Here is a 113,989-nt window from a genome sequence, read left to right as displayed (position 1 = left end):
GAAGCTGTACGGCAACGAGCCGAATCAATGGAGCCCGGATCTGAAGAAACGCGACCGGATGCGCGTTGCGTTCAACGCATTCACGCGCGTGCGCTTCTGCACGTCCGACGGTGCGATGGAATTCAAGGCGAACGGCGGCCCCGATAGCGCGCCGCCTGGCTACCTGCCGTGGTTCGACGTACCGGGGCGCCGCACGGAGGACGTGACGGTCGTGTTCGGCCACTGGGCCGCGCTCGGCCTGATGTTGCGCGAGAACGTCGTCGCGCTCGATTCGGGATGTGTGTGGGGTAACCGGTTGTCGGCCGTGCGGCTGACGGCCGATCCGGCGCAGCGCACGGTCACGCAGGTACAGTGCGAAGCGTGCCGCGCGCCGGGCGGAGAGTGATCAAAGGCTGATTCGCGTCGCCGGGCAGCGTTTCAACCCTCGCGCCCCGGCACGGGTGCATCGACCGCCTCGCTGCCTGCCTCTGCGGCGCCAACCTCGGTCGCCGGATACGCATGCTTCTGCAATTCCGCAAGCGACTCGGCCGTCGGCTTGCCGACCTTGGCCTGTAGCGTCGCGAGCGCAGCCGCGATCGCGTCGCGCGCCGCCGCGGACGTCGCCCGCCGGTCGCCGCCCGGCGCGATCGGTTCGCACACATACAGGTGCGCGACGAGCGGGCCGCCGCGCAACACCATGTCGAGCGACGTGCCCAGCGCCAGTTCGCCCGTATACGCCGGCGCGACCGACTGCCGCCCCTGCGCATCCTCGTACATCAGGCAGATCGGCTGCACCGCGCAGCCGGCCGACACCGCGGCCTGGAACAGGTTCGCATGGAACGGCAGCAGTTCCTGCCCGTCGGTCGTCGTCCCTTCCGGAAACACGCACATCAGCCCGCCGTTACGCAGACGCTCGGCCATCTCGTGCATGACCCGCATCGCCTCGGTGCGCTTCTCGCGCTGCAGGAACACGGTGTCGAGCTTTTCGGCGAGCCAGCCGACGACCGGCCACTGCCGCACCTCAGCCTTCGACACGAACGGCGTCGGCCGCCACGCGTTGACCGTGTAGATGTCGAGCCAGGACACGTGATTGCCGACCACGAGCGCGCTCGCGTCGAGCCGCGCGCCGTCGTTATGGACGACGAGACGCATCCCGCAGATCCGCAGCAGCTTGAGCGACCAGCGGCGTATCAGCTCGGCGCGGCGCGCGGGAGTGACGTGCGAAAAACACAGCGCGACGATCACCATGCCGCGCAACAGGTGAAAGACGAGACGCAGCTTGCGAAAGGCAATCATGGCGAAAGTCCGGCGTGGTTCAGGGGCGCTCGAACGCGATCTGCCCGGCGACTAGCGTCGTGCGCACGCAGGCGGGCAGTTCGTAGCCGAGGAACGGCGAGTTGTGGCCCTGGCTCTTCAGCGCACGCGGCTCGACGCGCCAGTGCGCACGCGGGTCGAACACGCACAGGTCGGCCGCGCCGCCTTCGGTGAGGCGGCCGGCCGGCAGCTTCAGCACGTCGGCCGGCGCGGACGTGATGCGGCGCAGCGCCTGCGCGAGCGGCGTACGCGTCTCGTCCGCCCACTTCAGCGTCAGCGACAGCAGCAGTTCGAGCCCCGTCGCACCCGGCGTCGCTTCGCCAAATGGCAGCAGCTTCTCGTCGTCGTCGACCGGCGTGTGGTCGGAGCAGATCGCGTCGATCGTGCCGTCGGCGAGCGCCACGCGAATCGCTTCGCGATCGCGCTCGCTGCGCAGCGGCGGATCGAGCCGGAACTGCGAATCGAAGTAGCCGATGTCGACGTCGATCAGGTGCACGTGATTGACGCCGACGTCGCAGGTCACGGGCAGCCCCTCGGCCTTCGCCTCGCGCACGAGCGCGAGGCCCGCCGCCGACGACAGCCGCGCGAGGTGCACGCGCGCGCCCGTCACGCGCATCAGTTCGAAAATCGTGTGGAGCGCGATCGTCTCGGCCGCGACCGGCACGCCGGACAGCCCGAGCCGCGACGCCAGCGCACCGCTCGCGGCGACACCGCCGCGGCCGATGAATGCGTCTTGCGGGCGCAGCCACGTGGTGTAGCCGTAGGTGCTCGCGTACTGCAGCGCACGCAACAGCACCTGCGTATCGCGCACCGGCACGTTGGCGTGCGTGAAGCCGACGCAGCCGGACTCGGTGAGCGCGACCATCTCGGTGATCACTTCACCCTTGAGGCCGACCGTCAGCGCGCCGAGCGGATGCACGTTCGCCTGGTGCAGGTTGCGCGCGCGGAACTTGAGCATCTCGACGAGGCCCGGCTCGTCGAGCACGGGGTCGGTATCCGGCGGGCACACGAGGGTCGTGACACCGCCCGCGACGGCCGCGGCCATCTCGGACGCGAGCGTCGCCTTGTGCTCGTAGCCGGGCTCGCGCAGCCGCGCGCACAGGTCGACGAGGCCGGGCGCGACGATCAGGCCCGACGCGTCGATCGTCCTGTCCGCGTTGAAACCGGCCGGCGCCGTGCCGAGCGCGGCGATCTTGCCCGCCGCGACGAATACGTCGGCCTGCTGCTCGGTGCCGGCGACCGGGTCGATCAGCGTGCCGCCTTTGATATGAATCTTCATGCGCTGTCTGTGAATGCGTTGATTGCGTGAATAAGGATGCGCGAAAGCGGGCTCAGTCGCTGTTGCCGGCGACGATGCCCATCACCGCCATCCGCACGGCGATGCCGAACGTGACCTGGTTGAGGATCACCGACTGCGGGCCATCGGCGACCTGCGAATCGATCTCGACGCCGCGGTTCATCGGGCCCGGGTGCATCACGATCGCGTCGGGCGCGGCGAGCGCAAGGCGCTCGGGCGTCAGGCCCCAGGTCTTGAAATACTCCTGCGCCGACGGCAGCAGCGCGCCGCTCATCCGTTCGTTCTGCAGGCGCAGCATGATGATCACGTCGACGCCCTTCAGCCCTTCGTCGAGGTTGTGGAACACCTTCACCCCCATCTGCTCGAGCCCGCCCGGCAGCAGCGTGCGCGGGCCGATCGCGCGCACTTCCGGCACGCCGAGCGTGGTGAGCGCGTGAATGTCGGAGCGCGCAACCCGCGAATGCAGGATGTCGCCGACGATCGCCACGCGCAGCTTCGTGAAGTCGCGCTTGTAGTGACGGATCGTGTACATGTCGAGCAGGCCCTGCGTCGGGTGCGCATGGCGGCCGTCGCCGGCGTTGATCACGTGCACGTGCGGCGCGCAGTGCTCGGCGATCAGGTACGGTGCGCCGCTCGACGCGTGACGCACGACGAACAGGTCGGCATGCATCGCCGACAGGTTGTTGATCGTGTCGAGCAGCGATTCGCCCTTGCTCGTCGACGACGCGTTGATGTTCAGGTTCAGCACGTCGGCCGACAGGCGCGTCGCGGCGATCTCGAAGGTCGTGCGCGTGCGCGTCGAGTTCTCGAAGAACAGGTTGAACACGGACTTGCCGCGCAGCAGCGGCACCTTCTTCACTTCACGGTCCGTCACGCTGACGAACTGCTCGGCCGTATCGAGGATGTGGTTGACGATCGAGCGCGGCAGGCCTTCGATCGACAGCAGGTGCTTCAGCTCGCCGTTTTTCGTGAGCTGCGGGTTGCCCTTCAGGAAGCCGTAGCGGAACCGGTCGGGGCTCGCGGCCGCAGCGGGATTGCCGGTGCGGCCAGTGGTGTCGGTGGTCATGATGTGCGTGATTCCAACTATGCAAACGGGCCGCGGTGCAAACCGGCGGCCCGGGATACGGTTCGCGTGTCGTTCAGGCGCCGTGCGCCTCGACGCGCAGCGTGAACTGCGCATCGTCGCGCGCGAGCACGAGCGTCGCGCCGGCCGGCACGTCGAGTGCGCCGCCGGCGAAGCGCGCGGCGACCGGCAGTTCGCGGCCGCCGCGATCGGCGAGCACCGCGAGCTCGACCGCGGCCGGACGGCCGTAGTCGAACAGCTCGTTGAGCGCCGCGCGCACGGTGCGCCCGGTGTACAGCACGTCGTCGACGAGCACGATGCGTGCGCCGTCGACCTCGAACGGCAGCGACGTCGGGCTGGCCTGGCTGTGCAGCCCCTTCTTCGCGTAATCGTCGCGATGCAGCGCGACGTTCACGACGCCGAACGCCGGTGCGCCAAGATCGCGCGCGAGGCGCTCGGCAAGCCATGCGCCGCCGCTGTAAATGCCGGCGAGCCGCGGGCCGCCCGGTTCGGCGAAAGCCGAGCCGTACGCGGCGCGGATCTGGTCGAGCAGGACGCGGTAAAGCGCCTCGGCGTCAATGGTGCTCATGGTCGGACAATTGATCGAGATACTGTTGAAGGATGACGCGCGCCGCCTCGGCATCGAGCATCTCGGCCCGGGCGCGGCCGCGCACGTTGCGCTCGCGCAGCCCGGCCTCGGCTTCGACCGACGAATAGCGCTCGTCGACCCACGTGACGGGCAGCCCGAAGCGGCCGTTCAGCTGATTGCCGAAGCGCTTCGCCTGCTGCGTCATGTCGTGCGGCGTGCCGTCAGGGTGCATCGGCAGGCCGACGACGAGCGCGTCCGGCCGCCATTCGGCCAGCAGGTCGCCGACCGCCTTGAAGCGGTGTTCGCGGTTCAGGTTCTGGATCACGACGAGCGCACGGGCCGAGCGCGTCAGCGCATTGCCGATCGCGACCCCGATACGCTTTTCGCCGTAGTCGAACGCGAGGAGCGTCGCATCGTGCGCGCTCTCGCCACTCATGCGTGCCCTGCTTCGCCGGACAGCATCGACGAGCTGACGCCGAGCAGGCCGAGTGCGGCTTCGAAGCGCTCTTCGGCCGGCGTATCAAACACGATGCGCGGATCGGCGGCCACGGTCAGCCAGCCGTTGCGCGAAATTTCTTCCTCGAGCTGCCCTGCGCCCCAGCCCGCATGGCCGAGCGTCAGCAGGAAGCGCTTCGGGCCGGTGCCCGTCGCGACCGCCTCGAGCACGTCCTTCGACGTGGTCATCTCCAGCCCGCCCTCGACGGACATCGACGAGTTGTAGCTCGCGCCCTCCACCGGCTCGTGCAGCACGAAACCGCGCTCGGTCTGGACCGGGCCGCCGAAGTACACCGGGATGTGCAACAGCGGCTCGATGTCGAGCTTCAGGTCGATGCGGTTGAACAGCGATTCGAGATCGATGTCTGTAGGACGATTGATGACGAGGCCGAGCGCACCGCGCTCGCTGTGATCGCAAAGATAGACCACCGTTCCCGAGAACGTCGGATCGGCCATGTTCGGCATGGCGATCAGGAACTGGTTGGTGAGATTGATGCGATCGGAAGGCTTTGACATGGTTTGAATTTTAGCAAAGACGCCGCGGCCTGACCGGGCCGCGATCAACAAGCAACGCCGCACCGCGCTGGCAACGGCGCGCACGGATCACACGGCACTCTAACACGCGCGCGGGCGCTGTCGGGAGCGTGTTGCGGGCCCGCGCAGCAAGGGCCGCCGCCGCATGTTCGCCCCCTCGTTCGTCAGGCCCGGCCGAGCGCCGCGCCGAGCGCGCCGGACGCCGCGGTGAGGTCCGGCGGCGCAACGCCGGCGGCAATCTTCAGCAGCGCCGCGCGCAGCATGTCGGACGCGTGGCCGTGTGCATCGAGGCCGCCGTCGGCGAGCGGCACGCCGTGCGCCGCACGCCGCCACGCCAGGCCGAGCGTATCAGCCAGAAGCGCCGCGTGACCGAGCCCGAGCGCACATGCAGCCGCGCCGACCCGGTAGGCCGCGCCGGACGCATGCCATGCGGCACCCACGTCGCCCCCGGCCGGATCGGCCGCGAGATCGACCATCGACGCATCGGCGGTCTGCAGGAAATCCTCATAGGCATGCGCGTTGACCGTCACGACGCCGAGCGCGCGAGTCGGCGCGGCGGCGACCGCATCGTGCTCGGCCCGGGCGGCATCGGCCTCCCACAGCGCTTCGGACGCAGGCGTGCCGGCGACGTGCCAGTCGACCGTCAGCCCGTAGTCGTGCAGCACGTCGACGAGCGCGACATCCTCGGCCGCGGCGCCGAACAGCGCGAAATCGCGCCACAGCAGCGCCACCGTCTCGCGTACGAGTTCGGGCGGCGCACTGCGCCGGCCCTGCGCGTGCTCGCCGAGCAGCAGGTTCATCCGCGCGAGAAAGCGCTTCAACTCGGGCGCGCTGCTGGCACGCAGCGCGCGCGCGCACGCGGCCGCAAGCCGCCAGAAATCGTATGGATCGTCATCGGCGAGCGCGGACAGCACCGCATCGAGTTCGTCGAGTGCCGCGTCGGGCGTGCGATGTTCCGCACGCAGCACGCCGAGCAGCGCCTGTTCGTAGCGGGCGCGAATCCGGGTCGCGAACGCATCGGGCAACGCACGCAGCGTAGCCGGCGGCACCGCGCGGCCGACGAGCGCGAGCGCATCGAGCGGCGCATTGGCGTGCAGGTCGGCGGCGCTTTGCGCGCGCAATGCACGGAAATGCTCGAAGAGAACGGGTGAGCAGGCGAGCTCGCGCAGGTTGTGGCGCGCGACGGCCGCGCGGAAATCGCGCAGCGCGGCACGCCAGCCGGCCGAAGTCGGCTCGACGGCGACGAGCGGCACGGCGGCCGACAACAGCCCCGCGAAACGCGCGGCCGGCAGCCAGCCGGCTTCCGCCAGCACGGCCGCCGCAGCGGATAGCGGCGCGGCCGCGTCGTCGCGATGCTCGAAAGCGTCGGCGGCCGCCGCAAGCCATGCGTCGGCCGCACGCACGGCCCCGCCGCGCGGGTTGGGCAGTGCGTCAGGGTGGGGAACGTTCGCCGGTTCGGGCCTCATGCACACGCGCGCCTGTCATCGTCAAGTCGCTCGCGCGAACCTCGACGCGCGAGCGCCGGGCCGATGCGAGGCCTGAGCGGTGTGTCCGTGGGCCAAGGGTCCGGTCAGATCTGGACCATCTCGAAGTCTTCCTTGCGGGCGCCGCATTCAGGACACGTCCAGTTGATCGGGACGTCTTCCCAGCGCGTGCCCGGGGCAATGCCCTCTTCCGGCAGCCCGGCTTCTTCGTCGTAAATCCAGCCACAAATCAGGCACATCCAGCTCTTGTATTCCATCTTAAGCCGCGTCGGGAAAGTCGGTAAATTCGGGAGCCATGATGGTACCGTGTCGGGGCCGGACTGCCTAGCAATCGCGCTGGAGTAACGCAACTACGTTGCGCCGCGCTAAAAAATCCGTCGTGCAGGCCGGATTCCGCCGCATAATGACTGAAAAGTGCGGCCTGCCGGGCAACACAGGGCCAAAAATGCCCATTTCGCCTCGCCGTCCGCATGCCCGTCGCTTTCCCGTTTTTCTCTTGCCCCATTTTTACATGTCCAGCAACGCCCCTCCGATCGTCCTCACCTTCGGCCTGTCCGATCCCACCGGCGGCTCCGGCATTCAAGCCGATCTGATGACCTTGGCGAGCATGGGCTGTCACGGCGTGTCCGTCCTGACGGGCTATACCGTGCGCGACTCGGCCGCCTGCGACGAAGTGACCGGCCTCGATCCCGACGTGGTCGCCGCCCAGGCGCGCATGCTGCTCGAAGACATGCCGGTTGCAGCGTTCAAGATCGGCGCGGCGACGCGCGCGGAAGTCGTGAGCGCAATCGCCGAGGTCGTCGCCGACTACGACGGCGTGCCGCTCGTGCTCGCGCCGGACTTCACGCTCGACGACGAGCACGTGCTCGCAGCCGACGACCTGCGCGAATCGATCGCCGACCTGCTGGCGCCGCAAACCACGCTGCTGGTCGCCGACTACGCGACGCTGATCGCGCTCGCGCAGCCGGACGGCGACGCCGAGGCGCCGAACCTCGACGCTGCCGTCTCGCACCTGCTATCGCAGGGCTGCGAGTACATCCTGTCGTCCGAGACGGGCTCGCACCGGCTCGTCAACACACTGTACGGCGAGGAGGGCCAGCTCCGCGAGGACATGTGGGATCGCTCGCCGCACCGGCTGATGGGCATCACCGATACCTTGGGCGCAGCCATCGCGGCACTGCTCGCGAACGGCCAGGAGCCGCCCGAAGCCGTTCGCGAGGCGCAGGAATACCTGTACCAGTCCGTGCGCGACGCGTTCCGGCCGGGCATGGGTGCGTACCTGCCCGATCGGTTCTTCTGGGCGCGCAGCAACGAAGACTCGGACACGCCGCCGGCCGTGAAGGCCGACACGGTGCCGAGGACGTCGCACCGGCATTGAGGTGAGCACGGCGGGGCATGCCCCGCCGCTGCCCATGTCATGGCCTTGGGGCGCGGCACCTTCGGCCGCCTCGCGCATGCATCGAAAACCGCGCACATAAAAAAAGACCCGCATCGCTGCGGGTCTTTTCTTTTGGCTGGAGCGCGCATCGCTGCGCGCTCCGGACACCATCGACCGAAGTCGATTACATGTCCATGCCCATGCCGCCCATGCCGCCCGGCATGCCGCCCGGCATCGGTGCGTCTTCCTTCGGCAGTTCAGCAACCGCTGCGTCCGTCGTCAGCAGCAGGCCTGCAACCGAAGCTGCGTTCTGCAGTGCGGTACGCGTGACCTTGGTCGGGTCGACAACACCGGCTTCGACCATGTCGACGTACTCGCCCGTCGCCGCGTTGTAGCCGTAGTTGCCCTGGCCTGCAGCAACTGCCGCCACCACGACGCTGGCTTCTTCGCCGCCGTTCGTGACGATCTGGCGCAGCGGCTCTTCCATCGCGCGCAGCACGATCTTGATGCCGGCGTTCTGGTCGGCGTTAGCGCCGGTCAGGCCTGCGATCGCGGTGCGAGCGCGGATCAGCGCAACGCCGCCACCTGCCACGATGCCTTCTTCCACAGCTGCGCGCGTTGCGTGCAGTGCGTCTTCGACACGTGCCTTCTTTTCCTTCATTTCGACTTCGGTCGCTGCGCCGACCTTGATCACTGCAACACCGCCGGCCAGCTTGGCCACGCGCTCTTGCAGCTTTTCACGGTCGTAGTCCGACGTCGCTTCTTCGATTTGCGCGCGCACTTGCTTCACACGTGCTTCGATGTTCGCGGCTTCGCCTGCGCCGTCGATGATCGTCGTGTTTTCCTTGCCCACTTCGATGCGCTTCGCCTGGCCCAGTTCTGCCAGCGTTGCCTTCTCGAGCGTCAGGCCGGTTTCTTCCGCGATCACCTGGCCGCCGGTCAGGATCGCGATGTCTTCCAGCATCGCCTTGCGACGATCGCCGAAGCCCGGCGCCTTGACCGCAACGGTCTTCAGGATGCCGCGGATGTTGTTGACGACCAGCGTTGCGAGCGCTTCGCCTTCGATGTCTTCAGCGATGATCAGCAGCGGACGGCCTGCCTTCGCGACTTGCTCGAGCACCGGCAGCAGATCACGGATGTTCGACACCTTCTTGTCGTGCAGCAGCACGAACGGGTTGTCGAGGACGGCGACTTGCTTTTCCGGATTGTTGATGAAGTACGGCGACAGGTAGCCGCGATCGAACTGCATGCCCTCGACGACGTCGAGTTCGTCGGCCAGCGACTTGCCGTCTTCGACGGTGATGACGCCTTCCTTGCCGACCTTGTCCATTGCTTCAGCGATGCGATCGCCAATCGACGTGTCGCTGTTCGCCGAGATCGAGCCGACCTGTGCGATTTCCTTGTTCGTCGTGCACGGCTTGCTGATCTTCTTCAGTTCTTCGACAGCCGCTGCGACTGCCTTGTCGATGCCGCGCTTCAGGTCCATCGGGTTCATGCCCGATGCGACGTACTTCATGCCTTCGCGGACGATCGATTGCGCGAGGACGGTTGCCGTCGTCGTGCCGTCGCCTGCGTTGTCGCTGGTCTTGGAAGCCACTTCCTTGACCATTTGCGCGCCCATGTTCTGGAGCTTGTCCTTCAGCTCGATTTCCTTCGCGACCGACACACCGTCCTTGGTGACCGTCGGGCCGCCGAAGCTGCGCTCGAGCACGACGTTGCGGCCCTTCGGACCCAGCGTGACCTTGACTGCGTTGGCGAGAATGTTCACGCCTTCGACCATCTTCGAACGGGCGGAATCGCCGAATACGACGTCTTTAGCTGCCATCTTCTAACTCCTTGAATTCTTGGGAATATGTACCGTCGGTGGACGCTTACTTGGCGTTGACCACGGCCATGATGTCTTCTTCGCGCATGACCAGCAGTTCGTTGCCGTCGACCTTCACGGTCTGGCCTGCGTACTTGCCGAACAGAACGCGATCGCCGACCTTCACGTCGAGCGCGATCGCCGCGCCCTTGTCGTCACGCTTGCCCGGGCCGACGGCCAGGACTTCGCCCTGATCCGGCTTTTCAGCAGCGGCGTCGGGGATCACGATGCCCGAGGCGGTCTTGGTTTCTTGATCCAGGCGCTTGACGATCACGCGATCGTGCAAAGGACGAAGGTTCATATTCACTCCTCTCTTGACTGAGATTGAAGAACGCTTAGGGAATCTGCCCGGCTTGGCGCCCGGCAGAGAATTGTTAGCACTCTCGTGCAGCGAGTGCTAATTATATGGACGGGTTTTGACAAATTCAAGAAGGGGGATTGACGGTTTTTTTTCGGGCCGGCGAGGCGCGCCCGGCCTTGAGCCTCGATCACTCGGGCGCGTGCCCGGGGCGATCAGGACGAGGCAGGAAAATCGGCGATATGTTCCGCAAAAACAATGACTTAGAGAGGCCAATACCCGAGAGCCGATGTGAGCGGGGAAGACGCCTCGAGCCGCTTGCTCGAGCCGCCGTCACGGATCTCCCGCGGCGGCCACAGTACCCCCGGGAAATCCCGTACATCAAGCCGCGTCCAGACAAATTAAATGGGGCGCGGACGCTCCGTTGCGCTCGCGATGCGAACGCGCGGCAGCATCCGCGCCCCGTTGAACGGACGAATCCACCGGAATTTTCTACAGCAGCGCGGGCACCGGACTCTCGGAAACGGCACGCTGCGACACGTGGCCAGGGACCGCGAAACGCTCCACCGTCGAACCTTTGTCGACCTTATCCAGCCGGTAACCATGTGTATACACGGCACACAATTGAAGCCCGTTTTCCGGACGAAGCGCCAGCTTTTGTCGGAGTCGATAGATGTGGGTGTCGAGACTCCGGGATGTACCATCCAGCGCCCGCCCCCACGCCAGCGTCGACAACGCATCCCGGGAAAGCACGTTCCCGATGTTATTGAACAAGAAATTTGCCAGCGCAAATTCCTTTGCCGTCAAATCGATGAGTTTTCCGTGCAGCGCGATAGTACGCGCAAGCGGATTCAGAACATATGCGCCGATCTCGACCCTGCCATCGAGTTTTTTGTTACGGCCCTTTCGACGCAACAGCGCATTGACGCGAGCGGCCAACTCGATCTCGCGAAACGGCTTACCGATGTACTCGTCGGCGCCTGCGTCCAGCGCGGCAGCGACATCTGCTTCAAGCGTTCTCGCAGCCAGGAACAAGACGGCCGGTTCATCTCCGACGTTAGCCCGAATCCAGTGCAACAAATTCAGGCCGTCGGCATCCGGAATTCGCCAATCGAGCACGATGAGTTCGACCATCTCCCTTTTAAGATACCGGACGGCTGTCGCGCTATCGCACACCCGGAAAATTTCCCGATTCGTCCCTCGCAGCGCCCTTTCAAAGGCTGACGCCTGACCCGGATCCCCTTCCACCAACAAGATACTCATAACACCCCCAGCCTTCGTCGACCCGAATGATTTACATCGCACACCAAATCGATCGCACGGATACACCAGTACAAACTTGACGTCTTATTTTTAACCACTGCCGATCGATTGAAACCAGCCTCACCTCAACACCAACCTCAGAACCCGATCAGTCCGCAGCCTTCCAACCTGATCCGCCACTCTATTTTTAAAAGTACGCCTCCCCGCTATGCACCTGGCGCCGACGAACGGCGCGGCGATACCAGTTGGTAGAACGTCGCAAGCGTCTCATCGCGAAACTGCCAAGCGCTCCGGCACCCTTATTGACGACGCTCATCCCGCCTTCGTGCCGGCACATCGTCGCTTGACGGAACGCGGCTCACTCATCAGCATGTCAGTCAGATGTTACTGACATATCAGTAGAATATCGAAGCGCTTGCCCGAGATCAAAGGGGGTAAACCCGTTCCTTGACCTTGCCCCTTTTAACCTTGAGTTGAAAGCAGGGGACGACCGCTCTAATATGTTAGTAATATTCTTTTGGCGATCGCTTAGGCACATGAACGGACTGACGGGTAACACCCTTGCCGAACAGGCTCACCAGAAACTGGAAGAACTCATCGTGACGCTGGAACTCGCGCCCGGCAGTGTCTGGTCGGAGGCGTCGCTCGCGGAGAAGTTGAATACCGGGAGAACGCCCGTTCGCGAGGCCGTACAACGATTGGCTGCTTCGCATCTCGTTCAGGTCGTTCCGCGTCACGGCATCATGATTACCGTGCCGAACATTCACGATCAGTTGCTCGTGCTCGAAACACGCCGTGAACTGGAACGCCTCATCGCGCAGCGCGCTGCGCGGCGCGCCTCGCCCGAGGAACGCGCGCAGATCCGCGACGTCGCTGACGAACTCGACGTGGCAGGCGAATCGCGCGACGTCGTCGCCTATTTGAGGCGCGTGTACGTGGCCAATCAACTTACCGCGCAGTTTTCGCGAAATCGCTTCGCCGCCGAGGCCATTGCGCCGTTACATGCGTTGTCGCGCCGCTTTTACTTCATCCATCACAAGCAATTGAATGACTTGCCGATCGCAAGCCTGCAGCACACGCGGGTCGCACGCGCGATAGCGGACGGCGACGAGCAGCAAGCCGGGATTTCATCAGACTTGATGATGGACTATATAGACGCATTTACGCGAGACTGCTTCACCCGCGATTTCGAGCCGAATCATCCGCGAATCGCGGTCTGACAACGCGCCGCTGCCGTCATTCAACGCACCGACCTGAGCGGCGCCCTCTCATCTTTACATCGCGTTTTTATTTCACACGCTCGATGAAGCGAGCCGGCCACCAGCCAGGCCTATGCCGCGCAAACTCAACCCCGCACATACGGCATCGACCTCTTCCGAGCGTTGCTTCGACCACTTGAATATTGGCAGCGCCTCGACGTCACGACTGACGATTGGCGCACGCAATGCGACGACTGCGATGTGAATACGACGATCCTGTTCCGATATTGATGGGATCACGCCCGTCGCAACCCGCAATTGCGTCGCCGTGCCGTCAACGCGCGATTCCGCACCGCTCGATCAGCCCTTCCACCTGCGCCTCTCGGACGGGTTTCGAAATATAGTAGCCCTGACAATCAATTTGGGGCATCGCTCGCAACCACGAAAATTGAGCCTCGGTTTCAACGCCCTCGACGACAACATGCTTTCCCAAGCGGGTTCCGAGCTCGACGAGCGTTTCGACCATGGTTCTCGATTCGACGTTCTCGTGGACGTCGCGCATGAAAGACCGGTCCAGCTTGAGCGTATCCGCTTCGAGACGATGCAACTTGCTCAGCGACCAACACCCCGAACCGAAATCGTCGATTGCAACGCTCACTCCCATCCTCCGAAGCGAAGCGATAGCTGCTGCGAGTGTGTCGATCGGACCCGGATCGATGGATTCCGTCAGTTCAATTTGGAAATTCGCGGCACACACGGCATGCGAATCCAGAACAAAAGACAAGCGTTTTGCCAACCCCTCCCGGGTAATCTCACGAGCAGGAAAATTTGCAGACAGAGACAAGGTGTCGTAACCGAGTGCAGCCCAACCAGCAAGCACCCGCGCAGACTCATCGATCACGTAATCCGTAAATCGGCGTGTCAGATGCGAATTCTCGACAAGGTCGATGAACGCCGCCGGCATCAACACACCACGTTCCGGATGATGCCAGCGTATCAACGACTCGAATCCGGACAGCAATCCCGATTGAAGGCGGAGCTTGGGCTGATAGACGAAAAAGAACTCTCTCCGAGCCAATCCACGCTCCGCGTCTTCGACAAGATCATCAGTACTGCAACGCACGGCCATAGCATCCACCGCGATCTCCCATGCATACGCTCGGCATCGCAGTGCCTGCTGATACAGCCTCGCTCCCACACCTTGCTTTCCGTCGGCCGTGCGTCAACATGCGGCTACTTCCACTGGTACAGCATGCCGGCACCGATCACCCGCTGACCGCCGCTGAAGCCGCCGTTGAGCGACGCCTTCAGGTTGTCCGTGATGCGCGCCTGCATGTTGACCGCCATCGCCTTCTGGCCGAGGAAGGTCGACGTACCCAACCCCACCCCGAAGTTGGCGTCGCGATCGAGCTGCGGGATCGACGCCATCGCCCCGACGGCCGCGATACCCTGCTTCGCCATCTGGTCGGTCTGCTGCAGTTGCGAACCCAGCGAGTTGATCTGCGCCTGCTGGCCCGACAGTGCCGTCGAGAGCGTCGACTGCACCGCATTGAGCTGGTTCACGTTGACCGCATCGGTGCCCTGCGTACCCGGTGCCACATTGATGATCTGGCGCTGCTGCGTGTCGCTGCCGACCGACACGACGTTCTGTCGGCCACCATCCGTCGAATTCGCGCCGATCGCCACCGAGTTCGAGCCGGCGGTGACGGTCGGCTTGTCGGTGCCGGTGCCGTTCATGTCGGCGGCGACGCCGGCGGCGTTCGTCGTATTCGTCGTCATCAACGTGGAAAGCTGACTCAACTGGTTGTTGATGTTCGTTACGCCGGTCGACAGCGAGGCCACGTTGTTGTTCGTCGTGCTCAGGCCGGTAGACAGCGAACCGATGCCGGCCGCCGTCGATGTCGACAGCGCGCTGATCGCAGTCGACGTCGATGTGGACAACGAGGACACGTTGCTGTTGGTCGCGCTCAGGCCCGTCGACAGCGAGTTGATCCCCGTCGACAGCGATGCGACGTTCGTCGCGGTCGACGTCGACAGGTTGTTGACCGCCTGGTTCGTCGCGTTCAGCTGGCTGCCGTTGATCGCGTCCGTGCTGGTGGCCGAGACCTGGCCGGCAGCGACGTTCGTGATCTGGCGTTCCGCGCCCGGCGAACCGACGCTCAGGACGCCCACCGGATTCGTGCCGAAGACGGAGTACGTGACGCCGCCGACCGTGACGCTCGACACCCCGACCGCATTGCCGGTGACCGAGTTCGCGCCGAGCGCGATCGAGTTGGCGACGTTCGCGGTGGCGTTCGAGCCCAGCGCGAGTGCGTTGACCGCGCTGGCCGTGGCGCCCGAGCCGTAGGCCTGTGCGCCTATGGCGCTGGCCGTGGCCTGGTTGCCCAGTGCGATCGTGTTGTCCGCGGTGGCCTGACTCGAGCTGCCCAGTGCGAGCGCGCCGTTGCCGGTTGCCGTGTTCGCGTTGCCGAGCGCCACTGCACCGGTGCCGGTCGCCGTGTCGTTTGCACCCATCGCGACTGCGCCGGTGCCCGTCGCGACGCTCGGGTCGCCGATCGCGATCGCGCCGTCGCCGCTCGCAGTGTTGCCGGAGCCGATCGACACGGATTTGCCGCCGGTGGCCGATGCGCTTTGACCGATCGCGACCGCGCCGTCCGATTGCGCGTTCGAGCCGTTACCGACCGCGACGCTGCTGGCGCCCGCGGCAGTTGCGGCGACGCCGGCGGCCAGCGAGTAGATACCCGTCGCGGCGCTGTTCGCGTAGTTCGCCCCTGCCGTACCGCCATCGTTGACGCTGTAATAGTGCGTCTTCGCGGCTTCGATCGCGGTCGAGGTCGACGTGGACAGCGACGTCATCGAACTGTTGGTCGAGCTGAGGCCCGTGGAAAGCGAGCCGATGCCGGTCGACGTCGAGGTGGACAGGGACAGGATCGTGCTGTTCGTGCTGCTCAGGCCGGTGGACAGCGAGCCGATGCTCGTCGAGGTCGACGTGGACAGCGAGGAGATCGAGCTGTTGGCCGAGGACAGGCCTGTCGATGTCGAAGTCGACAGGGACGTGATCGAGCTGTTCGCGGACGACAGGCCCGTCGAAGTCGACGTCGACAACGAGGAGATCGAGCTGTTCGCCGATGACAGGCCAGTCGACGTCGAAGTCGACAGCGACGACACCGTGCTGTCGGTCGAGCTCAGGCCGGTCGACAGCGAGCTGATGCCCGTTGAGGTTGAAGTGGACAGCGACGAAATCGAGCTGTTGGCCGACGACAAGCCGGTCGACGTCGAAGTCGACAGCGACGACACCGTGCTATCCGTCGAGCTCAGGCCGGTCGACAACGAGCCGATGCCCGTCGAGGTTGACGTCGACAGCGAAGAAATCGAGCTGTTTGCCGACGACAACCCGGTCGACGTCGAAGTCGACAGGGACGACACCGTGCTGTCGGTCGAGCTCAGGCCGGTCGACAACGAGCTGATGCCCGTCGAGGTCGACGTGGACAGCGAAGAAATCGAACTGTTGGCCGACGACAAGCCTGTCGATGTCGAGGTCGACAGCGACGACACCGTGCTGTTGGTCGAGCTCAGGCCGGTGGACAGTGAGTTGATGCCCGTCGAGGTTGACGTCGACAGCGAGGAGATCGAACTGTTGGCCGACGACAAGCCGGTCGACGTCGAAGTCGACAGCGATGCCACCGAGCTATTGGTCGAACTCAGCCCCGTTGACAACGAGCTGATGCCCGTCGAAGTCGACGTCGACAACGAGGAGATCGAGCTGTTTGCCGAGGACAAGCCGGTCGAGGTCGACGTAGACAGCGACGTAATCGAGCTGTTCGCCGACGACAGGCCCGTCGAGGTTGACGTGGACAGCGACGAAATCGAGCTATTCGCCGATGACAGACCGGTCGACGTGGATGTCGACAGCGACGACACCGTGCTGTTGGTCGAGCTCAGGCCGGTCGACAGCGAACTGATGCCCGTCGAGGTCGACGTGGACAGCGAAGAAATCGAACTGTTGGCCGACGACAACCCGGTCGACGTCGACGTCGACAGCGACGACACCGTGCTGTCGGTCGAGCTCAGGCCGGTCGACAACGAGCTGATGCCCGTTGAGGTCGACGTGGACAACGAGGAGATCGAGCTGTTCGCGGACGACAGGCCGGTCGACGTCGAAGTCGACAGCGATGACACCGTGCTATCCGTCGAGCTCAGGCCAGTGGATAGCGAGCTGATGCCCGTTGAGGTCGACGTGGACAACGACGAGATCGAGCTGTTGGCCGACGACAAGCCGGTCGACGTCGAAGTCGACAGCGACGACACCGTGCTGTCGGTCGAGCTCAGGCCGGTCGACAACGAGCTGATGCCCGTTGAGGTCGACGTGGACAGCGAAGAAATCGAGCTGTTGGCCGACGACAAGCCGGTCGACGTCGACGTCGACAGCGACGACACCGTGCTGTCGGTCGAGCTCAAGCCAGTGGACAGCGAGCTGATGCCCGTCGAAGTCGACGTCGACAACGAGGAGATCGAGCTATTGGCCGACGACAAGCCGGTCGATGTCGACGTCGACAGCGATGACACCGTGCTATCCGTCGAGCTCAGGCCGGTCGACAGCGAGCTGATGCCCGTTGAGGTCGACGTGGACAATGAAGAAATCGAGCTGTTAGCCGACGACAGGCCGGTCGACGTCGACGTCGACAGCGATGACACCGTGCTATCCGTCGAGCTCAGGCCGGTCGACAGCGAGCTGATGCCCGTTGAGGTCGACGTGGACAATGAAGAAATCGAGCTGTTAGCCGACGACAGGCCGGTCGACGTCGACGTCGACAGCGATGACACCGTGCTATCCGTCGAGCTCAGGCCGGTGGACAGCGAGCTGATGCCCGTCGAGGTCGACGTGGACAATGAAGAAATCGAGCTGTTAGTCGACGACAGGCCCGTCGAGGCCGAGGTCGACAGCGACGACACCGTGCTGTCGGTCGAGCTCAGGCCGGTCGACAACGAGCTGATGCCCGTCGAAGTCGACGTGGACAACGAGGAGATCGAGCTATTGGCCGACGACAAGCCGGTCGACGTCGACGTCGACAGCGACGTGATCGAGCTGTTCGCGGACGACAGGCCCGTCGACGTCGAAGTCGACAGCGACGACACCGTGCTGTCGGTCGAACTCAGGCTGGTGGACAGCGAGTTGATGCCCGTTGAGGTCGACGTGGACAACGAGGAGATCGAGCTATTGGCCGACGACAGGCCGGTCGATGTGGAAGTCGACAGGGACGACACCGTGCTGTCGGTCGAGCTCAGGCCGGTGGACAGCGAGCTGATGCCCGTCGAGGTCGACGTGGACAACGAGGAGATCGAGCTATTGGCCGACGACAGGCCGGTCGATGTGGAAGTCGACAGCGACGTGATCGAGCTGTTCGCGGACGACAGGCCGGTCGACGTCGAAGTCGACAGCGACGACACCGTACTGTCGGTCGAGCTCAGGCCGGTGGACAACGAGCTGATTCCCGTCGAAGTCGATGTGGACAGCGAGGAGATCGAACTGTTGGCCGATGACAGGCCCGTCGAGGTCGAGGTCGACAGCGACGACACCGTGCTGTCGGTCGAACTCAGGCCGGTGGACAGCGAGCTGATGCCCGTTGAGGTCGACGTGGACAACGAGGAGATCGAGCTGTTGGCCGATGACAAGCCGGTCGATGTGGAAGTCGACAGCGACGACACCGTGCTATCGGTCGAACTCAGGCCAGTCGACAGTGAGCTGATGCCCGTTGAGGTCGACGTGGACAACGAGGAGATCGAGCTGTTGGCCGATGACAAGCCGGTCGATGTGGAAGTCGACAGCGACGACACCGTGCTATCGGTCGAGCTCAGGCCGGTCGACAACGAACTGATGCCCGTCGAAGTCGATGTGGACAACGAGGAGATCGAACTGTTGGCCGACGACAAGCCGGTCGACAGCGAGCTGATGCCCGTCGAGGTCGACGTGGACAACGAGGAGATCGAACTGTTCGCTGACGACAAGCCGGTCGAGGTCGACGTGGACAGCGACGTAATCGAGCTATTCGCCGACGACAAGCCGGTCGACGTCGACGTCGACAGCGACGACACCGTGCTATTCGTCGAGCTCAGGCCAGTGGACAACGAGGAGATCGAACTGTTAGCCGACGACAGGCCGGTCGACGTCGACGTGGACAGCGAAGAAATCGAGCTGTTGGCCGACGACAACCCTGTCGAGGTCGACGTCGACAACGACGAGATCGAACTATTCGCCGACGACAGCCCCGTCGACGTCGACGTGGACAGCGAAGAAATCGAGCTGTTGGCCGACGACAGACCGGTCGACGTCGAAGTCGACAGCGACGACACCGTGCTATTCGTCGAGCTCAGGCCAGTGGACAACGAGGAAATCGAGCTGTTCGCCGACGACAAGCCCGTCGAGGTCGACGTCGACAACGACGAGATCGAACTATTCGCCGACGACAGCCCCGTCGACGTCGACGCGGACAGCGACGTGATCGAACTATTCGCCGACGACAGCCCCGTCGACGTCGACGTGGACAACGACGTGATCGAGCTATTGGCCGACGACAACCCCGTCGAGGTCGACGTCGACAGCGACGACACCGTACTAACCGTCGAGCTCAAGCCAGTCGACAGCGAGCTGATCGAGCTGTTCGCCGACGACAGGCCTGTCGACGTGGAGGTGGACAGCGAACCGATCGAGCTATTCGCCGACGACAGGCCCGTCGAGGTCGACGTCGACAGCGAGGTAATCGAGCTATTCGCCGACGACAAGCCCGTCGAGGTCGACGTCGACAGCGAGAACAGTTGGCTGCCGTTGACCGCGTCCGTACTGGTAGCGGAAATGGACCCCGCCCCAAGGTTGGTGATCTTGTAACCGGATACGCTGACGTTACTGCCGTTCAGGATGATGCTTCCCGGTGCATACAGTTCGATCGACTGCCCCGGTATGGAGCCGGTGAGGCTCGGACTTGCTGTCGTGGCGTTGTTGACAGTGATCCATGTAGACGACGTGCTAGCAGCCGAATTGGCTCCAGGCCCCGCTGAAGTGCCTCCCATGAAAAGCACGTCGCTGCCAGTGACGCAACCCATGTTATAGCTGGTTTGCTCGCCCGTCGGAGTGTAGCCAGTGGTCGATGCATTGCCACAAACGACGAATGCAGCGGCATACACGGCCGACGGCGTGAAGAATCCCCCACCCACCAACACCACAGCAGCCAACACCCCCGCTACGGCGCTCGTCCCGCCAGCCCTTCGCCCTTTCGCAATTTCCGACGCGGCCACATAGGTACCCGTCTTCTCACACCAGACACTCTTGTAAATCTTGTTCATTTTGATCTCCCTGTTGTTCTGTCCGGCCGATTTGAATTCGCACCCAAAACAACTGCGGCTCTTGTGAAAGAAACACACTTCCCCACGGCCCCGCGGGGAAGTTCATCGCGGGCGACTTTTATGCCTCTGCACCCGGCACCCGCCCTTCGCCCGTCAGGCCGTTGCCGAAAATGTCGTGCAGTGCCATGCCGGCATAGCGCTATACGGCATGCCGAATGCTTATTTCATCGACTACTGACAAAGACACAAAAAGTGTTTGCTGCTGGAACGACCACGCTTGGCAATCGGCGACTCTCACCCCTGCCTTTCGGGCACGCCATCTCCATCGCGCGAAAATCACGAGAATTATTTCGATATATCTGGAAACGAATTAATCGTCTCGACGGACAATCCCATCAAGCACGCGACAGCAGAGAAACTTGCCGCACGCTTCATTCCGAGAACATATATTTACTTCCCGACACCGACATCAATACCGATCTTCATTGAAAGATGGATCACGATAGAAACACCTCAGAGATCGGCAGCCCTCCATACCGTCACACTTATCGGCGTAACACCTGGAAACATGCACACGCGACCTTCGTATCATCGTAAAAACCCGGTACTCAATCCTCACGCTCGAAATTGGATATCTCAAACTGCTTTCGATCCTTATCGCGAATCCACTCGGGCGCGCGCCCTACCCCGGACCACGTCGCCCCGCTGACCGGATCGAAATAGCGCGGCCGCCGTTTGGTCGCACGGCGCAGGATATCGACCGTAAAAATATCCTCAGGAGAAAATCCGAACTCACGGACGCAATATCTAATCTCGAGCAAAATCGCCTCGGCGGCCGCTCGCCGCTCTTCAGCCATTCGAGACTCCAGCTTCGCCATTTTCTCCAAATAACGCCGATGAGACTCCAGGTTGCGCATTTATATAATTACATCTCGTAAAACATAAAAATTAGCAACGTTCGAGTCGACAACACGAAAACATTCCGCCACCTGAACTCGCAGTCGCCCAACAATCTATATGGAACATGCTATATCGATGCCGAGTATAGATTGACAACATTTGTCACACATCAATCGCACCCCAATATCCGTTCCGTTCATAAAAGTTGACAAAAAAAGCGCTCAAGAATGTCACTCTATTTCGCAAATCAATCCTGCCATCCGGCCATACAACGCCCAAGCAGAATATTTCAATTCACTTTCACTTAAATCCGAAATACAAGCCGACCCATGCACGAGGGCATGCACGGATTTGAGCAACACGACAAAAATGGTGCCAATGAAAATTCTTGCCGTTGACGACGAGCCAGCACAGGCGGCGTTTATCCGCGATTCCCTGATCGGCGAAGGGTTCGATGTCCGAAGCGCCACCCGCGGCGCGGAAGCCATACGCCTCCTCGAAACCGATACCTTCAACCTGATCGTGCTCGACTGGAACTTGCCGGATATTTCCGGGCTGGAGGTCCTTGCCTGGATTCGCGCACGCGTCGGCAGAGACCTCCCCGTGTTGTTCCTGACGAATCGAGTGCGCGAAGAGCAACTTGTCGTTGCGCTTGATGCAGGCGCTGACGACTATATGGTCAAACCCGTCCGTCGCCATGAGTTGGTCGCAAGAGTCCGTGCGCTCCTGCGGCGGGCCTATCCGGTGAACTCGACGCCGACATCGATCAGCATCGGTCGCTATCGTCTGGATCTCCTGACCGAAACCGTATTCCTGAGTGACGAGCCGATCAAACTGACGTCGAGAGAATTCAACGTCGCCGTTGCGCTGTTTCAAAATTGCGGTCGCGCGATGCCACGCGACGCATTGATCAAGTCGATATGGGGGCGCCATAGCGACCACATTTCCCGGACGCTCGATACACACATCTATCGGGTGCGTTCCAAGCTGCGAATCGGCCCCGAGAACGGTGTTCGACTTCGCGCTGTCTACAATCACGGCTATCGGCTGGAGTTGCTCGATCCCAGCCCCCCGGACGATGCGGAATAGCGGCTTACCGCAACGCTCTCGACACTTGGCGCCGCGTACCCTCCGACGCCATTACAGCAACGACATAGGCGGTTCGAACTCAACACGCCTCAACGACCGATACGGCAGACGCCATACGCGATCGAGGAATCCAACTGCGAGCCGCAAGCAACCGGGACTGACTGCAGCGCGCCGTGATCATGATGCTGTCGCAGCTAGTTCGGCTGACCGGCAAGCACGGCGCGTCTGCAGTCAGGCGATCGTGCCACCGCGCAAGCCCTACGCCGGTTGCAAGATACAGCGGTCAGTAATCGACGTGCCCTTGACCATCGCTTCCCTCCCTTCGGGTACCGTCAACCTCCAGGCGAGCGCCGTGACGCTCAGAATTCGATACAGGGAATCTTTCATTTTTCAACCTCAAATCGGAAGCCACGAGTCGCATCGATCGCGACCGGGACTGGAGACGGCTCGAGCCACCGTTACCGAGCCGGCTCGCGCGACGGCGTGATGATCGACTTCGTCGAGCCCTGAATCAGTCGAGACGCAAGCGGCACGGGCTCACCATGTTTGGGGCGATCGGCAAGCCAGGCCACGCAGACAGCCAGTGCGATCGCGCTCCCCCACAATGTCAACAGAACACGCATCTTCACTTCACCTTCGCTGGCTTTGCCGCTTGCGCGATTTTTTCCTGCGGCTTCGGCGCCGTTTCCAGAACGATCACCAGTACCGCGACAAGTCCGCAGATCAGCAGGCCGCACATGCCGAATATCGCTCTATTCACGTCAGCTCCACCACTGCACCGTTGGACCGAATGTGCCGATCGATCCGCACCGGGAAATCCACGTACGAACGCTCGAACCACGCGTCGAAGCGTCGACTCGATTCCAATGCCCAATGACTGCCCCGACCTTTCGACGATGCCTGAACGCACCTCCCGTGGGGCCACCCGTTGTCCCCAAAGAGGTTCGTCGTAGACTTCGATGGATGAGGCCAGATTTAATGCTCCACCCATTTTTTATTAGGAATACAGATAACATTACTCACGAATTTGACTCTGCCAAAGACATCGAAACATCGGCTGATTGGATCGGAATGTCGATGACCCATGCGCTGCGTCGAGCAGTCACAACTGGCCAGCAGTCGCCCGACACGGTCGTCAGAAACGCCTGGAAGCCGTCATTCGGCATGATCCGGGTAGCCGTTCCGACTGTTCTACTTGCCAACTACTCACGCCGATACGCCTCACGCAACAGCAACAGCAACATTTGACTTCATCTCCGTCGACGAAGTCGTGGCGGTGAACGCCAGCTCAGACAAGACGCGTTCGATTACTTCGGTCCAGTTTCCACGCGTGGCCTGAGTGAAGATTCGCATGCCGGGATACCACGGACTATCTTCGCGATCGCGCAACCAGCGCCAGCAGCCCGCGTACCGGTTCAGTAACCACACGCGCTTGCCCATGGCTGCGGCCAGGTGGGCGACCGCGGTGTCAACGGAAATGACAAGATCCAGCGTGTCGATGAGGGCCGCGGTATCGGCAAAATCCCTCACCTCGTGCATCCAGTCGACCACGTGTGGATACTTCTCGTGGGATAGCGCTTTCGAACTGTCATCCGCCTTCTGCAGGCTGATCCAGTGCGCGTGAGGCCACGCAAGCAATGGCGCCATCGTCTCCAGGTTGATACTACGCCGGCGATCATCGGGCGTGCCCGAATGCCCTCCCGCCCAGACCACCCCGATCCGTGGCAAGGTGCCTGGCTGCAACGTCGCCACTTTCAATGACCATTTTTGTGAACGCCGCCGATCGGCGTACAAATAAGGCAGGACGGCGGGGATGTTGTCTACTCGCGTTCCGAAGGTCATCGGCAGCGACAGGAGCGGGCAATACCAGTCCCACCGAAGTGCGTTGAATGGCTTGTCGTCGAGCAGCGTCAGATTTGGCCACCGGGAGCAGAGCGAATCGGTCAGCAACCGGCGCAGCGGCTTCGGGCATAAGAAACCAACTGCCGTGAATTGCCGGAGCGCCATTTCGAGATATCGGCAAAATTGCAACGTATCGCCAAAGCCCTGCTCGGCCAGCACGAGCAGGCGGTTTTCGCCAGGCGGCAGCCCTTGCCCCAGCCACCGACGGATCGGCAGGGCCGGAGGCTTGACCCCGGCCGGCGAATCGTCCGCCTGCATGGTTGCCCACCGGTGTTCGAAATATGGCCAGGCTTCCCTATATTCACCGGCGCGAAGCAGTGCATATCCGAGATTGCCGTGGGCTGCGAGATTTTTGGGATCCAACTCGATTGCTCGACGATACGCATTGATCGCAAGGTCGGTCTCGCCTAACAGTCTGAGACACACTCCCATATTGGTATGGGCATCCGAACGTGCCGGATTTCGTTCGATCGTGCGTCGGCAAATATCGATGGCGTCCTCCGGCTTGTCGTCCAGCACCAACGCCATACACAGGTTGTACAACAACTTCGAAGTGTCCAGGTCCGGCTGGTGATCTTCGGCAAACGCGAGACCGCTTCGCGCGCTTGCTGCCGCCTGCTGAAATGCCTTCAATCGGACTTGCGCCACGCTCAGGCTGTTGTAGAAGACGGCGTTGGGAGACACTTCGATAGCCCGCTTGAACCAGTCCTCGGCCTCCTCGGCGTTGCCCGATGAAAAAGCGATCAGCCCTCTCAGATGCAGGACGTCACCGCTTGAGGGGTATGCCTTCAGAACGTCATTGACGAGCTGAAGAGCAAGTTCAAATTGGCCAGCGTTATAAGCGTCAACGGACTTTTCATAGCATAACTGGACATCGTCGATACTCGATCCCATAAGAACTCCGATCAGCAACCCGCGGTAGCGAGCATTCCGCAGCACGGCCCGGAATCAGAACATCGCCACTGGATATCCACCATCGAAGAAATTGTGATTTCCCGCGCTGCACGGGGCGCGCGTCGGAAACCTGCAATTTCCGGGGGGGATCCTTCTAACGTCGACGTGTCAGGTTGAAGACAAGCGTGCCTCTGTTCTTGGCTAGACAAACAATATTCCGAGATCGGTTGTGCCCGAACGCGGACAAACGGCATCCCGCTCCGCTGAATCCCCGATGGGGAAAAAAGAAGCCAAGCGCGAGCTTGGCGTCAAATCCGAGGGGAAGTGCTCCGGTAACAGAGCAGTGACGATGGTACGCGCCCGCTCACGGCGAGATTTGAACGATTGTCACATTCAGGAATATTGATCATTTGCGACATCGGGCGTTCGTCGCCATCGGCTTTCGAGCACTGGATCGCTCGATACCCAATGACCCGCCGTTCAACAGCGAAAACGCGGCTCACCCGGAAGCGTCGTTTCCGCGACAGGGCCCTTTTGACGTAGAACGCGCCTGGACAGCAATCGCCGGAACACGGCACGAATACGACAAATGAATCCTTACAACGCAAACCCTGAGGAACGCCCACGGGCCCGTGCGGTTCGCGAATGACGCCCGGCCCCGTTTGCCCACCGGGAAAGCGCGGAGTTCTTGCGACCGGTGACGTCGCACAATGAATCGGAAGCGGCGTCGATTCCGTCTGCTGGAAAGCGCCACTTGGCGCACGCCGGACGTCTCTTGCACCGCCCCTCGTGGATCTCTCGATCCACGCCGCAGCATTCATTTCCATTACGCCGATATTTACGGTTTACCTCGGCGCTAAACACGTGTCTGGCCCCATCCGTAAGAAGCCGGATTACATTCAGTAATTTAATGCGAATCATTCTCGTTTACATTGACTTTCCCATTTGACACTCCTACGATGCGCCGCGTTGCGTTGCGTTCATCTTCATGCTCCGGCCAATCGGCGCCGAGCGTCCGGACAGCGACCGACAAGCAGGATTCCACACCAAATAGAACTACGGATTTGATATGAAGTTTGCGTCGTCCCAGGGAGACAGCGTCCGCGCCCGGATGCGCCCCGCCGCCTGTGCGGCCATCCTCGCGTGTGTATTGTTCGCGAGCGGCACGGCTTTCGCCGAGGTGCCGGTCGACGCGCAGCCCGAAGCACCCGAGGCCGACCTGGCGATCCAGGCGAAGCCGACCAACATGTGGACCGGCATCTGGACCCGCCAGAACCTGCTCGGCGACATGGGCGGCATCCGCCCGTGGCTCGGCAAGTACGGCGCGACGCTGCAGATCACCGAAACCAGCGAATACCTCGCGAACCTGCGCGGCGGCCTGAACCGCGGCGGTGCCTACGACGGACTGACGACGGCCACGTTGACGGTCGACACGCAGAAAGCGATCGGCCTGGCCGGCGGCACCTTCAACGTCAGCGCGCTGCAGATCCACGGCACCAACCTGAGTGCACGGAACCTCGGCACGCTCAACACCGCGAGCGGCATCGAGGCGCAGGGCACGACGCGCCTGTGGGAGCTGTGGTACCAGCAGTCGTTCCTCGACAAGCGCGTCGACGTGAAGATCGGCCAGCAGAGCCTGGACCAGGAATTCATGGTCAGCACGTATGCGAACACGTTCGTCAACACGATGTTCGGTTGGCCCGCACTGCCTTCGTACGACCTGCCCAACGGCGGTCCCGCGTACCCGCTCGCGGGCCTCGGCGTGCGCGTGCGCGCGCAGATCACGCCGAAGCTCACGGCGCTCGCGGGCGTGTTCGACGGCGATCCGCTCGGCAACAACCCGAGCAACCTGAGCGGCACCAACTTCAACCTGCACAACGGCGCGCTCTACATCGGCGAGCTGCAGTACGCGCTGAACCAGCCGTCCGACGGCGAAATGGACACCGGCCGCTCGACCGGGCTGCCGGGCACCTACAAGATCGGCGTCTGGTATCACAACGGCCGCTTCGCGGACCAGAACACGGGCACCGACGGATTGTCGCTCTCGGATCCCGCATCGAACGGCGACGCGCAGCAGCGTCACGGCAACTACAGCTTCTACGCGGTGGCCGACCAGATGATCTGGCGCCCCGACCCGAGCGGCGCGAAAAGCCTCGGCGTGTTCGCACGCGTGATGGGTGGGCCGGGCGACCGCAACCTGGTCAGCTTCTCGGCCAACGCGGGGATCGTGCTGAAGGCGCCGTTCGAAGGCCGTGACAACGACAGCGTCGGCCTCGGCGTCACGTACATCCAGGTCGGCAACCACGTGACCGACCTCGACCAGACCGCGCGGACGTTCGCGACCGGCCCGTACGGCGTGCGCACCCGCGAGACGACGCTCGAGGCAACCTACCAGTACCAGGTCAACCCGTGGTGGATCGTCCAGGCCGACGCGCAGTACACGTTCAATGCAGGCGCCGGCCAGAACCCGAGCGACGCGACCCAGCCGCTGCGCAACACGTTCGTGCTCGGCGCGCGTACGACGATCACGTTCTGAGCGACGCGCCCACGCTGCCCGTTTTTCGCGCGCCGCCCGGACGGCGCGCTCCCCAGGAGACTCACATGAATCCATCCGCCCCGCTTCGCCGCCTCGCGACGGGCGCACTGGCCGCCGCCGCACTGACGGCCGCCGCCGGCGCACTCGCCGAGCCGCAAGGTTTCCTCGAAACGCTGCATCGCCACACCACGCTCGTCAACACGGTGCCGGACAACGGCGACCAGAACCCGTACGCGATCGCGGTCGCGCCGGTGTCGGCCGGCACGATCCAGGCGGGCGACGTGCTCGTCGACAACTTCAACAACTCGGCGAACCTGCAAGGCACCGGCAGCACGATCGTCAACTACCGCCCGTCGACGAAGCAGCTGAGCCTGTTCGCGTCGATCCCGCGCGACCTGAAGGCGTGCCCGGGCGGCATCGGCCTGTCGACGGCGATGACGATGCTGAAATCCGGCTGGGTGATCGTCGGCAGCACGCCGAGCAACGACGGCACGACCAACACCAAGGGCGCCGGCTGCCTGATCGTGCTCGATCCGCAAGGCAAGGTCGCATCGACGTGGTCGACGCCGAACATCAACGACCCGTGGGGCAACATGGCCGTGGTCGACCGCGGCGACAGCGCGACGCTGTTCGTCAGCATGGCCGGCTTCGGCGTCGGCGGCGCGGACGGCAATCCGCCCGTCTACAAGCAGGCGACCGTGCTGCGTCTCGACCTCGACGTGCCGGCGGGCAAGCCGCCCGTGATCAAGCAGGAAACGGTCGTCGCGAGCGGCCTCGGCGCGCAGGCCGACAAGGGCGTGTTCCTGGTCGGCCCGACCGGCCTCGCGCTGTCCGGCGACCAGAAGAAGCTGTACGTGTCGGACGCGATCGGCAACCGCATCGTCGAGATCGACGACCCGCTCACGCGCGACACCAGCGCGGGCGTCGGCCGCCAGGTCACCGCCGACGGCTTCCTGCGCCGCCCGCTCGCGCTCGCGACCGCACCGAACGGCCACCTGCTCGCGACCAACGCGCAGAACGGCCAGGTCGTGGAGATCGACCCGGTCGCCGGCAAGCAGATCTACGCGCGCTGGATCAATACCGACAAGGCGCAGACGCCCCCCGGCAACGGCAACCTGTTCGGCATCGCCATGACGCCTGAAGGCGACGGCTTCTACTACGTCGCGGACGACGTCAACACGCTGTTGCTCGCGAAGTAATGGAGCCCACCATGGCAGACGATTCCAACCAGCCGCCCCGCCCCGCGCGGCGCGGCTTCCTGAAGGCGGGCGGCGCCGCGGTGGCCGCCGGCCTCGCGGCGGCGTCGATCCCGGCCGCGAAGGCCGCGGATGGGCCCGCCACCGCCATCGCACCCGCTTCCGCGCATGACGGCGTCGAGCCGTTCTACGGCCAGCACCAGAGCGGCATCGTGACGCCGCAGCAGCGCCACGCGTATTTCGCGGCGCTCGACCTGACGACGGCCCAGCGCGCGGACGTCATCGCGCTGCTGAAGACCTGGACCGACGCCGCCGCGCGGATGACGCGCGGCGACACAGCGCTGCCGCTCGCCGCGACGGGCGGCGACGAGCTCGCGCCGGCCGACGGTGGCGACGCGCTCGGCCTCGGCCCCGCGCGCCTGACGCTGACGTTCGGCTTCGGCCCCGGCCTGTTCGCGCTCGCCGGCAAGGACCGCTACGGCCTCGCGAAGCACCGCCCCGCCGCGCTCGTCGACCTGCCGCGTTTCAACGGCGACCAGTTGTTGCCCGAGAAGACCGGCGGCGACCTGTTCATCCAGGCGTGCGCGGACGACGCGCAGGTCGCGTTCCACGCGGTGCGCCAGCTCGTGCGCCTCGGCGCGAAGGCGACGCAGATGCGCTGGGGCCAGGCCGGCTTCACGTCGGGCAAGCCCGGCGAGACGCCGCGCAACCTGATGGGTTTCAAGGACGGCACGATGAATCCGCCGATGTCCGATCCGGCCGCGATGAACGAATTCGTGTGGGCCGGCAGCGAAGGCCCGGCCTGGATGAACGGCGGCACCTACACGGTCGTGCGCCGGATCCGCATCACGCTCGAGCATTGGGACAACACGGAGCTCGGCTTCCAGGAGCAGGTGGTCGGCCGTCACAAGTACAGCGGCGCGCCGCTCGGCCAGAAGAACGAGTTCGAGGCACTCGATCTCGATGCGACCGACAAGGACGGCAACCCGGTGATCCCCGACAACTCGCACGCGCGTCTCGCGTCGCCGCAGTTGAACAACGGCGCGCAGATCCTGCGCCGCGCATACTCGTACAACGACAGCACGAACTTCTACATCGAGCGCTGGCCGCCGTGGCGCCAGCAGACCGAGTACGACGCGGGGCTGATGTTCGTCGCGCACCAGCGCGACCCGCGCAAGGGCTTCATTCCGATCAACGAGAAGCTCTCGAAAATGGACATCATGAACCAGTTCACCACGCACGTCGGCAGCGCGATCTTCGCGTGCCCGCCGGGCGCGCAACCGGGTTCGTACATCGGCGCCGCGCTGTTCGAGGCATGAGGACGCACAACGCAAGCCAACGCATATCTTCCCGGCGCGGCCGGGTGCAACCTGCCAGAAACCACATGAACACTTCACCCGTTAGCCGCCCGCTGCGGCACCTGATTTCCGCGGCGGCCGCCGCGCTGATGCTGACCGGCGCATTGCACGCCGCGCGCGCACACGCCGCGACGCTCACGCTGTACAACGCGCAGCACGAGCAGGTCGTCAACCAGCTCGTCAAGGACTTCGAAGCACAAAGCGGCATCACCGTGAAGGTGCGCTCGGGCGAGGGCCCCGCGCTTGCCGCGCAGCTCGTCGCGGAAGGCGACCGCACGCCGGCCGACGTGTACTTCACCGAGAACTCGCCGGAACTCGTGCTGCTCGACCGCAAGGGCCTGTTCGCGAAGACCGACGGCGCCACGCTGCAATCGGTGCCCGCGCGCTTCAACCCGGCGGACGGCAACTGGGTCGGCGTGCTCGCGCGCGAGAACGTGCTCGTCTACAACACCGCGAAAATCCAGCCGCAGCAACTGCCCGCATCGCTGCTCGATCTGGCGAAGCCCGAATGGAAGGGCAAGGTCGGCGTCGCGCCGAGCGATGCCGACTTCCTGCCGCTCGTGAGCGCGGTGCTCGCGCTGCACGGCGAAGCCGCGACGCTGCAATGGCTGAAGGGCCTGAAGGCCAACGCGCAGATCTTCGACGACGACGAAGGCGTGACGGCGGCCGTCAACCGCGGCGGCGTGCTGACCGGCATCATCAACAACTACTACTGGGACCGCCTGCACGCCGAGCTCGGCGACAAGTCGACCCGCAGCGCGATCTACCATTTCGGCAAAGGCGACGTCGGCGGCGCCGTCAACGTATCGGGCGCCGCGGTGCTGAAGGCATCGAAGCACCAGCCGGAAGCGCAGAAGTTCGTCGCGTATCTCGTCAGCGAGCGTGCGCAGAAACTGATGGCCGGCGGCCACATCAGCTTCGAGTATCCGCTGCATCCGGGCGTCGCGCCCGATCCGATCCTGAAGCCGTTCAACGAACTGAGCCCGCCGGCGCTGACGTTCGAACAGCTCGGCGACGACAGCCAGGCCGGCAAGCTGCTGCGCCAGGCGGGCCTGCTCTGACCATGAGCGACGCCGTGTCCCGCACGGCGAGCACCGCGCGCGACGGCGAGCGCACCGCGACACGGCGGCGCCCGTCGCGCGCGCTCGTTGCCGCAGCCGCGTGCGGGCCGCTCGCGATCCTGCTGCCGCTCGGCTTCACGCTGTACCGCGCGGCCACCTTCGGCGTCGACGATGCGATCGAGCTGCTGTGGCGCCCGCTCGTCGGCGAACTGCTGGTCAACACGCTGTCGATCACGCTCGCCGCGACCCTCGCGTGCGCGCTGCTCGGCACGGCGCTCGCGTGGTTCATCGAGCGCACCGACCTGCCCGCCCGGCCGCTGTGGACCGCGCTCGCGGCCGCGCCGCTCGCTGTGCCGCCCTTCATCACGAGCTATGCGTGGGTGTCGCTGAGCCTCGACCTGCAGGATTTCCTCGGCGCGCTGATCGTGCTGACTTCCGCGTACTTCCCGCTCGTCTACCTGCCGGTGGCCGCCGCGCTGCGCGAGCTCGACCCCGCGCTGGAGGAAAGCGCGCGCACGCTCGGCTGCTCGCCGTGGCATACCTTCTTTCGCGTCGTGCTGCCGCAGTTGCGCCCCGCGCTGTGCGGCGGGATGCTGCTCGTCGCGCTCGGCGTGCTGTCCGAGTTCGGCGCATTCCAGCTGCTGCGCTTTCGCACGTTCACGACCGAGATCTATGCGGAATACCGCACCGCGTTCGACGGCGGCGGCGCATCGCTGCTCGGCTGCGTGCTGATCGCGCTGTGCCTGCTGTGCCTCGCGATCGAGGCACGCGCTCGCGGTCATGCGCGCTACGGTCATACGCACCGCGCCGCGCGCCGCGTCGCGATGCGTTATCCGCTCGGCCAGCTGCGCGGCCCCGTCACCGTAGCGTTCGCCGCACTCGCGGCGGCGACGCTCGGCGTGCCGCTCGCGATGATCGGCTACTGGCTCACGCAACAGGGCGCGGCCGCCGTCACGCCAGCCGACGTGTCGCCCGAGCTGCTGTGGCAGGCCACGCTTGCGTCGTCCGGCTATGGCCTGACGGCGGCAGCCGTCACGACGCTGCTCGCGCTGCCGCTCGCGTTCCTGCTGGTCCGTTATCCGGGCCGCGTCGCGACACTCCTCGAGCGCACCGCGATGACCGTGCAGGGCGTGCCTGGCATCGTCGTCGCGCTGGCGATCGTGTCGATCACGGTGCGGCTGCTGCAGCCGCTCTACCAGAGCGCACCGGCGCTCGTCGCCGCCTACGCGATCCTGTTCCTGCCGCTCGCGGTCGTCAGCGTGCGCGCCGCGCTGTCGCACGTGCAGGTCCGGCTCGAGGAAACCGCGCGCTCGCTGGGCCTCGGCTGGCGCGCGACGCTCACGCGCGTGGTGCTGCCGCTCGCGGCGCCCGGCCTCGGCGCGGCCGCGACGATGGTGTTCATCTCGGTCGTGACGGAACTCAACGCGACACTGCTGCTGTCGCCGATCGGCACCCGCACGCTCGCGACGCAGGTGTGGAGCGATACGGCCACGCTTGCGTTCGCCGCCGCGGCGCCCTATGCGGCGCTGCTCGTCGCGCTGTCGCTCGGCGCATCGGGACTGCTGTTCCTGCTGCTCGGCCGCGCGTCGGTGCGCGACTGAGCGCCGCCCTTTTTCCCCGGAACCGCCCATGAGCGAACTACGCATCCACGGCCTGTCGAAATCGTTCGGATCGCATACCGTCCTGCACGACATCGACCTCACGGTGCGACGCGGCTCGCGCCTCGCGCTGCTCGGCCCGTCCGGCAGCGGCAAGACCACCCTGCTGCGCGTGCTGTGCGGCTTCGAGCGCGCCGAGCGCGGCACCGTCGAAATCGATGGCCGCCGCGTGGCCGCGCCCGACGTGCACCTGCCGCCCGAACAGCGGCGGATCGGCTACGTGCCGCAGGAAGGCGCGCTGTTTCCGCATCTGTCGGTGGCCGACAACATCGCGTTCGGCTTGCCGCGCGCGGCGCGGCGGCGCCATCATCGCGTCGACGAACTGCTCGAGATGGTCGGGCTGCCCGCGTCGTATGCGAGCCGTGCGCCGCAGCAGCTGTCCGGCGGACAGCAGCAGCGCGTCGCGCTGGCTCGCGCGCTCGCGCCCGAGCCGTCGCTCGTGATCCTCGACGAACCGTTCTCCGCGCTCGACACGTCGTTGCGCCACGAAACCCGCAGCGCGGTCGCGGATGCGCTCGCGGCAGCGGGCGCGACATCGGTGCTCGTCACGCACGACCAGCCCGAGGCGATGACGCTCGGCGACGAAGTGGCGGTGATGTGGCACGGCCGGCTCGTGCAGACGGCCGCACCGCAGACGCTGTACCGGCAGCCCGTCACGCGCGACGTCGCGTCGTTCGTCGGGCAGGCCGTGCTGCTCGCCGGTCACGTGCGCGGCACGCACATCGCCTGCGCGCTCGGTGAACTGCCGCTCGTCGCGCCGCTGCCGGACGGGCCGGCCGATGCGATGCTGCGCCCCGAGCAGATCGGCATCGTGCCGGTCACGCACGCCGACGCGGCGCGCGGCCATACGGCACGCGTCGAGGCCGCGCAGTTCGCGGGCCAGGACGCCGACGTGCTCGCGCGCCTCGATGCCGATCTCGATGTCCTCGTGCGCGTACGCGTGCCGGGACACCGGTGCCCGGCCGTCGGCGAATGCGTCGCCTTGGTGGTGGATGGCGCGGTGATGGCGTACGCGCGCTGAGCGGCGCGGCCCGCCGCTACGCGCTGTTACTCGCGTTCACACGCGTTCAGGCATCGGCACAGCCCGCATCCGACAACGGCCGGAACGTCCGGCCCTCCGTCTCGACCGCCGCGCCCAGCAGCCGCGCGAGCCCCTTCGCGCCTGCACGCATCACGACATCGTGGTTCCATCGGAACAGCGGGCGACCGAACGGCTCCAGCCGGTTCATCCAGCGCGCGTGCGTGCGGATGTGCCAGTCGTAGCGCACGATCGTACGTGCGCCGTCGGCAACGAACGACCAGCATCCGTCACCCTCGATCGCGCCGCTCGCGCGGCCTTCGAGCGCATGCGGCGGCTCGACGCGTCGCACGCGCATGTCGAAGGTCAGCCGGTACGGCAGCGCCCCCTTCCACGTGTACCGGTGCAGCGCGCCGACGCCGCGCGCATCGCCCGGCTCGATCTCGACGGTACTCACGGCGCCCTTCCACCAGTCGGGCCAGCGGTCGACCTGGTAGATCGCGTCCCACACCACCGCGAGCGGCGCGTCCACGCGCCAGATCGTCGAGAACCGGTATTCCGCCATGCAGCCTCCGGCATGCCCGTCAGGGGCATGAGTCAGCGCACCGTTCAGGGCGCGAAGAAGCGATCGGGAAACGCGACGTCGATCTCGATATCGTCGAGCGTCACGGTTTCGAGCGGCACGTCGTCATCGTCCGCGAAGCTGACGACCTTCAGCGGAAAGCCGTCCTCGGTGTCCAGCCACAGCCGGTAGCGATGCACGCCGTCGACCGCATACGCAGGCCCGCCCGTGACCGACACGCGCAGCGCGGTCCGGCCGCCGACGGCCTCCTCGCCTTCGGTCACCGTCGTGCCGCCTTCCTGCAGCGCATGGACGTTGCGCAGCAGTTCGCCGACGTCCGACCGGTCGACCCGGTGGCCGCTGCGGTCGCGCACGAGCGGATTGGACGGCGACAGCGTCAGCGCGGGCGGCGCATGCGCGCCGAACGGGCGCAGCCGCACCTTGCCGTCGCCGGGATCGTACGCGAGCACCGCGCCGTGATGCGGCGACACGAAATCCATCCGGACGAAGCCCGGTTTCAGGTACGCGTAACGGATTTCCGTCCGTTCGCCGCTGCGCGCGGACGAGCGGATCGTCGCGCGGTACGAGCGGACGTGATCGAAATGCGCCTGCGCGACGGTCACGGGATCGGCGGTCATGCTCGCTCCTATCAGGCTCGCGGCCAGCAACGCGGCGATCACGGCGCCGCCTCGACATCGAGCACGCCTTCCATCCCGCGCTCGCGATGGCTCCTGAAAAACAGCAGCCGATGCGTGCAATAGTAGGCGAACCGGCCCGGCCGCGCCGGCGTGAAGCGAAACGTCTTCGGCGTCGTGCCGAGCTCGATGTACACCGCGATGCCGGCCTGCGGCGCATCGATTTCGAAGCTGTGCGGCACCAGGCCGGGCTCGGCCGACACGGTCAGCTCGACCGGCACGTGCGCATGCACGATCACGTGGTTCGGCCGGAAGAAATAGCTGCCGCCGACGATCGCCACCCGTTGCACGCCGTCGGCGTCGACGGGCACGCGCACCGGCGCGTCGCCGTCCGCCCGCGCAAGCGCGATGCGTGAGACGAGCGCCGCGAGCACCAGCATCGTCACGATCCCTTTCGTCATCGTCGTCTTCATCGCCTGCTCCGTCCCGGCGCCGCGCGCATCACCCCTGCCACGCGTCGGTCGGGCCGCCGAGCGCGCCGCACGCGTCGATCGCGAGTTCGCGCAGGCGCCGTTCGTCGCCCCGGCCGGACAACGCGTAGCCCATCCCGCGATCGGACCAGAAATACGTGTAGCGGCCGCCGGCCGACATCGCCTGCGGCGCGAGGCGCCGTGCGTCGTAGGCCGTCATGTACAGCGTCACGCGCGCGCCGTCCGCGCGCTGGTACATGAGTTGCGCGGCCGGCCCCGCTTCGCCGGGAAGCAGCCGGCCGCCGAGCAGTTCGTAGCCGTATTCGTCGAACGACGGCGCGCGCACGGGTCGCCCGAGACGCGCGGACAGCCACGCGACGAGACGTTCGGGGTCGCCCGCACCGACCTCGACCGGATGTTCGCGGTCGGCCACGTACGTCGCATACGCGACATCCGCGCGCGCGGCGAACCCCGGTTCGCGGTCGAACGCCACCCAGCCCGCATGCAGCGCGACGCCGATCAGCAGCCCGGCCGCGAGCCCCGCGAACGCATAGGCGATCCCGCGCCGGCGCGGCGCACGGCGCTGCACGAACAGCGCGGGCGCGGCGCCCGGCAGCGGGAACAGCGCCTGCAGGGCATCGCGCTGCGTCCGGTAATGCGCGAATCGTTCGGCTTCCTCCGGATCGGCCAGCACGCGCTCGAGCACCTCGCGGCGCTCGTGCCCGGACAGCTCGCCGTCCAGCAACGCGGACAGCAGTTGCGCCGACGCGTCGTCGTCCCGCTCGTTCGAAGGCTTGTGCGGATCGTCCATCATGTCTTCCCGATCACCCGTAACGCGGCCGTGCCGTGCGCCGACGGCGCTTCCGACAGCAGCGCGCGCATCTGCCCACGCGCCCGTGCGAGCCGCGACATCACCGTTCCCACCGGGACGCCGAGCACCTCCGCGGCATCGCGATAGCTCAACTCCTCGAGCGCGACCAGCAGCAGCACCTCGCGCTGTTCGACCGGCAGCCGGTACAGCGCGCGCTGCACGTCGCGCAGCATCAGGCCGCCGATTTCGCCGGCCGGCGCGGCCATCGTCTGCCACGGCGCCGTCGCATCGTCGACCGCGATCTCGCGTCGCGCGCGCAACTGGTCGATGAAGCGGTGCCGCAGCAGCGTCAGCAGCCATGCGCGCAGGTTGCCGCTCTCGCGCGGCGGGCGGTTCAGCGCACGCTCGAGCGTGTCCTGCACGAGATCGTCAGCCCAGGCCCGGTCGCCCGTCAGCGCGCGTGCATAGCGCGTGAGATGCGGCAACCACACCAGCAGATCCGATTCGTAGCTCATCAGGATGCCTCGCGCACCGCCGTGCGGTCAGGGACGCGCGACGTGCCACATGCCGCCGATCCCGTCGCCGCCCGTGTCGCCGGGCTTGCGATCCAGCTTCCAGCGATACAGCGGGCGCCCGCGGTACGCCCATTGCTTGCTGCCGTCGTCGCGCGCGACGAAACTCAGCACGCCCGTCGCCTCGTCGTACGCATCGGCGAGCGCGGGCGGCCAGCTGGCCGCGCACGCGCGGTCGCACGCGCTCTTGCCGGGCGCGTCGCGATCGAACACGTACAGTGTCATGTGCGCTTCGTCGACGAGTTTCCCGCCGCCGGCCCGGGGCGGTTCCGCAGCGGCCGGCCGCACGATTGCCACCGTCAGCGCGGCGGCGGCGAGTATCCGTTTCATGCCCTTTCTCCTTGGCACGGCATCGCAACACGGCGGCACCGGCCGGGACGATCGGCGTCGTCTCGACCATTATCCTGCCGGCCGGCGCTGCCGGGATTCGGTATGTAAACGGACGGGGGCGACCGGTTATTCCACGCCGGCCGATGAGCGTCGGCAGCGGCCATTCATGCGACGAAAGAAACGGCACACCAAAAAGACAACGCGGCATGACATTCCTGTCATGCCGCGTTGCGCGATCCGTTGCACACGGCGGCCAATCCGGCGCCGCCGTGCGCGTCCGGCCGGTTACTTCGGCAGTGCGCCCGTCAGCGACTGGAGCAGCGACGACACCGGTGCGAGCGGGTTGCCCGGCGCGCTGTTGCCCGAGTGCGGCGTGACCGACAGGCTCGGCGCGGAGCCGAGTGCCGTGCCCACCGTCGTGCCGACCGCGTTGACGACCGTCGCCGTCGCGTTGGCGCCCGTCGTCAGCAGCGAGCCGACTGCACCCGCCGTGCCGCCGGCCGCGTTCGCGCCCGAGCCGAGCAGGCTGCCGCCCGCCGCCGCCGTCGAACCGGCCGCGCCCGACAGCGCGCCGGCCGCCTGCCCGAGGGCCACCGGACCATTCGCGAGTGCACCCGTCACCGAACCGAGTGCGCCGGTCAGTGCGCCGGCCGGGTTGCTGCCGCCCGTCAGGCCGCTCACGAGGTTCGTGATCGGTGCGATCGGGTTGTTGCCCGCTGCGCCCGACAACGTGCCGACGACCTGGTTCACGACGCCTTGCACCGGTGCCAGCGGGTTCGAGCCGCCAAGGTTGCCGAGCGTACCGACAACCTGGGTCACGACGCCCTGCACCGGCGCCAGCGGGTTCGAGCCGCCGAGGTTGCCGAGTGCGCCCACGACGGAGCCGACCGCATTGCCCAGTGCGTTCGTGGCCGTGCCGACCGCGTTGCTGTTGCCGAGCGTGCCGACGACCTGGTTCACGACGCCTTGCACCGGCGCCAGCGGGTTCGAGCCGCCAAGGTTGCCGAGTGCGCCCGTCACCGAGCCGAGTGCGCCGGTCAGCGCGCCGGCTGCGTTGCCGCCCGTCGGCAGCGCGTTCTGCAGGCCGTTGACGAGGTTCGTGATCGGCGTGATCGGGCTGCCGCCACCGGCGCCGGACAGCGTGCCGACCACCTGGTTCACGACGCCTTGCACCGGCGCCAACGGATTCGAGCCGCCGAGTGCCCCGGTCACCGAGTTCAGCGCGTTCGTCAGCCCACCGGCCGGATCGTTGCCGAGCGTGCCCGCGAGTTGCGTGACGACACCTTGCACCGGTGCGAGCGGGCTCCCCGCGCCGCCGACGTTGCCGAGCGTGCCCGTGATCGTGTTGACTGCATTGCTGAGCGCGCCGGCCGGGTTGCCGCTGCCGAGCGTACCCGTGACCTGGTCGACGACGTTCTGGATCGGCGCCAGCGGGTTCGAGCCACCGCCGATGCCGCCCAGTGCGCCCGTTACCGTGCCGAGTGCGCCGGTCAGTGCACCAGCCGGATTGCCGCCGCCGAGCGCACCCGTGACCTGGTTCACGACGCCTTGGAGCGGCGCCAGCGGGTTCGAGCCGCCACCGATGCCGCCCAGTGCGCCCGTCACCGTGCCGAGTGCGCCGGTCAGTGCGCCGGCCGGATTGCCACCACCGAGTGCGCCCGTGACCTGATTCACGACGCCTTGGACCGGCGCCAGCGGGTTCGAGCCGCCGCCGATGCCGCCAAGCGCACCCGTTACCGTGCCGAGTGCACCCGTCAACGCGCCAGCCGGATTACCACTACCAAGCGCGCCCGTCACTTGATTGACGACGCCTTGGACCGGCGCCAGCGGGTTCGAACCGCCGCCGATACCGCCCAGTGCGCCCGTCACCGTGCCCAGTGCGCCGGTCAGTGCGCCGGCCGGATTGCCACCACCGAGCGCGCCCGTGACCTGATTCACGACGCCTTGGACCGGCGCCAGCGGATTCGAACCGCCGCCGATGCCGCCCAGCGCACCCGTTGCGGTACCGAGTGCATTGCTTAGCGTACCGGTTGCCGTGTTCAGCGCGCCAGTCAGCGCACCCGCCGGATTGCCGCCGCTGAGGGCACCCGTCACTTGGTTCACGACGCCCTGCACCGGCGCCAGCGGATCGGCGCCGCCACCGATAGCGCCCAATGCGCCCAGCGCCCCCGTTACGTTTCCGATCGCACCAGTCACCGTGCCTGCCGGATTGCCCGCACCGAGTTCACCCGCCACCGTACCGAGTGCGCCCGTCAATGCACTAGCCGGGTTGCCGTTGTTGAGGGCCGTCGTGACTTGATTGACGACGCCTTGAACCGCCCCCAGCGGGTACGAACCACCGCCGATACCGCCCAGTGCGCCCGTCACCGTGCCGAGTGCGCCGGTCAACGCACTCGCCGGGTTGCCACTACCAAGCGCACCCGTCACTTGATTAACGACACCTTGTACCGGCGCCAGCGGGTTCGACCCACCACCGATACCGCCCAGAGCGCCCGTCACCGTGCCGAGTGCGCCGGTCAGAGCACCCGCCGGATTGCCGCCACCGAGCGCACCCGTCACTTGATTAACGACACCTTGTACCGGCGCCAGCGGATTCGAACCGCCGCCGATGCCGCCCAGAGCGCCCGTCACCGTGCCGAGTGCGCCGGTCAGAGCACCCGCCGGATTGCCGCCACCGAGCGCACCCGTCACTTGATTAACGACACCTTGTACCGGCGCCAGCGGGTTCGACCCACCACCGATGCCGCCCAGAGCGCCCGTCACCGTGCCGAGTGCGCCGGTCAGAGCACCCGCCGGGTTGCCGCCACCAAGCGCACCCGTCACTTGATTGACGACACCTTGTACCGGCGCCAGTGGGTTCGACCCGCCACCGATGCCTCCCAGAGCGCCCGTCACCGTGCCGAGTGCACCAGTCAGTGCGCCTGCCGGGTTACCGCCACCAAGCGCACCCGTCACTTGATTGACGACACCTTGTACCGGCGCCAGCGGGTTCGACCCGCCACCGATGCCGCCCAGAGCGCCCGTCACCGTGCCGAGTGCGCCGTTCAGAGCACCCGCCGGATTGCCGCCACCGAGCGCACCCGTCACTTGATTGACGACGCCTTGAACCGGCGCCAGCGGGTTCGACCCGCCGCCGACATTACCCAGTGCCCCCGTTACCGTGCCAACCGCATTGCTCAGCGTCCCCGTCGCCGTATTCAGCGCCCCGGTCAACGCACCCGCCGCGTTGCCGCCGCTCAACGCGCCCGTCACCTGATTCAGCACGCCCTGGACCGGCGCGAGCGGCTGAACCGTGCCGCCGCCACCGCCGAGTGCGCCCGTCACCGCCCCCACTGCGCCCGACAGTACCTGGCCGGGATCGCCCAGCGACGTCTGGATCGCGCCCGCCCCGCCTGCCGCCACGGTGACCGAGCCCAGCGGCGACGTACCCGTCGCGACCAACCCGACCGACACGCTGTTCGTCGGCGGGTTGACGATCACTTGCGGAATCGGCAGCGAATCAAGTGCCCCCGCCATCGCGGAACCCGAAGCCAGCACCCCGAACACCGTCGCGACCGACAGCGCCACACCCGTCAATTTCAGATTGTGTCCCATCTTTATTTTCCCCATCTCGGTTGGCACAACGTTGATAAAGCATGGGGACGGATTGCACGAAGTGTGCCAATTCCAAAAGCAGGATTGATTCGTCTGCTTATTTACAGGCAATAACGCTTTTTTAATCGATTTCAGACGAAATACACGGCCCAACCGCTGCAATCATCTGACGAAAAAACGCCGACGGAACGCGGATGTAACGTAACGTTTGCGAGCCCCGCAGTAACGTGTTCCGGTACATTCCGCGTAACACCGGAACACCCGCCACGACGGCATACCGCACCGTCATCAGCGGCCGCCCATTACGCATTTCAGCAATATGAAAATGCATTGATAAATCGCCGATTTGCTTATTTTCTTTATTTCGCGATTATCTTTCCCGCCGATTACGCAGATCATTTCCGATCGCGCGATTTCCGGTAATTCGGATGGCAGATTGAAACATTGTGAACACCGGCGCGCGTGACGCAGCGCGCGCCGCCGGATCAGCCGAAGCGCGCGGGCCGGTACGGACGGGGATCGATATAGGTCGGCGCGCCCGTCATCAATTCGGCGAGCAGGCGTCCGGTTGCGGGGCCGAGCGTGAGCCCGTGATGACAATGGCCGAATGCGAACCACAGGTGGCGATGGCGAGGCGCGGGCCCGATCACCGGGCGCATGTCGGGCGTGCACGGCCGCATCCCGAGCCACGGCTCGGGATCGAGCCGCTCGCCGATGCCGAACGCAGCGCGCGCCAGCGGCTCGGCGCGCGCGAGCTGCACGCCGGTCGGCGGTGCGCCGCGCAGCGCGATCTCGACGCCGGTCGTGAGCCGCAGGCGGCCGCCTTCCATCGGCGCGACGACGAAACCTGCCTCGGTATCGCACACGGGCACGTTCAACGGCGCGCGCGTCGGCCGGTAATGCATGTGGTAGCCGCGCTTCGCGCGCAGCGGAATCCGGTAGCCGAGCGGCGCGAAGACGTGATCGGACCACGGCCCGAGCGCAACCACGGCCGAGCGCGCCGAAATCGGCCCGTGTTCGGTGCCGACCTGCCAGCCGCCATCCACCTGCACGAGCGTCCTGGCATCGCCCAGCGCGAACCTGCCGCCATCGCGCTCGAACAGCCGCGCGTAGGCCTTGGTCAGCCCGCCCGGGCTCGACACGGTCTTCGGGTCCTGCCAGTGGAATGCGCCGCAAAACGCGTCACTGATGCCGGGCTCGCGCGCCCGCAACGCATGGGCGTCGAGCACAGTCATTCGCAGCCCGTGCGCGTCGGCCACGCGCCGCTGCACACGGGTTTCCGCATCGAACAGCGCGGGCGAACGGAACGCCTCGATCCACCCGCCGTCGTGCACGAGCGGCTGGGCATCGGTGCGCGCGAGCAGCGCATCGTGTTCCACGACGCTCGCCGCGACGAGCGGCAGCAGGTCGCGCGCGGCGGCCGCGAGCCGCTGCGGCGACGATTCGCGCCAGAAGCGCGCGAGCCAGCCCGCGTAGGCGGGCAGCGCGCGGTAGTCCCAGTAGAGATCGACCGAGCGGTTGCGCGCATAGCGCAGCAGCGTGCCGAGCCGGCGTGGAAACGCGTACGGCACGACCGACGAGCGCTCGATCAGCCCCGCATTGCCGTGGCTCGTTTCCTCGCCGGGCGCGCGCCGGTCGACGAGCGCGACGCGCAGCCCGCGATCCTGCAGATGCAGCGCCGACGACACGCCGACGATGCCGGCCCCCAGAACGATGACGTCGAAATCCATGGTTCCCCGTACTGCGTCGAGATTCGATGCGACACGCGCCGGCGCGGCGGCCGGCGCGCGGCGGTGATTACTTCGCGACTATGTCGCGCTTGAAGTACTTCTGCGACAGCGCGCTGAGCGTGCCGTCCTTCTTCAGCGCGTCGAGCGCGCCGACGATCCTCGCCTGCAGCGCCTTGTCGTTCTTGCGCATCCCGAAGCCCGTGCCCTCGCCGAGCGTCGCCGGATCCTTCAGCGGCTCGCCGACGATCTGGTAGTCGCGGCCGGCCGGCTTGTCGAGGAAACCGTCCTGCGCGGTCTGCGCTTCCTGCACGGCCGCGTCGAGGCGACCCGCGACGAGATCGGCGTAGATCTGGTCCTGATCCTGGTACGACACGACGGCCACGCCCGCATCGGCCCAGTGCGCCTTCAGGAAATCCTCCTGCGACGAGCCCTGCAGCACGCCGACGTGCTTGCCGCGCAGGCTCGCGACGTCGGGCCGCAGCGGCGAGCCGTGCTTCGCGATCATCACGATCGGCACCACGTAGATCGCCGGCGTGAAGTCGATGCTCTGCCGGCGCTTCGACGTGATGTTCATCGCCGAGTTGATCGCGTCGAACTTGCGCGCCTGCAGCGCCGGGATCAGGCCGTCGAACGCATTCTCGACCCACACGCATTTCATGTTCAGCTTCGCGCACACCGCGTTGCCGATGTCGACGTCGAAACCCTGCAACTGGCCGGCCGGCGTCTTGCTCTCGAACGGCGGATAGGCGGCTTCGATCCCGAAGCGCAACGTGGTCTGTTCCGCATGGGCCGTGACGGCCGCGCAGGCAAGCGCCGCAACGGCGCAAAGGGAGAGCTTCCAGTTCATGACGGTCCTTCCGTTCCGGATTGAGGCGATGAAGATCGGCACACGACGGCCCCGGCCGCGCGCCGGATCGGCATTCGAAGCAGGCGGCCGCCACACGGCGACGCGTCGTGTCCTGCACGCAAAATATAGACTCAAAGTCTACTATAGACTATATGGGATACGCGAATCACGCCCCGATTCGCGACGTCCAGAATTCGCCGCACACCCTAAACACCTTTGATTTAACGGTATTTTTTTCAAACCGTGCGACGACACGAAATCTCGAAAAGAAAAATCACCCCGATTTCATTTGTCTATATTAGACTTTTCGTCCATCACGAACACCGCCGGACGCCGTCGATCGAGACTGTCCTGTCCGGCCCCGACCGGAGATGTCGCCATGACGCAAACCGCCCCGACCCTGCCGCTGACCGTCGACGAAGCCGCGGTACGCGCGGCCCTGCCGTCGCTCGACGTGCTCGGCACGCTGCGCAGCATGTTCGCGTCGCTCGCCGCGGCGCGCGCGGTGCAGCCGCCGCAAACGCTCACGCTGTTTCCCGACCAGGCCGGCGACTTCATCACGTATCTCGGCGCGCTCGCCGACGCGCAGGTGTTCGGCGCGAAGCTGTCGCCGTATGTCGTGACGGGCGGCAAGCCCGACGGGAGACCGATCGTCACCGCGTGGACCGCGCTGATGTCGATGCGCACGGGGCAGCCGCTGATGTGGTGCGACGCGGGCCTGCTGACCGTCGAGCGCACGGCCGGCACGACCGCACTCGCGGTCGACTGCCTCGCGCCGCGCGACGCGCGCCGTCTCGCGATCGTCGGTGCGGGCGCGGTCGGCCTCGCGCACCTGCGGCACACGGCGGGATTGCGCGACTGGGAGACGATCCGCGTGTACTCGCCCGCGCTCGCCGGCGACGCGGCGCAACAGGCGGCGCTCGCGCAGCGCGATCCGCGCGCACGGGCCGCGGCGAGCGTCGAAGCCTGCGTGCGCGACGCGGACGTCGTGATGCTGTGCACGTCGTCGGGCACGCCCGTGCTCGGCGACGGGATGCTCACGCGCCCCGCGCTCGTCACGTCGATCAGCACGAACGTCGCGCGCGCACACGAGATCCCGCCCGCGTGGCTGCCCGACATGGACGTGTACTGCGACTACCGGCACACGACGCCCGCGAGCGCCGGCGAGATGCAGATCGCCGCGGCCGAGCACGGCTGGAACCCCGCGCGGATCGCCGGCGACCTGCCCGCGCTCGTCGCCGGCACCTGTCCGGCTCCGTCGTACGCGCGTCACGCCTTCTTCCGCTCGATCGGCCTCGGGCTCGAGGACATTGCGATCGCGCACGCGCTGTACACGCACCTGACGCGCGCATGAGCGTCACGCGCGCGCGGGGCCGATACAATGGCGCAACCGCCGCGGCGGCCGCGCGCGGGCGCACGGGCATGCCGGCCAACGGTGCGCCGGCGCGCCGGCCCGATGCGCTGCCCGGCCCCCGCCCACCCGAGATGGCGAACCCGATGCGCAAGAAGAAATCCCCCGTCAAAGACCTGCTGCTCACCCGCTATGCGCCGATCGCCGACGGTATCGCCGCGCTGTTCTTCCCGTACGCGGAAGTCGTGATCCACGACCTGCACGACCAGACCGTGCTGTATCTCGCGAACAACCTGTCGAAGCGCGAGGTCGGCGACGATTCCGCGCTCGAGGAAATCGATCATTCCGCGCGCGAGCGCGTGATCGGCCCGTACGAGAAACTGAACTGGGACGGGCGGCGGATGCGTTGCGTGAGCAACGTGCTGTTCGACGACGAAGGCCGCCCGGCCGGGATGATGTGCATCAACTTCAACATCGCGGTGTTCGACGAGGTGCGCGCGACGCTCGACCTGTTCATCAAGGGCGCGGGCGTCGTCGCGCAGCCGGACGAGTTGTTCCGCGACGACTGGCAGGAGCGCATCAACACGTTCCTGCACGGCTGGCTGCGCGAGCGGCAGGTCGGGCTGAACGGGCTCACGCGCGAGCACCGGCGCGAGCTCGTCGAAGCGCTTTACGCGGAGGGCGCGTTCCGGGGCAAGAGCGCGGCGAACTACGTCGCGAACGTGCTCGGGATGGGCCGCGCGACCGTCTACAAGCACCTCAAGCACCTGAAGGAAACGCAAGGCGACGCGTAAGCGAAACGCGCCGCGGGCCAATTCGCCGGAGCCCGCGGCGACTTCCGGCATCGGCAATCGCTATCGGGACGCCGCCGCCGTGTCGATGCTTCGCGATACGCCGGGCGCCGGTTTTGCAGGGCCGCCCGGCCAAGACGAAGCGCCGAAGCACAAAATGATATAGTCCCGGTTACACTTTTTTTGCTGCCCGGAATCGCCCATGACGACCGCTCCCGCCCCAACTGCCCGCCCGACCCTCACCGTCGAAATCTGGTCCGACCTGATCTGCCCGTGGTGCTGGATCGGCAAGCGCCGCTTCGACGAGGCGCTCGCCGCGTTCGCGCACGCCGACCGCGTCGACGTCGCGCTGCGCGCGTACCGGCTGATGCCCGGCCAGCCGGTCGAGCCGGTCGAGGCGATGCTCGCCGGCAAGTACCGGATGGCGCCCGCGCAGGTCGACCAGATGCTGCGCCAGGTGACCGATGCGGCCGCGAGCGTCGGGCTGCACTACGACCTGCCCGGCACGCTCGTCGGCGATACGCTCGACGGCCACCGGCTCGTGAAGCTCGCGGAAGCGACGGGCCGCGCGCACGCACTGACCGAGCGGCTGTACCGCGCGTATTTCTGCGAGCATGGCTCGCTGTTCGATCACGCCGAGCTGACCGAATTCGCGGTCGAAGCGGGGCTCGAGCGCTCGGCCGTCGAAGCCGTGCTGCGCAGTGACCTGTACCGCGACGAAGTCGAAGCCGACGCCGCGCGCGCCGCGCAGATCGGCGGCCGTGGCGTGCCGCTGTTCGTGTTCGGCGGCCGCTACGCGGTGTCGGGCGCACAGCCGGCCGATGCGTTCGCGCAGGCGCTCGACCAGGCCTGGCGCGACGGCATCGTCGAACTCGACGGCGACGACGCGGCCGCCTGCGGCCCAGACGGCTGCGAACTGCCGGCGCGCTCGTAACGCCCGTCGCATCCATCGCGCGCGTGCCGACCGCACGCGCGACTCCGCTTCGCTACTGCCACAAACCGGCAGGAAACCCGCGCGGACGAGGTCTACAATGCATCCCTTCGAATCACCATCGGAAGGCTGCAAGCCCATGACCCACGGGATTCATGGCGAGAAGCGCTGGTACGCGCTGATCGTCCTCTGCCTCGGCGTGCTGATGATCGTGCTCGACAGCACGATCGTGAACGTGGCGCTGCCGTCGATCAGCACCGACCTCCACTTCACCGAAACGGCCCTCGTATGGGTCGTCAATGCGTACCTGCTGACGTTCGGCGGCTGCCTGCTGCTCGGCGGCCGGCTCGGCGACCTGTACGGCCAGCGGCGCATGTTCCTCGCGGGCCTCGTCGTCTTCACGCTCGCGTCGCTCGCATGCGGCCTCGCGCCGTCGCAGACGATGCTGATCGCCGCGCGCGCGGTGCAGGGGCTCGGCGGCGCGGTCGTATCGGCCGTTTCGCTGTCGCTGATCATGAATCTCTTCACGGAGCCCGGCGAGCGCGCCCGCGCGATGGGCGTGTACGGCTTCGTCTGCGCGGGCGGCGGCAGCATCGGCGTGCTGCTCGGCGGCCTGCTGACGAGTTCGCTGTCGTGGCACTGGATCTTCCTTGTCAACCTGCCGATCGGCATCGCGGTCTATGCGATGTGCGTCGCGCTGCTGCCGCGCGTGCGCGCGCCGGCCGGCCCCGCGCGGCTCGACGTCGCGGGCGCGGTCACCGTGACTGCGTCGCTGATGCTGGCCGTCTACGGGATCGTCGGCGGCAACGAAGCCGGCTGGCTGTCGACGCAGACCGTCGTGCTGATCGGCGCGGCCGTCGCGTTGCTCGCGCTGTTCATCGCGATCGAGGCGCGCGCCGCGCATCCGCTGATGCCGCTCTCGCTGTTCGCCTCGCGCAACGTCGCGCTCGCGAACGCGATCGCCGTGCTGTGGGCGGCCGCGATGTTCGCGTGGTTCTTCCTGTCCGCGCTTTACATGCAGCGTGTGCTCGGCTACGGGCCGTTGCAGGTCGGCCTCGCGTTCCTGCCGGCAAACCTGATCATGGCCGCGTTCTCGCTCGGGCTGTCCGCGCGGATCGTGATGCGCTTCGGGATCCGCGGTCCGATCGCGGCCGGCCTGCTGATCGCGGCCTGCGGCCTCGCGCTGTTCTCGCGTGCCCCGGCGGACGGCGGCTTCGTCTGGCACGTGCTGCCCGGCATGACGCTGCTCGGCATCGGTGCGGGTATCGCGTTCAACCCGGTGCTGCTCGCCGCGATGAACGATGTCGATCCGGCCGATTCCGGGCTCGCGTCGGGGATCGTCAACACCGCGTTCATGATGGGTGGCGCGCTCGGCCTCGCCGTGCTCGCGAGCCTCGCGGCCGCCCGCACCAACGCGCTCGCGGCAGCGCACGCCGCGCCGCTCGACGCACTGAACGGCGGCTACCATGCGGCCTTCGCGTTCGGCGCGGCGTTCGCCGCCGCGGCCGCGCTGATCGGCCTCGCGCTGCGCATCCGGCGGCTGGATGCGGTTGAGCGCGTCGGCCCCGCGATGCACTGACCGGCAGCCGGCGGCGTCCACCGCCACGGTCGAACCGGGGCGCGCACCGTCGCGCCCTTTTTTACGCGTGCCGGGCCGGCACGCACGCCCGTTCCATCAGGCGTTTCGGACCGATCGCCGCGAGAAGGCCGGCCACCCCGCTCCGCTGCGCTCAAACGCCTGTTTTACTGCGGGCCGGTTGCCCGCCGCACGGGCCTTCGCGACCGATTTTTAACGCAGTCGTACATCCACCCGCCACATTTGCGACAATGGCGGACTTTGACGCGCGCGCAGCGGCCGCGCGCCGCCGCCGAACGCCGCATAACCGCCTGCTCCCGATGTCGCTTCCCCATATCGATCTGCTGTACTCGTTGTCCGGCCTGTTCGTCGGCATCCTCGTCGGCCTGACGGGCGTTGGCGGTGGTTCGTTGATGACGCCGATCCTCGTGCTGCTGTTCGGCGTCCACCCCGCAACGGCGGTCGGTACCGACCTGCTGTACGCGGCCGCGACCAAGGCCACCGGCACGCTCGTCCACGGCCTGAAGGGTTCGATCGACTGGCGCATCACGGGCCGGCTCGCGGCGGGCAGCGTCCCGGCCGCGGCCGTCACGCTGTGGTGGCTGCATACGCACGGGATGAACGCGCCGGGCACCGCGCGCATGATCCAGCTCGTGCTCGGCGTCGCGCTGCTGCTCACGTCGCTCGCGCTGATCTTCCGGCCGCAGCTCGCCGCGTTCGCCGCGCGCAACCCGCTCGCACCGAGCCCCGCGCGCACGCTGTGGTCGACCGTGCTGACGGGCGCCGTACTCGGCGTGCTCGTGTCGATGACGTCGGTCGGCGCCGGCGCGATCGGCGTGACCGTGCTCCTGCTGCTGTATCCGGCGCTCGCGACCACCCGCATCGTCGGCTCCGACATCGCGCACGCGGTGCCGCTCACGCTCGTCGCGGGCATGGGTCACTGGCTGCTCGGCTCGGTCGACTGGTCGATGCTGCTGTCGCTGCTGCTCGGCTCGCTGCCCGGCATCGTGATCGGCAGCCTGTTGTCGGCGCGCGCGCCCGAGCGGCTGCTGCGCAACCTGCTCGCCGCGACGCTCGTCGCGGTCGGCATCCGGCTCGTGCTCGCGTAACACGCGGCGCGAACGCCGCGCCCTCGACGGTTTGACGCCATTTCGCTGCCGGCGCATGACGCGGCGGTCCATCGCCCGCCATCCATGAAAACAGCCCGACCGGCCTGCGCCGATCGGGCTGTCGTTCATCCGGGGCGGCGCAAGCCACCCACGTCGCTTACTGCCCCTGCTGCTGCAACTTCTGCTGCTTGAGCTGCTGCGTGCGCATTTGCAGCTTCAGCACGCGCTGCAGCGCGGTGCGGTTGGCCAGGATGCCGTCGTAGAAGTTGGCGAGATCGCCCTTCAGCGCGGTCCGCGACGCGTCGTTCAGGTAGATCATGTGGCCCGACGGGTAGTTCTTGATCGTCAGGTTCTGCGCCTTGAGCGTCGGGTCGAGCGGCATCTGCGCGAGCGTCAGCTCCGTCTGGTGGAACGGCGTGACGGCGTCGAAATAGCCGTTTGCCGACAGCACCTTCAGGTCCGGGTTCACGCTCATCGTCGACGCCAGGTCACCGGCCGTGTACAGCGTATTGCCGCCGCCCTTGTTCGCGCCGGTCGGATCCGTGTGGCTGAAGTCCCAGTTGTTGAAGACCTGATCGTTCAGGTCCACGAACGACGACGTCGACGTGTACTTGAGGTCGGTGTTGATGTAGCTGTTCCACAGCACCGTGTACGCGCCGCCGACGTTCGTGATCGACGGATCGTTGCTGCCCGAGTTCGGCAGGATGTACGGCGCGATGCCCTTGCCCGTGAAGTTCGCGCGACCGTCGTACTGGCCGATCTGCGTACCCGGCACGAGCGTCAGGAAGAACGTGTACGGCGGGTTGTCGTCCGACGACGGCACGTTGCCGAGCGCCGCCGGGTTGCCGAAGGTCTGGATCAGCGACGTCGGATCCGTGCCGATGTACGAACCCATCTGCTGCGCGGTCTGCAGGTTCAGGTTCAGACGGACGTTCACGAAGCCGCCGTCCTGCGGGTTCGGCTTCTGCGCCAGCGGCGCGAGCGTGTTGTCCGCGTAATTGCGGGCCTGGACCATGTACGCGTCGAGATCGGTCGGCGTCGGGTTGAGCGTGGTCTTCTTCCAGTAGAACGCATCGGCCGCGAGCGTCGGGAACGTGCCCGGCGCGGACAGCGCATTCGCGTAGTCGAGGATCGACGACTGCAGCGTGATGCCGTTCAGGTCGATGCCGTCCTCATGCAGCACCCACGACACGACCGCGCTGCGCGCGGTGCCGTACGACTCGCCGTACAGGAACTTCGGCGAATTCCAGCGCGAGTACTTGGTCAGGTAGCGCTGGATGAAGCGGTCGATCGAGCGGGCGTCCTGGTCGGTGCCCCAGAAGTCCTTGTTCTTCGCCGGGGCGATCGCCGCCGAGTAACCGGTGCCGACCGGGTTGATGAACACGAGGTCGGTGCGGTCGAGCAGGCTGTCCGGGTTGTCGAGCAGCTTGTACGGCGCGGGCGGCGTGAAGTTCGGGAACGACGACTGCAGGCGCTTCGGCCCGTACGAGCCGAGCAGCAGGTAGACCGACGACGAGCCGGGGCCGCCGTTGTAGAAGAACGTGACCGGGCGCGGCTTCGACGGGTCCGGATTGTCCTGCGTGTACGCGACGTAGAACATCTTCGCGTTCGGCGCCGACGTGGTCGGGTCGATCGTCGTCAGGTGGCCCGTGGTGGCCGTGTACTTGATGGTCTTGCCGCCGATCGTGACCGTACGGTGCACGACGGCTGCCCCTTCCGTGGCATCCGTGACCGCGTCGTTCGGCCCGGTGCCGTACACGTCGTTGTCGACGTACGGCTGGTCGGCCGCTGCGGCCGTGGTACTGGTGTTGGCCGACGTGTTGGTGCCGGCCGACGTCGCGGCCGCGGCGGCGGCCGAAGCGGCGGGGCTCGACCCGTCGTCGCCGCCGCACCCCGTGACGAGCAGCGCTGCGGCCGCGGCGGCGGCGAGCGGCACGCTCAGTGTCGTTCCGAATAGCGCGAAACCGTCTTTCAAGGACTTCCGTGTCGTCATTATTGCCTCTCGAACAGAACGATAAATACCGCCGGCCGCAAAGGATCATTTGCGCCGACGCTCCGCACCAGGAATGCATTCGTTATGCGACGCACTCCGAGTTTTTTACCGGATCGGCGAATACCGATCGGCATGATTTACCCCACCCATATTTTTGCGACTGCACAATGGAATCAATTCCATTGCGAACGACAATTCAATAATCCGCAGCCGGGCGAATTCATCGCGCGAATTTGCATCCGCACAAAATCGACGGCAAAAACATGCCCCGCCAGGCCGGCCCGACCGGGCCGCCTCGCTTCGAACAGACGAACAATCCCCCTCGGCGAGATGCCGATTAATCACAAAACGACGATCAATCGCGACTCGAGCCGATTTAATAAAATCGAAAGGATCGATTAACTAAACGGAAAGGAATATCTCGTATATGGAATTTATTAAATTAAGTGAAAATACCGGCGCATATTAGGGTTCTGATTTACCGCCGTAAAGTAATAATTTGTTACGGCGCTCGCCATTCGGAAAAAAGGCGGCACGGGACCGATTCCACGACACCCAAAAGAAAAAGCCGGACGGCGGTCCGGCTTCGTGACGGCGGCGCGGCGGGTGCCGTCAGAGCGGCACGTCGATCGCGCCGGCGCCGACGGTGATCGCGTTCGCGCCCGGCGCGGCCGAGATCGACGGCAGGTTCGCGCTCGTCAGCGCGGGCGCGGCGCCCGGCGTGCCGCCGCGCGGCACCGTTCGGATCACCTGCGACGGCGGCAACGGCGCGCCGTTCTTCAGGTGCTTCCACATCAGGTTCAGCGCCTGCAGGTTGTAGTAGTGAACCGGCACGAAGCGCGTGTCGAAGCCCGGCACCGGCAGGAACGCGTCGAAGTGCTGGCCGTTCGTCACCTCGTAGAACACGAGCTGGCTGCGGCTGCCTTCGCTGATGCCGTTCTGCGCGACGTACGCGCGCGAGGCGTGGTTCACGGGCACGAGTGCGTCGCTGCGGCCCTGCACGATGATCGCCGGCTTGCCCTGCAGGTTCGCGTTCACGCGCACCGCATCGACGTTCGCGGGCATTCCGAGTATCCCGTTCGTCCAGAGCTGGCGCAGGCACAGCGCACCCGCAAAGCTCGCATCCGGCGTCGCGAGCCGGTGGTCGACGCCCGCGCCCGTGTTGAACACGAGGTCGATGCCGGCCGTCGGGGGCACGCCGTTGCCGACGCCGAACACGGCCGGCATCGGCGACGTGGCGGGCGCGGCCACGGCACCCGTCGCCGGGTTCGTCGTCGCGAAGCTGAAATTGCACAGGTTGTCGGTCACGCGCGAGCGCGTGTACGCATTCGCATAGGTCACCGCGATCGCCGGAATCGCCTGCGAATCCCACATCGGCGCCTGCAGCAGGTCGGAATCGGCGAGGTAGCCGGCCGCGTGAAGCTGCGCAAGCGCGTCGGCGGCCTGGCTTTGCGTATCGGCGCCCGACACGAGCCCGGCCGCGGCGAGCGTCGCGCAGCGCTGGGTGCGGATCGACTGCGTGGTCGCCGCCGGCAGCGCACTCAGGTACGGCGCGCCGGCGAGCGACGCCGATGCCGCCGCGCACGGCTCCAGCAGGTTCGCGAGCGTCGCGTAGTCGGCCAGCGGCCGGCCGAACGACGGCACCGGCTGGCCGCCCGAGCGCACGACCGCGTTCGGCGCCATCCGCACGTTGATCTGCGGCTCGCCAACCACGACCGCGGTGATCCAGCCGCGGTTGTCCTGCTCGGCCGCCGCGAGCGACGCGCCGCCGCCGTTGCTGACCGACGCGGCGATCGTCGTGATGTCGCCCGCGCGATAGCGCACGCCATGATGCGAGCCGTCGATCAGCGGTCCGAACTGCTCGTTGAGCGCCCAGTACGCGAACTCGACCGACTGCAGCGTCACGCGCCCCCAGTCCTGCTCGGGATTCTGCTGCGAATGCGCGTGCTTGAACGCATAGCGGTTCGGGAAGCGGGCATTGAACGTGGCGAGATCGCCGCTGGTGACGTTCGCGGTGAACAGGCTCGTGGTGCCGGCCAGCACCGCGTTGGCGAGCGTGCCGTCGATCAGCGTGATGGTGTCCGACATGAGTTCGTGCGCGCCGTTGCCGCCGCCCTTGTCGTTGTAGGCGACCGCGCAGCCGCGCTTGAGCGCCCATTCGCCGGCCGCGGAAATCGCACCGTACACGCCGCGCGAGCCGGACGACGTCGCGGTGACGATGCACGGCTGCGCGGGATTGAAGCTGGCGGGTACCTGCACGAGCAGCGTGACGTTCTTGCTGCCGCTGCCATCGTCGGAGTACGCGAGATATTCGGTGCCGGGGATCTTGCCTTCGCCGAGCGTGTCGTTGCCGTCGAGGTCGACGTTCGGCCCCCAGAAGCGACCGTAGCCGCCATTCGCGCTCATGTCGACGAGCGCGCGGTAGTTCGACCAGATCGCGAGGCGGCGCAGCTCGGCGCTCGTCGGCCGGGCGGCATTCGCAAAGCCGGGGGCGCTCGCCGAGCCGAGGCCCGTCTTGCCGAGGCCGGCCGTCAGCAGGTCGTCGCTCGCGCCGTCATAGGCCGTCGTGCGCACGTTGCCGGACACGAAGCCGGGCAACCGGTTGCGCTCGGCCGACTCGTCGCCGTTGCAGGCGCCGAGTATCGCGACCGCGGCCAGCGCCGCGCCGAAAACCATCCGCCTGCCCCACCCGAGCCTCGTCATCGCCGCCCTCTCGATATCGTTATCGGTCCGCCACCGCTTTATGCGGCATGCGGCCTCTCAAGCGCAAACGGGCCCCGGCGTACCGGGGCCCGCCTGAAAACGGGCGCATGCGGCGCTCACGCGCCGCTGCCCGGCATCACTGCTGCTGAACCGTCAGCTTGTTCGTGACCGACGTCACGCCCTTCACGCCCTTGGCTGCCTCTTCGGCCTTGTCGATCTGATCCTGGGCCGGCATCGTGCCTTCCAGCGTGATCGCGCCACCCTTCGAGCGCACCACAAGGTTCGACACGTTCACGCCGGGTTCCTTCGAAATCGCCTTGCGCACCGCGTAGCCGAGCTTGCGGTTCGCCTTCTTCGCGGTTTTCGCGGCGGCCTTCGGCGCGCTGGCCGCGGGCGCTTCCATTGCGGCGGCATCGCTCGACTGCGCATACACGCTGCCCGACAGACAGGCCGCCACGGCGGCGACGCCCAACGCTCTCAACACGATCGACTTCATGCTATCTCCTTATCACTCCGGAACGGCCGTGCACAGTACGGCCGATTACCCCCAAAAGCAGCCGGCCCGCGCGCGAACGGGCGGGACAGCCGGTGTTTTCCACGGCGATACGAGAGAGGCAAGACGGGCTGGCGGCCGGCGCACGCGAAAGCGGGCCGGCCGCGCCGGACAGCCGCCGGCCGGACGCGCCCGGTCTGCTTGCGTGCCGGGTCGCGCGCAAATCGGGCGCGGCTGCGTCGCACAATGTAATCCAGCGCCCGCGGAAGCGCAAAGATTTTGACGCGGGGCTGCCCACCGCTGTCGCCGCGGGGCCGCGCCGGGCTGCCCCACTCGCGCACGCACGGCGAAACCGGGTACCATCGCCGCGAGCATCGGCATCGTCCATGACAACCGTCCGGCCGTCACCGATACGTCACGCCAGCGTCATCCGCCGCCCCCATGAAGCCAGTCCGCCCTCGCCCGCCTCGCCGCATCCTCGCCCGCTTCGTCGCGGTGTCGTGGCGCGACCTCGCGCTGTCGATCGGCCCCACCGTGCTGCTCGCCGTCGCGGCCGTCTGGCTCGCGGTCAAGCTGATCCAGCCGGCACCGCCGTCCACGCTCGTGATCTCGTCCGGGCCGCCCGGCAGCACATACTGGAACGCCGCGCAGAAATACAAGACGATCCTCGCGAAGAACGGCGTCACGCTCGACGTCCAGTCATCCGAAGGGTCCGCCCAGAACCTCGCGCGGCTGTCGAACCCGAACGCGACGGTCGACGTCGGCTTCGTGCAGAGCGGCATCGGCCCGAAGGAGCGCGACGAACACCTCGTGTCGCTCGGCAGTATCGGCTACGTGCCGCTCGCGATCATGTATCGCGGCCCGGTCGTCGCGCGCCTGTCCGACTTCAAGGGCAAGCGGCTCGCGCTCGGCGCGGAAGGCAGCGGCGCGCGCGAGCTGAGCCTCGCGCTGCTGAAGATGAACGGCATCGTGCCGGGCGGCTCGACCGAGCTGCTGCCGACCGCCGGCGAGGACGCGGCCACCGCGCTGCTCGACGGCAAGATCGACGCGGCCTTCCTGTCCGGCGACTCGACGCAGATCCCGGTGATGGCGAAGCTGTTCCGCGCGCCGGGCGTGCACGTGTATTCGTTCACGCAGGCCGAGGCGTACGCGCGGCGCTTTCCGTACCTGACCGCGATCACGCTGCCGATGGGTGTCTACGATCTCGGCCGCAACCTGCCGCCCGCCGACATCCACACGGTTGCACCGACCATCGAACTCGTCGCGCGCGATTCGCTGCATCCCGCGCTGTCCGACCTGCTGATCGAGGCCGCGCGCGAGGTACACGGCCACGCGACGATCCTGCAGCACGCGGGCGAATTCCCGTCGTCCGTCACCCGCGGCTTCCCGCTGTCCGACGATGCCGCGCGCTACTACAAATCAGGCAAGACCTTCCTGTACCGGCGGCTGCCGTTCTGGGTCGCGAGCCTCGTCGACCGGCTGCTCGTCGTGGTCGTGCCGCTGATCGTCGTGCTGATCCCCGGGCTGCGGCTCGTGCCGTCGCTGTACGGCTGGCGCGTGCGTTCGCGCATCTACCGCTGGTACGGCGCGCTGATCGCGCTCGAGCGCAGCGCGCTCGGCGAACACACGGCCGAGGAACGCGTGCAGTTGCTCGACGAGCTCGACGACATCGAGGAAGCCGTGAACCGGATGAAGATGCCGCTGGCCTATGCCGGGCAGTTCTACGTGCTGCGCGAGCACATCGGCTTCGTGCGCGAACGGCTCACCGCGCACGACCAGGACACGCCGGCGGCCCCGCCTGGCACCGGCAGCCAACCGCAGGCACGCGCCGACGCGGCACCGGCACCGGCACCGGCCGGCGATCCCCCCCGGGCGACTCCCGGTTCCGCGTGAGCGGACGATCCGCGATCATTGCCGCATGCGCGCGCCGCCGCGTAACATGAAGGCCGCCGCCAGGCGCCGCACGCCCCACCCTCTGGAGATCGTCATGACAACCGGCCTCGACACCGCCCAGCCTGCCTGGTTCTTCGACTTCGTGTCGCCGTTCTCCTATCTGCTCCTGGAACAGCATGACAAGTGGCCGGATGTGCCGTTCGAGCCCATCGCCGTGTCGCTCATCGACCTGCAGCGCCACTGGGGCCAACGCCCGACCGCCGACGTGCCGGCCAAGCGCGTGTTCACGTACCGTCACGCGCTGTTTCGCGCGGAACAGCTCGGCATCCGCTTCAAGATGCCGCCCGCGCACCCGTTCGATTCCGACAAGGTGTTGCGCCTCGCGATCGCGCTGCGCGCCGATATCGCGACGGTGCTGGAGATGTACCGCTTCATCTGGCGCGACGGCAACGATCCGTCGACGCCGGAAGGCTTCGCGGCGCTGTGCGAGCGCGTCGGCGTCGGCCATGGCGACGAGCTGATCGAATTCGAGGAGACCACCGCGCAACTGGCCCGCAACAACGCCGATGCGATCGCGCTCGGCGTGTTCGGCGTGCCGACGTTCTGGATGAACCAGCAGCTGTTCTGGGGCGAGGACGCGCTGCCGATGGTGCTGTATTGCGCGCGCACGCCGAACTGGCTCGAATCGCGCGAGGTCAAGCGGATCAGCACGCTGCCGAAGGGCCGGATGTGATGGCCGGTATCACGCACGCCGACGCGCGGCTGCGGTAAGGTTACGCTTCACCCGAATCCCCCTAACGATGGAAGAAGACGACCGTACCGCCTCGCTCGATATCTGGCTCGTGCGCGTGTTGCGCACGCTGCTGCTCGAGCGCAGCGTCACGCAGGCCGCGCTGCGGCTGAACCAGACCCAGCCAGCGATCAGCACCGCGCTGCGCAAGCTGCGCGAGACGCTGAACGACCCGATCCTCGTGCGCGGCAAATCCGGGATGGTGCCGACCGAATACGGCGCGTCGCTGCTCGAGGCCGCGTCGCGCGCGCTGCGCGAGGTCGACTTCATCGCGACGCCGCACGGCAACTTCGATCCGTCGTCCGCACGGCGCACGTTCCGCGTCGCCGCCCCCGATTACCTGAACGATTTCTTCATGCCGACGCTGATCGAGCGCTTTCGCGACGCGGCGCCGCATGCGCACCTGGAAATCGATTCGCTGAATCCCGCGCTCGATCACGCGGGCGCGCTCGAATCGGGCGCGCTCGATCTCGTGATCGGCAACTGGCCGAAGCCCGATCCGCAGTTCGCGCGCCAGGACCTGTTCTCCGACACGATCGTGTGCCTGATGCGCGATGCGCACCCGCTCGCACGCGTGCCGCTCACGCGCGAAGCGTACGCGTCGGCCGCGCACGTCGCGCCGACGCCGTACACCGGCGACAAGCGCAATGCGATCGAGATCGGCCTGGCGCGCGCGCGCCTCACACGGCGCATCGTGACGACGCTGCCGTACTTCGGGATCGTGCCGCAGGTGCTGCTGCAGTCGGACCTGATCTTCACGACGACGCGCCGCTTCGCGACGCACTATGCGCAGTTGCTGCCGCTCGTGGTCGTCACGCCGCCCGTGCCGTTCCCGCGCATCAAGAGCTACCTGCTCACGCATCCGCAGCCCGACCGCCCGACCGACATCGCGTGGCTGTGCGCGCTGATGCAGAGCGTGTCCGACGAGTTGACGGTTCCCCGCAGCCGCAAGCGCTGAGCCGCGGCACCGAACGGGGCGCGGCCGCTCAGGCCGTGCAGAAGGTTTCCTGCAGATGGGTCCAGCGCACGACGCCCGCCGCGTCGCGCTCGAACACGGCGGTTGCACGGCGCGCGGGCAGCTCGCCCGAAGCCGCGTGCTGCGCTTCGAGATAGGTGAGCGTCGCATGCGACGCGCCGCTCGCGAGCACGCGGGTGTCCGACAGCGAGATGCGCAGTCCCGGCTTCGCGCCGGCGAGCTTCGCGAACAGCGCGCGCGTACCGTCGTGATCGACGACACGGCCGTCGGTCAGGATCATCGTGAATTCAGCGGAAAAAGCGGCGAGCAGCGCGTCGAGCGCCTCGGGCGCGGTATCGACGCCGGACAGCCAGCGCTCGATGGCGACGAGGCTGGCATCCAGCGCGTCGAGATAAACCTGGTGATCGGACATGGTGGTGTGCACGGTAAGGCGCGGCCCGGTGCCGCGCGTCGTCGTGCAGTGTATGCAAAATCGCGCGGCCGTGCGTCAGGGGCGGGTCCAGCTGATCGCGGGCTTGCGCCGGCCCCACGAACGATTTTCTCCAACCGGGGGAACGTGCCCTGCCCACTCCCCGCTACCGCGCGCAGGACACGTCGTCGCGCGCACGCCCCGATGCGGCCGCCTTCGCATCGGCCACCGGCATGCCCGAGCGCGCCTGCAGCAACTCCGCGCACACGGCCACCGCGATCGCGCCCGGCGCCTTGTCGACGATGCCCGCGACGCCGATCGGGCACACCATCTCCACGAGCCGCGCCGGATCGACGCCGCGCGCGGCAAGCCGGCGCTCGAACTTCACGCGCTTGGTGCGCGAGCCGATCATCCCGAAGTACGCGTAGTCGCGCCGCCGCATGATCTGCGCGGCGAGCGAGAAGTCGAGCGCGTGGTTGTGCGTCATCACGAGGAAGTACGCGCCGGGCGGCGCGGCGTCGACGACGGCCTCCGGCGTGTCGGTCGGCTCCGGCTGCACGTTCGGCGGACACTCGTCCGGGAACAGCTCGTCGCGCGTGTCGACCCACTGCACGACGCACGGCAGCGCGCCGAGCAGCGTGACCAGCGCGTGACCGACGTGCCCGGCGCCGAACAGCACGATGTGCATCGGCGCCGGCGTGCCGGTCGCGCGGTTGCGCTGGCCGGTGCCCTGCGCGAACGCCGGGGGCGACGCGGTGCGGAGCGTGCGTGCGGGGCCGTTCATGTCAGCCTCCGCCGGGCCGCCCCAAGGAGGCTGACCGCCCCCGCGGCGGGAGCCGTGCATGGGGCCGGAGCAAGCGCTGAAGCGCCGACTCCGGTCGACAGCGAACGAAGCGAGCGTGGGGGCCGTTTCATCTCAGACAGCCTGCGCGGCGCGTGCCGCTCGCACCGCGTTGATCGCGCGCAGGATCGACTCGCCGGTGGCCGGCGCGTCGAGCGGCGGGTTCACCGTGTAGTCGCCGACCGCCGCGATCGCGTCGCGCACCGCGAAGAAAACCGAGAACGGCAGCAGCAGCGGCGGCTCGCCGACAGCCTTCGAACGGTGGATGCTGTCCTCGACGTTGCGGTTCTTGAACAGTTGCACGTTGAATTCGGGCGGCGTGTCGTTCACCGTCGGGATCTTGTACGTGGACGGCGCATGCGTCATCAGCTTGCCGCCCTTGTTCCACCACAGTTCCTCGGTCGTCAGCCAGCCCATCCCCTGGATGAACGCGCCCTCGACCTGGCCGATGTCGAGCGCCGGGTTCAGCGACGCGCCCACGTCGTGCAGCGCATCGACGCGCAGCGTGCGCATCTCGCCCGTGAGCGTATCGATCACGACTTCCGACACGGCCGCGCCGTACGAGTAGTAGTAGAACGGCCGGCCCTGCAGCTTCGACTGATCCCAGTACAGCTTCGGCGTCGCGTAGAAGCCGTCGGACCACAGCTGCACGCGCGCGAGGTACGCCTTCGCGATCACTTCGCCGAACGGGATACCGTTGCCACCGACCCACACGACGTCGTTGCCGAACTTCACGTCGGCCGCATCGACCGTGCCGTCGCCGAACTGCTTCGCCGCGAACACCGCGAGCCGCTCGCGCAACTGCCGCGCCGCATCCTGTGCGGCCTTGCCGTTCAGGTCCGAGCCCGTCGACGCGGCCGTCGCGGACGTGTTCGCGACCTTGCTGGTGTCGGTCGCCGTCACGCGGATCCGGCCGAAGCGGATGCCGAGCTCGTGCGCGACGACCTGCGCGACCTTCGTGTTGAGCCCCTGCCCCATCTCCGTGCCGCCGTGGTTCACGAGCACCGAGCCGTCGGTGTAGATATGCACCAGCGCGCCGGCCTGGTTGAAGTGCGTGACGTTGAACGCAATGCCGAACTTCACCGGCGTGATCGCGATGCCCTTCTTCAGCACCGTGTTGCGTGCGTTGAATGCGCGCACGCCCGCACGCCGCGCGCGGTAATCGCTCGTCGCTTCGAGTTCGCCGAGCAGCTCCTGCAGCACGTTGTCCTCGATCGTCTGCCCGTACGGCGTGACGTTGCGTTCGGTCTTGCCGTACAGGTTCGCATAACGGACGTCGAGCGGATCGCGACCGAGCGAACGCGCGATGTCGTCGAGGATGTACTCGATCGCGAACGCGCCCTGCGGGCCGCCGAAGCCGCGGAACGCGGTGTTCGACTGCGTGTTGGTCTTGCCGCAATAGCCGGCGATATCGACGTCGCCCAGCCAGTACGCGTTGTCGAAGTGGCATACCGCGCGCGTCATCACCGGGCCCGACAGGTCGGCCGAGAAACCGCAGCGCGACGTCATGTCGAGCGCCACGCCGTCGATGCGGCCGTCGTCGTCGTAGCCGACGTCGAAGCGGTAATGGAAGTCGTGCCGCTTGCCGGTGATCATCATGTCGTCGTCGCGGTCCGGGCGCAGCTTCACCGGGCACAGCAGCTTCCACGCCGCGAGCGCCGCGCAGCAGGCGAACAGGCCCGACTGCGATTCCTTGCCGCCGAACCCGCCGCCCATCCGGCGGCATTCGACGAGCACGTTGTGCGACGCGACGCCGAGCACGTGCGCGACGAGGTGCTGCATCTCGCTCGGGTGCTGCGTCGAGCAGTACACGTGCATCCCGTCGTCGTCCTTGGGCACCGCGTACGCGATCTGCCCTTCGAGATAGAACTGCTCCTGGCCGCCGAGCAGCATTTCGCCCGTCTCGCGGTGCGGCGCGACGGCGAGCCGCGCGGCCGCGTCGCCGCGGGCGAGCTTCAGCGGCGGGATCACGTAGGTTTCGGCCGCGCGCGCTTCCTGCGCGGTGAGGATCGCCGGCAGCTCCTCGTAGTCGACCTGTGCGCGGCGCGCGGCGAGCCGCGCGGTTTCATGCGACGTCGCGACGACGATGAACATCGGCTGGCCGACGAACTGCACGATGCCCTTGGCGAGCACCGGGTCGTCGTGGATGATCGGGCCGCAATCGTTGACGCCCGGGATGTCGTCGGCCGTGAACACGGCGACCACGCCCGGCGTCGCGCGCACCGCGTCGAAGTTCATCGACACGATCTTCGCGTGCGGCTTCGCCGACAGGCCGAGCGCCGCGTGCAGCGTGCCCGCGACGATCGGGATGTCGTCCGTGTAGGTGGCGCGTCCGCTCACGTGCAGATGCGCGGATTCGTGTGCGCGCGAGACGTGGACCTGCGCGGCTTCGGCTTGCGGGTCGAGGGTGCTCAGGAACGGTTCTGCTTGCTGGTTCATGTTCGGTGTTCTCCGTCTTCAGACGCGCGCCGCGTCGGTGCCGGGTTCGGCGGCCACTTCACGCACATTCAGGGCTTGCGGCGGCAGCGGGTCGTGCGGGCGCGTCTCCAGCCAGAATCGGTAAATCAGGTTCTTCGCGGTATCGAGGCGGTACGTGCTCGTCGCGCGCATGTCGGTGAGCGGCTGGTAGTCGCGCTCGAGCGCCTGCATCGCGGCCTGCGCGGTGGCTTCATGCCACTGCGCGCCGTCGAGCACGGCTTCCGTGTGCGCTGCACGCTTCGGCGTCGCGGCCATCCCGCCGAACGCGATGCGCGGCTCGCGGATCGTGTCGCCGTCCGCAATGAAAGCGAACGCCGCGCACACGGCCGAGATGTCGGAGTCGAACCGCTTCGACAGCTTGTACGTGCGGAACTGCAGCTTCTCGCGCGCGCCGGTGCGGGTCGGCACCTTCAGCCCGACGACGAATTCGTGCGGCGCCATGTCCGTCTGCTGGTAGCCCGTGTACAGCGCCTCGAGCGGCAGCTCGCGCACCGTGTCGCCGCCGCGCAGCACCACGCGCGCGCCGAGCGCGATCAGGCCCGGCATCGAATCGCCGATCGGCGAGCCGTTCGCGACGTTGCCGCCGATCGTGCCCGCGTTGCGGATCGGCAGCGACGCGAAGCGCTTCCACATCTCGGTGAGTTCCGGATACTGGCCGGCCAGCGCCGCATACGCGTTCTCGACCGTCACCCCCGCGCCGATCTCGATCCAGTCGCCGCGCTCCGCGACGCGCTGCAGTTCGGCGATCTGGCCGACGTAGATCAGGTCGTCGAGCCGGCGCATCTGCTTGGTGACCCACAGGCCGATGTCGGTGCTGCCCGCGAGAATGCGCGCGTCGGGCCGCTCGACCTTGAGCGCGGCCAGCGCGTCGAGCGTGCGCGGCGCCGCGAAGCGCGCGCCGTTGTTTGTCGCGTAGTCGAACGTGTCGTCGCGCTTGAGCGACGCGAGCATGCGGGCCAGTGCCGCCGTGTCGACCGGCGCCGACGGCGGCGGTGCGTCGAACATCTGCACGGCCGCTTCGACGATCGGGCGATAGCCGGTGCAGCGGCACAGGTTGCCGGTCAGCGCATCGGCGATCTCGGTACGCGTCGGCACGTCCTTCGCCTTCGCGCACGTGCCGGCGCTGCCGCAGCCTTCGTGGCCGTGCTTCTCGTACAGCGCCCACATCGACATCACGAAGCCGGGCGTGCAGAACCCGCATTGCGAACCGTGGCAATCGACCATCGCCTGCTGCACCGGATGCAGCGCGCCGTCCGGCTGACGCAGGTCCTCGACCGTCAGCAGCGCCTTGCCGTCCAGCGTCGGCAGGAACTGGATGCATGCGTTGACGGCCTTGAACTCGACCGCGCCGGCGTCGGTCAGCTCGCCGACGACGACCGTGCACGCGCCGCAGTCGCCTTCCGCGCAGCCTTCCTTGGTGCCGGTGCAATGCGCGTCCTCGCGCAGGTATTGCAGCACGGTGCGGGTAACGTCCGCGCCGCTGACTTCGCGGATCGCGTGACGATGGTAGAAGCGGATCGGCTCACTCATGTCTCGATGTTTCTTCAAATGGGGGCAAGGCGGCGTGCGCAGTGCGCTTGACCGACGTTTTTCTGACAGTTTGCACGCTATCACCATCAAATTCCTCAACCCATAGCCCATCACGCATGGGGCCCATATAACTGCCGCGATATGAGTGCCGGCGCCGCCCGGCGGCCTTTCCGCACGGGGCTCCCCGCCCATTCCCTGCGCCGCCGCAACCGTCCGCCGGCTTCGAAAACAGGGCGCGATTAACTAAACGGTACCTGCGTGAAAACCGGTTCCATGGGAAAATCCCGATTCCCTTTTTCGCCGTCTTCCGTTCGTTTCGTTCACCCGTTCCGACCCCATGTCCACCGATTCCGCCACACCGCCGCGCAGCGGGTTCGCGGTCACGCTGCAAATCGTGTCCGTCGTCTGCTTCACGTTCATCTGCTACCTGACCATCGGCCTGCCGCTCGCGGTGCTGCCCGGCTTCGTCCATGACGACCTCGGCTTTTCCGCGATCGTCGCGGGCGGCGCGATCAGCGTCCAGTATTTCGCGACGCTCGCGTCGCGTCCGCTCGCCGGGCGCCTGGCCGATACGCTCGGGCCGAAGCAGACGGTGCTGCGCGGGCTGGTCGGTTGCGGGGTGTCGGGCGTGCTGCTGCTCGTCGCGCTGCTGCTCGCGCACTGGCCGGTCGCGAGCCTCGTGCTGCTGGTCGCGAGCCGGCTCGTGCTCGGCGTCGGCGAAAGCCTGTGCGGCACCGGCGCGATCCTGTGGGGCATCGGCCGGGTCGGCGTCACGCACAACGCGAAGGTGATCTCGTGGAACGGCATCGCGACCTACGGCGCGCTCGCGCTCGGCGCACCGGTCGGCGTCGCGATCGCGCATACGCTGAATCCGGCGCTGATCGGCGTGATCGTGATCGCGCTCGCCGCAACCGGCTTCTACCTCGCGCGCCTGATCGCTTCCGTGCCGCTCGTGCACGGCGAACGGATGTCGTATGCGAGCGTGTTCACGCGCGTGCTGCCGCACGGCCTCGGCCTCGCGCTCGGCTCGGCCGGCTTCGGCTCGATCGCAACCTTCGTCACGCTGTATTACGCGGCGCGCCACTGGCCGAACGCCGCGCTGTCGCTGACCGTGTTCGGCACGCTGTTCATCGGTGCACGCCTGCTGTTCGCGAACACGATCAAGACCTACGGCGGCTTCCGCGTCGCGATCGTGTCGTTCGCGTTCGAATGCTCGGGCCTCGTGCTGCTGTGGCTCGCGCCCGTGCCCCACGTCGCGCTCGTCGGCGCCGCACTGACGGGCTTCGGCTTCGCGCTGATCTTCCCGGCGCTCGGCGTCGAGGCCGTCGCGCTCGTGCCGCCCGCAAGCCGCGGCGCGGCGCTGTCCGCGTACTCGGTGTTCCTCGACCTGTCGCTCGGCATCACGGGCCCGCTCGCCGGCTATGTCGCAGGTGCGTTCGGCTATCCGCAGGTGTTCCTGTTCGCGGCGGTGGCGGCTGCCGCGGGCGTCGCGCTGTCGATGGTGCTGTACCAGCGGCAGGCGCGGGTCGCAGGGAGCGGCGCGGCGGCCTGATCGCGCGGTGCGTTGCAAGCAAGCCGGTCGCAGGCATCACGCCGCCGGCCGCGCAAAAGAAAACGCCCGCATCGCGCGGGCGTTTTTGTATCCGGGCAAGGCCGGCGCGGCGGGCCGGCCGGTCACGCGGCCCGCAGAAACAACCGCCGCGTCAGGTCGAACGCGACCAGGTTTCCGGCAACCACCAGCAACAGCCCGACCACCGCGAGCGGCGACCACTGGTAGCCCTCGAACACCGTCGACACGGCCAGCGCGACGATCGGGAACAGCACCGTGCAGTACGCGGCGCGCTCCGGCCCGATCCGACCGACGAGGGTCAGATACGCGGTAAAACCGATCACCGAGCCCGGCACGGCCAGGTAGACGAGCGCGCCGAGATAGCGCGGGCTCGTGTCGAGCGTGAACGGCAATCCGGCCGCGGCGCTGCCGACGGTCAGGATCGTCGCGCCGATCAGCATCGCCCAGCCGTTGGTGACGAGCGGGTGCAGCCCCATCGACTGCATCCGGCTCGACAGCAGGTTGCCGGCCGAAAAGCACATCGTGCCCGCGAACGCGATCGCGAGCCCGGTCCAGGTCGCGTGGTCGTCGAGGTGGCCCGCCATCTGCTGCCAGAACAGGCACGCGATGCCGGCAAGCCCGAGCAGCGCACCGGCGATCGCCGACGGCCGCAGCGGACGGCCCATGAACAGCCGGCCGTTGATCGAGTTCAACAGCGGCGCGGTCGAGAAGATCACCGCGACGAGGCCGCTCGGCACGACCTGCTCCGAGTAGTAGAAGCACAGGAAATTCAGGCAGAACAGCGCGAAGCCCTGCGCCAGGAGAAAGCGCCACGCTTCGCGCGGCGGGCGCACCGGCCGGCGCATCACGCGCAGCAGCGCGAACAGCACGGCGGCCGCGAGCCAGAAGCGCCATGCGATCGACACGGGCGGCGGCACGGAGCCGAGCTGCCACTTGATCGCGATCCAGGTGGTGCCCCAGATCAGCACGGTGACGAAATAAAGCGACAGGTTCATGGCGGCAACGATCCGAAAGAACGGGTGAAACGGGATCCCGACTATGCCGCCGCCCGGCGCGCGCCGATTGTCCGGAATTGCGGTCTTTTTCGGGCCGCCGCACGCGGCGCCGCGCGCCCGCTTATACTCGGCCCATCATGAGCTTCTCCCTCTCCGCGCCCCCCGTCGACCACCCCGCCGCGCTGGCTGGCGGCGATCTGCCGTTCGGCCTGCAGTCGGTCTGCCGCACGCTCGCCGACGCGAACGCGACGCTCGAGCGCTTCGCATGGCTCGGCGACCATCTGGCGATCGCCGAATGGACCCGGATCACCGACGAAAGCGAGACGGTCTACGAGCAGCCCGGCCACCACACGCTGTCGTGCTACCTCGACGGCGGCTACCGGACGGAACGCCAGCGCGTGCCGCGCTACGGCGCGCCGAGCCTGCTGTGCGCGCTGCCGGGCGACCACGAATCGCGCTGGTGGGTGCGCGGCGAGATGCACTTCATCCACCTGTATTTCCTGCCCGAGCACTTCACGCAGCGCGCGATCCGCGAACTCGACCGCGAGCCGCGCGAGCTGAAGCTTGCCGACCGCACCTATTTCGAGGATGCGCGCGTCGCCGCGCTGCTGCGCTCGCTCGCGCTGGATGGCTGGGACGATGCCGACGAGCGGCTGCGCGTGAACGAGACCGCGCACGAGGTACTGAGCCTGCTGCTGCGCGGGCAGAGCACGGCCCGCACCGACACGACGTTCCGCGGCGGGCTCGCGCCGGCCGTGCGCCGCCGCGTGCGCGACTACATCGACACGTACCTGACGCAGCCGCTGACGCTCGGCGAACTCGCCGACGTCGCCGCGCTGTCCGAGTACCACTTCTCGCGGATGTTCCGGCTGTCGTTCGGCCGCGCGCCGCATGCATGGGTGGCCGAGCAACGGCTGGCGCGGGCGCGCGAGCTGCTGCGCACGACGGCGCTGCCGCTCGCGCAGATCGCGGCCGACTGCGGCTATGCGAACGCCGGCCATTTCAGCCATCGCTTTCGCGACGCACACGGCACGACGCCGAACACGTACCGGCGCGCGATGCAGGGCCGCTGAGCGCGGCCCCTTTCCTCGTCTTCCTGCTTACGCGCCGCGCCCCGACAGTTCCTGCTCGAGCGCCGCGACACCGGCCGGCAGGTCGACCGGCACCTTCAGGTCGACCATCGTGCGGCCGAACGCGTGCAGCGTGCGGAACAGGTTGTGTTCGCGGCACTGCTCGCCCATTTGCCCGATCCGTACGATCGGCAAGCCGAACGAGCCCGAAATCTCGACCTGGTAGTGCTTCGAGATATGGCCGCAGACCATCCCCGGCGTGAGTCCTTCCGGCGTCTCGATCCCGACCACCGAATTCAGGCGGCAGTCCTTCGGTGCATAGAGCTTGAGCCCCATCGACTCGACGCCCGCCTGCAGCGCGAGCGAGCAGCGCAGGTGGCGCGCGAAGCGGCTTTCGAGCGTCTCCGCGCAGACGAGCCGCAGCGCCTCGTGCAGCGCGAGCACGCCCGACACGGGCGCCGTGTAGTGATAGCCCGCGTTGTGCCAGAAGTTCTCGGCGAGCGCCATATCGAGGCACCAGTGCGCATTCGGCTCCGGGCGCCGCTTCATGCGATCCCACGCGGCGTCGGAAAACGCGATCAGCGACACGCCCGGAATCGACGACAGCCCCTTCTGGCCGCCGGTGATCACCGCGTCGATGCCCCACGCGTCCATCTCGAGCGGCATCGTCGACAGCGTGCACACCGCGTCGACCACGACCAGCGCGCCGGCCGCCTTCGCGAGCGCCGCGATGTCCCGCAGGTCGCGGTTCCACACGGTGTTCGACGTCTCGCCCTGCACGATCGTGACGATCTCGGGCCGCTCGCGCGCGATTGCGTCCGCGATCTCGTCGAGGCTCGCGACCGCACGGTCGGCCACTTCGAGCGTCGCGACGTCGGCGCCGACACGCGTGGCCATCTCGGCCATCCGCGCGCTGAAGAAGCCGTTGCGGATCGACAGCACGCGCGTACCGCGCCACGCGAGGTTCGAGATCGCCATTTCCATCGCGGCCGAACCGGGGCCCGCGACGCCGAGCACCCACTTCGTGCGGGTCTGGAACACATAGCGCGCCATCTCCTTCACCTGCTCGATGATCTTCGCCATCGTCGCGCCGAGGTGGTTGATCACGATCGTGTTCGCCTTCGCGACGGCGGCCGGGATCGGAACCGGGCCGGCCCCCATCATCAGCAGCGGTTCTTCGGGCAGGATCGCGTCAAGCGGCACGACGACGGGACAGGGAATCGGCGAGTAATCGATGGACATGGCTGGTAAAAGGTGAGGAAAGGAAGTGCACGGACGCCCGCCGCGCTGCATGGCGAACTGATCGATCATTCCGTGTTCCGCCGCCTCGCGCAAGAGGCACGCGCGGCCGGACAGCGCGACGGTGGCCCGGCTGCCGGACCGGGCCAGCCAGCCGTGCGCGGGTCGCGCGCCAGTCATCCGGATTGAAATAGGATTGCCGGCCAGGTTGTGAAACGGTTCCATTCGTGCGTCAAGCGCACGATTTTCTCCGTCAATAACACCACGATTCACCGACATCGCCGCTTCAGCATGACTTCTGCATCGAAAGAAATAGACCGGATCCCCGCTAAAAATCGCCGTACGGAATCGGATACGCAAAATTCCCGCATCACCAAAAAACATCCATTATTTCGGCATCTATTGGGGTACGCTTCCCTTAAATACCGGAACAAGCCTGCTCGAATAGTTCGCAACCTATTGATTATCATCAGAAACATTCGCACCGACCATGCTTATTCGAATACTGCACCGCCTTTGAACGGCAGGCATGCAAGACAGCGCAACGTTTAACCCGTTACCCCCGATTTCGATTTTTCGCAACCCGCCCCTTTTCTCAGGTTGACGGATATCGCTTCTGTATTCAACAATCGTCTGCGGAATCGAAAAAAACGATTTTTCGATACGAAGGAAAAACTTGGGGCCGCTCGATGCGCTTACGAGGTTGCGCGGCGTAAAACCACAACCATAATCAATCAACCGGGCCAGAAATACGCAAGCCATGAACCAGATTCAGACCATGCGTGTATTCGTCTGCGTCGCCGAGCAACAGAGCTTCCGGCGCGCGGCGCACCATCTCGGCGTGTCCAATGCACTCGTCACGCGTTCGATCGCGATGCTCGAGGGCCACCTGAACACCCGGCTGATCCACCGCACCACGCGGAACCTGTCGCTCACTGAGGCCGGCGTGCGCTACCTCGACGGGTGCCGGGCGCTGCTCGAGGAGTTCGACCATCTCGAATCGTCCGTCGCGCATGCCGTGCGCGAACCGGCCGGCACGCTGCGCGTCGTCGCGTCGGGCCTGCTGTCGCCGCTTGCGCTGACGCCGCTCGTCAGCAGCTTCCGGCACCGCTACCCGGAATTGCGCGTGCAGCTGACCGTCGCCGAGGCGCCGCTCGACGTGCTCGATTCGGGTTACGACGTCGGCATCGTCACGGGCAACCGGCTCGACGGCAACCCGGCGCTGATCGGCCACGCGCTCGCACCGAACCCGTTCGTCGCGGTCGCGGCGCCAGCCTATCTCGAGCGACGCGGCGAGCCGCGCCTGCCCGACGACCTGCCGGGCCACGACTGGGTCACGCTCGCGCCGCACCAGCATGCGCCCGCGTGGCAGTTGGTCGGCCACGACGGCGTCGCGCATTCCGTCACGGTGCGCCCCGCCTGCACGGTCAACCAGCTCGCGCTCGTCCACGCGGCCGCCGTGGCCGGCGCGGGTATCGCGGTGCTGCCCGAGCCGTGCGTCGCCGACGCGCTCGCCAGCGGCACGCTCGTGCGGCTGATGGCCGGCTACCGGATCGACGATCCCGACACGCAGCTGTCGCTCGTCTACCCGAATCGCCAGTACGTGCCGGCCCGCACGCGCAGCTTCGTCGAGCACGCGCTCGATCACTTCAGCGCGCAGCCGGCCCGCGAACGCGCCGACTACGGCTTCCTGCGGCCGCCGCGCGGGCCCGACCGCTCCGACATCGTCACGGGGCTGCAGTAAACTGCGCGCGTCAGCCTTCGGAGGTGCAGCGTGCGCGTGATCCTGTTCAGCAGCCGGCAGTACGACGACGATTCGTTTGCCGCCGCCAACCGGCAGTTCGGCTATCGGCTGCACTTCCAGCCGTCGCACCTCGACGCGGAAACCGCGATCCTCGCGCACGGCTATGACGTCGTCTGCCCGTTCGTCAACGACACCGTCGATGCGGCCGTGCTCGAACGGCTGGCGGACGGCGGCACGCGCCTGATCGCGCTGCGCTCGGCGGGCTTCAACCATGTCGACCTGGCCGCCGCCGGGCGGCTCGGCATGACGGTCGTGCGCGTGCCCGCCTATTCACCGCACGCAGTTGCCGAGCACGCGGTTGCACTGATCCTCGCACTCAACCGCCGCCTGCCGCGCGCCGTCGCGCGCACCCGCGAAGGCGACTTCTCGCTGAACGGCCTGCTCGGCTTCGACCTGCACGGCAAGACGGTCGGCGTGATCGGCACCGGCATCATCGGCAGCGTGTTCGCGAAGATCATGATGGGCTTCGGGATGCACGTGCTCGCACACTCGGTGCCGCCGTACAACGACGAGCTGATCGCGTTCGGCGCGCGCTATGTCGAGCTCGACGCGTTGCTGCACCACGCCGACATCGTCAGCCTGCACTGCCCGCTGCTGCCGTCGACGCACCATCTGATCAACGAACAAACGCTCGCGCGGATGAAGCACGGCGCGATGCTGATCAACACCGGGCGCGGCGGCCTCGTCGACGCGCAGGCGCTGGTCGACGCGCTCAAGAGCGGCCAGCTCGGCCATCTCGGGCTCGACGTGTACGAAGAGGAAAGCGGGCTCTTCTTCGAGGATCACTCCGACCTGCCGCTGCAGGACGACGTGCTCGCCCGCCTGCTGACGTTCCCGAACGTGATCGTCACGTCGCACCAGGCATTCTTCACGCGCGAGGCGCTCGCCGAGATCGCGCACACCACCCTGTTGAACATCGAGGCGTGGCATGCCGGCACGCCGCAGAACGTCGTGACGGCGAATCGCTGAGAAATCGACGAAACCGGCTCATTTCGTGGTTGCCGGCGCAACCGCAATCGTTTGCTTTTGATCAGCACTGAAAACGCGACCTTTTGCGTCAACAATTCCGCATTTTGTTTCGAATGATGTAACGCGGCCCGCGCGCGGTCTGATATCGTTGCGCCGACGTCATCCCCTGCTTGTGCCGCCCATGCGTTTCGACGACTCCGACATCGCCGCCGTGTACCGCGCCATTTTCGAACGGCGCGACATGCGCCACTTCACGCCGGCGCCCGTCGACCCTGCCGTGCTCGCACGCCTGCTGCGCGCGGCCCATCACGCGCCGAGCGTCGGCTTCATGCAGCCCTGGCGCTTCATCCGCATCACCGATCCGGCGCTGCGCACCGCGATCCATGCGCTGGTCGAGGCCGAGCGTTGTGCGACCGCCGACGCGCTCGGCGAGCGCCAGGACGAATTCATGCGGCTGAAGGTCGAGGGCGTGCGCGAATGCGGCGAGCTGCTGGTCGTCGCGCTCGCCGACGGCCGCGAGCGCCACGTGTTCGGCCGTCGCACGCTGCCGGAGATGGATCTCGCGTCCGCCGCGTGCGCGATCCAGAACATGTGGCTCGCGGCCCGTGCCGAAGGGCTCGGGATGGGCTGGGTATCGCTGTTCGACGTCGACGCGCTGCGTGCGCTGCTGCGGATGCCCGACGGCGCGAAGCCGATCGCCGTGCTGTGCGTCGGGCACGTCGACGCGTTCTACGCGAAGCCGATGCTCGAGCAGGAGCGCTGGGCGGCGCGGATGCCGATCGACGCGTGCCTGTTCGAAAACGGCTGGGACGATCCGGCCGCGATCGATGCCGCCGGCTCGCCGTCGTCGCGCGCGGACGTGGCGGACACGGAGGCGGCAATGGCAACTGGCGCCGACCCGGCAAGCGCATCGGCCACAAGCGTCGACGGCTCGCCCGAACGCATCGCCTGACGCGCACCCCGCCACCGTTGCGCCCCCAACCCATCCAGCGCCGCAATCCCCGCCGAATCCCACACTGTGAGCTTCACGCGCACGCCCCCGTCGCACCTCGGCAACACCCGTTTTGGCCCCAAGCATAGGGGTTTTCACTGAAGTAGAATCGCGGCTGTCGTTCGCCTTTCCGTCCGCCCGCCCCGCGCATCCTGCGCCCGCCCGAGCGGCGGCTTTTCCCGAGCCTACCGCGATGCACTTACCTCTGTTCGCCCTCGCCGTCGCCGCATTTGGAATCGGTACCACCGAGTTCGTGATCATGGGGCTGCTGCCCAATGTCGCCCGCGACCTCGGCGTGTCGATCCCGGCCGCCGGCATGCTCGTGTCGGGCTATGCGCTCGGCGTGACGATCGGCGCGCCGATCCTCGCGATCGTCACCGCGAAGATGCCGCGCAAGCGCGCGCTGATGGGCCTGATCGGCCTGTTCATCGCGGGCAACCTGTTCTGCGCGATCGCGCCGGGCTACGCGGTGCTGATGGCCGCGCGCGTCGTCACCGCGTTCTGCCACGGCGCGTTCTTCGGGATCGGCTCGGTGGTCGCGAGCAACCTGGTCGCCCCGAACCGTCGCGCGCAGGCGATCGCGCTGATGTTCACCGGCCTCACGCTCGCGAACGTGCTCGGCGTGCCGCTCGGCACCGCGCTCGGCCAGGCCTACGGCTGGCGCGCGACGTTCTGGGCCGTCACCGGCATCGGCATCGCCGCGGCCGCCGCGCTCGCCGTCTGCCTGCCGAAGAACCTCGCGATGCCCGACACCAGCATCACGCGCGAATTCAGCGTGCTGAAACATCCGCAGGTGCTGATGGTGCTCGGCATCAGCGTGCTCGCATCGGCCAGCCTGTTCAGCGTGTTCACGTACATCACGCCGATCCTCGAAGACGTGACGGGCTTCTCGCCGCGCCAGGTCACTTACGTGCTGCTGCTGTTCGGCCTCGGGCTGACGGTCGGCGGCACGCTCGGCGGCAAGCTCGCCGACTGGCGCCGGATGCCGTCGCTGATCGCGACGCTCGCGCTGATCGGCGTCGTCCTCGCGCTGTTCGCGGGCACGATGCACGTGCCGTTCGCCGCGCTCGCGACGATCTTCGTGTGGGGCATCCTCGCGTTCGCGATCGTGCCGCCGCTGCAGATCCTGATCGTCGACCGCGCGAGCGACGCGCCGAACCTCGCGTCGACGCTGAACCAGGGCGCGTTCAACCTCGGCAACGCGACCGGTGCATGGCTCGGCGGGATGGCGATCGGCTCGGGCGTGTCGCTGGTGAACCTGCCGTGGGTCGGCGTCGCGATGGCCGTCGCGGCGCTCGCGCTCACGCTGTGGTCGGCGTCGCTCGAACGCCGGCCGGTGGCCGTGCCGACCGAGTACGTGTAACGCAACCCTGCCGCAATCGTTGCGCGCACAACGCCACGCGGACCTGATGGCCTTCATGGACCTTTCAAGGTCCGCGGTGTAGCATCCCCGCCGATGAAAGCCATTCTCAATCGTGATTTCCTTGCGCTGATCCTGAGCGTCGCGGTCGTCGGTCTCGGCACCGGCGCCACACTGCCGCTCACCGCGCTCGCGCTGACCGAGGCCGGACACGGCACCAACGTCGTCGGCATGCTGACGGCCGCGCAGGCCCTCGGCGGTCTCGCGATCGTCCCGTTCGTCACCGCGCTCGCGCGGCACATCGGCTCGCGCCGTGCGATCGTCGTGTCGGTCGTACTGCTTGCTGCAGCCACCGCGCTGATGCAGTTCACGTCGAACCTGATCCTGTGGGGCGCGCTGCGCGTGCTGTGCGGCGCCGCGCTCATGCTGCTGTTCACGATCGGCGAGGCGTGGGTCAACCAGCTCGCCGACGATTCGACGCGCGGCCGCGTCGTCGCGATCTACGCGACCAATTTCACGCTGTTCCAGATGGCGGGCCCGGTGCTCGTCAGCCAGATCGCCGGTGCGACGAGCATTCGCTTCGCGCTGTGCGGCGCGCTGTTCCTGCTCGCGCTGCCGACGCTCGCGACGATCCGGCGCGCGCCGCTCGCCGGCGACGACGCGCATCACGAAGCGCACGGCCGCTGGCTCGACGTCCTGCCGCGCATGCCCGCGCTGATCATCGGCACCGGCTTCTTCGCGCTGTTCGACACGCTCGCGCTGTCGCTGCTGCCGCTCTACGCGATGGATCACGGCGTCGCGAGCGCCACCGCCGTGCTGCTCGCGTCGATCATGCTGTTCGGCGATACCGCGATGCAGTTCCCGATCGGCTGGCTCGCGGACAAGCTCGGCCGCGAACGCGTGCACCTCGGCGCGGGCTGGATCGTGCTCGCCGGCCTGCCGCTGCTGCCGCTCGTGATCGCCAATCCGTGGCTGTGCTGGCCGCTGCTGTTCGTGCTCGGCGCGGCGGCCGGCAGCATCTACACGCTGTCGCTCGTCGCGTGCGGCGAACGCTTCCGCGGCGCGGCGCTCGTCACCGCGAGTTCGCTCGTGTCGGCGTCGTGGAGCGCCGCGAGCTTCGGCGGTCCGCTGGTCGCGGGCGCGTTGATGGAGCAACTGGGCAGCAACGCGCTGGTCGGCGTGCTGGTCGTCTGCGTCGCGGCGTTCGTCGCGGCCGCGCTGTGGGAGCGCCGCACTGCGCTGCAGCGCGCGGTCTGATGCCGGCGCGCAAGCACACCATGGCGCCCCACCCAAACGACGACGGCGCAAACACGCGCCGCCCGGCCACGAATACGCCGATCAACTGCAAAAACGACGACGGCCCGCGCAATGCGGGCCGTCGTGCTCACGGACGCGCGACGTTGCGCGTTACGCCTGCAACGCCGGCAGGATCTTGCCGACACACGCGCCGAAGCCGACGCGATAACCGTCGCCCTGGCACCATCCGGCGAGCGTGAGCTCGTCGCCGTCCTCGATGAACGCGCGGCTGCCGCCGCCGTTCAGCGCAACCGGCTCCTTGCCGTTCCACGTCAGCTCGAGCAGGCTGCCGAACGAATCCTTCGTCGGCCCGCTGATCGTCCCCGAGCCCATCAGGTCGCCGACCCGCGTGTTGCAGCCCGCGACCGTGTGATGCGCGAGCTGCTGCGCCATCGTCCAGTACATGTGCCTGAAGTTCGTGCGGCAGATCGACGTTGCTTCGGCCGCCCCTTCCGCGCGCAGCGTCACTTCGAGCGCGATGTCGAACGCATGCTTGCCCGCGTGCCGCAGATACGCGAGCGGCTGCGGCGACTGCTCCGGCTGCGCGACGCGGAACGGTTCGAGCGCGTCGAGCGTGACGATCCACGGCGAGATCGTCGTCGCGAAGGTCTTCGCGTTGAACGGGCCGAGCGGCACGTATTCCCATTGCTGGATGTCGCGCGCGCTCCAGTCGTTCAGCAGCACCATCCCGAAGATATGCGCTTCCGCGTCCTCGCACGCGATCGGCTCGCCGAGCGCGTTGCCCCGGCCGACGATGAAGCCCGTCTCCAGTTCGATGTCGAGCTTGCGGCATGCGCCGAACACCGGACGCTCCTGGTCCGGCAGCTTCAGCTGCCCGTTCGGACGCCGCACCGGCGTACCGCTCACGACCACCGACGACGCACGGCCGTTGTAGCCGATCGGCATCTCCGACCAGTTCGGCAGCAGCGCATTCTTCGGATCACGGAACATCGAACCGACGTTGGTCGCGTGCTCCTTCGACGAATAGAAATCGGTGTAGCCGGGAATCTCGACCGGCAGATGCAGCGTCGCGTCGCGCTGCGCGACGAGCACCTGCGCGCGCAGCGCCGTATCGTCGCGCAGCCGCGCGTTGTCGCGCGAGAAGAGATCCGACAGTTGCACGCGCACGCTGCGCCACGCGTCGCGGCCGAGCGCGATGAATGCGTTCAGCGTCGGCGCGGCGAACACGTCTGCGCCGGCCGGCAGCGTCACGAGGCCCGCGCGCGCGAGCGCCGCGAGGTCGACGATCTGGTCGCCGAGCGCCACGCCTGCACGGGGCGACGCCTGCGTCGCATCGCTGAAGATCCCGAACGGCAGGTTCTGGATCGGGAAATCGCAGGCAGGATCGTTCGCCGTCTCGACCCAGCTCTTGCGGGCCGGGTCGAGCGTCGCGCGCCAGTCTTGGGTATCGCTCATCGTTGCTCCGGGTTGAAGTGTTTCCTGATGCCTTGCCAGCATTCGAAGTAGTCCGCCTGCAGCTGCGCGGTGTCGAGCGCGTAGCGCGTCGGCCGGATCAGCGTGCGGGTTTCGAACATGAACGCCATCGTCGCGTCGACCTTGTGCGGCTTCGTCGTGTCGCTCGCGGACGCCTTCTCGAACGTGTCCGCGTCGGGCCCGTGGCCCGACATGCAGTTGTGCAGGCTCGCGCCGCCCGGCACGAAGCCTTCCGCCTTCGCGTCGTACGCGCCGTGCACGAGCCCCATGAATTCGCTCGCGACGTTGCGGTGGAACCAGGGCGGGCGGAACGTATCCTCGGCCGCGAGCCAGCGCGGCGGGAAGATCACGAAGTCGATCGTGTCGACGCCCGGCGTGTCGCTCTGCGACTGCAGCACCAGGAAGATCGACGGATCGGGATGGTCGTAGCTGATCGAGCCGATCGTGTTGAACAGGCGCAGGTCGTACTTGTAAGGCGCGTAGTTGCCGTGCCACGCGACGACGTCGAGCGGCGAATGGCCGATGTCCGCGCGCCACAGGCGGCCGTTCAGCTTCGCGATCAGCTCGAACGCACCTTCGCGGTCTTCGTACGCGGCCTGCGGCGTCAGGAAGTCGCGCGGGTTCGCGAGACCGTTCGAGCCGATCGGGCCGAGATCCGGCAGGCGCAGTTGCGCGCCGAAGTTTTCGCAGATGTAGCCGCGCGCGTCGCCGTCCGGCAGCGTGACGGCAAACCGCACGCCACGCGGGATCACCGCGATCTCGAACGGCTCGACGTCGACCCGGCCGAATTCGGTCGCGATGAACAGCCGCCCCTGCTGCGGCACGATCAGCAGTTCGCCGTCCGCGCTGTAGAAGAAGCGGTCCTGCATCGAGCGGTTCGCCGCATACAGGTGGATCGCGCAGCCGTTCATCGCGGCGGCCGAACCGTTGCCGGCCATCGTCACCAGAGCGTCGACGAAATCGGTCGGTTCGACCGGCATCGGCAGCGGATCCCAGCGCAGCTGGTTCGGCGGTGTCGGCGGCACGTCGGCCGAGTCGCCGAATTCCGACACGAGCCGCTGCGGGCCCGCGTACGGCTCGAACGGCCGGTGCACGGCGGCCGGGCGGATGCGGTACAGCCACGAGCGGCGGTTGTGGCCGCGCGGCGCGGTAAATGCGGTACCCGACAGTTGCTCCGCATACAGCCCGTACGGCGCGCGCTGCGGCGAGTTGCGGCCGTGCGGCAGCGCGCCGGGCAGTGCCTCGGTCGCGAATTCGTTCGCGAAACCGCTTTGGTAGCCGGCAGCAGCCGGTTTCGACAGGTCAAGCGTCATCGTTTCCTTTCTCCCTCAATTCATCGCGGCGTTCGGCGCCTGCGCGCCGTTGCGCCGCGTTACTCCGGCCAGGCCCAGGACGAACAGCGCCGAGCACAGCACGGGCACCGCGGCCGCATGGAACAGCGCACCGTTCGACCAGTTGAGCGCAATCAGTTGTCCGCCGACGAGCGGCCCGAGCACCGAGCCGATCCGGCCAATGCCGAGGCTCCAGCCGATGCCCGTCGAGCGCAGCGACGTCGGGTAATACTTGCCCGCGAGCGCGTTCACGGCCGGCTGCCCGCCGACCACGCAGAACCCGCCCGCGAACACGACCACCAGCAGCCACGGCAGCGCGTGCGCGACCGAGCCGATCAGCCCGACCGACACGGCCGCGCACGCGAAGCAGGCGAACAGCACGCGCACGAAGCCGTAGCGTTCGATGAACCAGCCGAGCGACAGCGTGCCGATCACGCCGCCCGTCTGCAGCACCGTGCCGACGATCACCGCCGTGCCCGGCGAATAGCCCGCGTCGCGCATCACGGTCGGCAGCCAGTTCGACAGGAAGTACAGATCGATCAGGTTCATGAAGCTGATCGCCCACAGCAGCAGCGTGACCGGCAGGCGGCCGTGGCCGAACAGCTCGGCGACCGGCGCGCCGGTCGCGGCGCGCTCGCGCACCACGAGCCGCGTGTTCGCGTCGATGCCCGCCTGCGGCGCGAACTGCGCGAGCCAGTCGCGCGCCTGCGCGACACGCCCTTTCAGCACCAGGAACTGCAGCGACTCGGGCAGCCGCGCGACCATCGCGATGGTCAGCACGAGCGGCACCGCGCCGCCGACGAAGAACACCGACCGCCAGCCGAGCGCCGGAATCAGCGCGGCGCTGATGAAGCCGCCGATCGCCGCACCGAGCGTGAAGCCGCACGACACCATCATCATCCGCTTCACGCGATGCGCGGCCGGGCTGAACTCGCCGACCAGCGCCATCGCGTTCGGCATGATGCAGCCGAGGCCGAGGCCCGTGACGAAGCGCAGCGCCATCAGCACGGGAATCGAGGTTGCGAACGGCGTCGCGAGCATCGTCACCGCGAAGAACAGCGTCGAGCCGATCAGCACCGGGCGCCGCCCGATCCGGTCGGCCAGCACCGACAGCCCGAGCGCGCCGAGCAGCATCCCGAACAGGCTCGCGCTGAACACGGGGCCAAGCGCCTGCTTCGGCACGCCCCATTCGGCGATCACGCTCGGTGCGACGTAGCCCATCGCCTGCGCATCGAAACCGTCGATCACGAGGCACAGGCCGCACAACGCGAGCAGCATCCAGTGAAAGCCCGGGCGATGGGTCTCGTCGATCACGCGCTCGACTTCGAGCACGTGCGCACCTGCCGGCGCCGCGCTCATTGCGCCACCTCGGCAGCCGGATGCACGGGCGGCGTCACGCCCTGGCGCGCGAGCGCCATCGCTTCGCGCAGCACGTCGGCGTCGCCGATCTGGTTCGCGAGCAGCAGGATCAGCTTCGCGTTGACGAGCTGGCTGTCGGCGTCGGACAGGTCGCGATGCATGTCGATCAGCGCTTCGTAGAACGCGTCGGGGTCAGCCAGGCGCGGACGGGTGTCGAGTGGGGGCATGACGGTGTCTCCGGTGTCTTGATCGTTTTCAGCGTGCGCAGGTCGCGCGCGCCAGTGCGTCGGCAAGCGCCTGACGGTCTAGCGTGCGCGTGCGGGCACAGACATGCTGGTCGGGACGCAGCAGGTAGAACGTGCCGGGCTTCGCGTCATAGCGCTGCGCGGCAAAACCGTCGACGTCCTCCACGACGTCGACACCCGCCACCGGCTGCGCGTGCCCGGCCGGCACGACGAGCACGGGCCGCACCGGCAGCGCGAGGCCGTCGACGGCCCGCGCGAGCGCGGCCGCATCGCCCGGCAACCCGAACAGCACGCCGGTAAAGCCGCCACCCAGGTGCTGCAGCAGCCAGCCCGACACGCCTTGCGCACGCACCGGCGCATCGGCCGCCGCGGCACCCGGCCGCATCGCGCCTGCGAAGGCGTCGCCGTTGCGATCCGGCGTATTGAGCGGCGAATCGGCCAGCACCGCCGGTACCGACAGGCGGCCGCTGTTCACGAGCTTGCGCGCGAACTCGCAGTCGCGCGCAAGCTTCAGCGTCGCGTCGCGGAACACGCGCGACACCGGGCTCTTCGGCGTGATGAAGTCGGTCGAGCGCGTCGAGTTGCGGATGTTCTCGTCGGCCGCGAACTCGCGCTCGCTCGCATACGTGTCGAGCAGACGGTCGGCCGAACGGCCGTCGAGCACGAGCTTCAGCTTCCATGCGAGGTTGTCGGCGTCCTGCACGCCGCTGTTCGCGCCGCGCGCGCCGAACGGCGACACGCCGTGCGCGGAATCGCCCGCGAACAGCACGCGGCCGTGACGGAACGACGCCATCCGCTGGCAACGGAACGTATAGACGCTCACCCATTCGAGCTCGAACTCGACGTCCGGCCCGAGCAGCGCGCGCACGCGCGGGATCACGCGTTCCGGCTGCTTCTCGGCGACGGGGTCGGCATCCCAGCCGAGCTGGAAGTCGATGCGCCATACGTTGTCGGGCTGGCGATGCAGCAGCACCGATTGATTGGGGTGGAACGGCGGGTCGAACCAGAACCAGCGCTCGGTCGGAAACTCCGCCTTCATCTTCACGTCGGCGATCAGGAAGCGGTCCTTGAACGTGCGGCCGTGGCTTTCGAGGCCCATCATCGTGCGCATCGCGCTGCGCGAGCCGTCGGCCGCGATCACGTACTGCGCGCGCAGCGTCGCGACGCCGTCCGGCGTCTCGATCGTCAGCACCGCGTGTTCGGGCGACTGGTCGATGCCCGTCACCTTGTGCTTCCAGCGGATGTCGATGTTCGGCAGTTCGAACGCGCGGTCGGCCAGGTAGCCTTCGACGTAGTACTGCTGCAGGTTGATGAACGCGGGGCGCGCATGCCCTTCCTCGGGCAGCAGGTCGAACGCGTACAGCTGTTCGTCCTGCAGGAACACCTTGCCGACGTGCCAGCTCACGCCCTTGTCGACGAAGCGCTCGCCGCAGCCGAGCCGGTCGAAGATCTCGAGCGTGCGCTTCGCGAAGCAGATCGCGCGCGAGCCGGTCGACAGCGTGTCGTCGTCGTCGAGCAGCACGACGGGCACGCCCTGCTGCGCGAGGTCGATCGCGGCCGCGAGGCCCACCGGGCCCGCGCCGACGACGATCACCGGGTGAACGGTCGTGTCCTGCGCACGCGGACGGTATTCGAACTTCAGCGTCTGGTAATCGATGCTCATGGTCGCCATCCGCTGCTCAACCCTGCCGGCCGCTCACCGGCATGCCCGTCATCCCGCCCGTCGCCAGCCGGCGCACCGCGCACGCTCTCCCGCGTGCAATGCCTGTCAACCGCCACGTCTCGCTCCTTGCTTCCTGTTGATTCGTGAACGGCGCCGTTTCGCGGCGCCCGCATGCCGCATTTCTTGATCGGCGACAAATCCTGGATTTACGAATAGTAAAACCAATTACGAATAGTGAAATAAACGTAAACCCTAGGCGGAGCGTCGAAGACGGGATAACCATATGAACGAAACGCCGAGCCGAACTTGGCCGGCGCTGCTAATATCAAGCTACGAGGCGGCCCGTTCGGCCGCCGTTTTTCCTTCTTACGCCGATGATTCCGCCCACCATTCCCGAGCTGGTCGCCCGTGCCGGGCAACTGCCGTACCTGCGGGATCACCTCGCGCTCGCCGATGGCGGCACCGCCAGCGCGAACCTGCCCGAGCGCACGCTCGGCAGCGCCTACGAACCGATCTACGACGTGACGATGCCCGGTGCGCCGCAATCGACGTCGTTCGCCGACGCAATCGAGCGCTACGGCGACGAGCTCGGCTTCCAGGCCGTCACGGTCGTCACGGGCGCGCCGCACGATCCGGTCGACTCGGCCGTCGACGACCAGACGCTCGTCGCGATCGACCGCCTGTCGCGCGCGCTGCATGCGATCAATTTCTTTGGCGCACAGCGCCATGGGCTGCTGTTCCTGCGCGTGCACGAACGGCTGCTGAAAAGCGTGAAGTACGACCACGGCAAGCATTTCTCGTCGGTGCTGCAGCGCTTCGGGCTGCCGACCGAGCGGATCGTGATCGAGCTGCCGGCGGTCGCCGTCGCGCACAAGACCTTCCTCGGCTACCTGACGCGCAGCTACCAGCATCACGGTTTCAAGGTCGCGGACAAGCTGCCGGACCCGGGCCGCATCCTCGCGGTCGAATCGGAGATGGCGCGCCCGGACTACATCAAGATGGATGCGGGCATCGCATTGCGCGACGGGATGGTCAAGGCGCTCGTCGCCTATGCGCAGCGTGTGCGGATTCCGCTGATCTTCGACGGCGTCGTCGACGAAACGCAGTGCGAATTGCTGCGCCAGCACGACGTGCGGTTCATGCAGGGGCCCGTGTTTGCGAAGGTCGTGACGGCCTGAGCCTGAGTGGATGAGGTGATCCGCGTGCCGAATGCGGGATGCGGGTGATGCGGGTGATGCGGCGGGGAATCGGCCCGCCTGGCCTGCCCCGCCATCCGATGTCCGGCGATTGGTTGGCGGCCTCGTCGAAAGACCGGCTTCACGAAAGCGTGCGCTCCTCGTGTCCGGCACTGTCAGCGAAGGCGGTTACCGCTCAAGCCGTTCCGTCATCGTCGTACTTGGGCAGATCGTCGCCGATCTCGATGCCCGGGAAGCGATCCCCATACCAGACGTGCCAGGCCGGACGCAGCCGCGACGGCTCATCGAGCGTCGCGTAATTGATCTCGACCGTCTTGGGCGCATCGCCGAGCCGATATTCGAGCTGCGCGCCGCAACGGCCGCAGAAGCGCCGCTCGCCCCACGCGCTCGACGCATAGACCGTCGGCTCGCCTTGCAGGTATTCGAACGCGTCGATCGGCACCGATGCCGACGCGACGACCGCCGCGCCGGTCGTGCGCTGGCAGAGCCGGCAGTGGCAAAAACCGGCGTCGGCCGGAACATGGGTGATCCGGTACCGGATCGCCCCACATGCGCATCCGCCTTCCATCGGTTCTGCGTGAGACATGGCCAACCTCTGCGTGAATGAGCTGGCGATCGATCATGCGCGCGGTTCGCCCGTGGCACAACCAGCGGCGGCGGCGCCACCTCCACCTCGTCCGCTACCGCCCGTACCGGCTACCGGCAACCGAGCCCGTAGCGCTCGCCGCGCGGCTCAGGCCGTCTGCCCGAGGCGCTGCGCGAGCGCCTTCAGTTTCGGCCCGACCTGCGTCCGGAACACGTCCTCGTCCATCGACGATGCCGGGCCGCTGCAGCTCAGGATCAGCCAGCGCCCCTCGCGCGGCTCGCGAAACGGTACGGCCGCCGCGTTGACGTCCATGTGCCACGCCCGGAACGAATAGCAACAGCCCCCCGCCGAGAACTCGGCCACCGCCTGCTGCGCGGCGGCGACGAGCGCATCGGCGTCGGCCGCGCCGCCGGCCGCTCGATGCAGCTCCGCATAAAGCGCGCGGCGCACGTCCTCCGGTTGCACGGCCAGGTACGCGCGCCCCATCGAGCTCGTCAGCATCGACAGCCGCGAGCCGGGCGCGAGCCCGAGCGTCAGTGCGGTCTCGCTGCGGATCGTCTCCAGATAGATCATGTCGAGCCCGTCGCGGCAGCCGAGCGACACGGCCGCGCCGATGTCGCGCGCGAGCGCCTGCATGTGCGGCCGCGCGACGTCGATCGTCCCCGAGCCCGACAGCAGCGCGTAGCCGAGCGATAGCACGCCGGCGTCGAGCGCATACTTTCCGAGCGTCTCGTCGTAGCGCAGGTAGCCGAGCACGGTCAGCGTATAGGCGAGCCGGTTCACGGTCGCCTTCGGCAGTCCGGTGCGCTCCGCGAAGTCGCGGTTGCCGAGCATCGTCTCCCCGGGCCGGAATGCGCGCAACAGGTCGAGCCCGCGCGCGAGCGCGACGACGAACTTGCGTTCGTCGATCGTGGTTTCGTCGATGGTTGAAAGTGTCATCTGGTGCTACACTGGGTTGGATTTGCAAAACATTGTTCCGCACAGCGGAACTTCAGTCAAGCAAACTCTCAGGCATGGAACCCGGCTGAATCAGGGACCGACCGTAAAGGATGGGATCCGGGCTAGCGCTGAAGCGCCAACTCGGGTCGACCGCAAAGCATGGGACCCGAGTAAGCGCTAAAGCGCCAACTCGGGTCGACAGGAGATGAGACGATGAGTGCTGCTACTTTTCATTGGGACGATCCGCTGCTGCTCGACCAGCAACTGACCGAAGAAGAGCGGATGGTGCGCGATGCCGCGCAGGCGTACGCGCAGGACAAGCTCGCACCGCGCGTCACCGAAGCGTTCCGCCACGAACGCACCGACGCCGAAATCTTCCGCGAGATGGGCGAAGTCGGCCTGCTCGGCCCGACCATTCCCGAGGAATACGGCGGCCCCGGCCTCAATTACGTGAGCTACGGGCTGATCGCGCGCGAAGTCGAGCGCGTCGACTCGGGCTACCGGTCGATGATGTCCGTGCAGTCGTCGCTCGTGATGGTCCCGATCTACGAATTCGGCTCCGACGCGCAGAAGCAGAAATACCTGCCGAAGCTCGCCACCGGCGAATGGATCGGCTGCTTCGGGCTGACCGAGCCGAACCACGGCTCCGATCCGGGCAGCATGGTCACCCGCGCGAAGAAGGTGCCCGGCGGCTACTCGCTGTCCGGCGCGAAGATGTGGATCACGAACTCGCCGATCGCCGACGTGTTCGTCGTGTGGGCGAAGCTGGAAGAGAACGGCAAGGACGCGATCCGCGGTTTCATCCTCGAGAAAGGCTGGAAAGGCCTGTCGGCGCCCGCGATCCACGGCAAGGTCGGGCTGCGCGCATCGATCACCGGCGAGATCGTCCTCGATGAGGTGTTCGTACCGGAAGAGAACCTGATGCCGAACGTGAGCGGCCTGCGCGGCCCGTTCACGTGCCTGAACTCGGCCCGCTACGGGATCGCATGGGGCGCACTCGGCGCCGCCGAGTCCTGCTGGCACACCGCGCGCCAGTACGTGCTCGACCGCCAGCAGTTCGGCCGGCCGCTGGCCGCGAACCAGCTGATCCAGAAGAAGCTCGCGGACATGCAGACCGAAATCACGCTCGGCCTGCAAGGCGTGCTGCGCCTCGGCCGGATGAAGGACGAAGGCACGGCGGCCGTCGAGATCACGTCGATCATGAAGCGCAACTCGTGCGGCAAGGCACTCGACATCGCACGACTCGCGCGCGACATGCTCGGCGGCAACGGTATCTCCGACGAATTCGGCGTCGCGCGCCACCTCGTGAACCTCGAAGTGGTCAACACGTACGAAGGCACGCACGACATCCACGCGCTGATCCTCGGCCGCGCGCAGACGGGCATCCAGGCATTCTTCTGATCGTCCGGATACCGCGTGCGCGGCAGCCACGCCGCGCCCCGCACGCGCTAAAGACACGGCCCGCCCGGCATGACTGCCAGGCGGGCCGTTTTTCATCCGATCCGCGCGCCGGGCCGCCGGCCCGGTATCGCGTTCATCGGCAGCCGATGCTTACTTGTTCGGCTGCGGCGTGAGACGCAGATACGGACGCACCGCGTTGAAGCCCTTCGGGAAGCGCTTCTTCAGCTCTTCCGGATCCTGCAGCGACGGGACGATCACGACGTCGTCGCCATCCTTCCAGTTGCCGGGCGTCGCGACCTTGTAGTTGTCGGTCAGCTGCAGCGAGTCGATCACGCGCAGCACTTCGTCGAAGTTGCGCCCCGTGCTGGCCGGGTACGTAATGGTGAGCCGCACCTTCTTGTTCGGGTCGATCACGAACAGCGAACGCACCGTCAGCGTTTCGTTCGCGTTCGGGTGGATCATGTCGTACAGTTGGGAAACCTTGCGGTCCGCATCGGCGATGATCGGGAAACCGACGACCGTCGACTGCGTTTCGTTGATGTCGTTGATCCAGCCCTTGTGCGATTCGACACCGTCGACCGACAGCGCGATCACTTTGACGTTGCGCTTCTCGAATTCGCCCTTCAGCTTCGAGGTCAGCCCGAGTTCGGTCGTGCACACCGGCGTGTAGTCGGCCGGATGGGAGAACAGGACACCCCAGCTGTCGCCCAGCCACTCGTGAAACTTGATCGGGCCCAGGCTCGATTCCTGCTCGAAATCCGGTGCGATGTCGCCAAGACGCAGACTCATGATGTTCCCTCCTCGAACGATGCTGGTTGAAACCGCGCCCGGGTCGGCGCGGGAAAGTGTGTCAGCTTACGGGAAGCAAGGGGGCATGCGAACGATTATTCCGTTTGATATTCATACTTTTTTGTCATTTTTGCCCGGTGCCGGTGCCCGACGGACGTTCACGCGGGAAACTTTTCACCCCGTTTGCCGCTCTGTTGATGATTACAAGTCGTTTACCATGCGGTCTTGCACTGCCGTCGTGTATCTTCCCGGCTCGCCAGCAGGCAGGCGTTTCGTTACGATGTGAACCTGCAGCATGACAGCACGAAGGGAGTTGCAATGTCGGAAATCAACAAGGAGAAACTGATGTCGGATATCAAAACCGTTCTCTCGGACGCTGAAGACCTGCTCAAGCAAGCTGCGAGCAGCACGGGCGACCGTGCGGCCGAGCTGCGCGAGAAAGCCATGTCGCGCCTGAAGCAGGCCAAGGAAAAGGCGGCCGACGTCCAGGTCGTGGTGGTCGAGAAAGGCAAGAAGGCCGCACGCGCGACCGACGATTACGTGCACGAGCATCCGTGGACGTCGATCGGCGTCGCCGCCGGCGTCGGCGTGCTGATCGGCCTGCTGATCAACCGCAAGTAACGCGCTCTGCGCCGTTTCGTCCCGTCGGCCGCGTCGCGCGGCCCGCGGGCGTCGAAGCCAGCCGGCGGTTTCCGCCGGCCGGCTTTGTCCTAGCTGCACACTGCACGCGTACGCACCACACCCATGACGACAGACACCACCTCGCAGCCGTCCGGCCAAGGACCGCTGCGCCGCCTCGTCGGCTCCGCGATCGGACTTCTGCAAACGCGCCTCGAACTGGTGGGCATCGAGCTTGCCGAGGAAAAGGAGCGCCTGATGGGCGTGCTGTTCCTCGGGCTCATCGCAATGATGCTTGCGACGATGGCACTCATCAGCCTGACCGTACTCGTTGCGATCGCGTTCTGGGATACCTATCGCTGGCAGTCGCTCGCGGCGATCACCGCGCTGTATGCAGCAGGCGGGATCGTGTGCGCACTGAAGGCCCGCGCCGGCCTGCGCGACGCCCCGACCGTGTTCGAGGCGACGCTCGCCGAACTCGAGAAAGACCGCGAACTGTTCCGCGGCAAGCCGTGAACGCAGTCGCGCTCACCCCTTCCACCTACTTCGCCGACGCGCCATGAGCCAGAACGTCACGGGCAATTCACCCCGCTCCCATTCGTCGCGATCGAACTGGAGCGCGTCGCAGCATCGCGCGCTCCGCAAGGAACTGCTGATCCTGCGATCCGAAGTCGAGCGGCTCGAACTCGCGGAAGCCGCCGGCGAAATGCGCCAGGCCGTCACGCGCTTCAGCTGGCTCAAGGTGTTCATCCCCGGCCTGTCCAGCAACAAGTTCAGCCAGTCTGCCAAGAACCTGAACGCGAGCCTCGGCCAGCTCGTCAACCAGTATCCGATGCTGAGCTCGCTCGCATCGCTCGTGCTCGCAAAACCCGTTCGCTCGCTGCTGCGCGCGAGCGCGGGGCCCGCGCTGAAGTGGGGCACCCTCGGTTTCGCGGCATGGGAGGTCTACCGGATCTGGAAGCAATCCCGCGACGAGCGCGGGCTCGACACGCACGACGACTGACCGTCGGCATCCTGCGCGCACACGGCCAAGCGCCGTGTGCGCGCCTTCCCTCCGAACTCAACGCGCACCCCAGCACGCCGCGACCTGTCCGTCGGCGCCATCACTCCGCACATTGCCTTTCGTCCCGTCCGAGCGCAGCGTGAATGCACCGCACGCATCGTCGTGCATCGGGCCCGTGTCGAACGGGATTGCCTCCAGTTCGTAACTCACCGGCGAATCGCCGCCGTCCGGCCGCCTGAGCGCCACTCGATAGATCGCGCGCCCGTTCGGCGGCGCTTGCGTGAGCGCCATCGGCAATGCCGAAGGCGGCACACCCTCCAGTGTTTCGAGATATTGGGCCGCCCGGTACAACGCGGCGACCGCCGACGCGCGATGAACGCGCACCACATGCTCGCGATACGACGGGATGCCCCACGCGGCCAGCACCGCGACGATCGCGAGCACGATCATCAGCTCGATCAGCGTGAATCCGGCCGAGCGGTACACGGACGTGCGACCGTTCATCGAAGCGCCGTCGCGACGCGACGCCAGTGCAGGGCGACGATGTATCCGTCGCGGATTGCGACCTGATGCTGCAGCCAGACGGCGCTCGATGCATGCGCACCCACGCCACGCGCGGTGACGACGTAAGCGCGGCCGCCGACCGGCCCTGCTCCGCGCCACGCTTCGATCAGGCATCGAGGCGGTTGCGCAGCCATCGGCCATCCGGCGAACGGCGCGAACGCTTCGGCGGCCGCCAGCGCCGGCATTCGCCGCCACGCGTCGGGCTCCGCGTGCGACTCGCCTTCGCTCACGTACGCCGCCGAGCCCCGGCGCAATCGCGCGGTACACGCAGCAAGCGCGGCATCGGCCGCGTGGAATGCGACCAGCCGGTCGGACAACGCGCGCGTGCGGCGCGATTCCGTCAGTGCGGCTTCGAACCACGTGCCTGTCAGTGCCGCCACCGCCGCGCCAACCGCGATCACCGCGGGCAATGCAAGGCCCGCTTCGCGACGCCGAGCGCGGACGGCCGACCGCGATCGTATGTGCGGCGCTTGCCGGCTCGCCATCAGGACTTTCGCATCTGCTGCCTGCCGCAGATCGTCACCGCTTGTTTCGCTTCGCTCATGCCTGTTGCGTGTCGCGACGCACCGCGACCTCTCCCGCGCATACTGCCCCGCTCCGCTCATCGCAGCACCTCGCGCTCATCGATCGCATCGCGCGACGTACCGTCGAATGCGCGCACGGCATTCCTCAATGCAACGATGCGATCGAGCGTCAGACGCGCGCGGCCGTCTTGCGCAACGACAGTGCGGCCGTCGCAGTCGACATGCCGCAGCGGCTCGCCCGCCAGTTCGCCGCGCGCCCGCACGCAGACATGCACGGCCACGACATCGCGCCAGTCGTCACCGCGCAGCGCATCGGCATCGACAAACTGCGTGCCGCCGCGGCGAAGATAGCGCAACCGCAACTGATCGATTCCCGACACGGCCGGCTGCGGCGTACCCGGACGGCCGTTTCCTTCGCAATACAGCTCAGGCTCGCCGGTCGACGGACTGGTGTGCACATCGAAGCGGTTCTCCACCGGCGCACGTTCGCCGGGCACGCCGACACCCTGCCCGAGGCAATCCGACACCTGGCCGCTGACGGTGGGCCACGTCGACACGGCATCGCCGACGTAGCGGATCAGCAGCGCGTCCGACGCAGCGCGCACGGGCTCGCACCGGACCTGTGCGCCATCGCCCCTCACGCGCGCCATCGAACAGCCGAACACCGGCGGCAACGACGCCATCGCTTCCGCATCGAGCGGCCGGAATCCTGCCATCTGGATCTCCTGGCCAATCAGCAACAGTGCGGTGCCGGCTGCATCGCGCATCCGGAACCCGTCGTCCGCGCGCCGCTGTGCGACGCGCTGCGCGTGGTACAGCGCACCGGCCGCCGCAAGCACGAGCAGACCGACGGTCATCGCAATCAACACTTCAAGCAGCGTATGCGCACGCATGCGGCGATCAACGTTCATCGGCATCAGCCTCCCGATACGGAATCCGGACGCACGATGGCGGCTGCGCCGACCGGCCCGCCGTGTCGCATCGCGGCCCGGTAGCCGCATTGCCGCCTTGCCAGCCGACAACCGCGTAGCGGACGCCACCCGGCCCGTCGCCGCGCAACATCGCGCCGCCGGGCAGCGACGCGGCGGCCCGCGCCGCGAGGCCATCGTCGGCCTGCGCGGCCACGCGCAAGCGCTCGATACGCGCATCGGCCATCCACAGCGCGCGTTCGCGCCAGATCGTCGCGCGCTGCGCACGCGCCATCGCAAGCTGGCTGCCCGCCACGGCCAGCATCACGGTCGCGAGCAGCGCGATGGCCAGCATCGCTTCGATCAGCGACGTGCCGCGCATTGCGTTGCGCATGGCGCTCACGCCGCGTCGCAGCGGCCGGCGACAACCCGTGCCCGACCGCCGGCCGCAATCCGCACGCAACGCGATACATGCGCGTCGCCGCCCCCCGGCACGTCGCGTCGCGGACGCAATTCGAAGCGCCGGATGCCACCGATTGCCTGACCGGCCGGCGGCGCGAACGCGAGATCGTGCGCGGCACCCGCGACGGCCACTTCGGCATCGCGCGGATAGCGCCTCAGCACGCGCGACTGCCCGTCGACTTGCCCGCTGACGATCCAGTCGCACGACCATTCGGCCGAATCGCACCGCTCGCCGGCGCGCAGACAGGTGCTGCCGCTCCCGGCCCGGCACAGCGTAACGCGCACGCCAAGACGCGTCGCCTCGGTACGTGCAAACGACAGCGCACCAAGCAACGCACGCGAGCGTGCGTCCACACGCTCACGCATGCGCCACTGGTCGAATGCGGGCGCCGCATGGAGCGCGAGCCCGGCCGCCAGCGAGATGGCGACCATCAGCTCGGCGAGCGTGAACCCGCTCGAGCGTCGCAACGGATTTTTCAGGGGGGGAGCGTGCAGTCCCATCGCAGTCGTCCTTCGCCAAGGTGATGCGACGACTGTAGCGGCACGTGCGGACGCGCGCCATTTGCCGAATGGCCGACTGGCGGCATGCGATCGCGACCGACACAATCGGCGCGAACTGATCCAACGGAGAAGACGATGAACGGACGCAGCGCGTCAGCGCTTACGCGGAGTCTTGGCGGGAGAGGCGCGACGGAACTCTTCGATCACGTCGGCAAATTCGGAAACGTCCTCGAACCGGCGATACACCGATGCGAAACGGACATAAGCGATCGTATCGAGGCCGCGCAACTCGTTCATCACGAGTTCGCCGAGCTTCTCGCTACGCACTTCGCGCTCGCCTGTCGCGAGCAGTTGATATTCGACGCGGGCGACCGCCGCGTCGATCGCGTCGGCAGCAACAGGCCGCTTGCGCAGCGCGAGTTGCATGCTGGCGACGATCTTGCGACGGTCGAATTCCGTGCGGCTGCCGTCCTTCTTCACGACGAACGGCAGGGACAACTCGACCCGCTCGTACGTCGTGAAGCGCTTGTCGCAAGCCGAGCAGCGACGGCGCCGCCGGATCGCGGCGCCATCTTCGGACACGCGGGAATCCACGACCTGCGTGTCGTCATGCCGGCAGAACGGGCAGCGCATCGTCGATCAGCGATAGACCGGGAAACGCTTGGTCAGCTCGGCAACCTGTGCACGCACGCGCTCGATCGTCGCTGCATCTTCCGGGTTGTCCAGCACGTCCGCGATCAGGTTGCCCACCTGTTCCGCTTCCGCCGGGCCGAAGCCGCGCGTCGTCATCGCGGGCGAGCCCAGACGAATACCGCTCGTCACGAACGGCTTTTCCGGATCGTTCGGGATCGCGTTCTTGTTCACCGTGATGTGCGCCGCGCCCAGCGCCGCTTCCGCTGCCTTGCCCGTGATGTGCTTCGCGCGCAGGTCCACCAGCATCACGTGGCTTTCCGTACGGCCCGACACGATCCGCAGGCCCCGCTTCACCAGCGTTTCCGCCAGCACCCGTGCGTTCTCGACCACCTTCTCCTGGTACGCCTTGAACTCCGGCGACAGCGCTTCCTTGAACGCCACCGCCTTCCCCGCGATCACGTGCATCAGCGGGCCGCCCTGGATCCCCGGGAAGATCGCCGAATTGATCGGCTTCTCGTACTCCGCCTTCATCAGGATCACGCCGCCGCGCGGGCCACGCAGGCTCTTGTGCGTGGTCGTCGTCACGAAGTCGGCGTGCGGCACCGGGTTCGGATACACGCCTGCCGCGATCAGGCCGGCGTAGTGCGCCATGTCGACCATCAGATACGCGCCGACCGACTTCGCGATCTTCGCCAGGCGTTCGAAATCGATCTTCAGCGAGAACGCCGACGCGCCCGCGACGATCAGCTTCGGCTTGTGTTCCTGCGCCAGCTTCTCGGCTGCTTCGTAGTCGATGTCTTCGTTCTCGTTCAGGCCGTAGCTCACCACGTTGAACCACTTGCCCGACATGTTCACCGGCGAGCCGTGCGTCAGGTGGCCGCCGTGCGCGAGGCTCATGCCCATGATCGTGTCGCCCGGCTTGAGCATCGCGAAGAACACGCCCTGGTTCGCCTGCGAACCCGAGTTCGGCTGCACGTTCGCGGCTTCCGCGCCGAACAGCTGCTTCACGCGATCGATCGCCAGTTGCTCGACCACGTCGACGTATTCGCAGCCGCCGTAGTAGCGCTTGCCCGGATACCCTTCCGCGTATTTGTTCGTGAGTTGCGAACCCTGCGCGGCCATCACCGCCGGGCTCGTGTAGTTTTCCGACGCGATCAGCTCGATGTGATCTTCCTGGCGGCGGTTTTCCTGCTCGATCGCGGCAAAGATTTCGGGATCGACGTTCGCAATGGTGCTTTGGGCTCTGTCAAACATACGGTTTCCGTTAAGTGTGTACAGGTTGACCGGAGCGGCCGAGTACGGTGCGCTGCTGGCGGGACCAGCTCGACGTGGCGGAAGAATCCGTATGACGCGAGGCAGGACAGCCACCGGCAATGCACGCGACGGCGCACAACGGCTGCCCAGGCGAACGGCAAGAACGGCGCCCCGCGCTTCACGGTGGGATGCTCCACCTTGAACCCGAAGGGTTCTATCGCCAGTCACGCAGGGGTGATGAGCGCGTTAGTGTATTGGATGCGTCATGAATAGGCAACCGCCCGGCGGTGCGCCGCAAGCCATTGGGGCCAGACTCTGCGCGCCCGTGCGGGAACGCTTTGCCGCCTTGCCGCGGTGCGGCAATCTCAGTAGGCTTGCGGGATACTTACCCGCTATTTTGTCATCGACCAGGAGCAGCAATGATCGTGTTCGTCACAGGCGCGTCCGCCGGCTTCGGCGCCGCCATCGCCCGTGCCTTCGTCAACGGAGGCCACCGCGTCGTCGCGACCGCGCGCCGCAAGGATCGTCTCGATGCGCTCGCCGCCGAACTCGGCGATGCCCTTCTGCCGCTCGAGCTCGACGTCCGCGACCGCGCGGCCGTCGAGGCCGTGCCGGCCGCCCTTCCCGCCGAATTCGCAGCACTCGACGTGCTCGTCAACAACGCCGGCCTCGCGCTCGGTGTCGAGCCGGCCCAAAAGGCCAGCCTCGACGAATGGCACACGATGATCGACACGAACTGCACGGGCCTCGTTACGGTCACGCACGCGCTGCTGCCCGGCATGATCGCGCGGGGCCGCGGCCATATCTTCAATCTCGGCTCGGTCGCCGGCACCTATCCGTATCCGGGCGGAAACGTATACGGCGCGACCAAGGCTTTTGTCCGACAATTCAGCCTGAACCTGCGCGCCGACCTGATCGGTACGCCGTTGCGCGTGACCGACATCGAGCCGGGCCTGTGCGGCGGCACAGAATTCTCGAACGTCCGCTTCCGCGGCGACGACGCGAAGGCGGCGAACGTCTACCAGAACGTCCAGCCGCTCACGGCCGAGGACATCGCCGACACGATCTACTGGATCGCGACGCGCCCGGCGCACGTGAATATCAACACGATCGAGATGATGCCGGTCGCCCAGGCACCGGCCGGCCTCGCGATTCATCGCGGCTGAGCCGTCGCATGCAGCCGTGGGCCCGCCTCCGGGCGGCCCGCGGCATGCTACACCGTACTACATTCCGTTACGAAACCGTTACGAATCAGGCTTCCGCCTTCCGGTAGAATGCGCGCCATGACCCAGCCTACCCGCTCGCCGGAAGCGCCCTCCGGCTTCATCTGGCCGGTGCGCGTGTACTACGAGGATACCGACGCAGGCGGCATCGTCTTCTATGCCAACTACCTGAAGTTCTTCGAACGCGCCCGCACCGAGTGGCTGCGCGCATGCGGCATCGACCAGCGTCAGCTCGCCGACGATACCGACGCGATCTTCGTCGTTCGCAGCACGTCGCTCGACTACCGCGCACCGGCGCGACTCGACGACACACTGGCGATTACGAGCCAGCCCGGACGCATCGGCCGCGCATCGGTGGAATTCACACAGGAAGCCTGGTGCGGGAACACGCTGCTCGTGGTCGGACACATCCGTCTCGGCTGCGTCGACCGTACCGGCATCCGGCCCGCGGCCATCCCGCCGGCCGTGCTCGACGCGCTGCAGCACGGGCCCGTCATCGACACCGGGCAGACTGTATTGTCAACGAAGCTCGCCTGAGCCCCGTTTAGACAAAGCCCATGAACTTGCCTTTCTGATTCGATACTAAGCAAGGTTCGGCGTCAGGCATGGCCGGCGCGCCGCGCCGCACGCATACCGGGCGCCCCGAAGGGACGTTACTCAAACCTCTATGAACACTTCTCAAGACCTGTCGATCATTTCCCTCGTCCTCAACGCGAGCGTGCTGGCCCAGGCCGTGATGGGGCTGCTGTTGCTGCTGTCGCTGATGTCGTGGACCTTCATCTTCCGCAAGTGGTTTGCGATCCGCCGCGCACGCGCGCAGACCGAACGCTTCGAGAAGGATTTCTGGTCGGGCGGCGACCTGCAGGCGCTGTACCAGAGCGCCGCCAACAACCGCCACACGATCGGCGCGCTCGAGCGCATCTTCGAATCGGGCATGCGCGAGTTCCTGAAGGGGAAGGAAAAGCGCATCAGCGATCCGGGCCTCGTGCTCGACGGTGCACGCCGTGCGATGCGCGCGTCGTTCCAGCGTGAAATGGATGTGCTCGAGGCGAACCTCGCGTTCCTCGCATCGGTCGGCTCGGTCAGCCCGTACATCGGTCTGTTCGGCACGGTCTGGGGGATCATGAACTCGTTCCGCGGCCTCGCGAACGTGCAGCAGGCCACGCTCGCGAACGTCGCACCGGGCATCGCCGAGGCGCTCGTCGCCACCGCGATCGGCCTGTTCGCCGCGATTCCGGCGGTGGTCGCGTACAACCGCTACGCGCACGACATCGACCGCCTCGCGATCCGTTTCGAGACCTTCATCGAAGAGTTCTCGAACATCCTGCAGCGTCAGGCCCAGTAAGGAGCGCGCCATGGCAGGAAGTCCCATCCGATCCAGCATGCGCGGCGGCCGCTCGCGCCGCGCAATGGCCGACATCAACGTCGTGCCGTACATCGACGTGATGCTGGTGCTGCTCGTGATCTTCATGGTCACCGCACCGCTCGTCGCCCCGTCGATCATCAACCTGCCGACCGTCGGCAACGCCGCGCCGCAGGAGCAGACGCCGCCCGTCGTCGTCAACATCAAGGCCGATCGCACGATGAGCGTCAAGTACAAGGGCGACTCCGGCGCGACCCAGGAAGACACGATGACGAAGGCCGAGCTCGACAGCTTCATTGCGGCCCGGCAGGCCGACCATCCCGACCAGCCAGTCGTGATCGCGGCCGACAAGACCGTGCAGTACGATGCAGTCATGACCGTGATGTCCGATCTGAAGGCGCGCGGCGTCAAGCGCGTCGGCCTCCTCGTCAAATCGCAATGAACCGGCAGCAATCCACGCGCAGCTCCGCCTACCCGCCTCAGCCTCCCCGCGAGCGGGGCACCTGGCGCGCATTCGCGCTCGCCGCGCTGATGCACGTGCTGCTCGCGCTGTTCCTCTATCACGGCGTGCAGTGGCAGAACAGCACCCCGGCGGGCGCCGAAGCCGAGCTGTGGACCGAGGTGCCCGATGTCCCCGCGCCGCGGCCCGTTGTCACACCCGCACCGCCCGTGAAGGTCGCGCCGCCCGCACCCCCGGTGCGCGACGAGCAGGCCGACATCGCGCTGCAGCAGAAGAAGCGGCAGCAGGAAGCCGCCGCGCGTGAAGCGCTGCTCGAACAGCAGCGCCGCGCGGAGCAACTGAAGGCCCAGCAGGAACAGGAAGCCCGACGCGCGCAGCTCGCAGCGCAGGCAGCCGCGCTCGCCGCGCAGAAGGCCGCGGAACGCGACAAGCAGAAGCAGGCCGACAAGCTCAAGCAACAGCAGCTCGCCGAACAGCAGAAACTCGAACAGCAGAAGCTCCAGCAGCAGAAGCAGGCGCAGCTCGAAGCGCAGCAGGCGGCGAAGGCGAAGGCCGACGCGGCCGCGAAGGCAAAGGCGGAAGCCCAGGCCAAGGCGAAGGCCGAAGCCACGGCGCGCGCGAAGGCCAATGCGGCGGCGAACGCGAAGCTCGACCGCGAGCGCAGCGCCCGCCTGGCGCAGATGCAGGGCCTGTCCGGCGCCGGTGAAGGCGGCGGCGAAGGCCTCGCGAAAAGCGGCACGGGCACGGGCTCAGGCGGCAATGCCGCAACGCCCGGCTATGCCGACAAGGTGCGCCGCCGCGTCAAACCGAACATCGTTTGGGGCGGCGAGCGAGCAGGCCTGACCACCGTCGTCAAGATTCGGTGCACGCCGTCCGGTGACGTATTGAGCGCATCGGTTTCCCGCTCCAGCGGGAATTCGGGGTGGGATCAAGCCGTGGTCAATGCGATCCACGCATCGGTCCCGTTGCCGCCCGATTCTAACGGTCGTACCCCGTCGGACATTACGATTACCTTCAAGGCGGCGGAGTGAAAGGAAATGCGCTTACACTCCGGGCGTCGCTGTCGGACGGGAACGAATCGGGTATTTTTACGGTCTCTGCCGTTGCGCAGCGATCCAAGCCATACGGGAAGCAAGAAGCATGAGTTTGATGACAAAGCTAGGTTTCAGGGCACTCGTGGCCTCGTGTCTGATTACGGCGGGCAGCGCCGCTAACGCCCAGGTCAACGTGCTGATCACCGGTGTCGGGTCGACCCAGTTCCCCATCGCCACCGCGAATTTCGCGAACGAGGCGAACCTGCCGCAGCAGGTCACGTCGATCGTCCGTGCCGATCTCGCCCGCAGCGGCAAATTCACCAACATCGACGCGGGCAGCACGCCCGTGCCCGAGACCGCCTCGGTCGATCTCGGCGCATGGAAGGCAAAGGGCGCCAATGCGTTCGTCGCCGGCAGCGTGAACCGCGAGGCGAACGGCCAGTACAAGGTCAACTTTATCCTGTACGACACCGTGAAGCAGCAAAGCCTCGGCGGCCTGTCGCTGACGGCCACCGACACCATGCTGCGCACGGCCGGCCACAAGATCGCCGACTACATCTACCAGAAGCTGCTCGGCGTGCGCGGCGTGTTCGCCACGCGCCTGTCGTACGTGATCAAGACGGGCAACCGCTACCAGTTGCAGATCTCGGATTCGGACGGCCAGAACCCGCGCATCGCGCTGTCGAGCACCGAGCCGATCATCTCGCCGTCGTGGTCGCCGAGCGGCACGAAGGTCGCGTACGTGTCGTTCGAGCGCAAGAAGCCGATCGTCTACATCCACGACCTGCCGACCGGCCGCCGCTACATCGTCTCCGACCAGAAGGGCAACAACAGCGCACCGGCCTGGTCGCCGGACGGCAACACGCTGGCCGTCGCGCTGTCGCTGACGGGCAATACGCAAATCTATACGGTCAACTCGACGGGCGGCGGCCTGCGCCGCCTCACGCAGAGCAGCTCGATCGACACCGAGCCGTTCTACTCGCCGGATGGCCGCTGGATCTACTTCACGAGCGATCGCGGCGGCGCGCCGCAGATCTACCGGATGTCCGCACAGGGCGAAAGCGCCGGTGCGGCGCAGCGCGTGACCTTCACGGGCAGCTACAACACGAGTCCGCGCATCAGCCCGGACGGCAAGCTGCTCGCTTACATCTCCCGCACGGGCGGGGGCTTCAAGCTGTACGTTCAGGATCTGCAGACCGGCGCGGCGAACGCCATCACGAATACGAATCGCGACGAATCGCCGAGCTTCGCGGCAAACGGCCAGTACCTTCTGTACGCTACCCAGTCGGGTGGTCGCAATGTTCTGGCAGCAGTGCCCTCCGACGGCAGCGCGCCGCCGCAAATCCTGTCCGTCCAGGGCGGCTCCGTTCGTGAGCCGTCGTGGGGGCCCTTCATGCAATGACCACAAGGAGAGTAATCATGATGTCGAATAAAGCTCGTCTGGCCCTGGCCGTGATGATGATCAGCGCGCTCGCAGCGTGCAAGTCGGGCGTGAAGCTCGACGACAAGGCAAACAACGCGGGTGCAGTCAGCACGCAACCGAGCGCCGACAACGTCGCGCAAGTGAACGTCGATCCGCTGAACGACCCGAACAGCCCGCTCGCGAAGCGCAGCATCTACTTCGACTTCGACAGCTATTCGGTGAAGGACGAGTACCAGCCGCTGATGCAGCAGCACGCTCAGTACCTGAAGAGCCACCCGCAACGCCACGTGCTGATCCAGGGCAACACCGACGAACGCGGCACGAGCGAGTACAACCTCGCGCTGGGCCAGAAGCGCGCGGAAGCCGTCCGTCGTGCGATGGCACTGCTCGGCGTGAACGATTCGCAAATGGAAGCCGTGAGCCTCGGCAAGGAAAAGCCGCAGGCAACGGGTCACGACGAAGCATCGTGGGCGCAGAACCGTCGCGCCGACCTCGTCTACCAACAGTAAGTAACGGAAGAATCGCCGTATGACGCACCGTGTATCCCTGCTGCGCGTTGCCGCAGCATTCTGCGTCGCCGGCGCGGCGTGGTCGGCCGCGCCGGCGCACGCCGGCGTGTTCGACGACAACGAAGCGCGCCGCGCCGTGCTCGATCTGCGCAGCAAAACCGACAACCTGGCGAACCAGTTGTCGGCCGCGCAGCGGACGATCCTCGATCAGTCCGGCCGTCTCGACCAGCTGAACCAGCAGGTCGCGACGCTGCGCGGCGAGAACGAGGATCTGACGAACCGGCTGACGACGCTCGAGCGGCAGCAGAAGGAGTACTACCAGGATCTCGACACGCGGCTCAAGAAGTTCGAGCCGCAGCAGGCGACGATCGATGGTGTCGAAGGCACCGTGCAGCCGGGTGAAACGGATGCGCTCAATGCGGCGCAGCAGCAGTTCCGCAACGGCAACTTCAAGGCGGCGGCCGCTTCGTTCCGCGCGTTCATCGCGAAGTATCCGCAGAGCCCGTACCAGCCGACCGCGCAGTACTGGTACGGCAATGCGCAATACGCGCTGCGCGACTACCGCGGCTCGACCGCAACGTGGCAAGGGATCGTCAGCAAGTTCCCGCAGCACCCGCGCGCGGCCGACGCCCTCGTGGCGATCGGCACGAACCAGCTCGAGCAAGGCCAGAAGGCGGCCGCGAAGAAAACGTTCGAGCAGGTCGTTTCGCAGTATGCCGGGTCGAACGCTGCGCAGACCGCGCAGGGCAAGCTCGAGACGATCAAATAATTATCGCGGCGGGTTGTTGACAGCCCGATAACCCGTCGCTATAATCTTTTGCTCTTTGGGTCGCTTGCAAAGTTTTTGAAGCAACGAACCAACAGGTTTCAAGAACGTGGGGTGGTAACTCAGTTGGTTAGAGTATCTGACTTTTAATCAGAGAGTCGAGGGTTCGAGTCCCTCCCACCCTACCAACTATCTTTGATAGTGCAAATTAAAGCCTCCCACGCGGAGGCTTTTTTGCATCTGGCGCTTGTGCGTCGATGCGCGGCATCGCGACGATGCCCGCCACGCACCCAGTCGCGCCCTCCCCCTGGCTTCGGCAGAAGCGTCACTCCCTTCAAGCCGACGTAAAGAAACGCGATCGAGATGATCGATTCGAGCCATCGGTTCGTGAACGTGTCGACGCTTGCGCTGGCTAGCGGCCTGGCCGGTTCATCGCGAACCGGCACCGTGTCACCGACCTCCATCGTCACGAAGCGCCCCGTAAACGATACGCGCTCGCCAGCTTTCGTCACGCACTCGATCAGTGGGTGATGCTCGCCGTGAGTCAACCGGACGACCGTTCCCTGCACGGCAACGGACGCCTCGATGAAAGCGAACCGTTCGTCGATCGATGCCGCGCTCCACACCGCCAGGATCACGCCGATGGCCAGCGCCACGCAATTGAACCTCCCGGTCTCGTCGGCCGCCCTGTTTCCCGATAACGATCCGGTCATGGCTCCCACATCGGACGGAGCCGGCAATGCACCGTCCACGCGTCAGCGCACACTGACGTCGCGCAGCACCGCACCATATCCCGCGTACAGATTGCCGTCCGGCAGCAACTGTTGTTCGGCGAGCTGCCGATGCACGACCCGCAGGTTATGGAACGGCATCCGCATGAACAGGTGATGTTCGATATGAAAATGAATCGCGTGCGGGCCGAACAGGAACGTCTGCCATGAACGCCGGGCGATCGTGCGCGCGTTGCGGCTCTGGTCGGCACCGGCCGGCAGCCCTGCATGCTCGAAGATCGCGCGCACCTGCCCGGCGAGCGGCAACAGCGTGACGGACGGCAGGATCCACAACGTCACGTACAGCAACGGATGCCCGGCCCATGCGAGGGCGCCGAGCAGCACACCGTTGCCGCCCAGCATCGATACGACTTCCCACGCGGCATACGCGCGCGATTTCCCGACCTTCGGCAACGCATGTGCAAACGCGCCGCGGGCGAGCTTCACGACACTCGTCACGTAGCCGATCCCGCACGCGTACGCGAGCAGGCGGCCGATCAGCCGCCCGCGCGTTACCGGATAGTCATGCACGCCGAACAGCAGCGCGACGGGATCGTCCTGCTCCATCGGTGCGCGGTGGTGCTTCAGATGGCCTGCACGATACGTACGCAGCGACAGCCACAGCGGGCCGGCCGCGACCAGTTGGCCCAGCGCGTCGTTGATACGCCGGCTCCGCGCCAGCAACCCGTGCGCGCCTTCGTGCATCATGACCGCGAGCGCAAGCTGGCTGCGCGCGATCACGACCACGGTCAACGCGTACGCGAGCGGATGCGCAAACGCGATCGCAGCCGCGAACACAGCGGCAATCATCAGCCAGTCGCCCGCCAGCGCCGCGCCGACTCGCAACGCGCTCACGCGAAACAACGCGGGATCGGGCACGAATCGCGCAAGCTCGACATTCGGCCCGGCGTGGTGAACGTGGTCATCCGTCATGCGAATCTCCTGCGCAGCGCACGCCGCTCGACCCACAGCGCACTGGCCATCGCGAGCGCCACGCCGCCCAGCACATCGGCCAGCGTATGCTGCTTGAGCGTCAGCGTCGACGTGCAGATCAGCAGGCCGACCGCCACTGTCACGAGCCGCCGGCGGTCCGCCAGCATCCGGCAGGCAAGGCACGTCACCGCGACATGCAGGCTCGGAAAGCCGTTGGCCGCGAGATCGAGCTGCCACATGCGCGCGAGACGGTGGCGCACGAACGCGTTGCCGATCTCCGCGACGTCGGGCCGCGGCACGGCTTCCGGAAACATCAGGAAGCACGCGACACCGAGCACGAACGCGATCAGCACGGCCTCCTTGAACGCGGCGAACGCGGGCGGCCGCGCATAGGCGGCAAGCGCAATCACGAACGGAAAGAAGCCGACATAGACGAACCACGACCACGCGATGAACGGAATCCGCGCATCGATCGCCGTGGCGAACACATAGCGCGGCGTGACGCTGCGCTCCAGCAAAAAGAAGATCGCGAGGCCGGCTGCCATGCCGAACGTCGCGGCCAGCATCTGCCGGATATCGGGCCGGCGATCGTCACGAAACGACAGCGAATTCATCGTGGCGCCGGCGCCTCGCATCGCGTCTCCTCATCGGTCACTTGTGCACGCGGATGCAGCGCCAGGAGGCGCGATGTCCATGCGTCCACGCGAGCACGCGCATGCTCGCGGCCGGCGACCGTCCCTGCCTGCGTGCCGGGATGGCGCATCAGTTCGGCTGCAGCCTGCCCGACTTCCCGCCGGAACGCAGCCGCGTCGCCGCGCCACGTGACGACCCGATGCACGAGTTGCAGCCGCGCGGCGCGCTCGGCGTTGCTCGCCTGCTCGGGCTGATCGGACTGCACGAGCAGGATCGGGCGCTGATACACGCGTGCGATCGACAGCGCAGCCATGCCGGGCGCCGACACGATCAGCGGTGCATGAGCGGCATGCGTCACCCAGTCGGCGTCGACGCCGGTCCAGCCGTCGTGCCCGGCATAGCCCTCGCCCACACGGTGGGTGGCGATTCCTGCGTCGCGCATGCCGGCCGACAACGCATCGGCGAGCGCGACATCGCGAAAGTGCGGGTTCAGATAAATCGCCGCTGCAGCCGGGTCCGACGCCGGCCGCCCGGCGACGATCGGCACCGGCGTCGGCAGCCGGTAATGCGTGCACGATCGCCGGACTTCATCGGCGGCATCGTATGCGAAATCGTGCTCGATGCAGCACCGCGCCGAATCGATCTGCCAGTCGACGATTCGTGCAAAAGCACACGCCAGTGCGCGCGGCAGCCGCGCATCGAAATTCGCGGTCAACGCACGGCGCAGGCTTGCGCCATAGACATGGACGATGCGGCGCCGCCAGCCCGGCATCGCGCCCATGAACAGCAGCGCCGGATGAAACGAGTCGTTGATCACGAGATCGGCATCGCGGACGATCGCTCGCAGCCGCACGATGTCGCGCAGCATGCGCGTCGGCCTGAACACGTAGTGCGCGACATTGCGATCGGTCGCGTCGCGCAGCATGTTCTGCCGTTCGTCGAACTGCACCGCGTAGTGACGGGACAGCACGGCCGCGTCGATGTCGAACGCAGCCAGGAACGCCTGCCCCGCGTCGGACGTCGTCAGCACGTCGACGTGCGCGCCGGCCGCACGCAGCGCGTGCACGAGCAGCTGCGCGCGCATCAGGTGGCCGCGTGCGTCGGCCGTCGCGAGATAGACGATCCGCGGCATCATGCGCGCGGACGAAGCGACTGGAGCCAGCCGGCCGCCACCATCGCCAGCGCACCCGTCACGCCGAAACCGGCTTCGATCGCGCGGATCTCGTTCAACAACGCGGCGAGATGCGCGGCCTCGGACGGCGCAACGAGACGGCGCAGCGTATCCGAACAAAGCCTGACATGCCGCGTCTCGTCGGCGAGCACACGCGAGAGCAACGGATACAGCGGATGCGCGGCACCGATCGTCTCGCAATGGCGAGCGAGCACGCGCATCGCCATCTGTTCCGCGCACAGACCCGTCGCATAGGCCGGCACGAGCACGCCTTGCGAGAAACGGGGCGCATGGCGCTGCGCGAGCCGGCGCCATCGCATGATCTTGCGCCGGCTCAGCCAGTCGGGCTCATGCGGTGCAGCCGACGGCGCGACGCCACGCTCGCGCAGCGCATCGGCGAACGCGGCCGCGTGGCGACGCTCGTCCGCGAGATGCTGCTCGATCCGCGGCGCAAGCCAGCCAGGCGGCTGTCCGGTCCAGTCCTCGTGCAACGCGCACTCGGTCGCTTCCTCGCCGATCAGGTACATGCGCAGCACCCAACGTTCGCCATGCGTGCTGCGATGAAGCTGCCGGATCGCCGCCCGCTTGATGCGATCGACGAGGTACGCGCGCACCCGCGCCGCACCGCGCGGCACGGGGGCATCGAGACAGTCGAAGCGTGCATCGTGCGCCGCCTGCGGCGACGCCGGCAGCTCGCCAGCCGCGGTCATGCCGGCACGCCCCGAATGGACGCGGATTTCGTCGCGGGCGCCGCAGCGGCGGCCGGATCGCGACGCCATCCGAGGATCAGGCCGATGAAGCTTTCCTGCATGAACGCGTGCGCGGATGCGGTCGCATCCGCAAAGGCTTCCTCGCGGCCGTTGACGCGCAGATAGCCGTGGCCGTCACGCGCGCCGAATTCGATCCGGTCGTTCTTCCTAAAGCCGCGCGCACGCATGTCCTTCGCGAGCGCGCTGCCGTCGAGGCCGAACAGGAACAACTCACGCTGCGCGACCCACACCGGAATGTGGTTGCTCAGCGCATCGAAACGAATCGCCCACGTGCCGGATGCGAGCGCGCGATCGACGTCGGCATCGTGCGGCGCGCTCGACGTAAAGCTCGCACGCGCGACCGACTTCGTCAGGCCGCCCACGCCAAGCGCGATCGTGATGTCGTCCGCGGACGGCTGCTTCGGATCGGTCGCACTCACCTTCACGAGATGCCGCGCGAGCCGCGATGCAAGCGACGGATGCGCGAACAGCGCCAGCGTTTCGTCCGGCGTGAGCACGTCGCGCTCGCCGTCGCCCTCCTTCACGCGCACGCGATACGGATCGATCCGGATATCGGTGAACGTGCCGTGCACGGGCGCATGGACGTACACGTCGCGGTCCCATTTCGCGCCGTCGCGACGCAGCAGCACGTGCACGCTCAACGGCACGCGCCGGCCGTCGCCGTCGACGCCCGTGCCCTGCAGCAGCACGTCGCCGAGCACGTCCTTCGTGCGGCGTGCCGCATCGCTCGAGAAGACGATCGCGTGCGTATCGGTATCGATGCTCGCGTGAACGCCCGGCGCATCGAGCGCGACGCGATTGCAGTCCGTCGCGGCTGCGTTCGCGAACGGGCAGCCGCTTTGCGACGCAAAGTGGTAGATTCCGCGCCCCGCATGATCGACCGGCGCGGCATGGGCGCCGGCGCTGGCGGCAAACAGGGCGAGGCAGGCAACACGGGCGGCGAGAGAAGACATGGTCGTTGTCGGGATGGATGCAGGGTGTCGGAGTGTCGTGACTGCGCCGCGATGTGCGGCGCCGTTTCAATGACGATGATAGGACAACGCTTCGAGATCGCGCCGGGCCGATGCGCGTCCCGCAAGACCGAAACCGCGCGCGAGCGCACCGAGCGTATCGACGGCGGACGCCGCGATCGTGACGCCGACAGCCGCGAGATAGCGGGCGGCGCCGAGCTGCGGCAGCTGCTGGCGATTCAGCGCGCGCAGGCTGTAGCCGAGCCGCATGGCCATCACGCAGAACGGGCCGAGCGGGCCGCTGCGGCCGAGCCACTGCCAGCCGCGCGGCAGGTACGCGTTCACGAGATACGGTGTCAGACCGACGCTATCCTCGCCGCGCATCCAGCGCAGCTTCAGCGATTCGCGGTACGTGTCCGGTAACCGATGCTCGGTGTGGGCGGCCGGCGCAAACTCGACGGCCACGCCGGCCGCCTGCATCCGCAGCCCCATCACCTGGCAATGCGCGCGATAGACGCCGTCGAGCGGCTCGTAGCGAAATCGCGCGAACACCTCGCGCCGGAACGCGACGTTGTTCGCGTAGAAGTTGCGCGTCGCGCCGTCGCGCAGCGGGCTCGGGAAATACATGAAATCGATCGACGTCAGCGCGATGCCGAGCACGTTCGGCGCATAGCTGGTACGCCCCGCCACCGCGACGGGCGCGTCGCCGGCTTCACGCGCGAACGGGGCGAGCAGGTGCTCGAGCCAGTCGTCGGCCGGCCGGCAATCGGCATCGCCGAACACGACGATGTCGCAGCGGGCCGCGTCGACGCGGTCGAACCCGTCGTTCTTCGCATCGTAGTAGCCGGTGCTTGCGCCGATCTCGACGAAGTCGATCGGGCGGCCGGCCAGCGCGGTGATTTCCGCGCACGCATCGGCCGGCAGGCCGTCGTGCGTGATGATCCATTGGGCGAGTGCCGCGGGCGGTACGGTCTGCTTCGACAGCGCCGATACGAGGCGCTTCAGGCTGTCGACGGCCTGCGCGAGCCCCGCGCCGCCGCGCAGGTTGTTCGTCTCCAGCACGAGCGCAGTCTGCGCCGCCACGGCGCGGGCAGCCGCACGGGTGTGCCGCGTGGTTTCTGTGAAGTCTGGCATCCTGAATATCTCCATCCTCATGCGCACCGGCATGGATGAAACGAATGGGCGGGGAGCCCGCGGCCCATCGGCGCATGCGGGTCGCCCGCGGCCGTCGTCGCAAAACGGGCAGCCTGGAAGTGGAAGGCGCCCGCTTCGCGGGCCGTCACTCCTGGACGGACGGCGCCGATTCGGCGTCGGTATAGCGCGGCTTCGCGTTCTGCAGGTCACGCGTGTTCTTCTGCACGGCCACCGAACCGAACAGCGCGAGCACGAACGACATCGCGTAGAAGCCCTTCTCGCTCAACTGCAGCGTCGCGTTGAAGAGGCCGACGACCAGCAGCGCGATCGACAGCAGCAGCGCGATCCAGCTGAGGCCGTAGTAGATGCCGGTGACGAGAATGCCTTCCGCACGGTCGCGGACGCTTTTCTGCAGCGAAATTGCCGCATAGAGACCGAACACCAGCACGGTGAAGTAGTAGCCCTTCTCGTTGAGCTGCATGCCCGCGTTCCAGAGACCGATCAGGAATGCCGCGAAACCGGCGAGCAGCGCGGCCCACGACGCGGCCACGAACGCGAACGACGGCTGCTGGATGGTGGTCTGGTTCATTGCTTTGCCCTCTCTTTCTTCTTGTTCGAAATCGTTTTCGTTGAACTGCGTTTCGCGCATGGTACCAGCTTTGGCACGCGGCAAGACGGCCGAGCTTGCAGTCTTACAATTCGCGCTGGGCCCGCCGCCAGCGCCCCGGCGTCGTGCCGAGCACCGCGCGAAACGCCTTGCCGAAGGCGGCCTCGGACTGGTAACCGACAGCCTGCCCGATCTCCGCCTGCCCGCGCTGCGTGTCCTGCAGCAGTGCGCATGCATGCATCATCCGGATCTGCGCGACGAACGCGCCGACGCTCATCCCGGCCCGCTCGCGGAAATGCCGCGCGTAGGTCGCTCGCGACATCGCGGATGCGTCGCCGAGCGACTCGACCGTCCACGGTTTCTCCGGCGCCTGCAGCACGGCCTGGACCGACGGGCCGAGCCGCGCGTCGGCCGCAAGCGCGAGCCAGCCGGACGGCACGCGCGCGCCCCGGCCGTATGCGCGCAGTGCGTAAGCGAGCAGCGCCTGGCCGAGCGCGTTCACGATCGCGCCGGCACCCGGCTGCCCGTTCGACGCCTCGGTGCGCAGCACGCTCGTCAGCAGTTGCAGCGACGCGAACCCCGATGCCTCGCGCAACCCGACATGCAGCACCTGCGGCAGCGTGCGCATCAGCAGTTCGCCCGCGCCGCGCGCATAGACGAACCGGCCGCACAGCAGGTCCACGCTCGCGCCGTCCGGCTCGGCCGGATCGAGATTCGACTTGACCGGCAGCACCGCGCCGACGGCGGCGCCCTGTTCGCGCAGCGCCGCACCCGGCCGCGACCGGCCGGCCCCTGCGTCGAGCAGGTCGTGCGCGCCGCCTGCGGGCAGCAGCACGAAATCGCCGTCGGCGAGTTGCAGCGTGCGCCCGTCCGCGGTACGCAGCCGGCAGGTCCCGGCCAGCACCAGGTGAAACGCCGCCTCGCCGGACGGCAGCGGGTCGTGCGGCATCGCGAACGGCCCGTCGAGCAGGCAGCGCACGTCGAGCTCGACATGGCTGCGGCCCAGCGACAGCAGTTGACTCAACGCATCCATGAGACGATCGCGCTAAAAATTGACACTCTAGCGTATCGAAACCCTCAGCGCGAACGATCAGAATAGTCCTGCATCGCCCGAGATCGCGGCGCCCGCCGCCCTCCCCACCTCTTCTCGAAAGGACGCATCATGCTGAACTGGAACGAATACCGGAAGGAACTCTCGACGCGTATCGGCGAGATCGCGAAGCTGTCGCCCGATACGCTGGCCGGCTACAAGGCGCTGTCAGGCGCCGGTGCCAAAACGGGCCATCTCGACGCGAAGACGCGCGAACTGATCGCGCTCGCGGTCGCCGTCACGACCCGCTGCGACGGCTGTATCGCCGTGCACACCGCGGAAGCGGCCAAGCATGGTGCGACCAAGGAGGAAGTGGCGGAAGCGCTCGGCGTCGCGATTGCGCTGAACGCGGGTGCGGCGCTCGTCTATTCGGCGCGTGTGATGGACGCGCTCGGCGACTGAGCCCAGCGGCCGCGGCGCTGCCATCGTATGGCGTATGGCGGCGCCCGGCTGCATGGCCGCCCGGTTGCGCATCGCGCAGCCGGGCAGACAAGCGACGTATGACGATTGGCCAGCGTGCCTGCCCGAATGACCAGCGGGGCCGCCCACAAGCGCGGACGCGCCGCGAAGTCGGCTACCATGCGCGAACGATCCATCGTGAAGGAGCGCTCCATGTGCCGCTGGCTCGCCTATACGGGTAATCCGATTCATCTCGAAACCGTACTGTTCCGCGCGAAGCATTCGCTGATCGACCAGAGCCTGCATTCGGAGCTGGGGGCGACGACCACCAACGGCGACGGCTTCGGCATCGGCTGGTACGGTCGCCCCGACGAACTCCCGTTCCGCTACCGCTCCGTGCATCCCGCGTGGAACGACCGCAACCTGCGCGAAGCCGCGCGCGCGATCCGCTCGCCGATGTTCATCGCGCACATCCGCTCGGCCACCGACACCCCCGTGCAGGAAACCAACTGCCACCCGTTCCGCCACGGCCGCTGGCTGTTTGCGCACAATGGACTGATCCGCGACTTCCACAAGCTGCGCCGCGACCTGACGATGACGGTCGATCCCGCGCTGTTCCCGACGCTCGAAGGCTCGACCGACTCCGAACTGATGTTCCGCCTCGCGCTGACCTACGGCCTCGAGCAGACGCCGCTGCCCGCGCTCGAGCGGATGGTCGGCGTGGTCGAGGAAACCGCCGCGCGGCATCGCGTGGCCGACCCGCTCAACATGACGATCTGCGCGACCGACGGCGAACGGATCATCGCGGTGCGATATTCGAGCGAACGGCAATCGCGTTCGCTGTTCCACAGCACGTCGTTCAAGCACCTGCACGAACTGTATCCGCACAACCCGCGCATCGCCGAAGTCGGCGACGACGCGTTCATGATCGTGTCCGAGCCGCTCGTCGACCTGCGGGGTGCGTGGGAGGAAGTGCCCGAGAGCACGGCGATCATCGCGCAGGGCGACGATGTGCAGCAGCGGCCGTTCGGGCCGCGGCACAAGTAGCGCAACGGGCCGTCATTCGCGCCGTCAGGCGCGGCGAGACAACCGCATCCGGATCGAATCGAGTTCGGCGGGCAGCCGGCGCGAACGGGCGCGTGGCCGCGGCAGCGCGGTGAACCCGAGCCGTTCGTACAGCGCGCGAGCCCGCACGTTGCGGGTCAGCACGTCGAGCACGACGTCGCGACTGCCGTCGGCGGGCAACGCACCGGTGTCCAGCGCGTCGCGAAACAGTGCGCTGAAGATGCCCGTGCCGCGCTGCCGCTCGTCGGTTGCGCAATGCGCGACGAGGATCTGCGAACGTTTCGGCGCCGGAATTTCCGTTTCGAGGATCAGCCCGCGCAACAACTGGCCGATCGTGCGCCGCACGCCGAAGAAGCGCGCCAGCGCCCACACGACATGCACGTCGTCGAACATCGTCTGCTGTCCGTCGTGAATCGCCATCACGGCGAGCACAGTGCCGTCGTCGGCGACCGCGACACGATGCCGGCGCCACGAGAAGCGCCCGTGACGCGACCGGAACGCCTGCTGCAGGAAGGCGATGCAGCGCGTGTCGCTTTCGCCGAGAAAGAACCCGAATTCGGCCACGCCGGACGCAAACATGAGCGGCGCGCACGCCGCCGCGTCGCCCGCATCGGCCGCACGAAACCGCACGCGCTCACCGGCGCGCGGCACCGCTTGCGCGAACGCGCCGGCCAGCGTCATGCGCTGCGCCCCGCGAGACGCGACAACACGGCGACCGTCCGGCTGATCTGCTCCGGTTCGTGCGTCGAGCAGATGAAGAAGCGCAGGCGCGCGGCCTTTTCCTCGACGGCCGGATAGAAGATCGGCTGCACGTTGATCCCTTCGTCGAACATCGCATTGGCCCATTGCGCGGCCTTCAGCGAGCTGCCCGTGATCACCGGCACGACCGCGAACCCGGCGCTCGTGCCCGTGTTCAGCCCGGCCGCGCGCGCCTCGGTCAGGAACTGCCGCCCGCGCGCCTGCAGCCGGGCGACGCGCTCCGGCTCGGCCTGCAGGCGCTCGAGCGCGGCCAGCGACGCTTCGGCGAGCGTCGGCGCGAGCCCGACGCTGTACAGGAAGCCCGGCGCCAGATGGCGCAGCATGTCGACCAGCGGCTGGCAGCCGGCGATGAAGCCGCCGCAGCCCGCCAGCGTCTTGCTCATCGTGCCCATCCACATGTCGACCTGGTCGGGCGCGACGCCGCAGTGCTCGCGGATGCCCTTGCCGGTCGCGCCGAGCACGCCCAGCGAATGCGCCTCGTCGACCAGCAGGAATGCGCCGTGGCGCGTCTTCACGTCGACGAAGCGCTGCAGGTCGGGGAAATCGCCGTCCATGCTGTACAGCCCTTCGATCGCGATCAGCACGTGCCGGTATTCGCGGCGCACGCGCGCGAGCAGTTCGTCGAGCGCCTGCCAGTCGTTGTGCGCGAAGCTCAGCCGCTTCGCGCCGCTCAGCTGCGCGCCCTGCACGATGCTGTTGTGCGCGAGCGAATCGTGGACGACCAGATCGCCGGGGCCGAACAGCGCGCCGATCACGGTCACGTTGGTCGCATGGCCGCTCACGAACGCGACACAGTCGTCGGTCTCGTAGAACGCGGCCAGCGCGCGCTCGAGGTCGCGCTGCACCGGGCGCTCGCCCGCGACCATCCGGCTCGCGGAGGCCGACGTGCCATAGCGGTCGATCGCGGCTTTCGCGCGCGCAGACACGGCCGGATCGCCGGCAAGGCCAAGGTAGTTGTAGTTCGCGAAGTTCAGGTATTCGCGGCCGCCGATCTGCGTCGTCGCACCGGCGATGCCGTCATGCACGCGAAAGAATGGCGAGTCGACGCGCAGCTTCTCGCCCATTTCGCGCATGATCCGCACCTGCTGATACTGCGGCATCGATTCGAAGCGGCTCCTCGCCGAGGCGGCCTGCGCGGCCGGCGTGCCGGGCACGCCCGGTGCCGCGGCAGCATCGGTCGCGCGCTCCAGTTGCCGTTTCAGCGCTTTCGCCGCCAGTTGCTGGCGAAGGTGTTCTCCCAGTGCCATTGCTTCCTTCGCTGTATCTCGAAAAGGCGCTATGTTACGCCGCGCGTCATGAAAAAGCGTGGTTTCAGGCCTCGGAAAACTCGGCCCACTGCCACGCATCGGGCGTGGTCAGCAACGCATCGACCAGCCTGAAATTCATCTCGTGGCTCGGCCGCAACGCGCTCACGCGCGCCAGCAGCGGCGCGCCGGCCAGCGCGAGATCGCCGATCAGGTCGAGTACGCGGTGCCGGACGAACTCCTCCGGCAGCCGCATCCCGCCCAGCACGCGATTGCCGACGATCGACGCGGTGCACGACGGCCGCGCGCCGCGCAGGATGGGCACCCCGCGCAGATAGCCGGCGATGATCGCCGGCACCGCCCACTTCACGCGCCCGTACGAGCGCGACGGCGCGATCTCGGCCGCAAATGCGGCCGGCGTCAGCGCGCCGTCCCAGTGCATGTCGCCGAAACCGCGCAGGTCGTTGCGCACGCTCAGCTCGTAACGCGACGCCGGTTCGATCCGCATTTCGCGCCGCTGGCCACCCTCGCCGTCCGTGACGACGACGGGCCGCAGCACGCGGATGAAGCGTTTCGGCGCATCGAGCGCGACACGGCCGCACGCGCGGATGGCATCCACCCAAGGCGCGGCGCTGCCATCGAGAATCGGCACTTCCTCGGCGTCGAGCTCGACGACCGCGTAATCGATCTCGCACGCGAGCAGCGACGCGAGCAGATGCTCGATCGTGCGAACGCCGACGCCGTCGGCATTGCGCAGCATCGTGCACAGGGGCTGCGCGCGGCGCAGCGCGGGATCGACCGGCAGCGTCGCGAGGGTGCGCCCCTGCGCGACGCGACGGAACGCAATGCCCGTCACGCCCTCTTCAGGACGCGCGGGCAGGATCCGCACGCCCACCCGGCGCCCCGTGTGCAGCCCGTGACCGTCGATCGCCAACGGACGTGCCAGCGTGCCCTGACGCGATGCCCAGCCGGACGGCGCGCTCATCGCGCGACTTCCAGCGTCGACGGCGCCTGGCCCGCCACGGGCGCCTGCCGCGTATCGAGCATCGCGCGCGCTTCGCCGTCGATCGCATGCTTCGCAGCGAGCGCCGCGACGGCGTCCTGCGCCGCATCCGTCGCGGAACCGGCGTCCGCATCGGTCGACGCGCCGATCGAATCGACGATACGGCCGGCCAGCGTCGTCACCGACGCGCCCTCGGCAATCGCCATCACCGACAGCTTGACCTCGAATGCTTCCTCGACCGCGAGGCCGAGTTCCATCCCCATCAGCGAATCCATGCCCATGTCGAGCACCGACTTGTCGAGCGCGATGCGATCCGGCGTCATGTGCAGGATTCGCGCGATCTGCGCCTGCAGCGTCCGGGCAACCAGCGCGATCGCTTCGTCGCGCGGCAACGCCAGCACGTCGTCCCACAGCTGCGTGCCGCCGTCGCGCGCATCGCCGCCCTTCGCATGCGATTGCAGCAGCGAATACCGGCGTGCCTTCGCGGCGGGCATCCCGCGCGCCACGGCATGCCAGTCGAGCCGGACCACCGCTTCGCCCGCCGCGCCCGCCACCAGCGCGCGCTCGAGCGCGACCATCGCCTCGTCGGACGTGATCGATGCACCGCCAATCCGCGACTGCAACGCCTCGCGCGTATCCGCGTGGCGCGCGAGGAAGCCGACGTCCTCGAGCGGCCCCCAGGCCATGAACGTGCCCGGCAAGCCCGCCGCGCGGCGATGTTCGACGAGCGCCTCGAGGAAGCTGTTGGCCGCGACGTAGTTCGACTGCCCCGGATTGCCGAGATAGGTCGTCGCCGACGAATAGACCACGAACAGGTCGAGCGGCAACGCGCGCGTCGCGCGATGCAGGTTCCACGCGCCGGCCACCTTCGGTGCGAGCACCGCGGCCATGCGCGCATCGTCGAGATTGCGCACGAGGCCGTCGTCGATCGACATCGCCGAATGCAGCACGCCCTTGAGCGGGCTGCCGCGCCGGCCGATCGCGTCGATCATCGCATCGACCGCCGCTGCGTCGGTCACATCGCACGACACGACATCGACCGTGACGCCGAGCGTGTTGCGCCAGCGTTCGACTTCGTCGCGTGCGGCTGCAGCGAGCTCGCCGGAACGGCTCGCCAGCGTCAGCCGGCGTGCGCCGCGCTCGACCATCCAGCGCGCGCTCGCAAAGCCGAGCCCGCCCGTGCCGCCGACCACCAGGTACGTGCCATGCGGATCGAGCGCGAGCGAGCCCGCGCGCGTGACGCCGCGCGTCGGGGCCGGCGTACCGGACGGATAGGTCACGAGCACCTTGCCGATCTGGCGCGCCTGCTGCATGTAGCGGAACGCATCTTCCGCCCGTTCGGCCGGAAACGCGCGGTACGGGAGCGGATGCAGCACGCCGGCCGCGAACAGCGCCATCACTTCGCCGAACAGGCGCGCGGTCAGCTCGGGCAGCGCCCCCATCAACTGATCGGCGTCGATACCGAAATAGCTGATGTTGTTGCGGAACGGCCGCAGCCCGATATGGCTGTTTTCGTAGAAGTCGCGCTTGCCGAGCTCGAGGAAACGACCGAACGGCCGCAGCGTATCGATGCTGCGCACCATCGCTTCGCCGGCAAGCGAATTCAGCACGATGTCGACGCCCTGGCCGCCCGTCAGCGCGCGAATCTCGTCCGCGAACGCGAGACTGCGCGAATCGAGCACGTGGTCCGCGCCGAGCAGGCGCACGAACTCGCGCTTCTCGTCGCTGCCGGCCGTCGCGAACACTTCCGCGCCGAAGTGGCGCGCGAGCTGGATCGCGGCGATCCCGACGCCACCCGCGCCGCCGTGCACGAGCACACGCTCGCCGCGACGCAGGCGCGCGAGTTCGACGAGTGCGTAGTACGCGGTGAAGAACGTGGTCGGCACGGTCGCCGCTTCCTCGAACGACAGCCGCTCGGGTTTCCGTGCGATCGCTTGCGCCCGCGTCCTGACGCGCGTCGCGAACGAAGCCGGCGCGAAGCCGAGCATCGCATCGCCCGGCGCGAATTCCGTCACGGCCTTGCCGACCCGCACGACGCGGCCGGACAGTTCCATGCCGATCGTCGCGCCCGCGAAGCCGGTCTCGACCGCCTCATCGGACAACAGCCCCATCGCATACATCACGTCGCGGAAATTGAGGCCGGTGGCAACGGGCTCGATCTCCACCTCGTCGTCACCCAGCGGGCTTTCCGGCAACGCAAACCATTCGAGATTGCGCAACGAGCCCGGCGCATCGAACGCGAGCACGGCCGCACGCGCGATCGCGCCATCGTTGCGGGCCGCGGCCTGCGCGGCGGTCAGCATGCGCGGCACCTGCCGCCCGTGCGCACCCAGGACGACTTCTTCCTCGAGCGCTGCGCCGGTCAGCTCGCGAATCAGCGCGTCGGGGATCCGGTCCGCCGCTCGATCGACGTCGATCAGACGGCACGCGAGTTCGGGATGCTCGTTCGCCAGCACGCGACCGAGGCCCCACAGCGTGGCCTGCTCCGGATGCGCGTTCGCGGCCCCGGCGAATGGCGCGCCGCCACGCGTGACGACGGTCAGCCGCGTGGCCGCGTTCGGCTGCGCACCGAGCGTGCGAACCAGTGCCGCAAGGGCGATCACGCCGTTACGCTGCGCGGCCATCAAGCCATCCCCCGTCGCCGATTCGGCGAGCGGCGTCTCCGACGCGCAGAACACGACATGCACCGGCTGCCCGGCCGGTAGTGACGCAATCGCATCGGCCGCGTGCGTGATGTCGACGATATCGGCCGGATAGCCCGCGCGCGCGAGCGCATCGGCCAGCCGCCCGCCGAAACTGCCGGCGGCATCCGGTGCGTGCACCACGAGCCATTGCTCGCTGCGTGCCAGCGTATCGA

The 113,989-nt window shown here is 67.1% G+C and carries 102 protein-coding genes, 2 tRNA genes and 1 riboswitch (2 of these 105 running past the window's edge); of the genes, 42 read left to right on the top strand and 62 right to left on the bottom strand.

The features are described 5' to 3' along the window. A protein-coding gene (locus HWX39_RS08095; protein WP_175966851.1) for a symmetrical bis(5'-nucleosyl)-tetraphosphatase crosses the window boundary here: on the top strand, window positions 1-385 show its end. 455 nt of this gene lie to the left of the window's left edge; only the last 385 of its 840 coding nucleotides appear in the window; its start codon lies beyond the left edge, outside the window; the stop codon is at window positions 383-385. Between the two features lie 32 nt (window positions 386-417). Here HWX39_RS08095 and HWX39_RS08090 read toward each other — a convergent pair whose 3' ends face one another. From HWX39_RS08090 to HWX39_RS08055, 8 genes are all read right to left on the bottom strand, one after another. Then, entirely contained in the window at window positions 418-1,275 is an 858-nt protein-coding gene (locus tag HWX39_RS08090; RefSeq protein WP_175966849.1) for a lysophospholipid acyltransferase family protein, read from the bottom strand. A gap of 19 nt (window positions 1,276-1,294) precedes the next feature. Further along, on the bottom strand, window positions 1,295-2,572 hold the full coding sequence (locus tag HWX39_RS08085; protein WP_175951518.1) for a dihydroorotase: 1,278 nt from the start codon (window positions 2,570-2,572) through the stop codon (window positions 1,295-1,297). A gap of 52 nt (window positions 2,573-2,624) precedes the next feature. Beyond that, complete coding sequence (locus HWX39_RS08080; RefSeq protein ID WP_006476735.1) at window positions 2,625-3,656, bottom strand: aspartate carbamoyltransferase catalytic subunit; 1,032 nt, start codon at window positions 3,654-3,656, stop codon at window positions 2,625-2,627. 73 nt (window positions 3,657-3,729) lie between these two features. Further along, window positions 3,730-4,242 carry a bifunctional pyr operon transcriptional regulator/uracil phosphoribosyltransferase PyrR gene (pyrR, locus tag HWX39_RS08075; protein ID WP_175966846.1) on the bottom strand — a complete coding sequence of 171 codons (513 nt, stop codon included), beginning with the start codon at window positions 4,240-4,242 and terminating at the stop codon, window positions 3,730-3,732. Next, complete coding sequence (gene ruvX, locus HWX39_RS08070) at window positions 4,229-4,678, bottom strand: Holliday junction resolvase RuvX (protein WP_175966844.1); 450 nt, start codon at window positions 4,676-4,678, stop codon at window positions 4,229-4,231. Before ruvX ends, pyrR begins: the two co-directional genes overlap by 14 nt. Next, window positions 4,675-5,253 (bottom strand): YqgE/AlgH family protein, encoded by a 579-nt coding sequence (locus HWX39_RS08065; protein WP_011351143.1) that lies wholly within the window; start codon window positions 5,251-5,253, stop codon window positions 4,675-4,677. The genes ruvX and HWX39_RS08065 overlap by 4 nt, the downstream gene beginning before the upstream one ends. A gap of 182 nt (window positions 5,254-5,435) precedes the next feature. After that, entirely contained in the window at window positions 5,436-6,737 is a 1,302-nt protein-coding gene (locus tag HWX39_RS08060; RefSeq protein ID WP_175966842.1) for a hypothetical protein, read from the bottom strand. Window positions 6,738-6,841: 104 nt separating this feature from the next. After that, window positions 6,842-7,012, bottom strand: a complete 171-nt coding sequence (locus HWX39_RS08055) for a rubredoxin (RefSeq protein ID WP_004186709.1) — start codon at window positions 7,010-7,012, stop codon at window positions 6,842-6,844. Between the two features lie 254 nt (window positions 7,013-7,266). On the opposite strand from HWX39_RS08055, the gene HWX39_RS08050 reads away from it, so the two are divergent. Beyond that, window positions 7,267-8,133: a hydroxymethylpyrimidine/phosphomethylpyrimidine kinase gene (locus tag HWX39_RS08050; RefSeq protein WP_175966839.1), complete on the top strand. Its 867-nt coding sequence runs from the start codon at window positions 7,267-7,269 to the stop codon at window positions 8,131-8,133. A gap of 184 nt (window positions 8,134-8,317) precedes the next feature. On the opposite strand, the gene groL is transcribed toward HWX39_RS08050, so the two are convergent. From groL to HWX39_RS08035, 3 genes are all read right to left on the bottom strand, one after another. Next, complete coding sequence (groL, locus tag HWX39_RS08045) at window positions 8,318-9,958, bottom strand: chaperonin GroEL (RefSeq protein ID WP_175951514.1); 1,641 nt, start codon at window positions 9,956-9,958, stop codon at window positions 8,318-8,320. 46 nt (window positions 9,959-10,004) lie between these two features. Continuing rightward, complete coding sequence (gene groES, locus HWX39_RS08040; RefSeq protein WP_175951513.1) at window positions 10,005-10,298, bottom strand: co-chaperone GroES; 294 nt, start codon at window positions 10,296-10,298, stop codon at window positions 10,005-10,007. A 489-nt stretch (window positions 10,299-10,787) separates the two neighbouring features. Next, a complete protein-coding gene (locus tag HWX39_RS08035; protein ID WP_175966837.1) occupies window positions 10,788-11,558 on the bottom strand; it encodes a response regulator transcription factor in 771 nt (256 codons plus the stop codon). A gap of 536 nt (window positions 11,559-12,094) precedes the next feature. Between HWX39_RS08035 and HWX39_RS08030 the strand changes: the two genes are divergently transcribed. Beyond that, window positions 12,095-12,778 (top strand): GntR family transcriptional regulator, encoded by a 684-nt coding sequence (locus tag HWX39_RS08030; protein ID WP_175966835.1) that lies wholly within the window; start codon window positions 12,095-12,097, stop codon window positions 12,776-12,778. A gap of 313 nt (window positions 12,779-13,091) precedes the next feature. On the opposite strand, the gene HWX39_RS08025 is transcribed toward HWX39_RS08030, so the two are convergent. The 3 genes from HWX39_RS08025 to HWX39_RS08010 form a co-directional block, all read right to left on the bottom strand. Continuing rightward, window positions 13,092-13,886, bottom strand: a complete 795-nt coding sequence (locus HWX39_RS08025; RefSeq protein WP_244134959.1) for an EAL domain-containing protein — start codon at window positions 13,884-13,886, stop codon at window positions 13,092-13,094. A gap of 104 nt (window positions 13,887-13,990) precedes the next feature. Then, window positions 13,991-20,095, bottom strand: a complete 6,105-nt coding sequence (locus HWX39_RS08020; protein ID WP_244134958.1) for an ESPR-type extended signal peptide-containing protein — start codon at window positions 20,093-20,095, stop codon at window positions 13,991-13,993. Between the two features lie 608 nt (window positions 20,096-20,703). Beyond that, a complete protein-coding gene (locus tag HWX39_RS08010; protein WP_244134948.1) occupies window positions 20,704-21,012 on the bottom strand; it encodes an H-NS histone family protein in 309 nt (102 codons plus the stop codon). A 361-nt stretch (window positions 21,013-21,373) separates the two neighbouring features. Here HWX39_RS08010 and HWX39_RS08005 point away from each other — a divergent pair, with 361 nt between their 5' ends. Beyond that, window positions 21,374-22,084 carry a response regulator transcription factor gene (locus HWX39_RS08005; protein WP_175966830.1) on the top strand — a complete coding sequence of 237 codons (711 nt, stop codon included), beginning with the start codon at window positions 21,374-21,376 and terminating at the stop codon, window positions 22,082-22,084. 1,221 nt (window positions 22,085-23,305) lie between these two features. Here HWX39_RS08005 and HWX39_RS08000 read toward each other — a convergent pair. Then, a complete protein-coding gene (locus HWX39_RS08000; protein ID WP_175966828.1) occupies window positions 23,306-24,880 on the bottom strand; it encodes a tetratricopeptide repeat-containing glycosyltransferase family protein in 1,575 nt (524 codons plus the stop codon). A 1,069-nt stretch (window positions 24,881-25,949) separates the two neighbouring features. Between HWX39_RS08000 and HWX39_RS07995 the strand changes: the two genes are divergently transcribed. From HWX39_RS07995 to HWX39_RS07970, 6 genes are all read left to right on the top strand, one after another. After that, window positions 25,950-27,416 (top strand): carbohydrate porin, encoded by a 1,467-nt coding sequence (locus HWX39_RS07995; protein WP_175966826.1) that lies wholly within the window; start codon window positions 25,950-25,952, stop codon window positions 27,414-27,416. A 65-nt stretch (window positions 27,417-27,481) separates the two neighbouring features. Then, a complete protein-coding gene (locus tag HWX39_RS07990) occupies window positions 27,482-28,615 on the top strand; it encodes a hypothetical protein (RefSeq protein WP_175966824.1) in 1,134 nt (377 codons plus the stop codon). A gap of 11 nt (window positions 28,616-28,626) precedes the next feature. After that, window positions 28,627-29,931: an iron uptake transporter deferrochelatase/peroxidase subunit gene (gene efeB, locus HWX39_RS07985; RefSeq protein WP_175966822.1), complete on the top strand. Its 1,305-nt coding sequence runs from the start codon at window positions 28,627-28,629 to the stop codon at window positions 29,929-29,931. Between the two features lie 65 nt (window positions 29,932-29,996). Further along, window positions 29,997-31,031 (top strand): iron ABC transporter substrate-binding protein, encoded by a 1,035-nt coding sequence (locus HWX39_RS07980; protein WP_174939444.1) that lies wholly within the window; start codon window positions 29,997-29,999, stop codon window positions 31,029-31,031. Between the two features lie 2 nt (window positions 31,032-31,033). Next, window positions 31,034-32,632 (top strand): iron ABC transporter permease, encoded by a 1,599-nt coding sequence (locus tag HWX39_RS07975; protein WP_175966820.1) that lies wholly within the window; start codon window positions 31,034-31,036, stop codon window positions 32,630-32,632. 28 nt (window positions 32,633-32,660) lie between these two features. Beyond that, window positions 32,661-33,710, top strand: a complete 1,050-nt coding sequence (locus HWX39_RS07970; RefSeq protein ID WP_175966818.1) for an ABC transporter ATP-binding protein — start codon at window positions 32,661-32,663, stop codon at window positions 33,708-33,710. Between the two features lie 46 nt (window positions 33,711-33,756). Here HWX39_RS07970 and HWX39_RS07965 read toward each other — a convergent pair whose 3' ends face one another. From HWX39_RS07965 to HWX39_RS07930, 8 genes are all read right to left on the bottom strand, one after another. Then, window positions 33,757-34,272 carry an SRPBCC family protein gene (locus HWX39_RS07965; RefSeq protein ID WP_175966816.1) on the bottom strand — a complete coding sequence of 172 codons (516 nt, stop codon included), beginning with the start codon at window positions 34,270-34,272 and terminating at the stop codon, window positions 33,757-33,759. A gap of 44 nt (window positions 34,273-34,316) precedes the next feature. Then, window positions 34,317-34,949, bottom strand: coding sequence for a DUF1571 domain-containing protein (locus tag HWX39_RS07960; RefSeq protein WP_175966814.1), 633 nt, complete (start codon window positions 34,947-34,949; stop codon window positions 34,317-34,319). Beyond that, a complete protein-coding gene (locus HWX39_RS07955; protein ID WP_175966812.1) occupies window positions 34,946-35,377 on the bottom strand; it encodes a quinol oxidase in 432 nt (143 codons plus the stop codon). Before HWX39_RS07955 ends, HWX39_RS07960 begins: the two co-directional genes overlap by 4 nt. Window positions 35,378-35,405: 28 nt before the next feature. Continuing rightward, the gene (locus HWX39_RS07950) at window positions 35,406-36,188 is read right to left on the bottom strand and encodes an anti-sigma factor (RefSeq protein WP_175966810.1); all 783 of its coding nucleotides are present in this window, start codon (window positions 36,186-36,188) and stop codon (window positions 35,406-35,408) included. Beyond that, window positions 36,185-36,700: a sigma-70 family RNA polymerase sigma factor gene (locus HWX39_RS07945; RefSeq protein WP_175966808.1), complete on the bottom strand. Its 516-nt coding sequence runs from the start codon at window positions 36,698-36,700 to the stop codon at window positions 36,185-36,187. The genes HWX39_RS07950 and HWX39_RS07945 overlap by 4 nt, the downstream gene beginning before the upstream one ends. A 27-nt stretch (window positions 36,701-36,727) precedes the next feature. Next, on the bottom strand, window positions 36,728-37,087 hold the full coding sequence (locus tag HWX39_RS07940; RefSeq protein WP_175966806.1) for a hypothetical protein: 360 nt from the start codon (window positions 37,085-37,087) through the stop codon (window positions 36,728-36,730). Window positions 37,088-37,372: 285 nt separating this feature from the next. Then, window positions 37,373-39,025, bottom strand: coding sequence for a hypothetical protein (locus tag HWX39_RS07935; RefSeq protein ID WP_175966804.1), 1,653 nt, complete (start codon window positions 39,023-39,025; stop codon window positions 37,373-37,375). 7 nt (window positions 39,026-39,032) lie between these two features. Then, a tRNA-OTHER gene (locus tag HWX39_RS07930) sits at window positions 39,033-39,154 on the bottom strand. A 1,336-nt stretch (window positions 39,155-40,490) separates the two neighbouring features. Here HWX39_RS07930 and HWX39_RS07925 point away from each other — a divergent pair. Further along, on the top strand, window positions 40,491-40,769 hold the full coding sequence (locus tag HWX39_RS07925; RefSeq protein WP_175966802.1) for a hypothetical protein: 279 nt from the start codon (window positions 40,491-40,493) through the stop codon (window positions 40,767-40,769). A 397-nt stretch (window positions 40,770-41,166) separates the two neighbouring features. Here HWX39_RS07925 and HWX39_RS07920 read toward each other — a convergent pair whose 3' ends face one another. Both HWX39_RS07920 and HWX39_RS07915 read right to left on the bottom strand, forming a co-directional pair. Further along, complete coding sequence (locus HWX39_RS07920) at window positions 41,167-42,411, bottom strand: FAD-binding oxidoreductase (protein WP_175966799.1); 1,245 nt, start codon at window positions 42,409-42,411, stop codon at window positions 41,167-41,169. A 67-nt stretch (window positions 42,412-42,478) separates the two neighbouring features. Then, the gene (locus HWX39_RS07915) at window positions 42,479-43,258 is read right to left on the bottom strand and encodes an ABC transporter substrate-binding protein (RefSeq protein ID WP_175966797.1); all 780 of its coding nucleotides are present in this window, start codon (window positions 43,256-43,258) and stop codon (window positions 42,479-42,481) included. A 379-nt stretch (window positions 43,259-43,637) separates the two neighbouring features. Between HWX39_RS07915 and HWX39_RS07910 the strand changes: the two genes are divergently transcribed. The 5 genes from HWX39_RS07910 (at window position 43,638) to HWX39_RS07890 (ending at window position 49,016) form a co-directional block, all read left to right on the top strand. Then, window positions 43,638-44,612 (top strand): ornithine cyclodeaminase family protein, encoded by a 975-nt coding sequence (locus HWX39_RS07910; protein WP_175966795.1) that lies wholly within the window; start codon window positions 43,638-43,640, stop codon window positions 44,610-44,612. Further along, entirely contained in the window at window positions 44,609-45,403 is a 795-nt protein-coding gene (locus tag HWX39_RS07905) for a PAS domain-containing protein (protein WP_175966793.1), read from the top strand. The genes HWX39_RS07910 and HWX39_RS07905 overlap by 4 nt, the downstream gene beginning before the upstream one ends. A gap of 199 nt (window positions 45,404-45,602) precedes the next feature. Beyond that, window positions 45,603-46,334: a DsbA family oxidoreductase gene (locus HWX39_RS07900; RefSeq protein WP_175966791.1), complete on the top strand. Its 732-nt coding sequence runs from the start codon at window positions 45,603-45,605 to the stop codon at window positions 46,332-46,334. A gap of 136 nt (window positions 46,335-46,470) precedes the next feature. Further along, window positions 46,471-47,910 carry a DHA2 family efflux MFS transporter permease subunit gene (locus HWX39_RS07895; RefSeq protein ID WP_175966788.1) on the top strand — a complete coding sequence of 480 codons (1,440 nt, stop codon included), beginning with the start codon at window positions 46,471-46,473 and terminating at the stop codon, window positions 47,908-47,910. Between the two features lie 317 nt (window positions 47,911-48,227). Beyond that, window positions 48,228-49,016, top strand: coding sequence for a sulfite exporter TauE/SafE family protein (locus HWX39_RS07890; protein WP_175966786.1), 789 nt, complete (start codon window positions 48,228-48,230; stop codon window positions 49,014-49,016). A gap of 157 nt (window positions 49,017-49,173) precedes the next feature. Here the strand turns inward: HWX39_RS07890 and HWX39_RS07885 are convergent, their stop codons facing one another. The 3 genes from HWX39_RS07885 to HWX39_RS07875 all read right to left on the bottom strand — a co-directional run bounded on the left by HWX39_RS07885 (window position 49,174) and on the right by HWX39_RS07875 (window position 54,208). Continuing rightward, window positions 49,174-51,009 carry a peptidase S1 gene (locus HWX39_RS07885; protein ID WP_175966784.1) on the bottom strand — a complete coding sequence of 612 codons (1,836 nt, stop codon included), beginning with the start codon at window positions 51,007-51,009 and terminating at the stop codon, window positions 49,174-49,176. A gap of 612 nt (window positions 51,010-51,621) precedes the next feature. After that, a complete protein-coding gene (locus tag HWX39_RS07880) occupies window positions 51,622-53,712 on the bottom strand; it encodes a D-(-)-3-hydroxybutyrate oligomer hydrolase (protein WP_175966781.1) in 2,091 nt (696 codons plus the stop codon). A 136-nt stretch (window positions 53,713-53,848) separates the two neighbouring features. After that, window positions 53,849-54,208: a BON domain-containing protein gene (locus tag HWX39_RS07875; RefSeq protein WP_175966779.1), complete on the bottom strand. Its 360-nt coding sequence runs from the start codon at window positions 54,206-54,208 to the stop codon at window positions 53,849-53,851. Between the two features lie 438 nt (window positions 54,209-54,646). On the opposite strand from HWX39_RS07875, the gene HWX39_RS07870 reads away from it, so the two are divergent. The 3 genes from HWX39_RS07870 (at window position 54,647) to HWX39_RS07860 (ending at window position 57,846) form a co-directional block, all read left to right on the top strand. Beyond that, complete coding sequence (locus tag HWX39_RS07870) at window positions 54,647-56,098, top strand: TAXI family TRAP transporter solute-binding subunit (protein WP_175966777.1); 1,452 nt, start codon at window positions 54,647-54,649, stop codon at window positions 56,096-56,098. A 94-nt stretch (window positions 56,099-56,192) separates the two neighbouring features. Then, window positions 56,193-56,831 carry a DsbA family protein gene (locus HWX39_RS07865; RefSeq protein ID WP_175966775.1) on the top strand — a complete coding sequence of 213 codons (639 nt, stop codon included), beginning with the start codon at window positions 56,193-56,195 and terminating at the stop codon, window positions 56,829-56,831. A 67-nt stretch (window positions 56,832-56,898) separates the two neighbouring features. Continuing rightward, window positions 56,899-57,846, top strand: a complete 948-nt coding sequence (locus HWX39_RS07860; protein ID WP_175966764.1) for a LysR family transcriptional regulator — start codon at window positions 56,899-56,901, stop codon at window positions 57,844-57,846. A gap of 28 nt (window positions 57,847-57,874) precedes the next feature. Here HWX39_RS07860 and HWX39_RS07855 read toward each other — a convergent pair whose 3' ends face one another. The 4 genes from HWX39_RS07855 to xdhA form a co-directional block, all read right to left on the bottom strand. After that, window positions 57,875-58,276 carry a polyketide cyclase gene (locus tag HWX39_RS07855; protein WP_175966762.1) on the bottom strand — a complete coding sequence of 134 codons (402 nt, stop codon included), beginning with the start codon at window positions 58,274-58,276 and terminating at the stop codon, window positions 57,875-57,877. Between the two features lie 163 nt (window positions 58,277-58,439). Continuing rightward, entirely contained in the window at window positions 58,440-59,057 is a 618-nt protein-coding gene (gene xdhC, locus HWX39_RS07850; protein WP_175966760.1) for a xanthine dehydrogenase accessory protein XdhC, read from the bottom strand. Between the two features lie 132 nt (window positions 59,058-59,189). Beyond that, window positions 59,190-61,553 (bottom strand): xanthine dehydrogenase molybdopterin binding subunit, encoded by a 2,364-nt coding sequence (gene xdhB, locus HWX39_RS07845; protein ID WP_175966758.1) that lies wholly within the window; start codon window positions 61,551-61,553, stop codon window positions 59,190-59,192. An 18-nt stretch (window positions 61,554-61,571) separates the two neighbouring features. Beyond that, the gene (xdhA, locus tag HWX39_RS07840; protein WP_175966756.1) at window positions 61,572-63,122 is read right to left on the bottom strand and encodes a xanthine dehydrogenase small subunit; all 1,551 of its coding nucleotides are present in this window, start codon (window positions 63,120-63,122) and stop codon (window positions 61,572-61,574) included. Between the two features lie 337 nt (window positions 63,123-63,459). Between xdhA and HWX39_RS07835 the strand changes: the two genes are divergently transcribed. Continuing rightward, window positions 63,460-64,674 (top strand): MFS transporter, encoded by a 1,215-nt coding sequence (locus tag HWX39_RS07835; protein ID WP_175966754.1) that lies wholly within the window; start codon window positions 63,460-63,462, stop codon window positions 64,672-64,674. A gap of 122 nt (window positions 64,675-64,796) precedes the next feature. On the opposite strand, the gene HWX39_RS07830 is transcribed toward HWX39_RS07835, so the two are convergent. Beyond that, window positions 64,797-65,687 carry an EamA family transporter gene (locus HWX39_RS07830; RefSeq protein ID WP_175966752.1) on the bottom strand — a complete coding sequence of 297 codons (891 nt, stop codon included), beginning with the start codon at window positions 65,685-65,687 and terminating at the stop codon, window positions 64,797-64,799. 137 nt (window positions 65,688-65,824) lie between these two features. On the opposite strand from HWX39_RS07830, the gene HWX39_RS07825 reads away from it, so the two are divergent. Further along, the gene (locus HWX39_RS07825; protein ID WP_175966749.1) at window positions 65,825-66,760 is read left to right on the top strand and encodes an AraC family transcriptional regulator; all 936 of its coding nucleotides are present in this window, start codon (window positions 65,825-65,827) and stop codon (window positions 66,758-66,760) included. Window positions 66,761-66,787: 27 nt separating this feature from the next. Here the strand turns inward: HWX39_RS07825 and HWX39_RS07820 are convergent, their stop codons facing one another. Further along, complete coding sequence (locus HWX39_RS07820) at window positions 66,788-67,999, bottom strand: alanine--glyoxylate aminotransferase family protein (protein ID WP_175966747.1); 1,212 nt, start codon at window positions 67,997-67,999, stop codon at window positions 66,788-66,790. Window positions 68,000-68,756: 757 nt separating this feature from the next. On the opposite strand from HWX39_RS07820, the gene HWX39_RS07815 reads away from it, so the two are divergent. The 5 genes from HWX39_RS07815 (at window position 68,757) to HWX39_RS07795 (ending at window position 74,377) form a co-directional block, all read left to right on the top strand. Then, window positions 68,757-69,740 (top strand): LysR family transcriptional regulator, encoded by a 984-nt coding sequence (locus HWX39_RS07815; protein ID WP_175966745.1) that lies wholly within the window; start codon window positions 68,757-68,759, stop codon window positions 69,738-69,740. 30 nt (window positions 69,741-69,770) lie between these two features. Further along, entirely contained in the window at window positions 69,771-70,769 is a 999-nt protein-coding gene (locus HWX39_RS07810; protein WP_175966743.1) for a 2-hydroxyacid dehydrogenase, read from the top strand. A 181-nt stretch (window positions 70,770-70,950) separates the two neighbouring features. Next, window positions 70,951-71,721, top strand: a complete 771-nt coding sequence (gene bluB, locus HWX39_RS07805; protein WP_175966741.1) for a 5,6-dimethylbenzimidazole synthase — start codon at window positions 70,951-70,953, stop codon at window positions 71,719-71,721. Window positions 71,722-71,953: 232 nt separating this feature from the next. Beyond that, window positions 71,954-73,123 (top strand): MFS transporter, encoded by a 1,170-nt coding sequence (locus HWX39_RS07800; RefSeq protein WP_175966729.1) that lies wholly within the window; start codon window positions 71,954-71,956, stop codon window positions 73,121-73,123. 93 nt (window positions 73,124-73,216) lie between these two features. Beyond that, the gene (locus tag HWX39_RS07795; protein ID WP_175957959.1) at window positions 73,217-74,377 is read left to right on the top strand and encodes an MFS transporter; all 1,161 of its coding nucleotides are present in this window, start codon (window positions 73,217-73,219) and stop codon (window positions 74,375-74,377) included. 150 nt (window positions 74,378-74,527) lie between these two features. On the opposite strand, the gene fahA is transcribed toward HWX39_RS07795, so the two are convergent. The 5 genes from fahA to HWX39_RS07770 are packed head-to-tail and all read right to left on the bottom strand — an operon-like array spanning window position 74,528 to window position 80,457. Further along, window positions 74,528-75,832 carry a fumarylacetoacetase gene (gene fahA, locus HWX39_RS07790; protein ID WP_175966727.1) on the bottom strand — a complete coding sequence of 435 codons (1,305 nt, stop codon included), beginning with the start codon at window positions 75,830-75,832 and terminating at the stop codon, window positions 74,528-74,530. Next, entirely contained in the window at window positions 75,829-77,163 is a 1,335-nt protein-coding gene (hmgA, locus tag HWX39_RS07785) for a homogentisate 1,2-dioxygenase (RefSeq protein ID WP_175966725.1), read from the bottom strand. The genes fahA and hmgA overlap by 4 nt, the downstream gene beginning before the upstream one ends. Before the next feature lie 15 nt (window positions 77,164-77,178). Further along, complete coding sequence (locus HWX39_RS07780) at window positions 77,179-78,540, bottom strand: MFS transporter (RefSeq protein ID WP_175966723.1); 1,362 nt, start codon at window positions 78,538-78,540, stop codon at window positions 77,179-77,181. After that, window positions 78,537-78,767: a DUF2783 domain-containing protein gene (locus tag HWX39_RS07775; RefSeq protein ID WP_071334001.1), complete on the bottom strand. Its 231-nt coding sequence runs from the start codon at window positions 78,765-78,767 to the stop codon at window positions 78,537-78,539. The genes HWX39_RS07780 and HWX39_RS07775 overlap by 4 nt, the downstream gene beginning before the upstream one ends. 28 nt (window positions 78,768-78,795) lie before the next feature. After that, entirely contained in the window at window positions 78,796-80,457 is a 1,662-nt protein-coding gene (locus tag HWX39_RS07770) for an FAD-dependent oxidoreductase (RefSeq protein WP_175966721.1), read from the bottom strand. A gap of 365 nt (window positions 80,458-80,822) precedes the next feature. Here HWX39_RS07770 and HWX39_RS07765 point away from each other — a divergent pair, with 365 nt between their 5' ends. Then, window positions 80,823-81,626, top strand: coding sequence for an EAL domain-containing protein (locus HWX39_RS07765; RefSeq protein WP_175966719.1), 804 nt, complete (start codon window positions 80,823-80,825; stop codon window positions 81,624-81,626). A 193-nt stretch (window positions 81,627-81,819) separates the two neighbouring features. Here the strand turns inward: HWX39_RS07765 and HWX39_RS07760 are convergent, their stop codons facing one another. After that, window positions 81,820-82,230 (bottom strand): GFA family protein, encoded by a 411-nt coding sequence (locus HWX39_RS07760; protein WP_175966717.1) that lies wholly within the window; start codon window positions 82,228-82,230, stop codon window positions 81,820-81,822. Window positions 82,231-82,377: 147 nt separating this feature from the next. After that, the gene (locus tag HWX39_RS07755; RefSeq protein WP_175966714.1) at window positions 82,378-83,169 is read right to left on the bottom strand and encodes an IclR family transcriptional regulator; all 792 of its coding nucleotides are present in this window, start codon (window positions 83,167-83,169) and stop codon (window positions 82,378-82,380) included. 213 nt (window positions 83,170-83,382) lie between these two features. Between HWX39_RS07755 and HWX39_RS07750 the strand changes: the two genes are divergently transcribed. Continuing rightward, window positions 83,383-84,570 carry an acyl-CoA dehydrogenase gene (locus HWX39_RS07750; protein WP_021157157.1) on the top strand — a complete coding sequence of 396 codons (1,188 nt, stop codon included), beginning with the start codon at window positions 83,383-83,385 and terminating at the stop codon, window positions 84,568-84,570. A 150-nt stretch (window positions 84,571-84,720) separates the two neighbouring features. Here HWX39_RS07750 and HWX39_RS07745 read toward each other — a convergent pair whose 3' ends face one another. Continuing rightward, window positions 84,721-85,359 carry a peroxiredoxin gene (locus tag HWX39_RS07745; protein WP_034182833.1) on the bottom strand — a complete coding sequence of 213 codons (639 nt, stop codon included), beginning with the start codon at window positions 85,357-85,359 and terminating at the stop codon, window positions 84,721-84,723. A gap of 318 nt (window positions 85,360-85,677) precedes the next feature. On the opposite strand from HWX39_RS07745, the gene HWX39_RS07740 reads away from it, so the two are divergent. From HWX39_RS07740 to HWX39_RS07730, 3 genes are all read left to right on the top strand, one after another. Next, entirely contained in the window at window positions 85,678-85,980 is a 303-nt protein-coding gene (locus HWX39_RS07740; RefSeq protein WP_006494044.1) for a YqjD family protein, read from the top strand. A gap of 123 nt (window positions 85,981-86,103) precedes the next feature. Next, window positions 86,104-86,493 carry a phage holin family protein gene (locus HWX39_RS07735; protein ID WP_175966712.1) on the top strand — a complete coding sequence of 130 codons (390 nt, stop codon included), beginning with the start codon at window positions 86,104-86,106 and terminating at the stop codon, window positions 86,491-86,493. 43 nt (window positions 86,494-86,536) lie between these two features. Then, on the top strand, window positions 86,537-86,980 hold the full coding sequence (locus HWX39_RS07730) for a DUF3318 domain-containing protein (RefSeq protein WP_046545015.1): 444 nt from the start codon (window positions 86,537-86,539) through the stop codon (window positions 86,978-86,980). Between the two features lie 57 nt (window positions 86,981-87,037). On the opposite strand, the gene HWX39_RS07725 is transcribed toward HWX39_RS07730, so the two are convergent. From HWX39_RS07725 to glyA, 7 genes are all read right to left on the bottom strand, one after another. After that, on the bottom strand, window positions 87,038-87,484 hold the full coding sequence (locus HWX39_RS07725) for a type IV pilin protein (RefSeq protein ID WP_175966709.1): 447 nt from the start codon (window positions 87,482-87,484) through the stop codon (window positions 87,038-87,040). Beyond that, window positions 87,481-87,942: a hypothetical protein gene (locus tag HWX39_RS07720; protein ID WP_175967649.1), complete on the bottom strand. Its 462-nt coding sequence runs from the start codon at window positions 87,940-87,942 to the stop codon at window positions 87,481-87,483. Before HWX39_RS07720 ends, HWX39_RS07725 begins: the two co-directional genes overlap by 4 nt. A gap of 203 nt (window positions 87,943-88,145) precedes the next feature. Further along, the gene (locus HWX39_RS07715; protein WP_175966707.1) at window positions 88,146-88,985 is read right to left on the bottom strand and encodes a PilW family protein; all 840 of its coding nucleotides are present in this window, start codon (window positions 88,983-88,985) and stop codon (window positions 88,146-88,148) included. Beyond that, window positions 88,969-89,370, bottom strand: a complete 402-nt coding sequence (locus HWX39_RS07710) for a hypothetical protein (protein WP_244134947.1) — start codon at window positions 89,368-89,370, stop codon at window positions 88,969-88,971. Before HWX39_RS07710 ends, HWX39_RS07715 begins: the two co-directional genes overlap by 17 nt. Before the next feature lie 5 nt (window positions 89,371-89,375). Next, window positions 89,376-89,939, bottom strand: a complete 564-nt coding sequence (locus tag HWX39_RS07705) for a GspH/FimT family pseudopilin (protein WP_175966705.1) — start codon at window positions 89,937-89,939, stop codon at window positions 89,376-89,378. Between the two features lie 153 nt (window positions 89,940-90,092). Next, a complete protein-coding gene (nrdR, locus tag HWX39_RS07700; RefSeq protein WP_175966702.1) occupies window positions 90,093-90,572 on the bottom strand; it encodes a transcriptional regulator NrdR in 480 nt (159 codons plus the stop codon). 6 nt (window positions 90,573-90,578) lie between these two features. Next, the gene (gene glyA, locus HWX39_RS07695; protein WP_069255884.1) at window positions 90,579-91,826 is read right to left on the bottom strand and encodes a serine hydroxymethyltransferase; all 1,248 of its coding nucleotides are present in this window, start codon (window positions 91,824-91,826) and stop codon (window positions 90,579-90,581) included. A 137-nt stretch (window positions 91,827-91,963) separates the two neighbouring features. Continuing rightward, window positions 91,964-92,064, bottom strand: a riboswitch (ZMP/ZTP riboswitch). A 181-nt stretch (window positions 92,065-92,245) separates the two neighbouring features. Here glyA and HWX39_RS07690 point away from each other — a divergent pair. From HWX39_RS07690 to HWX39_RS07650, 9 genes are all read left to right on the top strand, one after another. Continuing rightward, window positions 92,246-92,992 carry an SDR family NAD(P)-dependent oxidoreductase gene (locus tag HWX39_RS07690; RefSeq protein WP_175966700.1) on the top strand — a complete coding sequence of 249 codons (747 nt, stop codon included), beginning with the start codon at window positions 92,246-92,248 and terminating at the stop codon, window positions 92,990-92,992. Between the two features lie 108 nt (window positions 92,993-93,100). After that, a complete protein-coding gene (ybgC, locus tag HWX39_RS07685) occupies window positions 93,101-93,586 on the top strand; it encodes a tol-pal system-associated acyl-CoA thioesterase (protein ID WP_175966698.1) in 486 nt (161 codons plus the stop codon). A 130-nt stretch (window positions 93,587-93,716) separates the two neighbouring features. Further along, on the top strand, window positions 93,717-94,394 hold the full coding sequence (gene tolQ / locus HWX39_RS07680) for a protein TolQ (RefSeq protein WP_129513815.1): 678 nt from the start codon (window positions 93,717-93,719) through the stop codon (window positions 94,392-94,394). Window positions 94,395-94,404: 10 nt separating this feature from the next. Next, entirely contained in the window at window positions 94,405-94,854 is a 450-nt protein-coding gene (tolR, locus tag HWX39_RS07675; protein ID WP_031399575.1) for a protein TolR, read from the top strand. Further along, the gene (gene tolA / locus HWX39_RS07670; protein WP_175966696.1) at window positions 94,851-95,903 is read left to right on the top strand and encodes a cell envelope integrity protein TolA; all 1,053 of its coding nucleotides are present in this window, start codon (window positions 94,851-94,853) and stop codon (window positions 95,901-95,903) included. Before tolR ends, tolA begins: the two co-directional genes overlap by 4 nt. Window positions 95,904-96,012: 109 nt before the next feature. Then, entirely contained in the window at window positions 96,013-97,308 is a 1,296-nt protein-coding gene (gene tolB / locus HWX39_RS07665) for a Tol-Pal system beta propeller repeat protein TolB (RefSeq protein ID WP_175966694.1), read from the top strand. A 17-nt stretch (window positions 97,309-97,325) separates the two neighbouring features. Then, window positions 97,326-97,838, top strand: coding sequence for a peptidoglycan-associated lipoprotein Pal (gene pal / locus HWX39_RS07660; protein WP_006484980.1), 513 nt, complete (start codon window positions 97,326-97,328; stop codon window positions 97,836-97,838). 19 nt (window positions 97,839-97,857) lie between these two features. Further along, a complete protein-coding gene (gene ybgF / locus HWX39_RS07655; RefSeq protein WP_175966692.1) occupies window positions 97,858-98,607 on the top strand; it encodes a tol-pal system protein YbgF in 750 nt (249 codons plus the stop codon). A 108-nt stretch (window positions 98,608-98,715) separates the two neighbouring features. Then, window positions 98,716-98,792 (top strand) — tRNA-Lys (locus tag HWX39_RS07650). On the opposite strand, the gene HWX39_RS07645 is transcribed toward HWX39_RS07650, so the two are convergent. The 9 genes from HWX39_RS07645 to HWX39_RS07605 form a co-directional block, all read right to left on the bottom strand. Further along, on the bottom strand, window positions 98,787-99,317 hold the full coding sequence (locus HWX39_RS07645) for a DUF3592 domain-containing protein (protein WP_175966690.1): 531 nt from the start codon (window positions 99,315-99,317) through the stop codon (window positions 98,787-98,789). The two genes, HWX39_RS07650 and HWX39_RS07645, sit on opposite strands and share 6 nt — an antisense overlap. A gap of 42 nt (window positions 99,318-99,359) precedes the next feature. Further along, a complete protein-coding gene (locus tag HWX39_RS07640) occupies window positions 99,360-100,307 on the bottom strand; it encodes a fatty acid desaturase family protein (protein WP_175966687.1) in 948 nt (315 codons plus the stop codon). Further along, window positions 100,304-100,942 (bottom strand): phosphatase PAP2 family protein, encoded by a 639-nt coding sequence (locus tag HWX39_RS07635; RefSeq protein ID WP_244134946.1) that lies wholly within the window; start codon window positions 100,940-100,942, stop codon window positions 100,304-100,306. The genes HWX39_RS07640 and HWX39_RS07635 overlap by 4 nt, the downstream gene beginning before the upstream one ends. Continuing rightward, entirely contained in the window at window positions 100,918-102,075 is a 1,158-nt protein-coding gene (locus HWX39_RS07630) for a hypothetical protein (protein ID WP_175966685.1), read from the bottom strand. The genes HWX39_RS07635 and HWX39_RS07630 overlap by 25 nt, the downstream gene beginning before the upstream one ends. Then, window positions 102,072-102,821 (bottom strand): hypothetical protein, encoded by a 750-nt coding sequence (locus tag HWX39_RS07625; protein WP_175966683.1) that lies wholly within the window; start codon window positions 102,819-102,821, stop codon window positions 102,072-102,074. The genes HWX39_RS07630 and HWX39_RS07625 overlap by 4 nt, the downstream gene beginning before the upstream one ends. After that, the gene (locus HWX39_RS07620) at window positions 102,818-103,834 is read right to left on the bottom strand and encodes a hypothetical protein (protein WP_175966681.1); all 1,017 of its coding nucleotides are present in this window, start codon (window positions 103,832-103,834) and stop codon (window positions 102,818-102,820) included. The genes HWX39_RS07625 and HWX39_RS07620 overlap by 4 nt, the downstream gene beginning before the upstream one ends. Window positions 103,835-103,900: 66 nt before the next feature. Then, window positions 103,901-104,965, bottom strand: a complete 1,065-nt coding sequence (locus tag HWX39_RS07615) for a glycosyltransferase family 2 protein (protein ID WP_175966679.1) — start codon at window positions 104,963-104,965, stop codon at window positions 103,901-103,903. Window positions 104,966-105,110: 145 nt separating this feature from the next. Next, window positions 105,111-105,554: an inner membrane protein YiaA gene (yiaA, locus tag HWX39_RS07610; RefSeq protein ID WP_175966677.1), complete on the bottom strand. Its 444-nt coding sequence runs from the start codon at window positions 105,552-105,554 to the stop codon at window positions 105,111-105,113. A gap of 103 nt (window positions 105,555-105,657) precedes the next feature. Beyond that, window positions 105,658-106,605 carry an AraC family transcriptional regulator gene (locus tag HWX39_RS07605; RefSeq protein ID WP_175966675.1) on the bottom strand — a complete coding sequence of 316 codons (948 nt, stop codon included), beginning with the start codon at window positions 106,603-106,605 and terminating at the stop codon, window positions 105,658-105,660. 129 nt (window positions 106,606-106,734) lie between these two features. Here HWX39_RS07605 and HWX39_RS07600 point away from each other — a divergent pair, with 129 nt between their 5' ends. Continuing rightward, window positions 106,735-107,064 (top strand): carboxymuconolactone decarboxylase family protein, encoded by a 330-nt coding sequence (locus tag HWX39_RS07600; RefSeq protein WP_043189451.1) that lies wholly within the window; start codon window positions 106,735-106,737, stop codon window positions 107,062-107,064. 210 nt (window positions 107,065-107,274) lie between these two features. After that, a complete protein-coding gene (locus tag HWX39_RS07595) occupies window positions 107,275-108,108 on the top strand; it encodes a class II glutamine amidotransferase (RefSeq protein WP_175967635.1) in 834 nt (277 codons plus the stop codon). Window positions 108,109-108,132: 24 nt separating this feature from the next. Here the strand turns inward: HWX39_RS07595 and HWX39_RS07590 are convergent, their stop codons facing one another. From HWX39_RS07590 to HWX39_RS07575, 4 genes are all read right to left on the bottom strand, one after another. Further along, entirely contained in the window at window positions 108,133-108,807 is a 675-nt protein-coding gene (locus HWX39_RS07590) for a GNAT family N-acetyltransferase (RefSeq protein ID WP_175966673.1), read from the bottom strand. Beyond that, window positions 108,804-110,132, bottom strand: a complete 1,329-nt coding sequence (locus HWX39_RS07585) for an aminotransferase class I/II-fold pyridoxal phosphate-dependent enzyme (protein WP_175966671.1) — start codon at window positions 110,130-110,132, stop codon at window positions 108,804-108,806. Before HWX39_RS07585 ends, HWX39_RS07590 begins: the two co-directional genes overlap by 4 nt. Before the next feature lie 64 nt (window positions 110,133-110,196). Next, complete coding sequence (locus HWX39_RS07580) at window positions 110,197-111,114, bottom strand: UDP-3-O-acyl N-acetylglycosamine deacetylase (protein WP_175966669.1); 918 nt, start codon at window positions 111,112-111,114, stop codon at window positions 110,197-110,199. Beyond that, window positions 111,111-113,989 carry the 3' end of a type I polyketide synthase gene (locus tag HWX39_RS07575; RefSeq protein WP_175966666.1) on the bottom strand. It continues 4,756 nt past the right edge of the window, so 2,879 of the gene's 7,635 nt are visible here — the last part of the coding sequence; the start codon falls outside the window, past its right edge; it ends in the stop codon at window positions 111,111-111,113. Before HWX39_RS07575 ends, HWX39_RS07580 begins: the two co-directional genes overlap by 4 nt.

Source organism: Burkholderia sp. BCC0322 (genome assembly GCF_902833045.1).
Classification (GTDB): domain Bacteria; phylum Pseudomonadota; class Gammaproteobacteria; order Burkholderiales; family Burkholderiaceae; genus Burkholderia.
This window is presented reverse-complemented; position numbering and strand designations above follow the sequence as displayed.

Coding starts and splice junctions, on each gene's coding strand:
- HWX39_RS07900 (WP_175966791.1), top strand. CDS start 45,603: ATGACGACCGCTCCCGCCCCAACTGCCCGCCCGACCCTCACCGTCGAA.
- HWX39_RS08025 (WP_244134959.1), bottom strand. CDS start 13,886: ATGGCCGTGCGTTGCAGTACTGATGATCTTGTCGAAGACGCGGAGCGT.
- HWX39_RS07590 (WP_175966673.1), bottom strand. CDS start 108,807: ATGACGCTGGCCGGCGCGTTCGCGCAAGCGGTGCCGCGCGCCGGTGAG.
- HWX39_RS07965 (WP_175966816.1), bottom strand. CDS start 34,272: ATGGCGGAATACCGGTTCTCGACGATCTGGCGCGTGGACGCGCCGCTC.
- tolB (WP_175966694.1), top strand. CDS start 96,013: ATGAGTTTGATGACAAAGCTAGGTTTCAGGGCACTCGTGGCCTCGTGT.
- HWX39_RS08060 (WP_175966842.1), bottom strand. CDS start 6,737: ATGAGGCCCGAACCGGCGAACGTTCCCCACCCTGACGCACTGCCCAAC.
- HWX39_RS07750 (WP_021157157.1), top strand. CDS start 83,383: ATGAGTGCTGCTACTTTTCATTGGGACGATCCGCTGCTGCTCGACCAG.
- xdhB (WP_175966758.1), bottom strand. CDS start 61,553: ATGAACCAGCAAGCAGAACCGTTCCTGAGCACCCTCGACCCGCAAGCC.
- HWX39_RS07910 (WP_175966795.1), top strand. CDS start 43,638: ATGACGCAAACCGCCCCGACCCTGCCGCTGACCGTCGACGAAGCCGCG.
- HWX39_RS07775 (WP_071334001.1), bottom strand. CDS start 78,767: ATGCCCCCACTCGACACCCGTCCGCGCCTGGCTGACCCCGACGCGTTC.
- HWX39_RS07620 (WP_175966681.1), bottom strand. CDS start 103,834: ATGTCTTCTCTCGCCGCCCGTGTTGCCTGCCTCGCCCTGTTTGCCGCC.
- HWX39_RS08065 (WP_011351143.1), bottom strand. CDS start 5,253: ATGTCAAAGCCTTCCGATCGCATCAATCTCACCAACCAGTTCCTGATC.
- HWX39_RS07690 (WP_175966700.1), top strand. CDS start 92,246: ATGATCGTGTTCGTCACAGGCGCGTCCGCCGGCTTCGGCGCCGCCATC.
- HWX39_RS08010 (WP_244134948.1), bottom strand. CDS start 21,012: ATGCGCAACCTGGAGTCTCATCGGCGTTATTTGGAGAAAATGGCGAAG.
- HWX39_RS07710 (WP_244134947.1), bottom strand. CDS start 89,370: ATGCGCAACGCAATGCGCGGCACGTCGCTGATCGAAGCGATGCTGGCC.
- pal (WP_006484980.1), top strand. CDS start 97,326: ATGATGTCGAATAAAGCTCGTCTGGCCCTGGCCGTGATGATGATCAGC.
- HWX39_RS07895 (WP_175966788.1), top strand. CDS start 46,471: ATGACCCACGGGATTCATGGCGAGAAGCGCTGGTACGCGCTGATCGTC.
- HWX39_RS07830 (WP_175966752.1), bottom strand. CDS start 65,687: ATGAACCTGTCGCTTTATTTCGTCACCGTGCTGATCTGGGGCACCACC.
- HWX39_RS07630 (WP_175966685.1), bottom strand. CDS start 102,075: ATGATGCCGCGGATCGTCTATCTCGCGACGGCCGACGCACGCGGCCAC.
- xdhA (WP_175966756.1), bottom strand. CDS start 63,122: ATGAGTGAGCCGATCCGCTTCTACCATCGTCACGCGATCCGCGAAGTC.
- HWX39_RS08030 (WP_175966835.1), top strand. CDS start 12,095: ATGAACGGACTGACGGGTAACACCCTTGCCGAACAGGCTCACCAGAAA.
- HWX39_RS07615 (WP_175966679.1), bottom strand. CDS start 104,965: ATGCCAGACTTCACAGAAACCACGCGGCACACCCGTGCGGCTGCCCGC.
- HWX39_RS07885 (WP_175966784.1), bottom strand. CDS start 51,009: ATGACGACACGGAAGTCCTTGAAAGACGGTTTCGCGCTATTCGGAACG.
- HWX39_RS07635 (WP_244134946.1), bottom strand. CDS start 100,942: ATGCGAGGCGCCGGCGCCACGATGAATTCGCTGTCGTTTCGTGACGAT.
- HWX39_RS07625 (WP_175966683.1), bottom strand. CDS start 102,821: ATGACCGCGGCTGGCGAGCTGCCGGCGTCGCCGCAGGCGGCGCACGAT.
- HWX39_RS08090 (WP_175966849.1), bottom strand. CDS start 1,275: ATGATTGCCTTTCGCAAGCTGCGTCTCGTCTTTCACCTGTTGCGCGGC.
- ybgC (WP_175966698.1), top strand. CDS start 93,101: ATGCGCGCCATGACCCAGCCTACCCGCTCGCCGGAAGCGCCCTCCGGC.
- HWX39_RS07760 (WP_175966717.1), bottom strand. CDS start 82,230: ATGTCTCACGCAGAACCGATGGAAGGCGGATGCGCATGTGGGGCGATC.
- HWX39_RS07955 (WP_175966812.1), bottom strand. CDS start 35,377: ATGAAGACGACGATGACGAAAGGGATCGTGACGATGCTGGTGCTCGCG.
- HWX39_RS07640 (WP_175966687.1), bottom strand. CDS start 100,307: ATGACGGATGACCACGTTCACCACGCCGGGCCGAATGTCGAGCTTGCG.
- HWX39_RS07580 (WP_175966669.1), bottom strand. CDS start 111,114: ATGAGCGCGCCGTCCGGCTGGGCATCGCGTCAGGGCACGCTGGCACGT.
- HWX39_RS07645 (WP_175966690.1), bottom strand. CDS start 99,317: ATGACCGGATCGTTATCGGGAAACAGGGCGGCCGACGAGACCGGGAGG.
- HWX39_RS07875 (WP_175966779.1), bottom strand. CDS start 54,208: ATGAAGTCGATCGTGTTGAGAGCGTTGGGCGTCGCCGCCGTGGCGGCC.
- bluB (WP_175966741.1), top strand. CDS start 70,951: ATGCGTTTCGACGACTCCGACATCGCCGCCGTGTACCGCGCCATTTTC.
- HWX39_RS07770 (WP_175966721.1), bottom strand. CDS start 80,457: ATGGCGACCATGAGCATCGATTACCAGACGCTGAAGTTCGAATACCGT.
- HWX39_RS07940 (WP_175966806.1), bottom strand. CDS start 37,087: ATGAAACGGATACTCGCCGCCGCCGCGCTGACGGTGGCAATCGTGCGG.
- HWX39_RS07715 (WP_175966707.1), bottom strand. CDS start 88,985: ATGCCGATGAACGTTGATCGCCGCATGCGTGCGCATACGCTGCTTGAA.
- HWX39_RS07765 (WP_175966719.1), top strand. CDS start 80,823: ATGATTCCGCCCACCATTCCCGAGCTGGTCGCCCGTGCCGGGCAACTG.
- HWX39_RS07735 (WP_175966712.1), top strand. CDS start 86,104: ATGACGACAGACACCACCTCGCAGCCGTCCGGCCAAGGACCGCTGCGC.
- HWX39_RS08020 (WP_244134958.1), bottom strand. CDS start 20,095: ATGAACAAGATTTACAAGAGTGTCTGGTGTGAGAAGACGGGTACCTAT.
- nrdR (WP_175966702.1), bottom strand. CDS start 90,572: ATGCGCTGCCCGTTCTGCCGGCATGACGACACGCAGGTCGTGGATTCC.
- HWX39_RS07820 (WP_175966747.1), bottom strand. CDS start 67,999: ATGTCCATCGATTACTCGCCGATTCCCTGTCCCGTCGTCGTGCCGCTT.
- HWX39_RS07870 (WP_175966777.1), top strand. CDS start 54,647: ATGAAGCCAGTCCGCCCTCGCCCGCCTCGCCGCATCCTCGCCCGCTTC.
- HWX39_RS07795 (WP_175957959.1), top strand. CDS start 73,217: ATGAAAGCCATTCTCAATCGTGATTTCCTTGCGCTGATCCTGAGCGTC.
- HWX39_RS07860 (WP_175966764.1), top strand. CDS start 56,899: ATGGAAGAAGACGACCGTACCGCCTCGCTCGATATCTGGCTCGTGCGC.
- HWX39_RS07755 (WP_175966714.1), bottom strand. CDS start 83,169: ATGACACTTTCAACCATCGACGAAACCACGATCGACGAACGCAAGTTC.
- ruvX (WP_175966844.1), bottom strand. CDS start 4,678: ATGAGTGGCGAGAGCGCGCACGATGCGACGCTCCTCGCGTTCGACTAC.
- HWX39_RS07995 (WP_175966826.1), top strand. CDS start 25,950: ATGAAGTTTGCGTCGTCCCAGGGAGACAGCGTCCGCGCCCGGATGCGC.
- HWX39_RS07780 (WP_175966723.1), bottom strand. CDS start 78,540: ATGAGCGCGGCGCCGGCAGGTGCGCACGTGCTCGAAGTCGAGCGCGTG.
- HWX39_RS07980 (WP_174939444.1), top strand. CDS start 29,997: ATGAACACTTCACCCGTTAGCCGCCCGCTGCGGCACCTGATTTCCGCG.
- HWX39_RS07890 (WP_175966786.1), top strand. CDS start 48,228: ATGTCGCTTCCCCATATCGATCTGCTGTACTCGTTGTCCGGCCTGTTC.
- tolA (WP_175966696.1), top strand. CDS start 94,851: ATGAACCGGCAGCAATCCACGCGCAGCTCCGCCTACCCGCCTCAGCCT.
- groES (WP_175951513.1), bottom strand. CDS start 10,298: ATGAACCTTCGTCCTTTGCACGATCGCGTGATCGTCAAGCGCCTGGAT.
- HWX39_RS08000 (WP_175966828.1), bottom strand. CDS start 24,880: ATGGGATCGAGTATCGACGATGTCCAGTTATGCTATGAAAAGTCCGTT.
- HWX39_RS07950 (WP_175966810.1), bottom strand. CDS start 36,188: ATGATGGACGATCCGCACAAGCCTTCGAACGAGCGGGACGACGACGCG.
- HWX39_RS07880 (WP_175966781.1), bottom strand. CDS start 53,712: ATGACGAGGCTCGGGTGGGGCAGGCGGATGGTTTTCGGCGCGGCGCTG.
- HWX39_RS07600 (WP_043189451.1), top strand. CDS start 106,735: ATGCTGAACTGGAACGAATACCGGAAGGAACTCTCGACGCGTATCGGC.
- HWX39_RS08050 (WP_175966839.1), top strand. CDS start 7,267: ATGTCCAGCAACGCCCCTCCGATCGTCCTCACCTTCGGCCTGTCCGAT.
- HWX39_RS08080 (WP_006476735.1), bottom strand. CDS start 3,656: ATGACCACCGACACCACTGGCCGCACCGGCAATCCCGCTGCGGCCGCG.
- HWX39_RS07605 (WP_175966675.1), bottom strand. CDS start 106,605: ATGGATGCGTTGAGTCAACTGCTGTCGCTGGGCCGCAGCCATGTCGAG.
- HWX39_RS07740 (WP_006494044.1), top strand. CDS start 85,678: ATGTCGGAAATCAACAAGGAGAAACTGATGTCGGATATCAAAACCGTT.
- HWX39_RS08035 (WP_175966837.1), bottom strand. CDS start 11,558: ATGAGTATCTTGTTGGTGGAAGGGGATCCGGGTCAGGCGTCAGCCTTT.
- yiaA (WP_175966677.1), bottom strand. CDS start 105,554: ATGAACCAGACCACCATCCAGCAGCCGTCGTTCGCGTTCGTGGCCGCG.
- HWX39_RS07970 (WP_175966818.1), top strand. CDS start 32,661: ATGAGCGAACTACGCATCCACGGCCTGTCGAAATCGTTCGGATCGCAT.
- HWX39_RS07855 (WP_175966762.1), bottom strand. CDS start 58,276: ATGTCCGATCACCAGGTTTATCTCGACGCGCTGGATGCCAGCCTCGTC.
- groL (WP_175951514.1), bottom strand. CDS start 9,958: ATGGCAGCTAAAGACGTCGTATTCGGCGATTCCGCCCGTTCGAAGATG.
- tolQ (WP_129513815.1), top strand. CDS start 93,717: ATGAACACTTCTCAAGACCTGTCGATCATTTCCCTCGTCCTCAACGCG.
- fahA (WP_175966727.1), bottom strand. CDS start 75,832: ATGAGCGATACCCAAGACTGGCGCGCGACGCTCGACCCGGCCCGCAAG.
- HWX39_RS07705 (WP_175966705.1), bottom strand. CDS start 89,939: ATGGGACTGCACGCTCCCCCCCTGAAAAATCCGTTGCGACGCTCGAGC.
- efeB (WP_175966822.1), top strand. CDS start 28,627: ATGGCAGACGATTCCAACCAGCCGCCCCGCCCCGCGCGGCGCGGCTTC.
- tolR (WP_031399575.1), top strand. CDS start 94,405: ATGGCAGGAAGTCCCATCCGATCCAGCATGCGCGGCGGCCGCTCGCGC.
- HWX39_RS07990 (WP_175966824.1), top strand. CDS start 27,482: ATGAATCCATCCGCCCCGCTTCGCCGCCTCGCGACGGGCGCACTGGCC.
- pyrR (WP_175966846.1), bottom strand. CDS start 4,242: ATGAGCACCATTGACGCCGAGGCGCTTTACCGCGTCCTGCTCGACCAG.
- hmgA (WP_175966725.1), bottom strand. CDS start 77,163: ATGACGCTTGACCTGTCGAAACCGGCTGCTGCCGGCTACCAAAGCGGT.
- HWX39_RS07915 (WP_175966797.1), bottom strand. CDS start 43,258: ATGAACTGGAAGCTCTCCCTTTGCGCCGTTGCGGCGCTTGCCTGCGCG.
- ybgF (WP_175966692.1), top strand. CDS start 97,858: ATGACGCACCGTGTATCCCTGCTGCGCGTTGCCGCAGCATTCTGCGTC.
- HWX39_RS08055 (WP_004186709.1), bottom strand. CDS start 7,012: ATGGAATACAAGAGCTGGATGTGCCTGATTTGTGGCTGGATTTACGAC.
- HWX39_RS08085 (WP_175951518.1), bottom strand. CDS start 2,572: ATGAAGATTCATATCAAAGGCGGCACGCTGATCGACCCGGTCGCCGGC.
- HWX39_RS07745 (WP_034182833.1), bottom strand. CDS start 85,359: ATGAGTCTGCGTCTTGGCGACATCGCACCGGATTTCGAGCAGGAATCG.
- glyA (WP_069255884.1), bottom strand. CDS start 91,826: ATGTTTGACAGAGCCCAAAGCACCATTGCGAACGTCGATCCCGAAATC.
- HWX39_RS08005 (WP_175966830.1), top strand. CDS start 21,374: ATGAAAATTCTTGCCGTTGACGACGAGCCAGCACAGGCGGCGTTTATC.
- xdhC (WP_175966760.1), bottom strand. CDS start 59,057: ATGAACGGCCCCGCACGCACGCTCCGCACCGCGTCGCCCCCGGCGTTC.
- HWX39_RS07595 (WP_175967635.1), top strand. CDS start 107,275: ATGTGCCGCTGGCTCGCCTATACGGGTAATCCGATTCATCTCGAAACC.
- HWX39_RS07920 (WP_175966799.1), bottom strand. CDS start 42,411: ATGGATTTCGACGTCATCGTTCTGGGGGCCGGCATCGTCGGCGTGTCG.
- HWX39_RS07800 (WP_175966729.1), top strand. CDS start 71,954: ATGCACTTACCTCTGTTCGCCCTCGCCGTCGCCGCATTTGGAATCGGT.
- HWX39_RS07815 (WP_175966745.1), top strand. CDS start 68,757: ATGAACCAGATTCAGACCATGCGTGTATTCGTCTGCGTCGCCGAGCAA.
- HWX39_RS07585 (WP_175966671.1), bottom strand. CDS start 110,132: ATGGCACTGGGAGAACACCTTCGCCAGCAACTGGCGGCGAAAGCGCTG.
- HWX39_RS07725 (WP_175966709.1), bottom strand. CDS start 87,484: ATGAACGGTCGCACGTCCGTGTACCGCTCGGCCGGATTCACGCTGATC.
- HWX39_RS07905 (WP_175966793.1), top strand. CDS start 44,609: ATGAGCGTCACGCGCGCGCGGGGCCGATACAATGGCGCAACCGCCGCG.
- HWX39_RS07825 (WP_175966749.1), top strand. CDS start 65,825: ATGAGCTTCTCCCTCTCCGCGCCCCCCGTCGACCACCCCGCCGCGCTG.
- HWX39_RS07835 (WP_175966754.1), top strand. CDS start 63,460: ATGTCCACCGATTCCGCCACACCGCCGCGCAGCGGGTTCGCGGTCACG.
- HWX39_RS07945 (WP_175966808.1), bottom strand. CDS start 36,700: ATGAGCTACGAATCGGATCTGCTGGTGTGGTTGCCGCATCTCACGCGC.
- HWX39_RS07865 (WP_175966775.1), top strand. CDS start 56,193: ATGACAACCGGCCTCGACACCGCCCAGCCTGCCTGGTTCTTCGACTTC.
- HWX39_RS07730 (WP_046545015.1), top strand. CDS start 86,537: ATGAGCCAGAACGTCACGGGCAATTCACCCCGCTCCCATTCGTCGCGA.
- HWX39_RS07975 (WP_175966820.1), top strand. CDS start 31,034: ATGAGCGACGCCGTGTCCCGCACGGCGAGCACCGCGCGCGACGGCGAG.